A 112797-nucleotide genomic window follows, 5' to 3' on the forward strand; every position below is an offset into this window, starting at 1 on the left:
CGGCAGATGCCGAGCGGCGCGGTCTGGCTGCCATCGCGATGGCGCACGACATGCCCAAGCTGGGTCAGCATCCCGTCGGCCAGCCAGCGAAGCAGCGCCGCGCCTTCCTGATCGGGCAGCCCGCGCGCATCGCGCTGCATCGCCGCCTGCATCAGCGGCCAGTCGGCCACGGCGGCGTGGACATCGGCCAGCGTCGCCTTCAGCGCTTCGGCCAGTTCGCGGCGCTGGCGCGCGTCGGCGCGTTCGGTTTCCAGGTAGATCACCGATTCGCGCCGTTCGCCCACCGCCTCGCCTTCGGGCAGTGCCAACAGCGTGCCCTCGGGATCGCGGCGCACCGCAACGACGGGATGGACCAGCCGGTCGATCGTCAACCCCTGCGCGGTGATCGTCGCGCTGATCGAATCGACCAGGAACGGCATGTCATCGTTGATCACGGCAATCCGCAGGTGGCGCTCGCCCGATGCGCCGCCGACGCTTTCGATGGCGACTGCCGGTTCGGCGCCGGGCCGCCGGCTGGCCGTCGCCAGCGTGAAACGGACCGCTTCCGCCAGACGCGCGCCGTCGAAATCGCCGATCTCGCCGGGGAGCAGCGAAGCCATGAAGCGGGCGGCCAGCGCGCTTTCAAGCGGGCCGCCGGTCGCGGCGGAAGGAGAAGAAGCGTCAGGGGCGGACTTGGTGGCCATTGCTGTCATCCCGCGAGTGGCGGCGTCTGATAATGTTGCCGCATTATAATTTTATATCCGTTCGTTGAACGAATAATACCAATGCTACTCCGGCCAACGCCGCAGGGCAAGGCTGATGGTTTCGCTTGATACCGGTCAGGCCGGTTCTGCCAAACTTTCGGCCGCCTGCATCGTCAGCTCGAGCGAGCGGCGGCGCAAGGCCGGATCGAAGGTGGAGCCGGACACGATCAGTTCGTCTGCCCGCGTCCGCCGCTGGAACGCGGCCAGCCTCTCGCGCACGGTGGCGACACTGCCGATCGCGCTGACCTGCCGCATGTGCTCCAGCATGGCGAGCGCGGGGGCAGGCAGCGTATCGCGGTAGCCGGGCACGGGCGGCGGCAGCTTGCCCGGATTGCCGCTGCGCAGCCGCACGAACGACTGGTCCATGGAGGATGCCAGCAACGCGGCCTCCTCGTCGGTATCGGCGGCGATCGCGTTGATCGCGGCCATGACATACGGCTTGTCGAGCGCTTCGGACGGCTGGAAGCGATCGCGATAGAGCGACAAGGCCGCGTCGAGATGGTCGGGCGCGAAGTGCGAGGCGAAGGCATAGGGCAGCCCCAGCGCCGCCGCGAGCTGCGCGCCGAACAGGCTGGACCCCAGAATCCACAGGTGCGGCTTTGCGCCTGCGCCCGGCGTCGCCTGCAAGGGCACCTGGCGATCGCCGGCGAACTGGGCCTGCAGTTCCACCACGTCCTGCGGGAAGTCCTCCGCCGCGCGGTTCACTTCCTTGCGCAAGGCGCGCACGATGCGCTGGTCCGCCCCCGGCGCGCGCCCCAGGCCAAGATCGATCCGCCCCGGATAGAGCGCATCCAGCGTGCCGAACTGTTCGGCGATCACCAGCGGGTTGTGGTTGGGCAGCATGATCCCGCCCGCGCCCAGCCGGATCGTGGAGGTATAGTGGCCCACATGGGCAAGCGTGACCGCCACGGCCGCGCCGGCGATCCCTTCCATGCCGTGGTGTTCGGCCACCCAGTAGCGCTGGTAACCGCAGCGCTCGGCCACTTGCGCGAGCAGCGCCGCCTCGGCGAGCGCCTGGCCTACCGTTCCGCCCTCGACCACGGGCACGAGATCGAGGACGGACAGTTTCATGACGGTTTCTTCTCCGGCTGCGTCGCCCCGGAAGAGGGGCTGGCGGAAGGCGTGGCCCCTGATGTGGGCGCTGGCCCCAGTTGTTCAAGGTAACTTTTGGCCGTCTTCGCCTCGTCGCTGTCGGGCGCGGTCCGCACCACCGATTCCCAGCTCTTGCGCGCGGCCTCGTCGCGGCCATCCAGAACCGCGATCACGCCGGCCTCCAGCCCGATCGCCGGATCGGTCGCGTCGAGATGCGCCGCCACCTCGATATCGCGCTGCGCGCGCGGCATGTCCTTGTTGCGGCGGGCAAGCGTGGCGGACAGCAGCCAGCCCTCGGCCAGATCGGGGGAGAGCCGGTGCGCCTCGTCCAGCGCGGTCGCCGCTTCGGCCGGGCGGTCGAGCGCCACCAGCGCCCGCGCGCGATCGGTCTGGATGTCGCCCAGCGCGGCGTTGTCGGCATAGCCGCGCACCGCCACCGCCTTGTCCAGCCACACCAGCGCGCGATCGGGATGCCCGCCCGCCAGCGCCGCGTTGCCGGCCATCGCCATCAGCGGCACCGCCGCCACTTCCTGCAGCATGGGAACGCCGGCGATGGCATCGGCGAAGGCCTGCTCCGCTTCGTCGAACTGTCCCTGCTGGGTCAGGACGATGCCAAGGCACTGGTTGGCGCGCACGCGCTGTTCGGGCTTCTGCCCTTCCGCCAGCCAGCCGCGCGCCTCGGCCAGCCCCATCGCCGGATCGTGCAGCGCCTTGGCAAGGCACACTGCAAGCCGGTCTGGCGCGCGCGGCTGCGGCGGGCTGGCGGGCGCGGGCGAAGGCGCGGGATCGGCGGGGCGGTGACGGCGGGGAATCGGCAAGGCGGCGCCTTCCTGGGGCGAGGGGTTGGGGCCGATCTGCATCAGCGCGGCGACCGGCATAGGAAACCCGGCAGAAGCGGGAACAATCTGCGGAGTGAGCATCAGGATCGGCAGGACCAGCATCGCGCTTCCTTCAGGGGGCTTCCGCCACGCCCGCCCCCAACGCCGACAGCGTATCCAGCAGGATCGCGATATCGGCGGGGCGCGACAGGCGGTGGTCTCCGTCCTTGATAAGATGCACCTGCACGTCGGCTGAACGCAAGGCCGCCGCCAGCTTCAGCGAAAGCTCCCACGGCACGTCGGGATCGCGCTGACCGTGCAGCAGGCGCACCGCACCGTCGAAAGCGATGGGGCCGTCCAGCATCCGCCGCGCCTGCCCGTCGGCCCAGAACGCGGGATGGGTCGGCGTGGGTTCGGGGCCATAGGGATTGTCCTCGAACACCGGCCGCCCCGCCGCCAGTTCCGCCTTCTGCGCGGCATCGTATCCCCAGTCGGTGAAGTCCGGCGCGGCGGCGATGCCGATCAGCGCCTCGACCATGCCGGGCAGCGCCTGGGCCACCAGCAGCATCAGCCAACCGCCCATGCTGGACCCGATCACCACGGCGCGGCCGATCGCGTGCGCGCGGATCAGCGCCACCACCTCGTCCCGCCAGCGCGACAGCGTGCCATCGGCGAAATCGCCTTCGCTTTCCCCGCAACCCGAATAGTCGAGCAGCAGGCAGGCCCGCCCCGCCCCGCGCGCCCAAGCCAGCACCGCCTGCGCCTTGCCGCCGGCCATGTCCGACATATAGCCCGGCAGGAACACCAGCGCCGGCTCGGCACCGGGCAGGAAGCGACAGGCGATGCGGCGGCCTTCCGGGCCATCGACCCTGGCGAGCGGAGCGGTATCCTCGGTCATCGGCGGCAGGGTTAGCCGGAAAGGTCCCACAACGCCATCTTAACCCGGCCCTGCTAGCGCCGGATCATGACCGAATCCCGGACCATCGCGCTGCGGCGCTTCGCGGAAAGCCGCGCGGCGCTGGTGCTGCTCCTCGCGCTGTTCCTGGTGCCGCGCGCGCTGCTGATCCTGCTGGCGGTGGAGCCGACATCGGACGCGGCCTGGTACTATTCGCGCGCCGACATGCTGGCGCGCGGACTCGGCTACCTCGGCGATCACGGCGAACCGACCGCCTACTGGCCGGTGGGCTGGCCGCTGACGCTGTCGCTGGCGTTCCGCGCGTTCGGCACCTCGATCTGGACGGTCGGCCTGTTCAATCTCGCCTGCGCCGCCGCCACCGCCTGGCTCACGCTCGACCTTGGCCGTCGCCTTTCGGGTTCGGAGCTGGCGGGCCGCGCCGCGCTGCTGCTGCTGGCTCTCTACCCAAACAGCGCGTTCTACGTGCCGCTGGCGCTCACCGAGGTGTTCTACACCATGCTGCTGCTCGCGGGATGCCGCCTGCTGATCGCGCGGACGCCGCTGGCGCTGATCGCGGCGGGGCTGGTGTTCGGCGTGGCGACGCTGGTCAAGGCGCAGACGCTGGTGGTCGTGCCGCTGGTCTTCGCCATCGCGCTGGGACGCGCGCCGGGCTTCTGGAAGCGCCTGCCCGCCGCTATGGCCCAGGCCGCGCTGGTTATCGCGCTGGCCGCCGCCGTGGTCGCGCCGTGGACGGTGCGCAACCACCGCGTGCTGGGCGAATGGGTGGCGATCTCCACCAACGGCGGCATCACCCTGCTGACCGGCAACAACGATAGCGCGCGCGGCGGGTTCACGCCCGAAGACCCGGTGGTGAAGGCGCTCGACGCGCGCACCGACCTGTCCGAAACCGCCTATGACGCCGAAGCCAAACGGCTGGGCGTGGCATGGATCAAGGCCCATCCCGGCGCCTTCGTCACGCTGATGCCGCGCAAGCTGGCAAAGCTGTGGGGGCCGGACGGCGAAGGGCTGTGGGCCTACGAGACCGGATCGAAGGCCTGGGCGCGCGCGCCGTTGGCCTTCCTCGCGCTCAGGGCCATCAACCAGCTGTGGTAATTCGCCCTGCTCGGCCTGTTCGCCGCCGCCGCCGTGATCGAGCTGCGCCGGCGCGCGCGCGCCGGGCTGCGCCCGATCGACTGGTGGGTGCTGCCCTATGGCATCGCGCTCTATCCCAGCGCGATCGCCATGGTGTTCTCGGGGCAATCGCGCTTCCACTATCCTGTGATGCCGTTCGTCTGCGTCACCGCCGGGTGGCTGCTGGCCCGCTGGTTTGAGCGCCGCGCCAATCCGCCCGCCGTCAATTCCGCGCATGACTTTGCGCCCGCGGCCCGCTAAGAAGCGGCGCATGACGACGCTTCGCGCCATCACCACGACTACCACCACCCCGGGCAACCGGGGGCGGTTTCGCCTGCGCGCCTGACGCCGCAGCGATGCCGCCGCCCGGTTCGGGCGGATGGCGTCTCCTCCCGGACCGGCCTAAAGTTCCTGACGCCGCCCCTTCCGGCGCGCGCGGCCTTGTGCCAAAGCGCCAGACGCTGACAGCCAGAGAGTGCCCATGTCCGAGCTTCTGAAGATCACCCTGCCCGACGGTTCCGTGCGCGAAGTGGCGCCGGGCACCACCCCGGCGGACATCGCCGCCGCGATCGGGCCGGGCCTTGCCAAGGCGGCCCTCGCCGCGCGCGTCGATGGCGAGCTGCGCGACATCACGCGCCCGCTGGAAGCCGACGCGCAGCTCGCGCTCGTCACCGCGAGGGACGAGGCGGACGCGCTCGAACTGGTCCGGCACGATTACGCGCACCTGCTGGCGGAAGCGGTGCAGGCGCTGTTCCCGGGCACGCAGATCACCTTCGGCCCGGCGACCGACGACGGTTTCTACTACGACTTCGCGCCAAAGGATCGGCCCTTCACCGAGGAGGACCTGCCCGCGATCGAGGCGAAGATGCGCGCGCTGATCGCCGCCGACAAGCCGCTGCGCCGCGAGGTGTGGAGCCGCGAACAGCTGATCAGCCGCTGGAAGCAGCAGGGCGAGACGTTCAAGGCCGAATGGGCCGCCGAGCTGCCGGGCGACGAGCCACTGACGGTCTACTGGTCGGGCGACGACTGGCTCGACATGTGCCGGGGGCCGCACCTCGCCTCCACCGGCAAGCTTGATCCGCAGGCCTTCAAGCTGACGCGCGTGTCCGGCGCCTACTGGCGCGGCGACCAGAAAAACGCGATGCTGAGCCGCATCTACGGCACCGGCTGGCTGAACAAGAAGCAGCTCGATGCCCACCTGACGCGGCTGGAGGAAGCCGCCAAGCGCGATCACCGCAAGCTGGGCGGGGAAATGGACCTGTTCCATCTCCAGCAGGAAGCGCACGGCAGCGTGTTCTGGCACCCCAAGGGCTTCCGCGTGTGGCGCGAACTTGAAGCCTACATGCGCCGCGCGATCGACGCCGCCGGCTATCGCGAGGTCAAGACCCCGCAGGTGATGGACGCGCGCCAGTGGGAGCAGTCCGGCCACTGGGGCAAGTATCGCGAAAACATGTTCGTGATCCCCGACGAGGTGCCCAACACCGAGGACGACGGCCCGGTGATCTCGGGCGAGGCCGACTGGATGGCGCTCAAGCCGATGAACTGCCCGGCGCACGTGCTGATCTTCCGCCAGGGCATCAAGTCCTACCGCGATCTGCCGCTGCGGCTCTACGAGAACGGCTGCTGCCACCGCAACGAGCCGCACGGCGCGCTCCACGGGCTGATGCGCGTGCGCCAGTTCACGCAGGACGATGCCCACATCTTCTGCCGCGAAGACCAGATCGTCGACGAAGTTCGCGCGTTCTGCGCGCTGGCCGACCGCATCTACAAGGACTTCGGCTTCACGTATGCGATCAAGCTGGCGCTGCGCCCGGAAAAGCGCTTCGGCACCGAGGCGATGTGGGACCAGGCCGAAAGCGAGCTGCGCGACGCGGTCGTGCGCGCGGGCCTCGCCACCGAGGAATACGGCTGGGAGGAACTGCCCGGCGAGGGCGCGTTCTATGCGCCCAAGCTGGAATGGCACCTGACCGACGCGATCGGCCGCACCTGGCAGGTCGGCACGATCCAGTCGGACCGCGTGCTGCCCGAACGGCTGGACGCGAGCTACATCGCCGAGGACGGCGAGAAGCACCGCCCGGTCATGCTGCACCGCGCGATCTTCGGCTCCTACGAGCGCTTCATCGGCATCCTGATCGAACATTTCGCCGGCCGCCTGCCGGCATGGCTCGCCCCGGTGCAGGCCGTGGTCGCCACGATCGTTTCGGAAGCCGACGACTATGCCCGCGATGCGCTGGCGCAGTTGCAGGCAGCCGGCATCCGCGCCGAAATCGACCTGCGCAACGAGAAGATCAACTACAAGGTGCGCGAACACTCGCTGCAGAAGGTCCCGTACCTGCTCGTCGTGGGCAAGCGCGAGGCCGAGGAAGGCACCGTCGCCATCCGCACGCTGGGCGAACAGCAGCAGAAGGTGATGCCGCTGGCGGAAGCCATCGCCCTGCTGAAGGGCGAAGCGACGCCGCCCGATTTGCGGTAGGAATGAGGCTGGTCCCGGGGGCCATCGGCCCCCGGACCGCCTTGAGCTTGGCAAGCACCATATTTGTGGACGCCGGCCCGGATGCTATACCCGCGCGATGCGGTGGATCATTCTCTGCGTTGGGCTCCTGACGGCCTGCACAGCCACACCCAAGACGGGCGATGAACTCGTGGACGCCGTCGTTGCGCGACAATTGCTTACGGCAGAAAGTCCATGCGTAGCCGTTGGCGGCCCAACGGCTATTATGAAGCCAGTAGCAGAAGCTGGCCCACCAGCCATGCTTACCGCGCAAGCCGTGAAGAACCCAGATGCCCGCCGTGCGGCCCAAGCCATCGCCATGAACTGGCGCGACATGCAAGCCGAAACAGCCAAGCTCTACGGCATTGCGCGCGGTCAGGATTGCGCGATGCATGTGAACGGACCGGCCTATTCGGAAAATTTCGCGTTCGTGTCCTACGCCTCGCCGAACGGTGAAATCGGCGCTTATGTCTTTCGCAAAACCGAGAGCCGCTGGGATGCCATCGAGCAGGTCAAGCTCGGGTATTGGTGAAACCAGACAAGGACGGGGAGCGCGAGGGGTATGCCCCTCGCACTATTTCCCCCGTTTCCTCAGGCTCTAGCCTCGAGCGTATCGTGCTCGACGCCTGTAGAGTTGTGTCGGAGGGCGGTGAGGACGGTATCGACGATCTGGGGGGCGTTGAGGCCGGCTTCGTCGTACTGTTTGTCGGGGTTGTCCTGGTCCTGGAACACGTCCGGCAGGCGCATGGTGCGGATCTTGAGGCCCGCATCGGTCAGCCCCTGGTCGCTCGCCATGGTCAGCACGTGCGCGCCGAACCCGCCGATCGCGCCTTCCTCGATCGTCACGATGACCTCGTGGCTCGCCATCAGCCGCCGGATCAGGTCCTCGTCGAGCGGCTTGGCGAAGCGCAGGTCGGCGACCGTGGTGGCAAGGCCCTTGGCTTCGAGCTGGTCCGCCGCCTTCAACGCCTCAGCGAGGCGCGTGCCCAGCGAGAGCAGAGCAACCTTGCCGTGCGGCTTGTCACCGCCGCGCACGATCCGGCCCTTGCCGATCTCCAGCCGCTCCGGAACCGCGGGCAGCGCCACGCCGGTGCCGTTGCCGCGCGGATAGCGGAACGCGATCGGACCCGTGTCATGCAGCGCGGCGGTGTGCGTCATGTGCACCAGTTCCGCCTCGTCCGCCGCCGCCATCACCACCATGTTGGGCAGCGTGGCGAGGTAGGTCACGTCGAAGCTGCCGGCATGCGTCGCCCCGTCGGCACCCACCAGACCCGCACGGTCGATCGCGAAGCGCACCGGCAGGTTCTGGATCGCCACGTCGTGCACCACCTGGTCATAGGCGCGCTGCAGGAACGTGGAATAGATCGCGCAGAACGGCCGCATCCCCTGCGCGGCAAGCCCCGCCGCGAAGGTTACCGCGTGCTGTTCGGCAATGCCGACGTCGAAGCTGCGTTCGGGGAACGCCTGCTGGAACTTGTCGAGCCCCGTGCCCGAAGGCATCGCCGCGGTGATCGCGCAGATCGCCGGATCGCGCCGCGCTTCGGCCAGCAGGGCCTGCGCGAACACGCCGGTATAGCTCGGCGGTCCCGGCGGGGCCTTGGCCTGTTCGCCGGTGACGACGTTGAACTTCTGCACCCCGTGGTACTTGTCCGCCGCCGCCTCGGCCGGGGCATAGCCCTTGCCCTTCTGCGTCACGACATGGACCAGGCACGGCCCCTCGGCCGCGTCGCGCACGTTCTCCAGCACCGGGATCAGCTGGTCCAGATTGTGCCCGTCGATCGGGCCGACGTAGTAGAACCCCAGCTCCTCGAACAGCGTACCGCCCATCGCCATGCCGCGCGCGAACTCGTCGGTCTTGCGCGCGGCCTCGTGCAGCGGGCGCGGCAGCTTGCGCGACAGCCGCTTGGCCAGCTCGCGCAGCTCCAGGAACGGGCGCGACGACACCAGCCGCGCGAGATAGGCCGAAAGCCCGCCTACCGGCGGCGCGATCGACATGTCGTTGTCGTTGAGGATCACCACCAGCCGGTTGCCGGCGGCCTGCGCGTTGTTCATCGCCTCGTAGGCCATGCCCGCCGACATCGCGCCATCGCCGATCACCGCGATGCCCTTGCCCGGCGCGCCCGACAGCTTGTTGGCCACGGCAAAGCCCAGCGCCGCCGAGATCGACGTCGACGAATGCGCCGTGCCGAACGGGTCGTATTCGCTCTCCGACCGCTTGGTGAAGCCCGAAAGGCCACCACCCTGGCGCAGCGTGCGCATCCGCTCGCGCCGGCCGGTCAGGATCTTGTGCGGATAGGCCTGGTGCCCCACGTCCCACACCAGCCGGTCACGCGGCGTGTCGAACACGTAGTGCAGCGCCACCGTCAGCTCCACCACCCCAAGGCCAGACCCCAGGTGACCGCCCGTCTGCCCCACCGCCGCGATCATCTCCGCCCGGACCTCGTCCGCCAATGCCCGCAAACGCGGCAACGGCCAGCCCCGAAAATCAACCGGCGTCTCTACTCCCTCCAGCAAGGGACGGTCTCGTTCTAACGACATCCCTGCGCCTTACACCCTTGCCCCCGGCCTGTCGATTGTGACAAGCCGGCAACGCCCGACGGAAAATACGATAAATGGCGCGGGCATGGCCGGCCGCGCCGCGCTCAAACGAACCACCGACGGGGCCAATGGGACGCGGCGATCCGCGCTGTGCGCGCGTGCCCGGCCGATCAGGAAGGGGCTTGGCCGCAATCCCCGCAGCGGCCGCGGATTTCCACCACCGGCCGCACATCGGCGAAGCCCGCATCCTGCGCCGCCTGGCGCAAGGCACCGGTCAGGCGATCGTCATCGATATGGATCGTATGCCCGCACGAATCGCAGATCAGGAAGATGCAATCGTGGCGGCAGCCGGGATGGCTGTTGGCGACATAGGCGTTGGCGCTTTCCACACGCCGGGCCAGGTTGGTGCGCACGAACAGGTCGAGGATGCGATAGACGCTGTTGGCGGCCACGCGCTTGCCCCGCCGCGCGCCCACGGTTTCGGCGATGTCATAGGCCGAGGCGGGCTTTTCCCGTTCGGCCAGCGCTTCGAACACGTCGGCGCGCATGTCGGTCCATTGTTCGCCCGAGGCGACGAGCACGTCGCGCGCGGCGCCGACCAGCGTGTCTCCGACGTGTTCGTGATGATGATGCCCCGGCATGTGCCCTAGATAGGAGCGCCATGCGCCCGGTGCAATCGCTCCGGAGCCATTGCGCCAGCCGGCCTCAGTTCACCGTGAACGAAGCTTTCCAGAACTGCGGGAACGTGCGCTTCAGCGCATCGACCTTGGGCACGTCCCAGCGGCGGATATAGCCGTGATCGGGGTTCCGCAGCATGAAGTCCTGGTGATAGGCCTCCGCCGCGTAAAACCCGCGGTTGGGCTCGATCGCGGTGACGATCGGCGCGCGCCACAGGTTCGCCCGCCGCAGCTGCGCGATATAGGCGGCGGCTACGCGCGCCTGCTCCGGGCTCTGCGGCACGATGGCGTTGCGGTACTGCGTGCCGACGTCCGGCCCCTGCCGGTTGAGCTGGGTGGGATCGCTGGCCACGCCGAAGAATATCCGCAGCAGCTCGTCATAGCGGATGCGCGCCGGATCGTAAGTGATCCGCACCGATTCCGCATGGCCGGTGCGCCCGGTGCTGACGGTTTCGTAGCGCGCGTCGCGCGCGCCGCCGCCTTCGAAGCCCGATACCACGCTGGTCACGCCCTTCACGTGGCTGAACACCGCCTCCATGCCCCAGAAGCAACCGCCGGCGAACACCGCCGTGCGCCGTCCAGGCGCCTCGCTGGCCTTCACTGCCGCCTCGGGCGTGGCGACCACGCCTTCGGCCTGCGCGGGCTGCTGGCAGGCGGCCAGAACGAGCGCAAGCGCGACGGCCAGGCCCGGTGCCCGCCGCGTCATCACCGCGCTCCGGGCGCGGGCGCGGCGGCCTGCGCCACGTCTACCGGCGCGCCCGCCTTGGCGCCTTCCGCCCGCACGTCCGATCCGATCGAAAGCGCCATGCCGGCCGTGCCGATCAGGAAGCCGACGAGGAGAGCGCGGAAGAAGTCAGGCGTGAACAGGCCCATGAGGGGATCTCTTGGTAATGGCGGCAAGGCGCCCTGGGAACGTATGTCGATCATGCCCCGTTCTTCGCCGCCGCGCTGTGAAGCGTTACACAGCCGGCGACTTTTTGCGGAGCAACACGGCGCGGCCCACGTAGGGAGCCTTGCCGGCAGGACAAGGGGCATTCGACGATCGACATGGCCGATCCCGCCCAAATGCGACGAACGGAGGATGCGGGAAGCGCGCCTTCAGGCGCGCAGGCTGACCCATACGGGCGCGTGGTCGCTCGCCTTCTCGCGCCCGCGATAGGCCTTGTCGACCCCGGCCGCCACCAGCCGGTCGGCCAGTTCGGGCGAAAGCAGCGCGTGATCGATGCGGAAGCCATGGTCGCGCTGCCACGCGCCGGCCTGATAGTCCCAGAAGGTCCACACCCCGCCGCGCGGGTTGTGCAGGTCGATCGCGTCCGTCCAGCCATCGTTGGTCAGCCGGCGATAGGCATCGCGCGATTCGGGCTGCATCAGCGCGTCGGTGGCCATCGCGCGGACCGAGAACGTGTCCTTGTCCTCGGGAATCACGTTGTAGTCGCCGATCACCAGCGCCGGGATTTCTTGCGCCGCAATCTCGGCCATGCGGGCGCGCAGGCGTTCCATCCAGCGCAGCTTGTAATCGAACTTCGGCCCCGGCTGCGGATTGCCGTTGGGCAGGTAGATGCACACCACGCGCAGCCCGAACACGTCGGCTTCCAGATAGCGCGCGTGTTCGTCGTCCGGATCGCCGGGCAGCCCGCGATGCGCCTCCGCCGGCTTCTCGCCATCCGCCAGGATCGCCACGCCGTTGAAACCCTTCTGGCCGTGCCAGATGGCGTGGTAACCGATCTTTTCGAACTCCGCGGCGGGGAAACCTTCGTCCTGCGTCTTGATCTCCTGCAGGCAGGCGACCGCGGGGCGGGTTTCCTCCAGCCATTCGAGCAGGCGCGGCAGGCGCGCCTTGATGCCGTTGATGTTGAAGCTGGCAACCTTGATCGTGTTCATACCGCGAAAGAGGAGCCGCAACCGCAGCCCGATGCCGCGTTGGGATTGGTCACGCGGAAGGCCGAACCGCCCAGCGATTCGACGTATTCGACCACGCTGCCCGCCAGCAGATCGAGGCTGACCGGATCGACCACCAGCCGCACACCGTCGGTCTCCGCGATCGAATCATCGTCTTGCGCGGCTTCGTCCAGCCCGAAGCGGTACTGGAAGCCCGAACAGCCGCCGCCTTCCACCGAAAGCCGGAGAATGGCGGGCTTGCCCTGCTTCGCGGCGATCGCGGCGACGCGGGTGGCTGCACTGGGTGCAAGCGAGACGGCGGGTTCTGTCATGCCCGACAAGATAGGCATGGTCCGCCCGTCACTCAAGCGGCGCCGTTAGGCCTGCTGGATATAGACCCGCATGGCGTCCGCCTCGGCCTCGATGCGGTCGATGCGGTACTTCACGAGATCGCCGATCGAGACGAAGGCGATCATCCGTCCGTTCTCGACCACCGGCAGATGGCGGAACCGCCGCCGCGTCATCAACGCGAGCGCTTCCATCACCGAGGTTTCCGGCGCGATCGTGATGACCGGCGCGGTCATCACGTCGCGCACTTTCATCCGCAGCGCATCGGCCCCGTGGTTCTGCAGCGAATAGAGCACATCGCGTTCCGAGAAGATGCCGGCCACGCCATCCCCGTCGCCATCCTGCACCGGAAGCGCGCCGATGCGCTTCTTCGCGAGCACTTCAACCGCATCGGCCACGGTATCCTCGGCGTGGCACCGCCACACCTCCGCTCCGCGCCCGGCAATCAGCCTGGCAATGGTCATGACGCTATCCTTCCCCGTTAGGTGCAACCTCTTCCTGATCCGGGCTTGCCGGTCCCCGCCCTGGCTTGCGCCATCGCGGTTCGCTGCCCGTTCGACCGATCATGCCACCATCGCGGTGACAGTAAAGAGCGTTGACGGCGAAAGCGATTGCCAGCCCCTGCCGCGCGGCGCATGGAGAAGCGCGATATGCCCAGAGTATCCCCGCTAGACGACCCCGCGAACGCCCGCTTCGCCTGGGCGCGCTATTTCCGGCTGATGCGCTGGATGGGGCTGGTCACGCTGTGCGTGATCGCGATGGTCGCGACCTATCTCTACGAGTCGGTCGGCTTCGTCTCCATCCATCTCTACATCGCGATCACCCTGGGCATCGGCCTGACGATGATGCTGATGGCGGCGCTGATGGGGCTGGTCTTCCTGTCCAGCGGCACCGGGCACGACGAGGCGATCGAGGACCCGTTCGAACACGACCAGGAGTGGGGCGGATAGGCTTCAGCCCGCCGGCGGGTTGAGCCTGTAATCCTCCACCGGCACCCCGCCGATCAGGTGCTCCTGGAGGATCCGTTCCAGCACCGGCGGCGTGCAGGAATGATACCACACGCCTTCGGGATAGACGACCGCCACCGGCCCCGCGAGGCACACGCGCAGGCATCCCGCCTTGTTACGCAGCACGCCCGACGATCCGCCCAGCTTCAGTTCTCCCAGCCGCTTCTTGAGGAAGGCCCAGCTTTCCTGCCCCACTTCGCGCGGACAGCACTTGTCCTTTTCCGGATCGACGCAGAGGAAGATGTGCCGGCGCGGCGCGAAGCCGCCCAGCTTTTCCAGCGCGATTTCCGCCTGCGCCAGTTCTTCGGGCGAAACGGTCATGCGCGGAGCATCCATTGATCGATCGCGGCACGCGCCGCATCCGGCAGCGGGTGGGGTCGGTCCCCGTCGACGCAGAAGATCACCGTCCGCGCCGTGGCGACGGCGGCATCGCCCTGCATCAGCAATTGCTGCACGGTCCAGCTCGTCCGCCCGAGCGCGACCGCGCCCACGTGGCAGCGCAGCGGCTGCGGATAATGCCCTTGCGCCAGATAGTCGATCGAAACGCTCGCCACCATCGCGCGCAGCGGCCGGATCACGGTGCGGAAGCCCAGCGCCTCGTTGAAGCGCACGCGCGCATCCTCCAGCACCGCCGCGATGGCCACGTTGTTGATGTGGTCGTTGGGATCGAGATCGGCGAAGCGGGTCGTGATTTCGAGGTCGAACGGATAGCGCGCGGCATCAAGCAGCGCCGGATCGGGTTTTGCCATTGTTCAGTCCGCCTTGCTGCCGCCCATTGCGCCACCGTGATGCAGCCAGCGGTCCAGCCAGGCGAACACCGTCTGGTGCCATTGCAGCGAATTCTTCGCCTTGAGCACCCAGTGGTTCTCGTCGGGGAAGACCAGCAGCTCGGACGGGACCTTGCGCATCTGCAACGCGGTGAAGGCGGCAAGGCCCTGGGTATAGGGAATGCGGAAGTCCTTCTCGCTCGTCACCACCAGCATCGGCGTCTTCCACTTGGCCACGTGGTTCACCGGGTTCCACTTCTCGAACTCCTCGGGCGCCTCGTAATAGGGGTGCCCGCCGTGTTCCCATTCGTCGAACCACAGCTCCTCGGTTTCGTAGGCCATGGCACGCGCGTCGAACACGCCATCGTGCTGGACGATGCACTTGAACTTGTCGGACCACTGGCCCTCGATCCAGTTCATCATGTACCCGCCATAGGACGCGCCCATCGCGCAGGCGTTGCTCTCGTCGATCTGGGGATCGCCCGCCGCGGCGGCGGCCAGCCCCTTCTGCAGGTCCTCCAGCGGCTTGCCGCCCCAGTCGCGGTTGATCGCATCGACAAAGGCCTGACCGTAGCCGGTCGAGCCGTGGAAATCGATCGCGACCACGGCATAGCCCTGGCTCGCCACGACGCGCGCGTTCCAGCGGTTGGACCAGCTGTCGTTGAACGAGCCCTGCGGTCCGCCATGGACATAGAGGATCGCGGGCAGCTTGCCGGTGGCACCGGCGGGCTTGGTCACCCAGCCCCACACCGTATCGCCATTCGCACCCGTGAAGCTGAGGCGGCGGGTCACCACCGGCGCGCGTTCGGCCATGGTCGTGGCCGCCGCATCGGTCAGCCGGACCCCCGGCTTGCCCGCCTTGGCCACATAAAGCTCGGCCGGTGCGTCGATCGTATCGCGCAGGAACACCACCCTCCCGTCTTTGAGCGGCAAGACGTTGCTGATGTGCCCTTCGCGCGCCTTGTCGGGCGAAAGCGCCAGCCGCGCAACCTTGCCGCTCGCCGCGTCGATGCGGAACGCGGGGGTATCGAGCACGTCCTCGGCCGTGGCGATCAGGGCCTTGCCATCGGGCGTCCAGGTCAGCGAGGCGACCGAACGGTCCCAGCCGCCGGTCAGCGCGCGATCCTCGCCGGTGGCGAGGTTGCGCAGGTGAACGACCAGCCGGTCGCTTTCATAGCCGGGCCGCGCCATCGCGGCATAGGCCAGCCACTTGCCGTCGGGCGAGACCGCCGGCATCGTGTCGGTCGCCGTGTTGGCCGCGGTCAGGTTCTTCGGGGCGGAACCATCGGCCGGCGCCCACCACAGATCGATGTTGGTCGAATGCGGCTCGTTCCGGTCCGCCTGCCGCGCGGCATAGATCACCGCGCGGCCATCGGCGCTCCACGCGATTTCCCCGCCATCGCCGAACGGCTTGGTCGGCGCATCGCCGACAAGGCCACCCTGCGCCGGATCGCCATCGAGCGCGCGGCCGCTGTCGGTATCGACCCGCCCGTCAGCCCCCAGCGCGAAGGCGAACACGCGGCTGAAGTTGCCCGGCGTCTCCCACGCGTCCCAGTGCCGGACGAAGCCCGTGCCGTCCTTGTAGAGCCGCCCCGTGCCCGGCCCCGGCAGGCTGGTGTTGCCATCGCCTTCGCACCCGCCGAACGTGGGGCAGTTGCGCGCGATATCGCCCCACACCGCCAGCCGCCGGCCATCGGGCGAAAGCTTGAACCCGGCGACATCGGCCTTGAACGCCGTCACCTGCCGCGCGCTGTCGGGCGTGGCCGGCCGCACCGACCAGACTTGCGTAGTCGCGGCCGCATCGGCGGCGGCGCCGGCGGGCTTGCGGTCAGACAACAACCACAGCGTGCCGTCCGCCGCGAAGGCCGGATCGCTGACCGACCCTTCCCACGCCAGCTTCACCGGCGCCGCCTTCGCGTCCGCCAGCGATCTCAGCCAGATTGCCGTGGTGCGCTTGTAGGTGACGGGATCGGTGGTGGTCAGGGTATAGGCCGCCCACGCCCCGTCGGGCGAGACCGTGGCCGATCCCAGCCGGTTGAGCGTGACCAGATCCTGCGCCGACATCGGCGGCGGAGCGGCTCCGGCGGCCGCGAAGGCGATCGGAGCGGAAAGCGGCGAAACGAAGCAGGCGGCCAGCAGCGCCGCGCGAAGCGAGAAGGTTTTCATGGAAACCGGGTTAGCGGCTCCGCGATCGAAGGCAAAGCGAATCGGACGGAAGGGTATTCCGTTTGCTGCCCGCCCGGCCAGAAGCGGCGGCGGGTCAGCCCTTCTTGCCGACGATCCGCGTGATTTCGGCGGCGACCATCCGTTCGACCATGCCGGGAAGGTTCTTTTCCAGCCATTCGGCCAGCATCGGGCGCAGCATGTCGCGCACCATGCCTTCCAGCGAGGTCTCGCCCGAACGGACGATCTGCGGCTGCGCGCCCGGTTGGGACAGCATCGACAGGGCCGCCAGCGAATCGCGCATCGAAACCGCGGCGGTTTCCGGAAGCAGCGGTGCGTCGTTCTCGTCCGTCATGGCATCGCCCTCGTCATCGCACGCGTCCCCTGCCAGGAGGACCTCCGCGTCCTCCTCGGCAAGATCCAGAACATCGGCCGGCCGCGCGGCGGGTGCGGCCGGGGTGGGCGCGGGCGCTTCGCGCCGCGCGCGCGCCTGCGCGGATTCGGCACGGTTATCCCGTGCGATCACCTTCTTGATCGATTCGAGAATTTCCTCGACCGAAGGTTCACCAGCCTGCCGCATCACCGTTTCGCACCCCTGCAACAGACGCTCCGAATCCCCACCGTTACGGAGCAGTCTGAGAAGGAATTGTCGCATCCTGGGCCGGTGTGTCAACGGTGCGCGTGGATTGGGCGACAGGTGCGGGATCGTGCGCCCAGTCCCATATGTTGTTCCGGACCCGGTCGTAGTTGACTTCGGGATCGTAGAGCACGCCGCCGTCCAGCCCCAGGTCCTTGGCCTGCGCCTTGCCCATGGCGGACAGCAGGTTGAACCCGGCGACATAGGCGTTGCGCCGCGCGGTAACGAGCTGGACCTGCGCGTTGAGCAGTTCCTGCTCGGCGTTGAGGATGTCGAGAATCGTGCGGTTGCCCACGGTGTTTTCCGCGCGCACGCCTTCCAGGCTCAGCGCCGCCGCGTCGACCGCCGTCTGGTTCATCGTGATCACGTCGTTCGCCGCCTTCCACGAGGAATAGGCGGCGCGCACGGTGGCGATCACCTGCCGTTCGACGCCGATCTCCTGTTCCAGCGCCGCGCCTTCGCGCGCCTGCGCCTGGCGGATCTGCGCGGCGGGCAAACCGCCTTGGAACAGCGGAATCGTGGCCCGCACACCGGCCTGCGCCGTGGTGTAGGGCTGGACCGACACGACCTGGTTATTTTCGGCAAACTTCAGCGAGTTGACGTAGTTGTAGTAATCGCCCGTGGCGAACAGCGAGAGCTTGGGCAGCCGCGATGCGCCGGCCGCCTTGGTATCGAAGCCGGCGGCCTTGCTCTGTTCTTGCGCGGCCTGGAGATCGGGATTGTTGGCCAGCGCAATCTGCACCGCATCGTCGGGCGTGGCCGGCAGGCCCGGCAGCGGCGGCGGCGCTTCCAGATCGGCCGGCACCTTGCCCACCACCTGGATGTAGGTTTCGCGGCTGGTGACGAGATTGGCCTCGGCCTGCCGCAACTGCCCGCGCGCCAGCGCGAGGCGCGAATTCGACTGCGCCACGTCGGTCCGCGTCACGTCGCCGATCTCGAAGCGGTCGCTCGTCGCCTTCAGGTTCACTTCCAGAACCTGCACGTTGCTGCGGTTGAGCCCGACGATCGCCTGATCGCGGATCACGTCCATATAGGCGGCCACGGTCTGGCTGAAGACGCCCGATTCGGTGCCGCGCAGGCTGGCCTGGCCGGCGAGCACGCGGGTTTCGGCGGCATGGACCGAATTGCGCACGGACCCGCCCGAATAGACCGGCACGCCGGCGTTGACCTCACCCACCAGCACGCGCGCCGGCGCGGTGAACGAGACCGGGCTGTTCTTGACGAATTCGGTATAGGTCGCGGTACCGGCCAGGCTGGGCAGGCCCGGAGCCTTGGCGGCGGCGACACCCGCGTCGGTGGCGCGCTGGTTGGCGCGCGCGGCCTGCAGCGTCGGGTTGGTGTTATAGGCCCCGACCAGCGCCTCGCGCAGGTCGTCCGCCAGGGCAGGGGCGGCCGGAACCGCCAGCGCCGACCCGAACGCCGACCCCAGCAGAGCCGCGCGCTGCCACGCGCTTGCTCGTCCGGCCCTGTCCCTCCCCGTTTTCGTCATGACGTTCAGAAGCTCCACTTCTTCGGCGCGGCATAGTCGGCCAGCGCCGCGAAATCCGCTTCGCCCAGGCTGGCGAAAGCGATTTCGCCAGCGACCTTGCGGCCGATGGCCAGCCGCGCCACGCCGCGTTCGATCAGGCCGGTCACGACGCGGCCGTCATCGGCAAGCGCCGCCACGAGCGCCGCGGGCGCCACTTCGATCGCGCCATCGATCAGGATCAGCGAATAGGGGCCGCCGTCCACGGCCGCTCCCGGCGCGGCCAGCGTGACACTACCCACCAGCCTGCCGACGACGGCGGCGAGATAGGTGCCGGGCTTGCCGATCACCAGCGCCGTGTCCCCGGCCACCGGTTCGGCGGCGGTCAGCATCTGGCCATGCGTCAGCGCCGGCGCCAACACCGCGCCGTCGCCCAGCGGCACCGCGCGATCGGCATAGGCCACCGCGCGCCGTTCCGCCGGCACGAAATCCTCGCGAGGGATGGCGGCGAAAGCGGCGAGAATCGCCGGATCGTTGACACCGCTCACCCGGAGCTGGCTGTCGATCATCGCGCGCCGCGCCGGGGCAAGGTCCGCACCGGTCTCGGCGCCCATCGGCCGATCTTCCACCACTGTCATGCTATCCCTCGTAACTGGCCTGCAAAAGCGACCCGCCACTGTATTACACCATCAATACACCAGTGCAACGCCGGTGTCGGGGCATTCCAGTCCGGGCTTCCGGGCACCGCCTGTAGAATATCGCCTTCCCGACGCCAAGCGCTTTGCACGTCGCCCGTCGGCGCGTAAGGGGCGCCCATCGATTCAATCGGCCAATCGGTCCGGCCGGCGCCGATCAGGCAGCGACGAAGGAGTCAGCGACAATGGCGGAAATGGTGACAATCCGGGAAGAAGACCTGATCGAAAGCGTCGCCGACGCGCTGCAATACATCAGCTACTTTCATCCGATGGACTATATCCGCGCGCTGGGCGAAGCCTACAAGGCCGAGCAAGGCCCGGCGGCGAAGGACGCCATCGCCCAGATCCTGACCAACAGCCGCATGTGCGCCGAAGGCCACCGGCCGATCTGCCAGGACACCGGCATCGTCAACGTGTTCATCCAGTGGGGGCAGGATTGCCGGCTCGAATCCGACCGGTCGCTGCAGGACGTGGTCGATGAAGGCGTGCGCCGCGCCTACCTGAATCCCGACAACAAGCTGCGCGCCTCGGTGCTGGCCGATCCCGCCTTCACCCGCCGCAACACCAAGGACAACACGCCCTGCGTGCTCCATGTCGACATGGTGAAGGGCAGCAAGGTTTCGGTCGATGTCGCAGCCAAGGGCGGAGGCTCGGAAAACAAGTCCAAGTTCAAGATGATGAACCCCAGCGATTCGATCGTCGACTGGGTGGTGGACATGCTGCCGCAGATGGGCGCGGGCTGGTGCCCGCCCGGCATGCTCGGCATCGGCATCGGTGGCACCGCGGAACATTGCGTGCTGCTGGCCAAGAAGGCGCTGATGGAACCGATCGACATGGCCCAGCTCAAGGAGCGCGGTCCGCAGAACGACATCGAGAAGCTGCGCATCGAGATCTTCGACAAGGTCAACGCGCTCGGCATCGGCGCGCAGGGCCTGGGCGGGCTTTCGACGATCCTCGACGTCAAGATCATGGACGCGCCGTGCCACGCCGCCGGCAAGCCGATCGCGATGATCCCCAACTGCGCCGCCACGCGCCACGCGCACTTCACGCTCGACGGCTCCGGCCCCAGCTTCCTCGAACGCCCCAAGCTCGACGAATGGCCCGAAGTCCACTGGGCGCCCGACAGCGCGGCGAAGCGCGTCGATCTCGACAGCCTGACGTCTGAAGAGGTGCAGGGCTGGAAGGCGGGCGATCGCCTGCTGCTCAACGGCCGGATGCTGACCGGCCGCGATGCCGCGCACAAGCGGATCAAAGACATGCTCGCGAAGGGCGAGGAGCTGCCCGTCGATTTCAAGGGCCGCGTGATCTACTACGTCGGCCCGGTCGATCCGGTGCGCGACGAAGTGGTCGGCCCGGCCGGCCCCACCACCGCCACCCGCATGGACAGCTTCTCCGACCAGATGCTCGACCTGGGCCTGCTGGCCAGCGTGGGCAAGGCGGAGCGCGGCCCTGCGGCCACGCAGTCTATCGCCAACCACAAGTCTGCTTACCTCATGGCGGTCGGCGGCGCGGCCTACCTTGTCGCGCGCGCGATCAAGGAAGCGAAAGTCGTGGGCTTCGCGGATCTGGGCATGGAAGCGATCTACGAATTCACCGTGCAGGACATGCCGGTGACGGTGGCCGTCGACAGCGAAGGCCAGAACGTGCACCAGCTTGCCCCGCTGGTGTGGAAGAAGAAGATCGCCGAGGAAGGCCTGCTGCCCGCCTGACCGGGGCGACCTGACCCGATCCTTCTGCCGGAGATGCGCTCCCTGCGGCGCGCGCATCTCCGGCCCCATTGCTCGACCAACCGCAGATTCGCGCCGACCAGCCGCGCTGGCGCGGAGGGCTGAACCCGGTGTAGAAGGCGGCAATGGCTTCAGATTCCGCCTATCCCATCGGAGAAGCAGACGCGCTCTCCGCCCGCCCCCATGTTCCCGCCCGGCAGGTCGTGCTGTCGGCGGCCGCGCTGTGGCTGTGCTACTTCCTGCTCGTCACCGTGCGCGGCATGGTGGTCGAACTGGGCGAATTCCAGGAACTGCTGTGGCGGCGCGCGCTGGTGACGCTGGCCGGAATCGTGGTCACGCTGCTCGCCTGGCCACTGCTCCGCCGCTTCGACGGACGCGGCATCGGCCTGCGCATCGGCGCGTCGCTGGTCATCATGCTTCCGGCCGCGCTGGCGCTGGCGGTCATCAATCAGGAGGCCTTCGCCTCGATCGAACAGCGCATCATGGAGCGCAAGCTCAACGAGGAAGCGGCGAAGGAAACCGGCGACGCGCACACCACCGCCCCAACCGATGCGGGCAGCGCGTCCCCCGTGCCGGGGCAGACCACCGCTGCCGCCCCTTCCGGCCGCATCCGGATGCGGCATGACCTGTCGGGCAACGTCCTGGTCGACCTGCCCGATCCGGTCGCGCCGAAAACGGCCCCGCCGCCCCCGTCCCCCCCGGAACCGCCAGCCGCGCAGGTTCCCCCCGCACCCCCACCAGCGCCCGATTTCCCGCTGACCGTGCGCCGCAAGGCGGATGGCAGTTCCGAGATGATCGCGCCGGGCGGCGTGATCGTGCGCCATAACGCGGACGGCACCGCGCAGGTCCGCACCGGCCGGATGACGGCGGATGTCGATGGCGACGACGCCGAGGACATCGCCCGCGCCATCGAGAACGCGCGCCGCCAGGTCGGCGATGGCCGCGCGCAGGCGGCCGAAGCCAACCGCATCGCTTCGGCCGAGCGCCGCAAGGCGATGGAGGAAGGCCGCCGCATCGCCGCCGAGGAGCGGCGCAAGGCGTTCGAGGAAGTCCGCCGCGAACTGGCGGAAGCCGGCATCACGGTTCCGCCCCCGCCGCCCCCGCCCGCCGCGATGCCGGTACCGCCCGCGCCGCCGGCTCCCGCCCGCGCGGCATCCGCGCCCGCCGGCAAGTCCTCGGCATCGCCCACGCCAGCCGCCTCGCCGCGCTCGGCAGCGCCGGCGCACAAGCACCATGCGTCTGCCACGCAAACGGCGCCCGCCGCGAGCCCTTCTCCCGCGCCGGCGGCTTCGGCCCCCGCGTCCGTTTCGACCAGCCCCGCACCGCCGCAGCCGTCCGCGCCGCCTTCCGCAAGCGCCAGCGCCGAACCCTATGAATTCGCCATCGTGCGCAACGCGATGCACGAGGAAGGGCTGTGGCGGCAGCTCACCGATGTCGCGCTGGGCCGCTATTTCCTGCTGATCGCCTGGGCCGCGCTTTACCTCGCGCTTGGCAATGGAGAGATGGCGCGCGCCGCCGAATGGCGCGAGGGCGAATACCGCCGCGCCGCCAAGGCGGCGGAGCTGCGCTCGCTGCGCTATCAGGTGAACCCGCATTTCCTGTTCAACACGCTCAATTCGCTGTCCGCGCTGGTCATGACCGGGCGCGGCGAGCGGGCCGAACGGATGATCCAGACGATCTCCAGCTTCTACCGCCATAGCCTGGCCGCCGATCCCACGTCAGACGTGCCGCTGGCCGACGAGATCGCCTTGCAGCGCCACTACCTCGAAATCGAGGCGGTGCGCTTTCCCGACCGGCTGCGTACCGAATTCGACGTGCCGGAAACCCTGGCCCAGGCCTGCGTGCCCGGCATGATCCTGCAGCCGCTGGTCGAAAACTCGATCAAATATGCTGTCTCCGCCACCACGCGGCCGGTCACCATCCGCATCAGCGCGCGCGAGGCCGACGGGCTGCTGGTGCTGACCGTGGCCGACGACGGGCCGGGCAAGGCCAGCGGCAACGGTGGCACCGGCATTGGCCTTGCCAACGTGCGCAACCGGCTGGCCGCGCGCTTCGGCGATTTCGCGCATGTCGATAGCGGCCCGCTGCCGGCGGGGGGCTATGCCACGGTGCTCACCATCCCCCGCGTGGACGGCGGGAACTGCTGAACGGGCATGGAAGAACAGACGGGAGGAAACGGTATGCGAACCCTGATCGTGGACGACGAGCCGCTGGCGGTGGAACGGATGCAGATCCTCTGTTCGCGCCTGCCCGCGATCACCGTGGTCGGCACCGCCAGCGATGGCGCGGCGGCACTGCGGCTGGTCGAGGCGCTGACGCCCGACCTGATCCTGCTCGACATGACGATGCCCGAAGTGGACGGCCTTTCGGTGGCGCGCCAGCTTTCCGGCCAGGCGCAGCGGCCGGCGGTGATCTTCGTGACCGCGCACGATCACTTCGCCGTGGAAGCCTTCGACCTCGATGCGGTGGACTATGTGCTGAAGCCTGTTGCGCAGGACCGGCTGGAACGCGCGATCGAGCGCGCGCTGGCCCGGATCGCCAATGGAGCCGCCACCCCCACCACGGAACCATCGGCCGCCGCGCCGTCCAAGGGTGACTGGATCGAGGAATTCTGGGTGCCGCACCGCTCCGAACTGGTCCGCGTCGCCGCCGCCGACATCGAGCGCATCGATGCCGAGCGCGACTATGTGCGGCTGCACGTGGGGCCACGCAGCTACCTGATGCTGCACACGATCCAGGGCCTGGAAAATCGGCTCGATCCCGATCGCTTCATCCGCCTGCACCGCTCGACGATCGTGCGACGGGACCGGATCAACGGGTTGCGGCATGATGGCCTTGGCGTCTGGTCGGCGGAACTGGCGGATGGCACGCCGCTCCGGATCGGACGCACCTATCTGGCCAAGGCCAAGGCGATGGCAGGACGCTGATCCCCGGCGTCCGGGATTCTCAGCGTTTCGCTTCCGGCACATGCCGGCCCTTGCAAATCTCGCAGCGGCGCCAGCAGGTGACGCCCGGCATGGCATCGGCGGGCTTCAATCCCGGTACCGGGCGCAGCCCTTCGAGGATCCATGGCGCCACGCCCTCGGGCGCGGCCTTGCTGTGGCAGAGCAGGCAGGTCTTGCGGTAGGTTTCGCGGGTGAGGCCCGAATGGTCCTCCTGCGCGCCGACGGGGCCGGACCACAGGGCGAGCGGCGCGATCGCCAGAGCCGCCATCAGCGATGCCCGAATCCCGTTTCGTCCCAATCCGCGCACCCTGCCGCTCCTCCGGACAATCGCCAGCGAGAGGAGAGTTGCCGCAAATTCGGACGATCGTCCAGCTTCAAGACGTCACGCGCGCGGCGCCATGCGGCGATAACTGAGCGCTTCGGCGACGTGGACGCGGCCGACCGTCTCCGCGCCGCAGAGATCGGCGATCGTGCGCGCCACACGCAGCATCCGGGTATAGCCCCGCGCCGACAGCCGCATCGCTTCCGCCGCCTGCAACAACAGCCTGCGGCCCGGCTCGTCCGGGGTGGCGTGGCGATCGAGCAACTCGCCATCGAGCTCAGCATTATTGCGCCGCCCGCTGCCCGCCAGCCGCGCCGTCTGGATCGCGCGCGCGGCCGTCACACGGGCGGCCACCTCGTCCGATCCTTCCGCCGGCGGCGGCAAGGCGAGATCGGCCGCGGACACCGGATCGACCTCGACATGCAGGTCGATCCGGTCGAGCAGCGGGCCGGACACCTTGGACTGATAGTCCGCCGCGCATTTCGGCGCGCGGCTGCACCCGAGCGCCGGATCGCCGAGATGGCCGCAGCGGCACGGGTTCATCGCCGCGACCAGCTGGACGCGCGCGGGGAAGGTGACATGGGCATTGGCCCGCGCCACCGAGACTTCGCCCGCTTCCAGCGGCTGGCGCAGCGAATCGAGCACCGCGCGCTGGAATTCGGGCAGTTCGTCAAGGAACAGCACGCCCAGGTGCGCCAGGCTGACCTCGCCCGGCCGCACGCGCAGGCCCCCGCCGGTCAGCGCCGCCATCGAGGCGGAATGGTGCGGGCAGCGGAACGGGCGCGCGCGGCTGATCCGCCCGTCCTCCAGCAGCCCGGCGACCGAAGCGACCATCGAGACTTCCAGCGCCTCGGCCGGCGTCAGTTCGGGCAGGATGCCGGGCAGGCACGATGCCATCAGCGATTTGCCCGCGCCCGGCGGGCCGATCATCAGCAGGTTGTGCCCGCCCGCCGCCGCGATCTCCAGCGCGCGCTTGGCGGTTTCCTGGCCTTTCACCTGCCGCAGGTCCGCCATGCGGCGCGGCGGATCGGCCTCGCCCGGCGTAGGCGGGGGCAAGCGCTGCGTGCCTTTCAGGTGGTTGAGGAGCGAGACGAGATTTGGCGCGGCGATCACGTCGATCCCGCTGGCCCAGCGCGCCTCGGTGCCTTGCGCGGCGGGGCAGATCAGGCCCTTGTCCGCCCCGCTGGCATGAAGCGCCGCCAGAAGTACACCGGGGCTGGCGATGATCCGCCCGTCCAGCGCCAGTTCGCCCACGGCCAGATAGTCCGCGATCTGTTCGCGATCGACCACGCCCATCGCCGCCAGCAGCGCCAGCGCGACCGGCAGGTCGTAATGCGAGCCTTCCTTGGGCAGGTCGGCCGGTGAAAGGTTGATGGTGATGCGCTTGGGCGGCAGGGCCAGCCCCAATGCGGCGAGCGCGGACTGCACCCGCTCGCGGCTTTCGCCCACCGCCTTGTCGGGCAGGCCGACCAGCCGGAACGCGGGCAGGCCCGGCGCGATCTGGCACTGGACTTCCACCGCGCGGGCGTCCAGCCCCAGATAGGCCACTGTCGAAACCAGCGCGACCATCGGTCCCCCGTCGCTTCCCAACGGCACCGCGTGGCCGGGCGGGAAGCATTGCGGAGCGCCATGGCGATGCCAAGACGCCAGCGGACGACACCGCCAAATCGGACCCAGTTGTGCCTGTCCGCCCCGCCGGGTGGGTCAGCCCGCGTCTTTCGCGATCGCGCGCGTCATGCCCAGTTCGTTCGCGGGCCGCGCCCGGCCGATCAGGTAGCCCTGCCCCTGCGCACATCCTTCGCCACGCAGGTAATCCAGCACCGTTTCCTCCTCGATGCCTTCGGCGGTGACGGTCAGGCCCAGGCTGTGGCCCAGACCGATGATCGCGCGCACCACCGCCTGCGAATTGGGCTCCTGATGCAAGTCGCGCACGAAGGACTTGTCGATCTTGATCTTGGTGAAGGGGTAGCTCAGCAGATAGCTGAGCGAGCTGTAGCCGGTCCCGAAATCGTCCATCGATATACCCACGCCCAGCGCGCGGATCGATGCGATCATGCCGGAAACCTGCGGCCCCTTTTCCATCAGGACGGCTTCGGTGATTTCCAGCTCCAGCCGCCGCGGGTCCATGCCCGCCGACGACAGCGCCTGCACCACGATGCCCAGCAGGTTGGGCGAACGGAACTGGATGGGCGAGACATTGACCGCCAGCTTGACGTGCGCGGGCCACATCATCGCCTCGCGGCAGGCACTCTGCAGCACGAACTGGCCGACCACGTCGATCAGGCCGATTTCCTCGGCCAGGCCGATGAACGCGTCGGGCATCACCATGCCGCGCACGGGGTGGTGCCAGCGCACCAGCGCCTCGTAGCATTCGACCTCGCCGGTCGCGAGATCGATCAGCGGCTGATAGTGGACCGCCAGTTCGCCCAGCCGGATCGCCTTGCGGAAATCGGCCTCCAGCAAGCTCTTTTCCTGCGCGGCGACGTCCATGTCGCGCACGAAGCGGCGCATCGTGCCCCGCCGGTCGGCCTTGGCGGCATAGAGGGCCAGATCGGCGTAGCGCAGCAGCGTTTCCGGGTTGGCGGTATCGTCGGGTGCCGATGCCATGCCGATCGTGGCGCCGATATGCAGCGAACAGCCGCTGACGCTGAAAGTCTCCTTCATCGCGGTGATGATCGCCTTGGCGACGTAATCGACCGTCGTGCGCGACTGCCTTTCGAAGATCACCGCGAATTCGTCGCCGCCGATCCGGCACAGCAGGCCATCGTCGGGCACCAGGCTGGCCATGCGCCGCGCCGCCTCCGCCAACAGAGCATCGCCGACGAGATGGCCGAACGTGTCGTTGATCGGCTTGAAGTGATCGAGATCGATCAGCGCGACGGTCACCGACCGGCCGTTCTGGCGCACCCCGGTCAGCAGATCGCGCAGCCGCTCGCGGCAGTGCGCGCGGTTGGCAAGGCCGGTCAGCTCGTCATGCCGCGCCATGTGCGCGATGCGTGCCTCCACCTTGCGCCGCTCGGTCACGTCGAAGACCGAGGCGATCGTGGCCAGCCGGCCATCGAGCATCGACTGCCGCGTGAACAGGACCGATTCGAGTTCCTGCCCGTCCTTGCGCAGCTGACGCCAGAAGCGATCCTTCTGCGATCCAGTCGTCGCCAGCAGGCGCTGCGCCTCGCTCCATTCCTCGGCCGCGAACAGGCGTTCCGCCGGCAGCCCCGCCAGTTCGGCAAGGTCATAGCCGAAGTGGTCGGCGGCGGCGGCGTTGGCCGAAACGATCGCGTCCTCCGCCGGATCATAGACCAGCAGGGGCACCGGATTGCTTTCGAACAGCAGGCGAAACGATTCCTCGCGCTGCTTCATCTCGGTGATGTCCACGCGCAGGCCGATGGTGCCGCCATCGCTGGTCTTGCGCTCCTCGATCATGATGCAGCGGCCGTCGGACAGCCATTGTTCGTGGCGGTCGGCCGCGTGTTCCAGCCGGTCGAGCCGGTCGGCCAGCCATTCCTCCTCGCGCCCGTGCGCTTCGGGATAGTCGCCCCGGGCAATGCCTTCGCGCAGCGTGTCGACCAGCCGCGCCCCGCGCCGGAACAGGTCGGCAGACCGGTGATAGATGCGCGCGTATTCCTCGTTCCAGTGGATGTAGCGCCCTTCGGCATCGAGAAAGACGATGCCCTGCGGAAGCGCGTCCAGCGCCTCGCGGAACCGCTGCTCGGCCTGTCGCGCGGCTTCCTCGGCGGCGGCAACGGCGCGGGTGGCATCAAGCAGGAGGCCGGCTTCCCAAACCTCCTGTCCGCCACCCTCGTCGCCGTCACCCCAGTCGTTTGCCGGGAAACCACCCATCGCGTCCATTCGCCGCCCCTTCGGCCCGTTGCGCCCGGAGCAGGAAAATAGTCCGAAGTGGTTAATTATTTTCGCATTGCAACAAGCACTTGCAGACCGTTACCGCGATCAGTGCGCCGCGCCCCAACTGGCGCCGGTGCCGATCTCGACGCCCAGCGGAACCGAAAGTTTTACAGCGGGTTCCGCAGCGCCCGCCATGACCCGCTCGATCACCGGCTTGGCCGCCTCGACATCGCCTTCCGGTACCTCGAACACCAGTTCGTCGTGCACTTGCAGCAGCATGCGGACGCCGCCCAGCCCGGCCTCCTCCAGCGCGGGCATCATGCGCGCCATGGCCCGCTTGATGATGTCGGCGCTGGTGCCCTGAATCGGCGCGTTGATCGCCGCGCGCTCGCTACCTTGCCGTTCCGCCTGGTTCTTCGAATTGATGCGCGGGAACCAGGTCTTGCGACCGAACAGCGTCTCGGAATAGCCGCGCTCGCGCACGCTCTCCAGCGTCTCGTGGATATAGCGCTGGATGCCGGGGAAGCGCTCGAAATAGCGGTCGATCATCGCCTGCGCCTCTTCGGCCGAGGTGCCGAGCCGACCGGCCAGGCCCCACCGGCTGATGCCATAGAGAATGGCGAAGTTGATGGTCTTGGCGCGCCCGCGCGTGTCGCGGTCGACATGGCCGAACATCTCGGTCGCGGTGCGCGCGTGAATGTCCTCGCCCGCTTCGAACGCTTCGCGCAGCGCCGGCACGTCGGCGATGTGCGCGGCCAGCCGCAGTTCGATCTGCGAATAGTCGGCCGCCAGCAGCACATTGCCCGGTTCCGCCACGAACGCCTCGCGGATCTGGCGGCCGATCTCGGTGCGGATCGGGATGTTCTGGAGATTCGGCTCGTTCGAGGAAAGCCGGCCGGTCTGCGCGCCGACCAGGCTGTAGCTGGTGTGGACGCGGCCGGTCGCGGGATTGATCGCGGCCTGCAGCGCTTCGGTGTACGTCGACTTGAGCTTGGACAGCTGGCGCCATTCGAGCACCAGCGTCGCCACTTCGGCGCCCTGCGCGGCCAGCCCTTCCAGCACGGACTGGTCGGTCGAATACTGCCCGGTCTTGCCCTTCTTGCCGCCCTTGTAGCCCAGCCGGTCGAACAGCACCTCGCCAAGCTGCTTGGGGCTGCCGATCGTGAACGGGCCGCCCGCCTTGGCGTGGATCACGGTTTCCAGTTCGGCGATGCGGGCGGCAAACTCGGCCGAAAGCGCGGCCAGCCGCTCGCGGTCGACGCGGATGCCGTTGCGCTCCATCATCGCCACCACCGGAATCAGCGGCCGGTCCACGCGCTGGTAGATGCGCGTGCCGCCCTCGTCCGACAGGCGGGGCTGGAACAGGCGGTGCAGCCGCCAGGTGACGTCCGCGTCTTCCGCGGCATAGCGCGTGGCGTCCGCCAGCGGCACTTCGGCAAACGAGATCGCCTTCTTGCCGGTGCCGCACAGGTCCTTGAACTTCATCGTGGCGTGGCCGAGATGCCTTTCCGACAGTTCGTCCATGCCGTGCCCGGCAAGGCCGGTTTCGCTACGCCCGGCATCCAGGCAGAAGCTCATCACCATCGTATCGTCGATCGGCGCGACGGCGATCCCGCCGACCGCTTCTCCGGCGCGGGCGAGCACGGTAAGGTCGTACTTGATGTTCTGGCCGACCTTGAGCACCGCATCGCTTTCCAGCAGCGGCTTGAGCGCGGCCAGCGCCTCGGCCTTGTCCACCTGCACCGGCTTTTCCGCGAACATGTCGGTGCCGCCATGGCCCAGCGGGATGTAGCAGGCGTCGTTGGGGCCAAGCGCCAGGCTCACCCCGACCAGATCCGCCGCCATCGCATCGAGCGCGCTGGTTTCGGTGTCGATCGCCACCACGCGCGCCTCCAACGCGCGGGCGATCCATTGCTCCAGCTCGCCGATCGACTGGATGCAGGCATAGCGGCCCAGATCGAGAGCGGGCCATTCGGGCAAGGGCTGCCGGCTCGCGCTTTCGGGCTGCACCGGCGCCACGCCTCCAGCCCCCGCTCCTTCCCCGGTCGTCGGCGCGGCGGACACCGGAGCCAGCGCGCCGACGCCCAGCTTGCGCAACAGGCTGGTAAAGCCGTGTTCGCCCAGGAACGCCGCCAGCGGATCGGGCGGGATCGCGCCCAGCGTGAAATCGTCGAGCGGCAGCGGCAGGTCGCAATCTTCCTTCAGCGCCACCAGTTCGCGCGAAAGGCGCGCCATCGGCGCCTGCTCGATCAGGCTTTCGCGCAACTTGCCCGGCTTCATCGCCGGCGCGGCGGCCAGCGCGGATTCGAGATCGCCATGCTCCTGGATCAGCTTCGACGCGGTCTTGGGACCGATGCCGCGAATGCCGGGCACGTTGTCCACCGCATCGCCCATCAGCGCCAGGACGTCGCCGACCTTCTCCGGCGGCACACCGAACTTCTCGATTACTTCGGGCACGTCGATGCGCTGGTTCTTCATTGTATCCAGCATGTCGATCCGCGCGCCGTTGGCGGCGGTGCCGACCAGCTGCATCAGGTCCTTGTCGGACGAAACGATCGTCACGTCCCAGCCGCGCGCCGCAGCCGCGCGCGCATAGGAGGCGATCAGATCGTCCGCCTCCAGCCCGGCCTCCTCGATGCAGGGCAGGCTGAACGCGCGCGTGGCGTCGCGGATCAGCGGGAACTGCGGCACCAGATCCTCTGGCGGCGGCGGGCGGTTAGCCTTGTAGTCCTCGTAAAGATCATTGCGGAACGAGACCGATCCCTTGTCGAGAATCACGCCAAGGTGGGTCGGCCCATCGGCCTTGTGGAGATCGTCGGCCAGCTTCCACAGCATCGTGGTATAGCCATAGACCGCGCCGACCGGCACGCCCTGCGGGTTGGTGAGCGGGGGCAGGCGGTGATAGGCGCGGAAGATATAGGCCGAGCCATCGACCAGATAGAGATGCTGCCGGGAACTGTTGGTGCCGTCCATCGCGGCGGTGTACCCGCTTGCGCGGCGGAACGGAAGGTGCAGGAGACCGGTGCGGGAAGGAACGGCTCGGCGCTCGTACAGGGCGGACTATCGCACCCGCTATCGACGAAAAAAGCCTTCCTCCTCCGCGCGATGCACGGTGAAAGGCATTTCCTGTTCGTCTTATGCTTGCAAGGGAATGAATTGCCGATTAATTGAGGTCGCGAAGTCTACCCCACGAGTAGGCTTTGCGGCGGGCTGCTTGCCCGGCGCGGTTCACTTCAATCCAGGGATTGTAACGCATGCGCAAGCTCATCCTCGCCGCTGTCGCCGGCACCGCTTTCACCCTCGCCGGCTGCGGCGAAAAGGCTCCGGAAGCTACCGAAGCCGCCACCGAAGCCGCTGTTGAATCGTCGGACGTCGCTGCTGACGCATCGGCTGAAGCCAGCGCTCCGGCTGCTGACGCCTCGGCTGAAGCGAGCGAAGCCGCGAAGATGTAATCCCCGCCCGCAAGGGCAGGATACAGATAGAGGGGCGTGGCCTTACGGCCGCGCCCCTTTCTCTTTGGCGGTTGTATTCTTAGCAGACGCGGCGCGCGGAAAGCCCACCCCGCTGCGACTAGCGCCGCCTTCGGCGCCGCAAGTCTCGCTCCCCTCCCGCTTGCGGGAGGGGCGGGGGGTGGGCAGCGCACGACGTCCGCAAACGCCATGACCGCCAACAAAAAAGGCGCCGCTTGCGCGACGCCTCCCTTGTTTCGCGGTGCGATGCCTCAGCGGCGCGCGACTTCCTGCAGCGAGCGGCCCAGCGGCTGGCTATAGCCATCGTACAGCACCCGCGCGACCTGCGCGATCAGCGTCGACTGCACGGCATGGCCCTCCGGCCCGGCCACGAACACCACCATGGCAAGGTGGCGCCCGTCGGGCAAGCGTACGATGCCGACGTCGTCGGTCACGCCGGCCAGCGTGCCGGTCTTATGCGCCACCAGCGTCCCTTCGGGCAGGCCGGCGCGAATGCGGTTGCGGCCGGTGCTGGTGCGCGTCATCGTATCGAGCAGGACGGCGCGGCTTTCGGGATTGAGCGCACCGCCGCGATCGATCGCGGCCAGCAGCGCCAGCATCGCGCGCGGCGTGCTGCTGGTGCGGGTATCGATCACCGTTGCCGGATTGACCTTGCCGTCATCGCGCACCAGCGTCGCCATCGTGTGGTCGAGCCGCTGGCCGACGATGCCCTTGCGCGTCAGCCACTGGTTGACCGGAGAAATCCCCCCGATCGCGGCGATGAGCCCGTCAGTCGCCTGGTTGTTGCTGCGCGTGATCATCAGTTCCATGAGTTCCTGCGCGGTCATCACCGGCCCGGCGCGCACCGGGGCGATAGGACTGCGCGCGCCCGCGCGTTCCGGCACCGACAGCATCATCGGGAACCGCTGGTCGAGGCGGAAGCGCCCCTGCTCCACGCCTTCGAGGAACGTGGCGGCCACGGCGATCTTGGCGGTGCTGGCCATCGGGAACGGCATGTCGCCGTTCAGGAATATCTGTCCGCCGCCATCGAGGTCCATCGCGGCCACGCCGATCCGGCCCCGGCTTTGCGAGGCGATCGCGGCGATCTGTTGCTGGATGATGATGTCACGCTGGTCCTGCAGCGTGACGGGCGGACGTGACTGGACCGCCGGCGTGGCGCCCAGCGCCGGCAAGGCAAGCGCAGCGGCGGCCAGAAGCTTGGTGAAGCGACTCTTCATGTGACCGTTATGACCCCGACCCGATTTACCCATCGTTACCGGAATCTAACTTATTGCAAATGTTAGGCGAAGATCGTTTCAAAACGGTCCGTCGCCTCTCTCGCCCGGCTTGTCGGCGTTTGACGCCAAAGACTAACGCCGCACCGGGGAATGGTTAGCAATCGACGGTTCTCTCTGGACTTTAATCGATCGATTAAGATAATCCTCCCGTGTGGCATGAACCGGGGCGATGGAGAGGGCTATGGCAGGCACGGGTTCAGGCGGCGAAGCCGGAAGCGCCGCGGCCGATTTCGTCGCCAGGCTGGGCGCGGTCATGGCGCGCGCAGGGCTGGGCGGTACGATCGTTTCGCCGCAGCGCCTGTCGGGCGGCGCCAATATGGAAAGCTGGCTGTTCGGCTGCGCGGGGCCGCAGGGCGAAGGACGATTCGTGCTGCGCCGCGCGCCTTCGGCGGAATGGCTCGCCACCCGCGCGCTGCACATGGACGGCGAGGCCGCGCTGGTCCGCCATGCCCATGCCGGCGGCGTGCCCGCACCGGAAATCATCGCCGAGCTGACGCCCGAGGACGGCTTCGGCATCGGCTTCATCATGCGCTGCCTGCCCGGCACCGCCAGCCCGCCCGACATTCTTGCCCAGGCCGCGGACGGGTTGATAGACGAGATCGCGGGTGCGCTGGCCGCGATTCACCGGCTCGATACCGCGCCGCTCGGCTTCCTGCCCCGGCTCGATCCGGCCGAAGGCGTGGAAGGACTGGCCGCGCAGTTCGAACAGGCTGGCGGCGACCGCCCCGTAATCGCGCTCGGCCTCGCCTGGCTTCGCGCCAACCTTCCGCCGCCATGCCCGGCCCGCGTGGTGCACGGCGACCTGCGACTGGGCAACATCCTGGTCGACCGGGGCCATCTGACCGGCGTGCTCGACTGGGAGCTGGCCCATCTTGGCGACAGCCACGAGGACCTTGCCTATGGCTGCATGACGGTGTGGCGCTTCGGCCGGCTCGACCGGCCCGCCTTCGGCCTCGCCACGCTGGAGCGCTATTTCGCCGCCTATCGCACCGCCAGTGGGGAAGACATCGATCCCGTGCGCTTCCGCTTCTGGCTGGTCTATCGCACGGTGTGGTGGGCACTCGGCTGCATGGCGATGGCGCAATCGTGGCGCGCGCGCACCGACCGTTCGCTGGAGCGTGTCGTCATATCACGCCGCACCAGCGAGCAGGAACTCGACCTGCTGCTGCTGCTCGAAGAGGGCGCGCCCGCGGTCGAACGCGCGCGCGCGCTGCCGCCTTCTCCCGCGCCCGCCGCCGGTGCCGCTGGCGAGGCGAGCGCCGCCGAAATCCTTACCGCGATTGCCGAATGGCTGGGCGACGCGGTCAAGCCGAAGCTGGACGGGCGCGACCGGTTCGATCTGGCCGTCGCGCGCAACGCGCTGGGCATCGTCCAGCGCGAACTGGCCGGACGCCCCGACCCGGCGGACCGCGCGCTGGCAGATGCCGTTCTGGCGGGAGAAGCCACGCTGGCCACGCCCGGGCTGCTTGCGCGCCTGCGCCGCGCCGCGCTCGACCGGCTCGCCGCCGACATGCCGAAATATCCGGCGCTGGCCCCGGCCCGCGCGCAATGGGAGCAATGCTGATGGATTTCGATCTCCCGGCCGATCTGGTCGCCTACCTTGCCGAACTCGACGCCTTCATCGCTGCCGAGATCCGGCCACTGGAGCAGGCGGACGACAATATCCGTTTCTTCGACCATCGCCGCGAATGGGCGCGCACCGATTTCGAGAACGGGGGCCTGCCCCGCCACGAATGGGAAGAACTACTGACCGAGGCCACCCGCCGCGCCGACGCCGCCGGCCACTGGCGCTTTTCCGCGCCGAAGAAATACGGCGGCAAGGACGGCTCCAACCTGTGGATGGCGGTCATCCGCGAACACTTCGCCGCCAAGGGGCTGGGCCTGCACAACGATCTCCAGAACGAACACTCGATCGTCGGCAATTTCCCGTTCGTCGCCATGTTCGAACACTTCGGCACGCCCGAACAGCAGCAGGAATTCATCTTCGGCGGGTTCGAACGCCGCCGCCGGGTGGCCTTCGGCCTGACCGAGCCGGAGCACGGTTCCGACGCCACCCACATGGAAACCCGCGCGGTGCGCGAAACGCGCGATGGCGTGCCCGGCTGGCGCATCGATGGCGAGAAGATGTGGACCACCGGCATGCACGTCGCCACGCATTGCGCCACGTTCGCGCGCACCAGCGGACAGGATGGCGATGCCAAGGGCATCACCTGCTTCCTCGTGCCCAATCCCGCCGACGGGCTGGTCATCGAGGAATACCTGTGGACCTTCAACATGCCCACGGACCACCCGCGCGTGTCGTTCACCAACGTCTGGGTGCCCGATAGCGCGGTGCTCGGGCCGGTCGACGGCGGCCTCGCCATCGCGCAGAGCTTCGTCCACCAGAACCGTATCCGCCAAGCCGCCTCCTCATTGGGTGCGGCCACGTACTGCGTCGAGGAAGCGGTCCGCTACGCGCGCGAACGCAAGCCGTTCGGCGAGGACCTAGCCCGCAACCAGGCCATCCAGTTCCCGCTGGTGGAACTTGCCACCCAGTGCGAGATGCTGCGCCTGCTGATCCGCAAGACCGCATGGCAGATGGACCGGATGGAACACCGCCAGATCGAGCGCGAACTGTCCGACAAGGTCTCGATGTGCAACTACTGGGCGAACCGGCTGGTCTGCGAAGCGGCGGATCGCGCGATGCAGGTCCACGGCGGCATCGGCTATTCGCGGCACAAGCCGTTCGAGCACATCTTCCGCCACCACCGCCGCTATCGCATCACCGAAGGGGCCGAGGAGATCCAGATGCGCAAGGTGGCGGGCTATCTGTTCGGCTACATGGGGCCGCGCAAGGGCCAGTTCGCCTGAGGCCCCTCCATCATGCGGGTGGGACGGCCTCTTCCTGCTCCCCGGCGAACAGCCGCGCGATTGCCGGCGCGATCGCCACGCGATTCGCGCCGGCCGGGCGGTAGGCGGGTTTCGCCACGTCATAGACCAGCGCGGTACCGTCGGCGGTCCAGACGCCATCGAAGAACAGCGCCTGTTCGCGCCGGCGGCGCGGTAGCAGCGCGGCCGGGCGCGCCCAGTCGAGCATCGCCGCGCGGGCACCCGCCGCATCGCCCGCCACGAAGCGCCTGACCCAGTTCGCCCGCGCGATCGCCCCGGTGTTCCAGTGGAACGACAGCGCCGCGCCCAGCTGCGGCTCGGTCAGCTCCAGCGCGCCGAACGCCGCCAGCACCGTCGGCAGGTATTTGGTCCGCAGCAACCACAGGAACACCGCCAGGCAATGGTCCAGCGGCTGCGGATTGTCCTTGTAGCGCGGAAAGACCGCGTGCCCCGAAGCCTGGGTGACCCCCACGCTCCAGGTCCACACGCCCACACTGTCGCGATAGGCTTCGCGCGCCACGCCTTCGTGGGCGATCAGTTCAAGGACAATCCGGGGGGTCAGGTCGCGCATGGCTCGCTCCGCCAAAAGCCAGGCTCATGGCGCAGGACGGCCCATGTAGGACAGCGCAATTGAAACCCATCACGCCGCGCGGGAAAACGGGAACGGCCCGCCCCCCGGAAAGGGAGCGGGCCGTCCGCTATCCGTGCCCTGGCGTTATCCGCTCAGGCGAAGGCGGCCTTCAGGTCGTCCACCAGATCGAGCCGTTCCCACGGGAAGAAATCGCCCTCAGCCTTGCGCCCGAAGTGGCCGTAAGCGGCGGTGGGCTGGTAGATCGGCTTGTTGAGGCCCAGATGCGTGCGGATCGCGCGCGGAGTCAGGCCGCCCAGCTTGGCGATGCCCTTGATCGCCTGCTCGATCCGGTCGTCGCCCACGGTGCCCGTGTCGTGCGTATCGACATAGAGCGAGAGCGGTTCGGACACGCCGATGGCATAGGCGATCTGGATCGTGCAGCGCGTGGCAAGGCCCGCCGCGACCACGTTCTTGGCAAGGTAGCGGGTGATGTAGGCCGCCGAACGGTCAACCTTGGTCGGGTCCTTGCCCGAGAACGCGCCGCCGCCGTGCGGGCTGGCGCCGCCATAGGTATCGACGATGATCTTGCGCCCGGTCAGGCCGGCATCGCCATCGGGGCCGCCGATCTCGAACGAGCCGGTCGGGTTGATGTAGTACACCGTCTCGCGCAGCAGCACCGGCGGGATCACGTCGGCGATCACGCGCTTCACATAGGCGTGCAGTTCGGCTTCCTTGTCGCCCTCGTCATAGCCCGGCGCATGCTGGGTCGAAACGACGACCGCCGTCGCGGCGACCGGCAGCGAGCCTTCGTAGCGCAGCGTGACCTGGCTCTTGGCGTCGGGTTCCAGGAACGGCGCCGCGCCCGAATGGCGGTCGGCGGCCATGCGCTCCAGAATCTTGTGGCTGTAGTAGAGCGTCGCCGGCATCAGGTCGGGCGTCTCGTCGGTCGCATAGCCGAACATGATGCCCTGGTCGCCGGCGCCTTCGTCCTTGTTGTCAGCGGCGTCCACGCCCTGCGCGATGTGGGCGGACTGGCCGTGCAGGCGGTTGATGAACTCGAACTTTTCCCAGTGGAAGCCGTCCTGCTCATAACCGATGCGCTTCACCGTATCGCGCACGGTCTTCTCGATCTCCGCCTGCGCGCCCGGCGCCCAGGCGCCGTTTTCATAGACGCCCTTGCAGCGGATTTCGCCGGCCAGCACGACCAGCTGCGTGGTGGTCAGCGTTTCGCAGGCGATGCGCGCTTCCGGGTCCTTCGACAGGAACAGGTCGACGATGGCGTCGCTGATCTGGTCCGACACCTTGTCGGGATGGCCTTCGGAGACGCTTTCGGAAGTAAACAGGTAATCGCCGCGCATTGCACCATCCGATATAAAGGTTTCTTTATGTGTGTGCGTCTAGCGCCGCCGGCGGCCGCTGGCAACCAGCGCGATGCAAAGAAGAACTCCGGCCCAGCAAAGCGGAAGCAGATTGCCCATCCGCGCGAACAGCGTGGGGGGATGCGCGGGCGGCACGAAACCGTCGAGCCGCCCGGCATGGTGCGACGGCAGGAACTGGCGCACCGCCCCGTCGGCATCGATCACCGCACTGATGCCGGTGGTGGTGGCGCGCAGCACCGGCACGCCTTCCTCGATCGCGCGCATCCGCGCCTGCGCCAGATGCTGCGGCGGCCCCCAGCTTCCGAACCAGCCGTCGTTGGTGGGGTTGAACAGGTAATCGGGGCGGTTGCCGCGATCGATCACATGGCCGGAGAAAACGATCTCGTAGCAGATCTGGAAGCCCGCCTTGCCCCATCCGCCATCCGCCACCGGGCCGAAATCGATCGTGCGCGGGCCGGGGCCGGACAGGAAATCGACACTGCCCGCCACCAGCCGCGAAAGGCCGATCGGCTCCAGCAGCTCCCGCATCGGCAGGTATTCGCCATAGGGCACCAGATGTGCCTTGGCATAGCTGCCGCGGATCGCGCCGGCGCCATCCAGCGCCGTCACCACGTTGTAGGCACCGGTCACCTTGCCCCGGGTAAAGACCAGGTCGGCCGCGCCGGTCAGGAGCAGGCCGCGCGGCCCGATCACGCGCCCGATCCGCTCGCGCGCCAGCGCGGGATCGGCGGCATAGGTCGTCTCCTCGTACCAGCGGCGGTCGTAGCCCGGCCGCAGATAGTCCGGCACGCCCGATTCCGGCCACAGCACCAGCCGCGTCCGGCGCGGATCGGGCGCGAGCGAAAGGCCGGCGGTCACGCGGAACTGGTCCTCGAACGTGCGCGGATCGTTGAGGTCTTCCTGCCGCGTATTGGGCTGGACCAGCGTGAAGGGCAGCGTGCCCTGTTCCGCCCCGCCGTGCAGCGGCAGCAGGAACAGCACCACCGTCAGCGCGGCGTGCAAGCCCGCCGCCACCCAGCGCCCCGCCCCCAAGGCCCGGCCCGCGAACAGCCACTGCGCGGCCAGCAGGATCACCAGGGCGGAAAGCCCATACGTGCCGGTCCACGGCGCCACCATGGCCAGGCCGGGCCGCGTGAACCCGCCCAGCGCGATCATGCCCAGCGGATTCCATGCGAAGCCGGTGAAGACCCAGCCGCGCAGCCACTCGCTGACGATCCAGCACGCGGCGAAAGCCGGAACCAGCGCCGCCCGGCCCAACCAGCGTCGCGAGAGCCACCACGCCGCCAGCGCGCCCAGCGCGGGAAACACGGCGAGGTAGAGCGCCAGCAGCACGACCGCGATCACGCCCAGCCACGCCGGCATTTCCGCCTGGTAGGTGAACGCCGTGGCGATCCAGTTGTTGCCGAGCGTGAAATGGCCGACGCCGAAGGCCCAGCCCAGCAGGGCCGCGCGGCGTGCGCTTTTCGCATCGGCCAGCAGGTGCATCAGCCAGGCCAGCCCGGCCAGCGCCAGCGGCCACAGCGCCAGCGGCTGGAAGCCGGTGGCGGCGACCGCGCCGGCAAGCACCGCGCCTGCCGGACTGTGCGACCAGAGGCCCGGCCATTCCGGCAGGGAGCGATGAATCGGGGAGCGACGCGTCATCGCGCCCGCTATGGCGAGCGCGACGCGCGACCGCAAGCAATCACCCCGCCCGTAGGATTCCGATCACGGGGATTGCGGTCATCAGGCTTCGGAAACTTCCGGCGTCGCGTTCTTGCGCGGACGGCCGCGGCGCTTCGGCGCAGGGGCGGCATCCTCGGCCGCCGGTGCCTCGATCGGCAGCTCGGGCTCGCTGCGCGTACCGATCGCGGGCGGCAGGATCGCGGTGTCGAACGTGGGCGCGGCTTCCGCCTTCTTCACCGCCGGTTCGCGGCGCGGACGGCGTTCGGCGCGCGGACGGGCGACCGGTTCTTCGGCAGCCACCGGCGCTTCCTCGGGCTGCTGCGCCGCGGGCTGTTCCTGCTGGGCGCGGCGTTCGCCACGCGGGCGCAGGCCGCGCGCCGCGCGGGCATCGCGCACGAACGGGTTGTCGGAAGGGCCGGCCATCGGCTCGCCCTCATCGGCCCGGACGCCTTCGTCCGTGCGGAAGGGGTCGGCCTGCTGGACATCGGCGGAACGCACCTCGTCCTGCTGCGCCGTCTCGCGCTCGAAGCGGCGGCGCGGTTCGCGATTGTCGCGCCCGTCCCGGTTATCGCGGCCCTCGCGGTTGTCCCGGCCTTCGCGGTTATCGCGCGGCTCGCGCTGTTCCCGAGGCTCACGGTACTCGCGCTGCTCGTCGCGGCGCGAAGGCGCGCGATCGAACGCGGGGAAATCGCCTTCCACGCTGAAGTCGAGCGAATCGTCGTCGCCCTCCGGCTCCTGCCAGCGCTCGCCGTTGCCGCGCTGGCGCTGTTCTTCCTGCCGGACGCGGGTGTCGGCGATCACGCGGAAGTAGTGATCGGCAAACTGAAGATAGTATTCGGCCTGAACGCGGTCGCCATTGAGGTGGGCGTCCTGCGCCAGCTTGCGATACTTCTCGAGCAGCTGGGGGGCGTTGCCCCGGGCGCGACTGTCAATGCGGTTGAGCTGCTGGCCGCCACCCTGGGCACGGTTGTTACCGCGACCCCGCCGGCGGTTGTTACCACGATTGTTATTCAACTCAGGCACTTCCTTGCTTGGGGCGGCCCCATTGCAACGTCCGTTGAATCAGAATGCCGCACAACCCTCCGCCACAGTCCCGGCCTTCGGAACGTGGAACCCAGCATCTGCTTTCGGCCGACCCGGAAAGGCCGGTCTTTCCTGCAAATGGTGGAACTGGCCGGGACGGGAAGCCTTCATCCGTCGCCCTGCCTGACAAGCCTCCTAATCGGCGGACGGTGCCTTGCCAAGCGAAATCTTGGGTAAAATCGCCATTTCGAGCGCGCGCGGACGGCCGCCCAGATCGCGGTGCAGCCGCGCCGAAAGACCAGCCCCGGCGGCGATCGCCGCCACCGCTTCGGCCTGCCGCCAGCCGATCTCGACCAGCGCGACGCCGCCGGGCGCCAGCAGCCCCGGCAGTTGCGGCACCAGCACGCGATAGGCATCGAGTCCCTCCGCCCCCGCGAACAGCGCGCCGGCCGGTTCGTGATCGCGCACCACCGCTTCCAGCTCGGCCGCATCTTCCACATAGGGCGGGTTGGCGAGGATCAGGTCGAACCGGTCCAGCCCGGATGCCCAGCCGGGCACGTCCCAGTCGCGTTCATGGAACGCGGCCCGCGCCGCCAGCCCGGTGCGCTCCGCATTGCCGGCAGCGACGGCCAGCGCGCCGGGCGAACGGTCGATCCCCACCCCTCGCGCCTCGGGCAGCGCGCTCAGCACGGCCAGCAGCAGCGCGCCCGAGCCGGTGCCGCAATCGAGCACGCGCTGCGCGTCAGGCCGGGCAGCGAGCGCCACTTCCACCAGCGTTTCGGAATCCGCGCGCGGGATCAGCACGGCGGGCGTCACCGCCAGGTCCAGGCTCCAGAACTCCGCATGGCCCAGGATGTAGGCCACCGGCTCGCTCGCCCGCCGCCGCGCTAACAGCGGCTCGAACGCGGGCGGCGCGGGATCGCGCATGTGGCGCAGCAACAGGTCCGATCGCGACACGCCCAGCGCGTGGGCCATCAGCAGTTCCACGTCGAGCCGCGCGGTCGATGCGCCCGGCCCCAGCGCCGCGGCGGCATCGCGCAGCCGCTCGGCCACGGTCATGCGTCCATCGCCGCCAGCCGCTTGGCCTGGTCCTCGGCGGTCAGCGCGTCGATCAGCTCGCCCAGCCCCGGCCCTTCGAGGATCTCGGGCAGGCGGTGCAGCGTCAGATTGATGCGGTGATCGGTCACGCGCCCTTGCGGGAAGTTGTAGGTGCGGATGCGTTCGGAGCGGTCGCCCGAGCCGACCATGGCCTTGCGCGCTTCGGCCTCCTCGCCCTGCGCGGCTTCGCGCTGCGCCTCGAACAGGCGGGCGCGCAAGACCTGCATCGCCTTGTCCTTGTTCTTGTGCTGGCTCCGCCCGTCCTGACAGGTGACGACCGTGCCGGTGGGCAGGTGGGTGATGCGCACCGCCGAATCGGTGGTGTTCACATGCTGCCCCCCCGCACCGCTGGCGCGATAGACATCGATCTTCAGATCCTTGTCCTCGATGCGGATGTCCACCTCGTCAGGTTCGGGCAAGACGGCAACCGTTGCGGCGGAAGTATGGATGCGCCCACCGCTCTCGGTCACAGGCACGCGCTGCACGCGGTGGACGCCGCTTTCGAACTTCAGCTTGGCGAAGACGCCGCTGCCGGCGACGTTGGCAACGACTTCCTTGTAACCGCCCAGATCGTTGGCGTTGACCGAGACGACTTCCACCCGCCAGCCCTGCTCGGCGGCGTACTTTTCGTACATGCGGAACAGGTCTGCCGCGAAGAGCGCGGCCTCGTCCCCGCCGGTGCCGGCGCGGATTTCGAGCATGGCGGGGCGGCTGTCCGCCGCATCGCGCGGCAACATGGCGATGGCCAGGCGATGCTCGGCCTCGGGCAGTTCGGCGTTGATGCGCCGCAGCTCCTCGTCCGCCAGCTCGCGCATGTCGGGATCATCCAGCGCGGCAAGGCTGGCGAGCTCGCCGCGCATCGCGCCGACGGCGGCGGCAGCCCGCGCCACCGGCTCCAGCTCGGCATAGTCACGGCTGGCGGCGATGAACTCCGCGCCTTCGAGCGTGCCTGAAGCCAGCCGCGCCTCCAGCTCCGCGAACCGCGCGCCGATCTGGGCAAGGCGGGTGTCGGAGATGGTCACCGATCCACGAACCCATGAAAGATACTCTGAGCGTCGGCAAATCTTTCATAGAGTGCTCGATCGCATTTGAACGCATTGCCTTTATGACCATCGCGCTGATCCAACGAGATAATCACTTGAGGCTGACTTTTCTGGGCCTTATCAAAACGCTTGCGAGGGCTGCCGCTGGCAAACAACTCCGCAATAAAGCCCGCCCGGCGATACTCCGCAGTAAGCGCGAGAGCGTCAATCTCACGTTCTCGGCTCTCCGCAACTATGCAAATCTCAGGCCAGCTGTGCGGCAAATCCCCCACCAGCATCGCCAGCCGCTCGACGCCCGCCGCCCAGCCGACGGCCGGGGTGTGCGGGCCGCCCAGCGTTTCGATCAGCCCGTCATAGCGGCCGCCGCCCAGCACGGTGCCTTGCGCACCCAGCCGGTCGGTGACGAATTCGAACGCGGTGTGGCGGTAATAGTCGAGCCCGCGCACCAGCGCCGGCGCGCGCGTCCAGGTCACGCCCGCCGCGTCCAGCCCGGCGGTCACCTTGCCGAAGAAGTCCTGCGCTTCGGCACCGAGGAACGCGTCGATCTTCGGCGCGTCCGCGACGAAGACCTTGTCGCGCGGGTCCTTGCTGTCGAGGATGCGCAGCGGGTTCTTTTCCAGCCGCTCCTGCGAATCCTCGCTCAGTTCGCCCTTCACGGCGCGGAAGTAGCCGATCAGCGCGGTGCGCCACGCCTCGCGGCTTTCGGCATCGCCCAGCGTGTTGAGCTGCAGCGTCACCCCGTCCGCGATGCCCAGTTCCTTCAGCAACTGGTCCGCCATCACCAGCAGTTCCACGTCGGCCTGCGGCTCGGCCGCGCCGATCACTTCGGCATCGAGCTGGTGGAACTGGCGGTAGCGGCCCTTCTGCGGCCGTTCGTAGCGGAACAGCGGCCCGTGCGTCACCACCTTGACCGGCGCATATTGCTGCCAGCCGTTAGTCAGGTAGGCGCGGGCGAGGCCGGCGGTGAATTCCGGGCGCAGCGTCAGCGATTCCCCGCCGCGATCCTCGAACGAATACATCTCCTTCGAGACGACGTCGGTCGTCTCGCCCAGCGAGCGGCTGAACACGGCGGTCTTTTCGAACACCGGCATTTCCGCGCGGCGGAAGCGGTACAGCTTGCGCACGCGTTCGAAGGTTTCGACCACGAAGGCGAAGGCTTCGGCGTCCGCACCGAAAATGTCCTGCGTGCCGCGAATGGCCTGGGGCGTCTGAATCTGGCTCATGGCCCGCGCGATTAGCCGCATTGTGGTCCCACGAAAAGGGCGCTCGGCAATGGTTGCGGACGGAACCGGTTCGCGCCATGAAGGCGCCATGGCAAATTCCTTCAAGGCCCCGGCCCTTCTCGCCGCGCTTCTCGTCACCGCTTCCGCCCTTCCGGCCCATGCCCAGGTCCAGCCGGCCACCAATACCAGGCCGATGGCGGTGCCCATCGTGCGCCAGGTGCCCGATCCCGAGGACAAGCCGTTTCCCGGCACCATCCGGCTCGACATCGACGCCACCGACGTGACGCGCGGAGCCTACCGCGTGACCGAGACGATCCCGGTTCCGGCGGGCGCGACGCGGCTGACGCTGCTCTATCCGCAATGGCTGCCCGGCAACCACGGCCCGCGCGGGCCGCTGTCCGAATTGGCCGACGTGCGCTTCACCGCCGGCGGCAAGGTGCTGACGTGGACGCGCGATCCGGTCGAGGTCTATGCCTTCCATGTCGACGTGCCGGCCGGCACGAGCGCGATCGAGGCGCGGATGGTCCACACCTCGCCCCTGCGCGATTCCGAAGGCCGCATCACGATGACCCGGGAAATGCTGAACCTGCAGTGGGAAAAGATGTCGCTTTATCCCGCCGGGCACTATGTCCGCCAGATCAGGGTGCAGCCCACCGTCGCCGTGCCCGAAGGCTGGACCGTGTTCACCGCGCTCGACGGCAAGAAGCAGGCGGGCAACCGCGTGAGCTGGGACGTCACCGATTACGAGACGCTGGTCGATTCCCCGATCTTCGCCGGCCTCTACGCGCAGCGCTTCTTCCTCGGCAATTCGGTCTGGCTCGATGCCATTGCCGACAAGCCCGAGCTGCTGGCGATCAAGCCCGAGAACCTCGCCACCTACCGCGCGCTGGTGGACGAGGGGCTGGCGCTCTACGGCGCCAAGCATTTCGATCACTACGACCTGCTGCTGGCGCTGACCGACCGCATGGGCGGGATCGGGCTGGAACACCACCGGTCGAGCGAGAACCAGTACGAGCCGCGCACCTGGATCGACTGGGCCGCCAGCGACTGGGACCGCAACGTCATCCCGCACGAATTCTCGCACAGCTGGGATGGCAAGTTCCGCCGCCCGGCCAAGCTGTGGACGCCCGATTACCGCCAGCCGATGCAGGACAATCTGCTGTGGGTCTATGAAGGGCAGGACCAGTTCTGGGGCTATGTGCTGGCCGCGCGATCGGGCGTGCAGACCAAGGATACCGTGCTGGGCATGCTGGCCAACAACGCCGGCCTGTTCACGCAGTATCCGGGCCGCGAATGGCGATCGGTGGAGGACACCACGCACGATCCGGTCTTCGCCGCGCGCAAGCCCAAGCCCTACACCTCGCTGGCCCGCAGCGAGGAATACTATACCGAAGGCGCGCTGGTCTGGCTGGAAGCGGACGAGATCATCCGGCAGGGCACCGCCGGCAAGAAGGGGCTGGACGATTTCGCCAAGGCCTTCTTCGGCATCCGCGATGGCGATTGGGGCGTGGTGCCCTACGAGTTCGAGGACGTGGTTTCCACGCTCAACGGCGTGTTCCCCTATGACTGGGCCACCTTCCTCAAGACCCGCATCCAGACGCCGGGCCAGCCCGCGCCGCTCGGCGGGATCGAACGCGGCGGCTACAAGCTGGTGTGGAAGGCCGAACCGAACCCTTACGACAAGGCGCGCGCGGCGGACAGCAAGGCGCTTTCGCTCTACCATTCGATCGGCGTGACGATCGACAAGGACGGCAAGGTCACGTCCTGCCGGTGGGATAGCGCCGCGTTCAAGGCGGGCGTGGTCAGCGGCGTGCAGATCGTCGCGGTCAACGGGCTGGCCTACGATCAGGAGGCGCTGAAGCAGGCTATCACCGCCGCCAAGGCCGACGCCGCCGGCGGCGCGAAGCCGCTGGAGCTGACGATCCGGCGCGACGATCGCGTCACCGCGGTGTCGATCGATTACCATGACGGGCTGCGCTGGCCCTGGCTGGAACGCGCCGCGCCGGGCACCGCGCCCACCGGGCTGGACATCCTGCTCTCGCCCAAGCGGACGACGCGCTAGCTCCATGGTTTCGGGAACGGGAACACGGTGGGCGCTCGGCCAGCGTTTCGCGCCAGCGCGCTTCGTCCTGTTCCTGATCCTGAGCGTGGGGGGCTTCGCCGGCTGGCGCCCCCTGTTCGGCGGACATGGCGTGGCCGATTCGCTGGCGATGGGCTTCGATTTCGGCGCCACCGCCTTCCTCGTCTCGCTATGGCCGCTGCTGCGCGAATGCGATGCCGCCGCGATGCGCCGGCATTCCGAGGAGAACGACGCCAACCGGGTGGTGGTGCTGGCGATCACCACAGTGCTCACGCTGGTGGTGATGGCGGCGATCGCGGCCGAACTGCCCAGCGCCAGCGCCGGCAACCACATCGGGCTGGTCAAGCTGATCGGCACGCTCGTGCTCACCTGGCTGTTCGCCAACGTGGTCTATGCGCTGCACTACGCGCATCTCTATTACGTGCGCGGCGTCGATAGCGGGAAGGATACCGGGGGCCTCGATTTTCCTGGCACGGACACGCCGGACTACTTCGATTTCGCCTATTTTGCCTTTACCCTGGGCATGACGTTCCAGACATCGGACACCGCGATCACCAGCCAGGCGATCCGGCGTATCGTCACGCTGCATTCGTTCGCCGCGTTCGTGTTCAACATCGGCGTGATCGCCTTCACCATCAACGCGCTGGGCGGCGGCCACTGAACCGCCCGATCCTATCGGTTTCTTGGCGATAAGTCTTGTTGCGGCGCACAACCCGCGCCGCTAGAGGCGGCTCCATCGTGTTCGAACCGGCCGCCGTTCCGGGGCCAAACCATAGGCAAACCATGCGCATCGACCTGATTCCGACTGGCGACAACCCGCCCGAGACTCTCAACGTCATCATCGAAGTGCCAACGGGCGGCGAACCCGTGAAGTACGAGTTCGACAAGGCTTCCGGCGCGCTCTTCGTGGACCGCATCCTGCACACGCCGATGCGCTATCCGGCGAACTACGGCTTCGTGCCGCACACGCTCTCGCCCGATGGCGATCCGCTGGACGCGCTGGTGATCTCGCGTTCGCCTTTCATCCCCGGCTGCGTCGTGCGCGCCCGCCCCATCGCGGTGCTGAACCTGGAAGACGAAGCCGGCGGCGACGAGAAGCTGGTCTGCGTCCCCGACGACAAGACCTTCCCCTATTACTCCGACGTCGCCGAGAAGGACGACCTGCCCGGCATCGTCATGGAGCAGATCGAGCACTTCTTCACCCACTACAAGGATCTGGAAAAGAAGAAGTGGGTGCGCATCGGCACCTGGGGTGGCGCCGACGACGCCAAGCGCATCACGATCGAGGCGATCGAGCGCGCCAAGGCCGCCAAGGCGGGCTGATCGCCTTCGGACCGACCGGCCGCCTCACTCGGTGGGGCGGCTGGCGTCCAGCAGGTCGCGGCCCTGGGCGTTCCCCGCGCGCTCGCGATCGACCATCGTTTCGATATGGTGCTCGGGCGCCACGCTTTCGGCACCGGCGTTCTCGACCGGCGGCGCCTCGGCCTTTGGCGCCGCCTTGCCGGCATCCTGCTCCATCCGCACGTGATAGACCGTATCGGGCAGCGCGAAGCCCTGCCCGCGCAGCGCGCGCCGCACCGCCTCGATCACCAGCGTCCGCGCCTTGCCGAAACCGGTCTGCGTCTGGTCCACCCAGCCGGTGAAGCGCAGCACCTGCGTCGCTCCGTCGATGCTGACCACTTCGGTCGACGGCTCCGGGGCCGGCAGCACGAAATCCTGCCCGCGCATCGCTTCCAGCGCCACGGCGCGCGCGGCGGAAGGATCGGCTGCGGGATCGATTCCCACCTCGAACGAGAAGCGCCGAGTGGGGTTGGTGGTGAAATTGACGATCACCGCCTTGAACACCGTGCTGTTGGGGATGCGCAGGTGGTTGCCATCCAGCGTCATCAGCACGGTGGCGCGGCTGGTCAGGCGCACCACGCGCCCTTCCCAGGAATCGATCTTCACATGGTCGTTGGCGCGGAACGGCTGGCGGATCGAGAGCATCAGCGACGAAACGTAGTTGTCGATGGTGTCCTTGACCGCGAAGCCCACCGCGATGCCGAATACCCCCGCACCGCCCAGCACCGCGCCAAGCAGCGCCGTCGCCCCCACGATATCGAGCGCGAGCACGATCCCGGCAACCACGAACGCGAAGCGGATCGCGCTGGCCAGCAGTTCGGCCAGGAACGGATTGGGCGCAACGCGGTGCCACAGGTTCTTTCGGCCGGCGATGGTATAGCCCAGCATCCCGATCAGCACCGCCAGCGCGATGGACACGCCGATCAGCGGCAGCGCCGCGACCAGCCCCGTGAACTTGCCGCGCACGCCGCTCAGCGCCGGGTCGAGATTGCTGTCCACGGCCAGGTTGCGGGTCACGCGGTTCTGCACGGTGACCACGCCGGCCACCCGCCCGGCGATCGCCTGGGCCTGCGCGATCGCGTTTTCGTCGGCCACCTGCCCGCTCAACGTGACGACGCCCGCCGCGACGCGCACGTCGATGCCGTTAAGACTGCCGATCTCCGCGAAGATGCCCCGGATGCGCGCGGCGATCTGCGCGTCGGCATCCGCCGAAACGGTGGAGGCGATCGCGCCGCCGGACGCGGAGGCCGAGGAACTGGTCGATGGCGAGGCGCTCTGCGCGGAAACCGCCCCAGCGGGCGCCATCAGCGCGATGAGAAACGAAAGAAGCAGGATGCGCGGCCGACGACGCGAAGCGGAAGAGGCGATCATATGCGCATGACGACGCCCCGCTCGCGCGAAAGTTCCCGGCAAGCCCGGTTCCGCCGCCATGCCCGCTTCAATCCCCCGCGATGCTGAGGCCGTCGATGCGCAGCGTCGGCACATCGATGCCGCGATGAATGTCGAGATCGTCCGCCGCGACCAGCGCCGCGAACATGTCGATCAGGTTGCCGGCCACGGTGAATTCGGCCACCGGCCCGGCGATCTCGCCATTGACGATGCGGAAGCCCGACGCGCCCCGGCTGTAGTCGCCAGTCACGCCGTTCACGCCCTGCCCGATCAGCTCGGTCACATAGACGCCATCGGCAATGTCCGCCATCAGCGCCTGCGGCGTGACCGTGCCGGGCTGGAGCACCACGTTGCTGGCCGTGACGTGCGGCGGCCCCGAAGTCCCGCGCGAGGCATGGCCCGTCGGTTCCGCGCCCAGCTGGCGGGCCGAGGCCGAATCCATCAGCCAGCCGGTCAGCCGCCCGGCCTCGACCAGCGCGCGCGGCGCGGTCGGCAGCCCCTCGCCATCGAACGGGCGCGAACGCAACCCGCGCGGCCGCAGCGGATCGTCAAGAATGGTGATCGCGGAATCGAACAGCTGCGCGCCATCGCGATCGAGCAGGAAGCTGGCGCGCCGCGCGATCGCCGCGCCCGATATCGCGCCCAGCAGGTGCCCGACGAGTGATCCCCCGACGCGGGGATCGAATACCACCGGCATCGTTCCACTCTTGAGCCTGCCGGGGTTGAGCCGCGCCACGGCGCGGTCTCCGGCGCGGCGGCCGATTTCGGCAGGCGGCAGCAGGTCGGCGGCATGGCGGCCGCTGCGCCAGCTGTAATCGCGCTGCATCGCGCCGCCTTCGCCGGCCACGACCGACGCCGACAAGCCATGGCTGGTCGCGGCATAAGCGCCGGAGAAGCCATGGCTGGTGGCCAGCGCGACCACGCCTCGCCCCGCGCTGGCGCCCGCGCCTTCGCTGTTGGTCACGCCCGCAACCGCGCGGGCGGCGTCTTCCGCTTCCTCGGCCGCGGCGCGCAGGTCCTGCGGCGAACGCTCGGCGGCGTCTTCCAGATCGAGGTCCGCGAACGGGCCTTTCGCCAGCCGTTCCCCCGGCGCGAGGCCCGCATACTTGTCCGCGGGCGCCGCCCGCGCCATCGCCACCGCGCGCGTCGCCAGTTCGTCGAGCGCGGCATCGCCAAGGTCGGTCGATCCGATCGAGGCGGAAGCGCCGCCGACGAACACGCGCAGGCCGATATGTTCGGACTCGGAACGCTCCACGTCTTCCAGCGCGCCGAGCCGGACCTGCACCGATTCGCTGGCGTTGGCGAGATAGATCGCATCGCCCGCCTCCGCGCCGGCGCGCACGGCGCGTTCAATCAGCGCGTGGCAGCGCTCCTGGGCTACGGCGGGGGACAACATGGTTCGGCCTCTCGGATGGGGCGCGGACGGATGCCGCGCATGCGATCAGGCCATGGCGTCTAGCCCGCTCGATTCCTGACCGCAATCGCGGGCTTGCCGGCCGGGCGCGGAGGCTTTGTTCAGAACAGCGCGGCGATCAGCTTGAACAGGCCGGTCAACAGAAACGGCAGCCCGATAGCCAGCAGCCAGATCGAAACCTGATCCTTGCGGAACGCCGCGCGCCGGCCCGGATCGGCGGCGGCCGCATCGCCGATATGCTCCCAGCGCCGTTCGAAGCGGCGGAACATCGGAATGATCGCCCCCACCAGCACCACCAGCGCCAGCATCGGCAGCGCGGACGCGCTGTCCCCCTCGATCGCCTGCATGGTCACGAAAATCTGCAGGCCGGTATAGACCAGCAACGCATAGGCGACCGTGTCACTCATCCGCTTGCGCCAATCCAGTTGGCCCCGGCTCTGGCCCCGATTGCGCCCGACGGAGAAGGCTTTGCCCATTCACCCTTCCTTTTAGGTCCGTTTCCGCGAATAGATCACGCAATCCGGTGTGTTTCAAGGCCAATCGGGCATTTCTCGCGCAGGGCATACCGCCGGAAGCGGCGACCATGCACAAATCCTGCCAGTTTTGACGGGAGAGCCGGCCAAGTTGCGCGGGAGGGGTTTGATCGCGCGCCAGACCCGGCTATGGCGGGTCAGCGACCGGAAACGGCAGAACCATAAACAGTTCAGGCGGAACCGCATACAGATGACAGCCCTTGCCGACACCACGCCCGCCGACAGCGGGCAAACGCCGGGATCGGCCCCACGATCGAACGACACCGCGCCTCCCCCGCCACAGGGCGGGCTGGAAGTGGTGTCGATCGCCAAGAGCTACGACAAGCGCGCGGTCCTGACCGATATCTCGCTGTCCGTGGGCAAGGGCGAAGTGTTGGGCCTGCTCGGGCCGAACGGCGCGGGCAAGACCACCTGCTTCTATTCGATCATGGGGCTGGTACGCCCGGATTCGGGCCGCATCCTGCTGGATGGCGTGGATATCACCCGCCTGCCGATGTACCGCCGCGCGATCCTGGGCCTGGGCTATCTGCCGCAGGAAACCTCGATCTTCCGGGGCATGACGGTGGAACAGAACATCGCCACCGTGCTGGAGCTGATCGAACCGGACAAGGCCACACGCATGGCCGAACTCGATCGCCTGCTCGACGAATTCGGCCTGACGCGCCTGCGTTCCAGCCCGGCCATGGCGCTTTCGGGCGGCGAACGCCGCCGCTGCGAAATCGCCCGCGCCCTCGCGGCCAAGCCGTCGATCATCCTGCTCGACGAGCCCTTCGCCGGGATCGACCCGCTGTCGATCAGCGACATCCGCCATCTGGTCAAGGACCTCAAGCGGCGCGGCATCGGCGTGCTCATCACCGACCACAACGTGCGCGAAACGCTCGACATTGTGGACCGCGCCTGCATCATCTATGGCGGGCAGGTGCTGTTCGCCGGCAGCCCCGAGGCGCTGGTGGCCGATCCCAACGTGCGCCGCCTCTATCTGGGCGAGGGCTTCACGCTCTGATGCGCGGGGCGGGGGAACACTGAACGATGGCGCTGGGTCCGCGCCTCGACATACGGCAAACCCAGTCGCTGGTGATGACGCCGCAGCTCCAGCAGGCGATCAAGCTGCTGGCGCTGTCCAATCTCGAAGTGGAAACCTTCATCGGGGAAGCGCTGGACGCCAACCCCCTGCTCGAGATCGGCGAGGCGGCCGCGCCGCCCGATCCGCTCGACGGCCTGCCCGAGGAGGCCCGGCGCACCCAGCTTGAAACCTCCCCGGTCGACCAGCTCGTCAGCGAGGGCCGGGTGGAGGAGGATCGCCCGCTGGACATCGACGTTACCGCGCTCGACCGGGATCGCGATACCGGCGACGTGCCGGATTATGGCCTGGGGAGCGGAGCCGCGGGCGCGGCGGCGGGCGGCGAAGGCCCCGGCATCGACGAGCGTGGGGATTTCGACGAGACGCTGGCGCAGCACCTCCATGCCCAGATCGGCGCGGCGACGTCCGACGCGCAGCTGCTGTTCGTCGCGCGCTGGCTGATCGACCAGATCGACGAGGCTGGCTACCTCACCATCACGCTGGCCGAGGCGGCCGCCGACCTGGGCGTTCCCGCGGCCACGGCGGAAGCGGCGCTGGCGCTGGTGCAATCGCTCGATCCCACCGGCGTCGGCGCGCGCTCGCTGTCCGAATGCCTGGCGCTGCAGGCGCGCGAGGCCGATCGCTACGATCCCTGCATGGCGCGGCTGATCGACAACCTCGATCTGGTCGCGCGGGGCGAATTATCCCGGATCAAGCGCATGTGCGGCGTGGACGACGAGGATTTCGCCGACATGCTGGCCGAACTGCGCGGCTATGATCCCAAGCCCGGCCTTCGCTTCGGCGGCGGCGGCGCGGAAGCCGTGGTGCCGGACATCCTGATCCGCGCGGTGCCGCGCAAGGATGGCTCGGTCGATTGGGACATCGCGCTCAACCAGGCCACGCTGCCGCGCCTGATCGTCAACCGCAGCTATTACGTGCAAATGCGCGGCGCCTGCGTCAGCAAGGAAGCGCGCGGCTGGCTGGGGGAAAAGCTGGCCGACGCCAACTGGCTGCTGAAAGCGCTGGACCAGCGGCAGAAGACGATCCTGAAAGTGGCGGCCGAGATCGTGAAGCAGCAGGACGGGTTCTTCCGCCACGGCGTCTCGCACCTCCGTCCGCTGACGCTGCGCGCAGTGGCGGAAGCCATCTCGATGCACGAATCGACCGTGAGCCGCGTGACCTCGAACAAGTACCTGCACTGCGATCGCGGCACGTTCGAGCTGAAGTATTTCTTCACCTCGGGCGTCGCTTCGGCCGATGGCGAAGGCGCGGTATCGGCCGAAGCGGTCAAGGCCGCGATCCGGCAACTGATCGACGCCGAAGATCCCAAGGCGATCCTGTCCGACGATGCGCTGGTCGATCTGCTGAAGCAGCGCGGCTTCGATCTCGCCCGCCGCACGGTCGCCAAGTATCGCGAGGCGATCGGGCTGGGCAGTTCGGTGCAGCGCCGCCGCCAGAAGGCGCTCGCCGGGGTGCGCTGAGCGGTTATTCCGCCGCTGCCATCCCGGTTCCCGCCAGACCAGCGTCCGGGCGCTCGGCCAGCATGTGCTGGATCATCTGCTGGAGATTGGCGTCATAGCGCGCCAGCACCAGCCGGTCCTCGGCCGTGTCCCAATGCGTCACCAGTTCGCGGCCGTTCCACCAGTGCAGCGCGTAGGCCGGTGGATCGGCGACGATCAGGTTGCGCTGATCGGGCACGTCGGGATCGATCGGCCGCAAGTCGAGCGCGACCTGTGGCGCCGTGGACGGGCAGGTGGCCACGATCACTTGCTCCCATCGTGTCGCGCTGGCGCGATGGATGTGGCCGCAGACCAGCCCCGTCACGTTGTCGCGCCCGCGCAGGCAGGACGCCAGCCGTTCCACCCACGGCTCGGCCGCATCGGTGTTCATCCACGGGATGCCGGCCTCGATCGGGGGATGGTGCTGCACGATCAGCGTGGGCGTGGCCGTGTCCTCGTCCAGCCGCGCGGCAAGCCATGCCGCGCGCTCCTCGCAGAATGCGCCGCCATGCCGCCCCTCTTCCAGCGTATCGAGCACGATCAGCCGCAGCACGGGGCTGTCGATCACGTATTGCAGATAGTCCCCGGTGAACGGCGCGTGCGGAAAGACCTCGCGAAATGACGCGCGCTCGTCGTGGTTGCCCAGCGCGAAATGCACCGGAAACGGCAGCCCGGACAGCGCCTCGCGCAGCCGTTCGTAGCTCTCCCGGTCACCGCGATCGACGAGATCGCCGGTCGCGAGCAGCAGATCGGGGCGCGGGTCCATGTCCAGCAAGGCCTGGACCGTGCGGTCCAGCCGCAGCCGGTTGAATTCGTCCGGCGTGTCCGGCTCGAACCCCAGGTGAATGTCCGTGATCTGTGCGATCAGCATCGCCCCGCGCTCCCCCAAGCCCGCTTACTTCAGGGATGCCGGCCCCCACTGCCGGGGCCGGTCGGCCACGGCGGTGTGAATCGGATCCTGCGGACGCTTCCTGTCCCGTTCGCCCTTCGGCTGCCACGGCGCCCCGCTATCCATGTGATAGGAATGGCACATCGCGCAGCCGGAATCGACCGGGTCCTTGACCTTGACCGAAGCCAGGTGTGTTCCCCCCTCGCCCACGTGGCAGCTGCGGCAGCCGCCGGGGCCGTCCATCCCGGGAACGAGCAGGTCGGAAGCGTCGTTCGATTGCGGCGCGCGGGTGTGGCACGCCACGCAATCGGTCTTGCGGTGATCCTTGTGATCGAACCAGCCGGTGTTGTAGTAGCGCCCGTTCTGCGCCACCGGCTGGACCGCGAAGCCATCGGTCGCCGCCGTGCCGCCGCGCGTCACGGTATGGCAGTCATAGCACATGCCGCCCTTGGAAAAGACCTGTGCGATCGCCTGGTCGGCGCGGGTGGGATAGAACCGCACCGCGCGGGCATAGTCCGCCGCGCTCGCGCGCAGCGCCGCATCGCCGGGCACCCGGCGGGCAAGCCCCGAAAGGTTCGCCGGCCGCGCCGGCGCGGTGCCGCGATAGAACGCGCGCAGGTCCGCAACCACCATCGCCGGTTCGCCATGGCGCAGCGACCGGAAGGTGCCGCCCACTTCGTCGAAATTCAGCGAATGGCAGCTCTGGCAGGCCTCTTCCATCACCACCGGCTTGAACCGCGCGCCGCCCGAATCGGTCTTGTGGCAATCCTGGCAACCCAGGCCCTCGTTGCCGGCGAAGCGGCCGGGCCGGCGGCGCACCATCTGCGCCACGCCGTTCACCTTCGACAGATGCTGGGCGTGCGTGAATTTGAGGCCGTTCGGCTCGCGCAGGGTCGGGCTCCACACCGCGCGTTGCAGCAGCGGTTTCGCACCGTTCATGCCGACGATCACCGTCGGCCTGAACTGCGGGTGCGCCGTTCCGAAATCGGCGGCATCGGCGATCTTCGTGTCGGTCAAGCGCGTCTTCAGCCCATCGTGGCAGTCGGTACAGAACTGCTGCCGGGTGGCCGGCATAGCACCGGCCCCCTCGTGTTCGGTGTGACAATCCACACAACGGCCGGCGGGACGGTTGAAAGCGGTCGCCACCGCGCGCTGGAACGCGGCGAAACCGTGCGGTTCGCCGCGCGCGCGCACCAGCCGCGCCGCATCGGGGATGTGCTGGTGCGCATCCTGCGTGTGGCAGGTGAGGCAGGCATTGTCGCGAACCGCCACGAACGCCTTGACGTGGCAGGCCTGGCAATCGTTCTCGAGATTCTTGTGCGCGAGGCTGAGATGGCCGGAAGACCACGCCTTGTCGGCATGGAAGCCGGCGGGGCGGCGATCGTCCTTGTGCAGCGCCAGCGGCTTGTACGTGGCATAGCTCCAGATCGGAAAGGCTAGGAACGCCACCAGGATCAGGATCGCGAAAGTCCAGGCCGACATGCGCTTGCCCGGTAGCAGGCCTTTCAGCGTGTAGGCGCTGCCGAGATCGACATCCTCGGCCGATTCGGAAAGCGCTTCCACCCGCCGCACCGAAAAGACCGGCAACCCGCTGTCCGCATCGCGCGAAAGCTGGATGCGGTGGCCGCCGAAGCCCAGTTCGGCGCCGGTGGCGATGTCCAGTTCGCGCCGGTTGACGCTGCGGCCGTTGACGTCGAACGGCTGGTCGCCGATCGATTCGATCATCAGCCGCTGGTCATCGATCCGCGTGACCCGCGCATGGCGCGGATCGACGGCAAGATCGGGCAGGTGGATGCCGCAGGCCGCGTCGCGGCCGATGGTCAGTTCATCGCCGTCCACGCGGGAGCCGCGAACGATCTCCTCGCCGCTGGACTTGAGCGCGATCTGGCGGATCAGGAAGCTCATGGAGGCGCTCACCAGTAGAAGAAGACGCTGACGATATGCGCGGAAAGCGCGGCGAGCAGCGCGAAGGTGACGGGAACGTGGACGTAGAGCCAGGCCTGCAGCCAGGTCTTCAGGCGCAAGTGCTTGCGCAACCGCCCCAGCATGGCCTCCTTGCGCGTGAGCAGCGCGTCCACCTTGTCCAGCGGATCATCGGCGGTGCGCGCGCGGTAGGCCCGCATCCGGCGCAGTTCCGCCGCCGCCGCGCGCGTGGCGTCGCGGGCGTAGCGACCGGTCACGCGATTCCAGAAGGAGCCCGCGAAGGGGTTCTCCTCCAGGCTGCTGTTGACCAGCGCCGCCGCCTGCGGATCGAGCGGCTGCGCCGCATCGTGAATCTGCCGGTCGAGCGACCGCAGCGCTTCCACCATCTGCTTCTCGGTGATCGCGCCTTCCTCGTCATAGCGGTTGTCCGACAGCGCGCTGGGCAGCGTGGCATAGACCCAGATGCCGAACAGGCCCGACAGGATCACCAGCATCATCAGCGCCCACGCCAGCGTGTGCACGTTCCAGCCGAAGTGGAAGCCCGAATGCAGCGTGCCCACCACGATCAGGCACAGCCCGAGATAGACATGCGCCGAGGTCCACGCGCGCAGCGACCAGCGGCCCGGCGTGATCGCGCGCTTGCGCACGCCCAGCAGCGTCAGCCACAGGATCAGCAGCGCGCCCAGCGTGCCGAGCGTGTAGCCCAGCCAGCTCGATCCGAAATGCTGCCCCGGCAGCGGCACGAACACGTACAGCGCGATCAGCACCACCGCGAGCAGCGCGGATATCTTGAGCCACCGTCCGTTGCGATAGCGCAGGAAGCCTTCGTGCGTGCTGGTCCGGTCGCGGCTGGTGCGCGGACGGCGAACCTTGCCGGCCTTTTCCGGCCCCTGGGCAACGCTTGCCATGGTCAGGCCTCCTCGTTCTCGAGCCGGGCGACGGTCAGGAACTCGTCGGGCGAGACGCGGATCGCCGCGCCGGTGGGGCAGGCCCGCACGCAGCTGGGTCCGCCGTCGATCCCGGCGCACATGTCGCACTTGATCGCCTTCTTGCGGTCGAGCAGTTCGTCCACCGCCGGATCGCCGGTGTACTTGGTGTGCTTCTTCGACCACTTGTAGGAAGGCTCGCCCGGCCCGGGGCCGCTGCCGAAGAACAGCCACGACCATAGCGAAGGCTTCTTCGGCGGCACCTTCTCCATGCGGATCACGCCATAGGGGCAATTGCGCTGGCAGTTGCCGCAGCCGATGCAGGTATCGTTGATCGAGACCTCGCCATCCGGCCCGCGCTGGATCGCGTTGGGCGGGCAATCGGCCATGCAGTGCGGATGCTCGCAGTGCCGGCAACTGGTCGGCACGTGCAGGTGGGCAAAGCTGCGCCCCGCCTCGCGATCCAGCCGCGACAGGCCGTCATGGCTGTCGGCGCAGGCCTTTTCGCAATTGTCGCAGCCCACGCACAGCGTCTCGTCGATCAGCAGCACGTCGGTCGCCTCGCCCAGCCCCTGGCTGACGAGGAACTTGGCCTGCTCCGAATAGAGGTCGACCACGCCCGAAAAGCTGTCCTTGCGCGATTCGATGAAGGCGTTGGTCTTGCGGCGGCCTTCCATGTCCTTGCGCGCGCGCTCCAGCAGCGCCGGCCTGGCCGCCAGCACGCGGGCGAAGGCATCGCCATCGATGCGGATCACTTCGGACTTGATCGCCGCGCGCACCGTCGCCGTGCGCTGGCCGCCATCGATCAGCGCCATCTCGCCGACGTAGGAGCCGGCCGGAAGGTAGGACAGGAACACCGGCTTGCCGCCGACTTCCTTCTCCACGATCATCGATCCCACGCGGATGACGAAGACATCGCGATCCTCGTCGCCCTCGCTGATGATCGGCTTGCCCGCCGGCACCTGTTCGATCCGCGCGGTTTCCACCACTTCGCGGATATCGTCGGGCGTCAGCCCCGATCCGAACATCTGCAGGATCTGCCGCTCGGTAGAAATACGCTCGATCGCGCGCCGCGCGGTCGGCACCTGGCTTTGCAGCTTGAGCGCGGCGTTGCGGCTGATCTCGACGCAGATCGTGTCTTCCGCCGCCACGATCGTCGCGCCGCGCCGCCGGCCGGAAATGAGGCCGACCTCGCCGAAGATCGTGCCTTCGGGAATGGGCACGACCCGCGAGGGATCGTTCGGGTCGATGCGGACGTGGACCGATCCCGAAGCGATCGCGAACAGCGAGGACCCCGGATCGTTCTTCTCGAAGATGACCTCGCCCTTGCGATAGGCGCGCGCATCCGAATCGAGCATGAATTCGCGCAACTGCAGCGTGGTCATGCCTTCCAGGATGGTGATCCGGGTGCGCAGGAACTCCAGCCATTCGGTGACCGACCGGTTGCCCGGCAGATTGCGGAACCGCGCTTCCAGCAGCGGTTCGTCCGCCGGCTTCAGCGCGGTGTTGCCGTTGATGAACTCGATGACGTCATAGCCCTGGTTCATGCAGTGCTTTATCAGCGGATAGCCCGCCAGCGCGCCGATCACGAAGATGCCGGGCGCGGTCGATTCGAACTGGGGCGAAAGCGTGGGGAAGGCCAGCCGGTCGGCGCTGGCGAACGCGATGCCGCAGCCTTCGACGAAGGCGCGCGGCGGGGCGGAGCCGATGCGCGCGATGATCCGGTCGCAGCGGATCTTCTCCTCGCCATCGCGCGTGGACAGGGTGATCCAGCCCGGTTCGACCGACTTGGTTTCCGTTTCGTAGCGGATCGTCAGCCGGCCGGCCGCATCGTCCTCCACCAGCGCCTTGGCGTTCGGCTCCTTGGCGGTGGGGAAGCTTTCGCGCACGTTGGTCGATTTGGGCGCGCGGTTAAGCACGGTGACGACATTGCCCTGCGCCGCATCCTCGACCAGGCCGCGCGCGTTCTCGATCCCCGCGTCGCCGGTGCCGATCACCACGACGTGCTCGTCGAGAATCGCGTAGGGATCGTCGAGCTGGTAGGTCACGTGCGGCAGGTCCGAGCCGGGGCAGCGCAGCAGGTTGGGATTGCCCTGCGTGCCGATCGCCAGCACCACGTTCTCGGCCAGCACCGTCTCCCCGCTGGTCAGCTCGATCGCATAGGGCGGGGCATGGCGCTGCAGCTCGGTGGTCGTGGTGGAGCCGTCCCGCGCGCGCGAAACGATCGTGTGCACCGAACCGGGGATAGCCTCGCCCGTGCCGCGAATCGCCTTCACGTCGGCGTTGTATTTCACGTTCACGCCAAGCTCGGTGGTCCGCCGGTTCCACTTGTCGAGGATGTCCTCCTTCTTGCCGGCGTCGAACTCCTGGTCGGAACGCAGGATCAGCTGCGATGGCGTGGCCATCACGTGCTTGCCCTTCTGGTACTTGAAGATCGTGTCGGACAGATGGTCCGACTTTTCGAGCAGCACATGCTTCAGCCCGAGCTGCGCGGCGCGGCTGGCCGCGCTCATGCCCGCCGGGCCGGAGCCGATGATCGCAACTTTGAAGACTTCGCTCACCGGTGTGCGTCCCCCGCAACACGAAAGCGGACCTCTGCGGGTTCCTGCTTTCCATCAACCGATTTGCGACCCCTGTTCGCGCGGACATTAGCGGATGAACCGGGCTTTGCCACCCGCAAATTCGCGCTGCCGCACACAAGGGGGCGGACACGGGCGCGTGCAAGGACATGCAAGGCCCCCGGTCGGGGAACCCGCCCTCGCCGCGCGCCGCCTTGCAACATGGTGCGCGAGCGCGATATGCGGTTGCAGCGCAAGAACGCCGCAAGGAGATTTCGATGACCGAGGCCGAGCAGTCTCCTTCCGCAAGTCCCGCCCTCGAAAGCCCGGCTCCGCAGGCCGCGGGCGGGGCGGGCTGGTTGGGCAGGGTGCTTCTCGCGGGCGCGGCGGTCATGGCCATCGCGGCGGCGGGCGTCGCCATCTATCGCGGGCAGAAGCAGGAGACCGCGGTGGTCGCGCCGGCGACGGCCGATGCCAGCCAGGCGCCTTCGGTCGACGATGTGATCGCCAAGCTCGAGGCCAAGCTGAAGGCCGATCCGGAAAATGCCGAAGGCTGGCGCATGCTGGGCTGGTCCTATTTCCAGACCGAACGCTATGCCGAAGCCGCGACCGCGCTGAAGAAGGCGACCCGGCTCGATCCCGATCACGCAGAAACCTTCTCCTTCCTGGGCGAGGCGCTGGTGCTGGCGAGCGACAGCGAGGGGCGGATACCCCCCGATGCGCAGGCCGCATTCGACCGCGCGCTGCAACTCGATCCCAAGGATGCGCGGGCGCGCTACTTCAAGGCGGTGGCGATGGACCTTTCGGGCCAGCACCGCCGCGCGATCGACATGTGGTTCGACCTGCTGGCGGATACCCCGTCCGACGCGCCCTATGCGGACGATATCCGCGACGTGATCCGCAACGTGGGCCAGAAGTACAAGATCGACGTGGACAAGCGGCTGGCCGAAGCGCGCTTCGCCGCGCCGGCGGCCGGCATGGTTACCGACGGTGCGCAAAAGGCGGCCTCCGGCATTCCCGGCCCGACGGGCGACGAAATGAAGGCCGCCGCCGGCCTGCCCAAGGGGCAGCAGGAGGCGATGGTGCGCGGCATGGTCGACGGGCTGGAGGCGAAGCTCGCGCAGAATCCCGGCAATCCCGATGGCTGGATCATGCTGATGCGCAGCCGCATGCAGCTGGGCGAACCGGGCAAGGCCGGCAAGGCGCTGCAGGATGGCCTGGCCGCGTTCCGCAACGATCAGGCGACCAGCCGCCGGCTGCGCGAGGCCGCCGCCACCCTGGCGGTTCCCGGCGCCTGACCGCCGGCGGCGGTTTCCGCCCGCCCCATGGTTCCCAGCGCCTGTTGAAAACCCGCGCGACTCGCCGCGATTGCGGCATTTACGCGAAATTAACCTTTAATGTTCATTGGTCCTATGGTTAATGTCGGACAAGAGCGTTTGACGAGGGATTAACGCTGCCATCCTGTTATGGCGAGAAGGGGCGGTTGTATGCGTGTGCTGCTGATCGAGGACGAGCCGACCACGGCCAAGGCCATCGAGCTGATGCTTTCGGCCGAAGGTTTCAACGTCTATTCAACCGATCTCGGGGAAGAAGGCCTCGATCTCGGCAAGCTCTATGATTACGATATCATCCTTCTGGACCTCAACCTGCCGGACATGCACGGCTACGATGTCCTCAAGAAGCTGCGCGTCGCCAAGGTGCAGACGCCGGTTCTCATTCTCTCCGGCATTTCGGAAATGGATTCGAAGGTGCGCAGCTTCGGCTTCGGCGCCGACGACTACGTGACCAAGCCTTTCCACCGCGAGGAACTGATCGCCCGCATCCACGCGGTCGTGCGCCGTTCCAAGGGCCATTCGCAATCGGTCATCCGCACCGGCAAGCTTTCGGTCAACCTCGATGCCAAGACGGTGGAGGTCGATAACGCGCGCGTGCACCTGACCGGCAAGGAATACGCGATGCTTGAGCTGCTCTCGCTGCGCAAGGGCACCACGCTGACCAAGGAAATGTTCCTGAACCACCTTTACGGTGGCATGGACGAGCCGGAGCTCAAGATCATCGACGTGTTCATCTGCAAGCTGCGCAAGAAGCTGGCGCACGCCTGCGGGGGTGACAACTACATCGAAACCGTCTGGGGCCGCGGCTATGTGCTGCGCGATCCGGACGACAAGCTGGACGTCGAAGCCGCCTGATTTTCCGGGCTGATTTTCCGCCCACATTTCCCGCAACGTCTGTTCCTGACGAAAGCGGTCCGCTCCGGGGGGTGCGGGCCGCTTTTCGTTTGCGGGCTCCCTCTCCCCAACCCGGCACCGGTCTGCTAGGCGCGCCGCTTTATCGACCAGCAGGCCTCCGTTTCATGACCGCGCACAAGTCCGGCGATCCCACCACGCTCAACCGCCTCTACGGCCGCGCCAAGGGCAAGCCCCTGCGCCAGGGCCAGCAGGCGCTGGTCGATACGCTGCTGCCGCAAATCGCGGTGCCGGCGGACGGCCCGGTCACCGCCGAACGCCTGTTCGGGCACGATTGCACGCTCCATTTCGAAATCGGCTTCGGCGGCGGCGAGCACATGGCCGCGCGGGCCGACATGCTGCCCGATCACGGCTTCATCGGGGCCGAACCGTTCCTCAATGGCGTGGCGCAGGCGCTCACGCACCTTGACGGCGACGGCGGCCGGCACCCGCCCATTCCCAACGTGCGCATCCATCACGGCGATGCGCTGGAGGTGCTGGCGCGCATTCCCGACGGTTCGCTGTCGTTCCTCTACCTGCTCCACCCCGATCCCTGGCCCAAGGCGCGCCACGCCAAGCGGCGGATGATGAACGACGGCCCGCTGCGCCTGTTCGCGGCCAAGCTGAAACCGGGCGGCGAGTTCCGCTTCGGCACGGACCACGCGATCTACCTGCGCCATGCCCTGATGGTGATGCGCCGCCATCGCGATGCGTTCGAATGGCTGTGCGAGAAACCGGCGCAGTTCCAGAAGCGCCCCAGCGGTTGGCCGGAAACGCGCTACGAGGCCAAGGCGCGCAACGTCTACGGCCACGAGGTCTGGTATTTCCGCTATCGCCGCCGTCAAGAAGGCTGAGGCGACAGGGTTAACCTCAAAATAACCAAGCATGGCGCATGATCCAGCATGCCGGTCCCCCCGGAGTCGCAGGGGACACCAAGGCAGGAGTTGGTTCATGTCGAACGCCGACACCGCTACGCTGATCCTGACCGAGATGCGCGAATTCGCGAGCTTCTCGGCCGCCGAACAACGCTATATCCGGCGCAGTCTGGATGTCGGCCTCGGCCGGCAGGATGCGTTCCGCCTGTGGGCGCGCAGCGGCGAGGAAACCGCCTCGATCCGCGCGCAGTACGTGATCTATCAGGATCTCAAGACGCTGCGCACGGTCCTGCCCGAAGGCCCCGGCCCCGATGGGCTCGAAAGCTTCATGGGCAAGCTGATGCGCGTGACCGCGTTCGATCTGGGGCAGGAACGGCTCAGCTGCTTCTCGGCCTATCGCTTCCTCTACGAACGCCTGCTGGGCGCCGAAGTGCGGCCGTGGCTGCCGGGCGCGTTCTGCGGTGCCGCGGCGCTGCCGCAGATCCGGCCGGAACGGCGCAAGGGCCTGCTCCAGTCGATCAGCGAAGCCGCCGCCACCGCGCCGGGCTGGTCGCCCCGCGCGCCGAAGTTCTATCCCGAATTCGTGGAACTCGAAGCGGCCTGATAACGGACTGCCTGAAAAACAGCCCCTTTATGCCTTGTAGAGCGCATCGATCCGCGCGCCGTACCGCTCGCGGATCTTGTGCCGCCGGATCTTGAGGCTGGGCGTCATCTCGCCGTTGTCGATGCTGAACGCCTCGTCCGCGAACGCGAACTGGCGGACCTTCTCGATCACCGACAAATCCCGGTTCACCCGGTCCACCGCTTCGCGAATCGCGTTGCGGAAGGCTGGCAGGTCCTGCAACGTCGCCATATCGAACTTCTCGTCCTGGTCCCGCGCCCATTCGACCGCCCATTCCGCATCGGGCACGATCAGGCCGACCAGATAGGGCCGCTTGTCGCCCGAAACCATCGCCTGCGCGATTTCGGGCTGGAGCGTCAGCATCCCCTCCACCTTCTGCGGGGAGACGTTGTCGCCCTTGTCGTTGACGATCATGTCCTTCTTGCGGTCGGTGATGACGATCCGGCCGTTGGCGTCGAGATGGCCGATGTCGCCGGTGTGCAGCCAGCCATCCTGGATCGCCCGTGCGGTTTCCGCCGGGTTGTGCCAGTAGCCGTGCATCACCAATTCGCCGCGCACGAGGATTTCGCCGTCCTCCGCGATGCGGACTTCCACGCCCTTCATCGGCGGGCCGACGGTGTCCATCTTGATGCCCGCCGCGGGGCGGTTGCACGAGATCACCGGCCCGGCCTCGGTCTGGCCATAGCCTTGCAGCATGGTCAGGCCCATCGCCTCGAAGAACACGCCGACATCGGGATTGAGCGGCGCCCCGCCCGAAACCATCGCCTTGATGCGACCGCCAAAGCGCAGGCGGATCTTGGGGCGCAGGCTCTTCTCCAGCAGGAAATCCATCGGCCGGTCCAGCAACCGGGGGCGGCCCCGCGCCTGGCGCTCACCGATCGCCAGCGCCCGGCCCATCAGGTAGTTGGCCACGCGGCCCTGCTTTTCCACCTGCTTCATGATGCGCGTGCGCAGCACTTCGAACAGCCGCGGCACCACGACCATCAGAGTGGGACGCACTTCCTCGATATTGCTCGCCAGCTTTTCCAGCCCTTCGGCATAGAAGATCTGCGCGCCCATGCCGATCGGCAGGTACTGGCCACCGGTGTGCTCGTAAGCATGGCTGAGCGGCAGGAACGACAGGAACACTTCCTCGTCCCAGCCGAAATCGTTGGCCAGGATATGCGCCGCGCCATCCACATTGCACAGGATCGCGCCGTGGTGCTGCACCACCCCGCGCGGCGCGCCGCCGGTGCCGCTGGTATAGATGATGCAGGCAGTGTCCGCGCGCCCGATGCCGGCGATGCGCGCCTCCACCGCCGCGCGGGCCGCCGCCACATCCCCCGCCAGCAGCGCGTCCCAGTCGTGGAACGTCAGCGTGCCCGATTGCGCCTGCCGCAGCGGCTCGATGCCGATGACGTGTTCGGCGCAGGGCGCGCGCAGCGCCGCCGCCAGCAGCGGCCGCGCCAGCTTGGCGTTGGAAACGATGATCGCGCGCGCGCCGGAATTCTCCAGGATGTGCAGGTGATCGCGCTCGGTATTGGTGATGTAGGTCGGCACGGTGACCAGCCCGGCGGCCATGATCGCCAGATCGGCCAGGCACCATTCGGGCCGGTTTTCCGACACCAGCGCCACCCGGTCGCCATCCTTCAGGCCCAGCCCGCGCAGGGCCTCCGCCATCAGGCAGACCCGGTCCGCCGCCTCGCGCCAGGTGATCGCCCGCCACGCGCCATCGTGCTTGGCCGAGAGGAACGGCCCATCGCCCCGCACACGCGCGCGGTCGAAGAACATCGCGACCAGGTTCGGGAATTGTTCGAAATCGCTGAGTTGCACGTCCGGTCCTCTGCCCCACCCGCGCGCCGGCCTCTGCTCCGCCGTTCGCGCAGGGGAAAGTCCTAAAGAAGCCGCGCCGCTACGGCAACCTTGCGCGGGCGGGCGCGCCGATCAGAAAGCGCCGTTCAGGGGGCTACCGCCGCGCCTTCGCTGCGCGGGTCGGCGGCGCCGCGCCAGCGATCGCCGACGCGTTCGATCGCGTTGGCCTTGAACGAGGCCTCGCGCGCGATGACCTGCCGGTGGCCCAGCGCCACGAGCGCCGGGATCATCGCTTCCTGCGCGGAGCCCTTTTCCACGAACACCACGTCGCCGCCGGGCGCGAAGATCACCGGCAGCGCGATCGCCTCGCGCGCGGGCAGGCCCCAGTCGAGCACGCCGATGATCGCCTTGGCGACCTGGGCCGGGATCGTCGCCCCGCCGGCCGCGCCGATCGCCAGCCGCAACTGGCCGTCGGGGCCGTAGATCAGCGTCGGCGCCATCGAGCTGCGCGGCCGCTTGCCCGCTTCCACCCGGTTGGCCGTGGGCACGCCATTGCGATCGGGCACGATGTTGAAGTCGGTCAGCTCGTTGTTGAGATAATAGCCGCCGACCATCAGGCCCGAGCCGAACGGGCTTTCGATCGTGGAGGTATAGCTGGCGGCGTTGCCCCAGCGGTCCACCGCGACGAAATGGGTAGTGCCGTGCTCTTCCTGCGGGCGTGCGGGCGCGAAAGCGGTGCGGACGCCCGGCGGCGTCCCCGCCACGACCGACGGCAGCGAGCCCTTGTCCGAAATCAGCGCGGATCGTGTCGCCAGATAGGCAGGATCGGTCAGACCCGCGACCGGCACGCTGACGAAATCGCTGTCCCCCAGGTAGCGGTCGCGATCGGCATAGGCCAGCCGTTCGGATTCGGCGATCAGATGCCACGAGACCGGATTGTCCGGCCCCAGCGCCTTGAGATCGAAGCGTTCGAGCTGCTTGAGAATGGCATAGACCGTTGTCGCGCCCGACGACGGCGGCCCCATCCCGCAGACGCGGTAGCCACGGTAATCGCCGCACACCGGCGCGCGTCCCTTCGCCTGATAGCCGGCGAGGTCCGCCGTGGTCAGCGGCGCGGGATTGCGCGGCGCGGTGCCGACCTTGGCGGCCACGGTCGCGGCATTGTCGCCGGCATAAAAGCTGTCGGCCCCCTGCGCCGCGATCTTCTCCAGCGTTTCGGCCAGCGCCGGATTGCGGATCACCGTGCCCGCGGGCAGCGGCTGCCCGTCCGCCCCGTAGTAGATGGCGCGGGCCTGCGGATCGAGCGCGCCGGTGCGGGGGAAGCGGCTCAGCATGGCGTAGAGGCGCGGCGTCACGACGAAGCCATCGCGCGCCAGCCGGATCGCCGGCTGGAACAGCGCGCGCCACGCCAGCTTGCCGTGGTGCGCGTGCGCCAGCGCGGCCAGGCGCAGGTTGCCCGGCACGCCCACGCTGCGCCCTCCCGGAATCGCCTCGACGATCGGCAGTGGCTGCCCGTTGACATAGAACCACTGCGGGCCGGCGGCCTTGGGCGCGGTTTCGCGGCCGTCCACCGTCTCGACCTTGCCCGCCGCGTCGCCCAGCACCAGGAAGCCACCGCCGCCGATGCCCGAGCTTTGCGGTTCGACCACGGTCAGCGCCAGCATCGTGGCGATCGCGGCGTCGGTGGCGGTTCCGCCCAGCCGCAGCATGTCCACGCCCGCTTCGGCCGCACGCGGATCGGCGGCGGAAACCAGCCCCTTCTCGCCCACCGGCACGCCGTCCGCGGGAACGGGAACCGGCGCGGCCTGCGGCGTGGTGGAGGCCATCTGGCCCATCGGGGCGCAGGCGGGCGTGAGCAGAAGCGCTGCAAGCAGCGCGCGACCGGGTATCTTCCCAGGCATCTTCATCGATAGCATGGCCGCAAGGCTATTCGGTCCCGACGGCCTCCGCAATGCTCGTCATGCCCTCTTCCCGCACGCGCTTCGCCAGGCCCGACACGATCGCGCGCGCAAGGCCCGGTCCCTCATAGACCATGGCGCTGTATATCTGGACCAGGCTGGCGCCCGCGCGAATGCGCTCCCACGCATCCTCGGCGCTGGCGATCCCGCCCACGCCGATCAGCGGTATGGCCCCGCCGCTCGCCTTGCGGAACTCGCGCAGGCGTTCGAGCGCCATCTGCCGCAGCGGCTCGCCCGAAAGCCCGCCCGCTTCACCGGCATGGACCGACCGCAGCGAGGCCGGCCGCTCGATCGTGGTGTTCGACACGATCAGCGCATCGAGCCGCTTGTCCAGCGCGATGCGGCAGATCGCATCGACATCGGCCCGCTGGAGATCGGGGGCAAGCTTCAGGAACACCGGCGTCGCCAGCGCGCCGCGCGCCTCGATCACCGCGTCCAGCAGCTCGGCCAGCGCGCCTTCGTCCTGCAGCGCGCGCAGCCCCGGCGTGTTGGGCGAACTGATGTTGACGGTGAGATAGGTCGCCAGCGGGGTCATCGTCCGCGTCATCGCCGCATAGTCGGCAATGCGGTCCGCCGAATCCTTGTTGGCGCCGATGTTGACGCCCACGATCCCCGGCTTGCCCAGGCGCGCACGCAACCGCGCGGCGACCGCAACCGCTCCGTCGTTGTTGAAGCCCATGCGGTTGATGACTGCCCGGTCCTCCACCAGCCGGAACAGCCGGGGGGCGGGGTTCCCCGCCTGCGGACGCGGCGTTACCGTGCCGATCTCGGCAAAGCCCAGGCCCAGGCGCAGCACCGCGTCGGGCACTTGCGCGTTCTTGTCGAACCCGGGCGCCATGCCCACCGGGTTCGGAAAGACGATGCCCGCCACACGCTGCGTCAGCGCGGGTTCGGGCGCCAGCCGCCGGGCGAGCGGCGCGGCGCCGAGCGCCATCAGGGTAAGCCGGTGGGCCTGTTCAGCCGGTACGCGGAACAGCAGGGGTCGCAGCAGTCGATAAAGCATGAAACGGGAAGTCCGCATCCGGATCGGGGAAGAAGTTCCGTCCTATTGCGTCTGCTGTGTCCCAAGCCAAGTGCGATTGCTGCCATCGTGCATCGATATTTCATATAACTATCGGCATTTTTTCAACCTGTTGCGCCGCCGCAACCGTTTTTGTCGAATCCGTACAATTACCGACTCGACCGATCCCATAGACAAACCCCGCGACCCGAAGGGCTCGGTGCAGTGATGTATCGGGTTCTCGACTTTACGGCGGCCGATGCCCTTCGGGGTGCGGCCGCCTTTTTTTCGCTTTTTCGCAATCCCGCGTCGCGGAGGTGTGCAACGCCGCTGCCCCGCCTTGCGCTTGCGGGGAGCCGCGCCTAGATAACCGGAACGATTCGGTCTGATTTGCAGCCCGCGTTTCCGGAGACACCGAGGCGATGCGTCTTTCCAGCATGGCGGACTACGCCGTGGTCACGATGACCGCCGCCGCGCGCCATTGCGGCGGGGCGCGGATCAGCGCGCAGCAACTGGCCGAGGAAACCGGCCTTCCCGCCCCCACCGTGCAGAAGCTGGTCAGCAAGCTTTCGGCCGCCGGCCTGCTCAAGTCGGTGCGCGGCGCGCGCGGCGGGCTGAAGCTGGCCCGCCCGGCCGCCGCGATCACGCTGGCCGATATCATCGAGGCCGTGGAAGGCCCGATCGCGCTCGCCCCCTGCAGCACGCCGGTCCGCCAGGACTGCACCTGCTCGCTCGAGAAGGACTGCACCGTCCGCCCGCACTGGCCCGTCGTGGATGCGGCGCTGCGCGGCGCGCTCTCGGCCGTCCCACTCACCCAGTTTGCCCGCCCCGTCGCGGCGGAGGCTACCGCATGACCGAAGAAACCCAGGTACAGGACACCCCAGAAAGGGACCAGGCTGCGCGCGACGCGGCGAAGAAGCTCGAAACCTACGAGTGGGGCTTCACGTCCGACATCGAGCAGGAATTCGCGCCCAAGGGCCTGTCCGAAGAAACCGTCCGTTTCATCTCCGCCAAGAAGCAGGAGCCGGAATGGATGCTCGAATGGCGGCTGAAGGCCTATCGCCACTGGCTGACGATGGAGGCGCCGGACTGGGCGAAGCTCAACGTGCCGCCGATCGACTACCAGGACGCCTATTACTACGCCGCGCCCAAGAAGAAGGACGGGCCGAAATCGCTGGACGAGGTCGATCCCGAAATCCTGCGCGTCTATGAAAAGCTGGGCATCCCGCTGGAGGAGCAGAAAGTGCTCGCCGGCGTGGAAGGCGCGCGCAAGATCGCGGTCGATGCCGTGTTCGACAGCGTTTCGGTCGCCACCACGTTCCGCAAGGAACTGGAAGAGGCCGGCGTGATCTTCCGCTCGATCAGCGAGGCGATCCGCGAATACCCCGATCTGGTGAAGCGCTGGCTGGGCAAGGTCGTGCCGATGCACGACAACTACTTCGCCGCGCTCAACTGCGCGGTCTTTTCCGACGGCACCTTCGTCTATATCCCCGAAGGCGTGCGCTGCCCGATGGAGCTGTCCACCTATTTCCGCATCAACGCGGAGAATACCGGCCAGTTCGAACGCACCCTGATCGTGGCGGACAAGGGCGCCTACGTCTCGTACCTCGAAGGCTGCACCGCGCCCCAGCGCGACGAGAACCAGCTGCACGCCGCCGTGGTCGAACTGGTCGCGCTCGACGATGCCGAGATCAAGTATTCGACCGTGCAGAACTGGTATCCCGGCGATGCGCAGGGCAAGGGCGGCATCTACAACTTCGTGACCAAGCGCGCGCTGTGCCAGGGCGCGCGGTCCAAGGTTTCGTGGACCCAGGTGGAAACCGGATCGGCGATCACCTGGAAGTACCCCTCGTGCGTGCTGAACGGCGAGGATTCGGTGGGCGAGTTCTACTCGGTCGCCGTCACCAACAATTTCCAGCAGGCCGATACCGGCACCAAGATGATCCACAACGGCAAGGGATCGCGCTCGACCATCGTGTCGAAGGGCATTTCCGCCGGCCGGTCGAACAACACCTATCGTGGCCTGGTGCGCGTGGCCCCGCAGGCCGATGGCGTGCGCAACTTCACCCAGTGCGATTCGCTGCTGCTCGGCGGTGAATGCGGCGCGCATACCGTGCCCTATATCGAGGTGCGCAACCCCGGCGCGACGATCGAGCACGAGGCGACCACCAGCAAGATCAGCGACGACCAGCTGTTCTACGCGATGCAGCGCGGGCTGGATCAGGAAAGCGCCGTGGCCCTGATCGTCAACGGCTTCGCGCGCGAGGTGCTGCAGCAACTGCCGATGGAATTCGCGGTAGAAGCGCAAAAGCTGCTGGGTATCAGCCTGGAAGGATCAGTCGGTTGAAGAAGACGCTTACCCTCAAGCCGGTCGAGGAGCGGGCCGACGCGCCCAAGCTCCAGAAAAAGGGGCGTGGCTGGAACATCGCCGAATCGCGGCTTGATACGCTGCATGACGCCGCGCGCGAGATGCGCCGGTCGCCCACCCCGGCGCAGGCCGCGCTGGCGGCGGAGCTGGCCAAGGCCGACCTCGGGCGGTACCGCTTCAAGCGCTATGCGGTGATCGGATCGGCCATCGTCGATTTCGCCTGCCAGCCGCTCAAGCTGGTGGTCGCGCTCGACGAAGGCACGAACCCGCCCGAGATCGAGCGCCGCCGCGACCGCAGCCTGGGCGAAGTGGGCATCAAGGTGATCCGCTATCCCGCCGCCGACGTGCTGGCCGATCCCGAAGGGGCCGCCCGCGCCGTGCTCGCCGAAATGAAGGCCCGCTGGCACGAACAGCGCGCCTCGTCCCGCCCGAACCAGAACCGTCACCGGCAAGGCGCCGCGCGCGGATACCAGAGATAAGCATGCTCCAGATCGATAACCTTTCCAACGAAATCGCCGGCAAGGCCATTCTCAAGGGCCTGTCGCTGACCGTGAACGCGGGCGAGATCCACGCGATCATGGGGCCGAACGGCGCGGGCAAGTCCACGCTGGCCTATACGCTGGGCGGACGGCCCGGCTACGAGGTCACCGGCGGCTCGGTCGCGTTCGAAGGCGCCGACCTGCTGGCCATGGAGCCGCACGAGCGCGCGGCGGCGGGGCTGTTCCTCGGCTTCCAGTATCCGGTCGAGATTCCCGGCGTATCCAACGTCCAGTTCCTGCGCGAGGCGCTGAACGCGCAGCGCAAGGGCCGGGGCGAAGCGCCGCTTTCGGGCGGGGAATTCCTGAAGCTCGCCAAGGAAAAGGCCGGCCTGCTGCGCATGGACATGGACATGCTCAAGCGCCCGGTGAACGTCGGCTTTTCGGGCGGCGAGAAGAAGCGCGCCGAGATGGTGCAGATGGGGATTCTCGATCCCCGGCTGGCGATTCTGGACGAAACCGATTCGGGCCTCGACATCGATGCCCTGCGCATCTGCGGCGAAGGCATCAACGCGATCATGCGCAAGCCCGACAAGGCGGTGCTGCTGATCACGCACTACCAGCGCCTGCTCGATTACGTGAAGCCGGACTTCGTGCATGTGCTGGCCGGCGGACGCATCGTGAAGTCGGGCGGCCCCGAACTGGCGCTCGAACTCGAACAGCATGGTTACGAGGCGGTGGCGGCGTGAACGCGGCCGCCCTGCCCCTGCCCACCCGCAAGGACGAGGGCTATCGCTACGCCGATCTGGCCGCGCTGGAAACGGTGTGGCCGGCGGCGGTGCAAGTCGTCCGCGTGCCCGCCGGGGAAAGCGCCGCCCTGTCGCTCATCGCCGACGGCAACGGCCCCGAAGCCCATGAAATCGCGATCACGCTGGAAGACGGCGCGGTGTTCGATCTGCGCCTGCTCAACGCCGGCGCTGCCTATGGCCGCATCGGCGTGACCGTCACGCTGGGCAAGGGCGCGGACTTCACGCTGGGCGCGGCGCAGCTGGGTGGCGGCGCGCAGACGCTCGAAGTGGTGACCGAAGTGACACACGCCGAACCCGACGCGCAGAGCCGCCAGATCGTGCGTTCGGTGCTGGGCGGCCATGCCACCGGCACCTATCTCGGCCGCGTCGCCGTGGCGCGCGGCGCGATCGGCACCGATGCCGAACAGTCGGTCCGCGCCATGCTGCTCGACCGCACCGCGACCGCCAACGCGCGGCCGGAACTCGAAATTTTCGCCGACGACGTGAAATGCGCGCACGGCTGCGCGGTGGGCGAGCTTGACGCGCAGGGCCTGTTCTACCTGCAATCGCGCGGGCTTCCCCCGGCGGAAGCGAAGAAGCTGATGCTGCAGGCGTTCATCGCCGAAGCCTTCGTCGGCGCGGCCGACGAGGACGCGCTGACGCAAGCCGCGCTCAAGGCGCTGGAGGGGCTGCTGTGACGACGGCAACGCTTACCCGGCCGGTCGAATGGCCCGGCCTGCGCAATCCGGACGGCAGCCGCTGGCACTATCTCGATACCGCCGCCACCGCGCAGAAGCCGCAGACCGTGATCGACGCGGTGACGCGCGCGATGGGCGCGGACTACGCCACCGTCCACCGCGGGGTCTATACCCGTTCGGCCGAGATGACGCTGGCGTTCGAGGCCGCGCGGCGCAAGGTCGCCGGCCTGCTGGGCGGCGACGAGGGCGAGATCGTGTTCACCCGTGGCGCGACCGAGGCGATCAACCTTGTCGCGCAGACCTGGGGGCAGGCCAATCTCAAGGCCGGCGATCGCATCCTGCTGTCGGTGCTGGAGCACCATTCCAACATCGTGCCCTGGCAGCTGCTGCGCGAACGGACCGGCGTGGAAATCGACGTCTGCCCGCTGACGCCGGACGGGCGCATCGATCTGGAAGCGGCCGAACGCATCCTCACGCCCGCGCACAAGCTCGTCGCCTTCGCGCATGTTTCCAACGTGCTCGGTTCGATGCTTCCCGTGGAACAGGCGGTGAAGCTGGCCCGCGCTGTCGGCGCGAAGATCCTGCTCGATGGCTGCCAGGCCGTCGCGCGCCTCGCGGTGGACGTGAAGGCGCTCGGCTGCGATTTCTACGTGTGCTCGGCGCACAAGCTCTATGGACCGACGGGCATCGGCGCGCTGTGGGCCAGGACCGACCTCCTCGACGCCATGCCGCCGTGGCAGGGCGGCGGCTCGATGATCGACCGGGTGACCTTCGCCAGGACGACTTACGCCCCCGCCCCGCAGCGCTTCGAGGCGGGCACGCCCGCGATCGTCGAGGCGATCGGCTTCGGCGCGGCGGTCGATTTCGTGCAAGGCATCGGGCTGGAGGCGATCCACGCCCACGAGGCCGCGCTGGTGGCGCGGGCGCGTGGCGAACTCTCGCGGCTCAATTCGGTGCGCCTGTTCGGCCCGGAGGACAGCGCCGGCATCGTCAGCTTCGCGCTGGAAGGCGTGCACCCGCACGATCTTGGCACGATCCTGGACGAGGAAGGCGTGGCGATCCGCGCCGGGCACCATTGCGCGCAGCCGCTGATGGACCATCTTGGCGTTCCCGCTACGGCCCGCGCCAGCTTCGGCATCTACAGCGATGAAAGCGATATCGCCGCGCTGGTGCGCGGCATCGAACGGACGATGAGGATTTTCGGATGACGAACGGTGAGGAACCCAGGTTCACCGTGGAAGAAGTCGAAGATGTGGCCGCGCCGCGCCGCGCCCGCGTGGACGACATTCCCGAACCGCCTGAAACGCCCGCCGAGAAGCTGGAGCGCAAGCGCGACTATCTCGAGGGCTTCCTGGCCGAAAAGCCGCAGGGCGTGAGCGCGGGCGAGCCGGGTGGCGAAACCTACGAGGCGGTGATCGACGCGCTGCGCGAGATCTTCGACCCCGAAATCCCGGTCAACATCTATGACCTGGGGCTGATCTACGGCGTGGACGTGACCGCCGACGGCCATGCGACCGTGACGATGACGCTGACCACGCCGCATTGCCCGGTCGCCGAATCGATGCCCGGCGAAGTCGAACTGCGCGTGGGCGCGGTGCCCGGCGTGCGCGAGGCCGAGGTGAACCTCGTCTGGGACCCGCCGTGGGACCCGCAGAAGATGAGCGACGAAGCCAAGCTCGAACTGGGCATGCTGTGATGGCCACGGCGGCGACCACGCTTGCAGACGGCCTGACAGTGACGCGCGCCGACTATGGCAACGCGGCCGACGCCGCTGCCGTGGTGACGCTGCTGGATGCCTATGCCCGCGATCCGATGGGCGGCGGCGCACCGCTGGCCGATGACGTTAAGGCGCGGCTGGTCGATGGCCTCGCCGGCCATCCCGGCGCCTTTTCGCTGATCGCGCGGATCGATGGCCAGCCGGTGGGTCTCAGCAACTGCTTCACCGGCTATTCCACGTTCGCGGCGCGCCCGCTGGTCAACATTCACGACATGGTGGTGCTGCCCGGCCATCGCGGCCACGGCATCGCCCGCGCCATGTTCGCCGCGATCGAGGACGAAGCGCGCGCGATCGGCGCGTGCAAGGTCACGCTCGAAGTGTTGAGCGGCAATGAACGCGCCAAGGCGGTCTATGCAGCGCTTGGCTATGGCGACTACACGCTCGATCCCGAGGCCGGACACGCCCTGTTCTGGCAGAAGAGGCTGACATGACGACAACCACGACCACCCGCCGACCCCGGCCCGCCGCCGTCCTGCTGACGCCGTCGGCCGAAGCGCGGATCGCCACGCTGATGCAGGCGGCGCCCGAAGGCGCGATCGGGGTGAAGCTCTCCACCCCGCGCCGGGGCTGCTCGGGCCTTGCCTATTCGGTGGACTACGTGAACGAGGCCAGCGGCTTCGACGAACGGATCGAAACGCCGGGCGGCACCTTCTTCATCGATGGCGCATCGGTGCTCTACCTCGTCGGCAGCACGATGGACTGGGTGGAAGACGATTTCCAGGCCGGGTTCGTGTTCCAGAACCCCAATGCCAAGGGCACGTGCGGCTGCGGCGAGAGCTTCACGATCTGATTCTTCCGGTCACGACCACCAGCGCCACAGGCCGGCGGGGATGCCCGACAGCCACAGGTGGAGCCAGGTCACCCCGATCCACGCGGCAAGGCCCGCGAGCCAGAACCAGCCGAGATCGGCCAGCCGCCCCACATGCGGCCAGTACGCGGTACGGCCGCACCAGGCGCGCCAGGCATCGGCGTGCAGCGCCAGCTTCTTGCGATCCTGCATATGCGCGCCGACCAGCGCCAGCAGCGCCATCGCTCCCGCCAGCACGATAACCCGCGCGCTGGGCGCCACGATCACGTGGGCCACCGCCCACAGCGCAATGCCCATCATCATCGGATGGCGCGTCACGCGGAACACGCCGCGCGCCTCGCGGGTCGCCAAGCCTGCCATCGACGCCTCGGGCATGGCCGGGTTGCCGACGAGCGAGGCCAGCAGCAGCGCCATCGCCAGCACCGTCAGCACGCTGGCCACCAGCCATGGCGTGTCGGCCCATCCGTTCCACAGCAGCGGCCCCGGCGTCGCGGCGCGAAAGGCCACGATCACCCAGCCCAGCGTGGCGAAGGCGACCAGCGAATAGACCCCGGCAAAGCCCCGTTCCCCCAGCGCCCCGACCAGCGGCGCGCGCAAGGGGTGCGACAAGAGGAAATGGGTGCCGACAAACGCTGTCGACGCCGCCACGAGCATCAAGACCGAAGCATCCATGTTCGTTCTCCCTCCCGCGCGGCGGTCCGCCGCGTCTATTGATAGGCCTTGGGCAAGCTCCCTTCCTGCGGGTGCCGATAGCGGTCGCGCAGCCGCGTCTGGTGATTGACCAGCGATTGGGCCACGCCGTCCACGTAAACCGCGACCACGCCGGACGTAACCTCCAGCGGATCGCCGTCCCACACAACCACGTCCGCCGCCCGGCCGGGCGTCAGGCTGCCAAAGTGATCGCCTTCCCCGATGATCTCGGCCGGGACCGAGGTGATCGCCGCCAGCGCCTCGCCCCAGGTCAGCCCGGTGGCGCCGGGCACGCGCGCCACGCCCACGAGGTTGCCGGCATACTGCGGGGCGTAGCGCGGCTGCTCCCCGTCATAGAAATTGCCGATGGCGACCTTCACCCCCGCCTTCTTCATCCGCCCGACGTTCGACTGCGTGGCGGCCAACGTCTCGAACCGGCCGGGCAGGTCGGTCAGCGCGGTGGCAATCACCGGCACCCGCGCGGCGGCCAGTTCGCCCGCCACGCGCCAGCCTTCGGCCGCGCCGACCACGACCAGGCGCAGCGCCGGAAATTCCCGCTTCAGCGCCAGCGTGGCGCGAATGTCGGCGGCGCGGTCGACATGCACGTAAAGCGGCTGCCGACCGGTAACCACCGGCACCAGCGCCGCCGCATCGAAGCGCGTCAGCAGCGTGTCGGTCGCCTGCCCCTGCACGGACGAAACCATGCGTGGATCGCCGCCCGCCACGCCGGGGGCCGACAGCCCGGCGCGCCGTTCCAGCTCGCGCGCTTCGCGCAGCGCGTTGCGCAGCAGCGCCTGCGCCGCCACGCGGCTGCCGCCGGCCAGGCTGGCCCCGCGCTCGCCCAGTTCGACATACTGAAACGCCCGCGCGTGCGTCACCGGATCGGCGGTCGCGGCCAGATCGATCACCGCGCCCTGGCCCGCAAAGATCGCGTTGCCGGCCACCGGCGCCACCGCCGCGCGCGTCACCCCGCCCGTGCGCGATACCGCCACCGGCGGTGCATCGGGGTCGATCGCTACCGAGACATCGAGCGCCGCGTTGAACACCGCCTTGTCGGCATCGTCGTCGTTGCTTTCCGAAACCGCGCCGACATCGACCAGGCCAAGATCGGTTACCGCGATCACCAGCCCGGGCGTGACCCACTTGCCGCCGGCGTCGATCACCCGCACGCCAGCCGGCACGGCCACGCCGGCGCCCGCCGCCACGATCTTGCCGCCGCGCGCCACGACCACGCCGTTCTCGATCGGCGCGCTTCCGTCGCCCACCGCGACGCGGGCGTTGACGATCGCCCAATCCGCCGGTGCCTGCGTCTGCGCCAATGCCGGCATGGCAACCGTGGCGGCCAGCAGCGCCACCGCGCCGCGCCTGATCCTGCGGGCGATCATTTCACGTCTCCCTCGCCGGGCAGGCCCAGTTCGAAATCGGACACCGGCCGACGCTTGGGATCGAGCGCGTCGTACAGCAGCGCCCCATCCACCCAGACCTTTTCCGGCCGTGCATAGACCGACAGCGGATTGCCGTTCCACAGCACCACGTCACCCATCTTGCCAGCGGCGAGGCTGCCGGTCTTCGCGTCGATGCCCAGCGCCTTGGCGGGATTAAGCGTGAACCAGCGGACCACCTGTTCGTCGGGAATTGCGATGCCGATCCGCCGGCCATCGCCCTGCGCCTTGGCCGCTTCCTGATTCAGCCGCTGGATGCCGTAATCGTCGTCCGAATGGATGATGACGCAGACGCCGGCATCCTGCAGCAATGCGGCGTTTTCGGGAATGCCGTCGAACGCTTCCATCTTGAAGCCCCACCAGTCCGCCCAGACCGCCGCGCAGATGTCGTTCTGCTTCAGCAGATCGCCGATCTTGTACGCCTCCACCGCGTGGTGGAACGCACTGACCTTGTAGCCGAACTCCCGGGCCATATCGATCACGAAGGCCATCTCGTCGGCGCGGTAGCAGTGGTTCTGCACCAGGATCTTGCCGGCCAGCACGTCGGCGAGCGTCTCCATGCCGAGATCGCGCTCCTCCAGCTTGCCGGCATCGCGCTTGCGCTTGTATTCGGCGGCCTTGATCCACGTCTGGCGATCGACCGCGAAGTTGCCCATCCGCGTCGAGGGCATCTGCCCTTTCGCGCCATAGACCCGCTTGGGATTCTCGCCGCAAGCCATCTTCATGCCGTAGGGCGCATCCGGAAACTTCATGCCCTGCACCGTACGCGATGGCACGTTCTTGAGCACGACCGAGCGCCCGCCGATCAGGTTGGCCGATCCCGGCAGGATCTGCAGCGTGGTGACCCCGCCGTTGGCCAGCGCGCGCGAAAAGCCGGGGTCCTGCGGCCAGACGCTGTGTTCGGCCCAGACCTGCGGCGTGGTCGGGCTGGTCATCTCGTTGCCGTCCTGGTGGGCATCGACCCCGGGGCTGGGATAGACGCCCAGGTGGCTGTGAATGTCGATCACGCCCGGCGTCACGAACTTGCCCGTGCCATCGATCCGGCGATAGGTGGCCGGCACCGCCAGCGCGGCATCGCCGATCGCCTGGACCTTGCCATCGGCGACCAGCACGGTGCCGTTGTCGATCCGCCCGCCGGCGCCGTCGAACACCGTCGCGCCGACGATGGCGACCGGCTCGCCCGGATAGGCGCGATAGGTGGAGGGGTAGGGATTTTCATTCCAGGCGGACGCGGGCGCGGTCTTCTCGTCCTTCGCTTTCGCCAGCCCGGCGCTCGTACCCAAGGGCAATGCCAGCGCCAGCGCCAGGCCTGCCAGGACGTGCCCTGCCGTTCTTCCCATTCGCCGCATCATGCGTTTCCCCACCGTTTTCCCCACTGTCCCTTACTGCACCCCGTGCATCAGCCGCTTGAGCGGCACGGCCAGCAGCAGCAGGACCACACCGATGATCACCGCGGCCCAGCCGATCGTGCTGAACACCGCCGTATAGGTATCGAGGCTGACCTTCAGGTTGGTCACCTGCCCGCCCACGGTTTCCACGCTGGCCACCTGCGCGACAATGCCTGCCACGTATTGCGCCACCGAAATCGACAGGAACCAGACGCCCATCATCAGGCCGACGATCCGCGCCAGCGAAAGCTTGGTGATCATGCTGAGACCGACCGGCGAAATGCACAGTTCCGAGATCGAATGGATGAGATAGAGCCCGGCCAGCCACCACACCGCGACCTTGTAGTCCGGCCCCACGAACCGCGTGCCCCAGACAAGGAACAGGAAGCCCGCGCCCACGCCAGCCAGCGCGATGCCGAACTTCACCGGAATGCTCGGCTCCAGCCCGCGCGCCGCAAGGCTCGTCCACAGGATCGACATCACCGGCGCCAGCGCGACGATGAAGAAGGCGTTGAAGAACTGCGTCTGCCCGGCGGAAATCGAGAACCACCCGAAGATCGAAAGATCGGTGTTGCGGTCGGCGAACAGCGTCAGCGACGATCCCGCCTGTTCGAACAGGGTCCAGAACACCGTGTTGAACACGATCAGGACCATGGCGGCGACCATCATCTGGAACTCGACGCGGTTGCCGGTTTTCCACGCATAGCCAAGGATCACCGGCACAGCGAGAATGAACGTGCCGAACAGCAACTTGCCCATCAGCGGCAGGGCCATGACATAGGCCAGGATGCCCGCTTCGCCGGCTTCCACCGGCTTGGCCGCCATCAGGTTCTGGAACAGGAACAGGGCCACCGGCACGGCCAGCACCGCGCCGATGTAGATCGCCAGCGACCGGTCCTTCACGCCCGCCGGCGGCTCGCCATAGCCGCGCAGCCGCCCGCCATCGAACTGGATCAGGCTCCACGAGAACACCATGCCCACCGCGGCAAGGCCGAAGCCCGCCCACCAGCCGACGGTATCGGCCAGCAGCGGACACAGGAGCTGCGAGAACAGCGAACCGAGGTTGATGCCCATGTAGAAGATCGTGAACCCGGCATCGCGGCGGCGATCGCCCTTGGCGTAGAGTTCGCCGACCATGGTCGAGATGTTCGGCTTGAAGAACCCGTTGCCGACCGTGACGAGCGAAAGGCCGAGCAAGAGCAGCAGCGTGAACAGCGGCGAACGCTCGCCGCTCGCCTCGAACCCGCCCTTCGCCACCGACCGCGCGACCGTGCCGTCCGCCGCCAGCAGCGAGACGGTTCCATCCTCGTTGCCCCGGATCAACAGCTTGTCGGGGCCGCTCACGAGGTAGCGCTTCTCGGTTCCGGTGCTGGTCGGGCGGTCCACCGCGTTCTCGGTCACGACCTCGTAGCGCTGCCCGTCGATCAGGGCGTGCGGCTTTGCCGTTTCACCGCCAAAGCACAGCACGAAATAGCCCAGCGCCATCATCAGCGCCCCGAACTTCACCGAGCGCTTCGACCCGAGATAGCGGTCGGCGATCAGCCCCCCCACCAGCGGGGTGAGATAGACCAGCGCGGTGAAGCCGCCGTAGAGGCCGTTGGTGGTGCTGTCGCTGAACAGGAAGTGCTTGGTGAGGTAGAGCGTCAGCAGCGCCCGCATGCCGTAGTAGCCGAACCGTTCCCACATCTCGGTGGTGAACAGGCGGGCGAGCTGGCGGGGATGGCCGAACCATCCAGTATCCGCCGAACCGGGAGCGGCCTGCGCCGCATCATGCGAAACTGTCATCGGGGCAATGCTCTCCACCTACCATCGAGACGCCGGTCGCGGAGCCGCGCCGGCATCGTCCATAGGCGCGCAAACTAGCGTCAAATGCTGGCAAGAGAAGAAACTAATCGCGCCCGAAACCAGTTCGAAACGATCATGCGGCGCGCAACCGGCGGCATCCCGCGCACACCCGCGCAAATCGCGCCGGCACGACATAAAATTGCGCGTTAAGCCGGTCGCATACCATTTGCGCGCCAAGCTGTATTATGCCACTAGATCACCATGAGCATGGCCAGCCGCCCCGTCTATCTCAAGCTGCGCGACCAGATCGCCGCGGCCATTATCGAAGGCCGCTACCCCGATGGCGCCATGCTGCCTTCCGTGCGCGCCTTTGCCGCCGAGCAGGGCGCCAACCCGCTGACGGTGGCCAAGGCCTATCAGCAGTTCCAGGATGAAGGGCTGGTCCATGTGCAGCGCGGAATCGGCATGTTCGTCGCTCCGGGCGCGGCGCGAATCCTGCTCGAACGCGAACGGCAGGCCTTCCTGAGCGACGAATGGCCCCACATCGCCACCCGAATCCGGCGGTTAGGCCTGAATGCGGACGCCTTATTGCACGAAAACGGCCTTGAATCGGTCAAATAGCACCATTTCGCAACGGTTCCCTCACAATCGATAGATTGTGCGGCATCGCGCTGTCTGGCAAAATCCCCGACCACGTCATCGATGGGGGTCGATATGACGCGGGAAAGCGGTTTCGCTTTCTTCTTGGGGATGCCTTCATGGCATCGGCGGAGGGTAGGTATGATCAGGTCTGAATTGCTGCAGGAGCTGGGGCGCGAAAGCCCCGGTCTGCGTGCCGAGGAAATCGAGCGGGTCGTCGACGTGTTTTTCGACGAGATCGCCAAGCGCCTTGCCGAAGGCGGCCGCGTGGAACTGCGCGGTTTCGGCGCCTTTTCCACGCGCGAGCGCGAAGCCCGCAAGGGCCGCAATCCGCGCACGGGCGAAGCGGTGGACGTGCCGGACAAGCGCGTGCCCTATTTCAAGCCCGGCAAAGAAATGCGCCAGCGCCTTAACGCGGACTGACTGGCCGGTCGGGATGCAGCACGGTCCGGCGCGCGATCCGGCGGCGCCGGGCCGGCTTCCCGCAAACCAATCCTCCCGAACATAATCGGCGGACTGCATTGCGGCGGTGATGCCGTTGTGCCAATCGCTCCATCACCCATTCGGCGGACGTGGCGGAATGGTAGACGCAGGGGACTTAAAATCCCTTGGGCATAGCCCGTGCGGGTTCGAGTCCCGCTGTCCGCACCATTTCCGAGATATTTCATCCGCCTAGGTAATCGTGCGGACGAAATTATCTGGCGTCGAGCCGCGTCATGGTAACCGCCCGGAAAGACTTTGCACGCTATTGAACTCATCGGTCGGGGCGTGTGTGCGCCCGGCCCGAATACCAACAGATAGCGTACAAGGGGACAGGGCTTGGCCCAGGAACACGATCTGCCGACGCCACCGCGTCAGGACATGCAGACTCTGCCTGCCGGCGCCGAACTGCGCGCCGCCCCCCGCTTCACGCTGCTGATCCGCGCCGCCAAGCTGATCGCCGATGGCCGCGAATTCCTGTGCATCATCCGCGACGCATCGGCCACCGGCCTCAAGGTCCGCCTGTTCACGCCGCTGCCCGAACACAAATCGCTGCTGGTCGAACTGGGCAGTGGCGAACGCTACCCGATCGAAGTGGTCTGGACCGCCGACGACCACGTCGGCGTGCGCTTCGTGGAAGCCATCGACGTCGAACGGCTGCTCCACGAGAACCAGGGCATCCACGCCAAGCGGCAGGTGCGGCTGCGCATCGCGCTTGAAGGCCTGCTCTATTCGGGCGGGGAAACGGTCCCGGTTTCGTTCGACAACATCTCGCAGCAGGGCGCGCGCATCGAAAGCGAGAAGTGGCTGCTCATCAACGAGCTGGTGCGGATCGAAACGAGCGCGTTGCCGCCGATCTACGCAAAGGTCCGCTGGCGCAATCATCCGCATTACGGCCTGCTGTTCGAGCAGACCTTCAAGCTTGATGAACTGGCGCGCATTTCCGCCACGCTGCAGCCGGCCCCGGATGCGCAGCAGGCCCCGGATAGCGGCGATTCGGCCAGCCGCGCGGGTTGAAAATAGCGCGGCGATTCCTCCCGTTTCGGCGAGGTCGTTAACCACCCCTTAGCCAATTTCCTTCATCTCCTGTGGCAGACAAAACCGCGTGGACGGGGAAATATGATGGTTAACGCAGGGTGCTCTTCGGTTGAATCGAGCCAGCAATACGATGTCGATGTCGCGATCATCGGTGCCGGTCCCGCTGGCCTCACCGCCGGATACCTTCTTTCCAAGCAGGGCTACAGCGTGGCCGTGATCGAAAAGGACACGCGCTACGTCGGCGGCATCAGCCGCACCGTCGAGCACGACGGCTATCGCTTCGACATCGGCGGGCACCGCTTCTTCTCGAAGAGCAAGCAGGTGGTCGACCTGTGGAACGAGATCCTGCCCGACGACTTCATCCAGCGCCCGCGCATGAGCCGCATCTACTACGAGGGCAAGTTCTACAGCTATCCGCTGCGCGCGTTCGAGGCGCTGTGGAACCTTGGCATCGTGCGCTCCACGCTGTGCATGGCTAGCTTCGCCAAGGCCAAGGCGTTCCCGAAGAAGGCCGTCAAGAGCTTCGAGGACTGGACCACCAACCAGTTCGGCTGGAAGCTCTATTCGATCTTCTTCAAGACCTATACCGAGAAGGTCTGGGGCATGCCCTGTGACGAGATGAGCGCCGACTGGGCCGCCCAGCGCATCAAGGGCCTGTCTCTGGGCGCGGCGGTGCTCGATGGCCTCAAGCGCAGCCTGGGGCTGAACAAGCGGCCGAATGACGGCATGCAGACCAAGACCCTGCTCGAAACGTTCCGCTATCCGCGCCTTGGCCCCGGCATGATGTGGGAAGCCGCGCGCGACAAGGTGATCGCCGCCGGCAGTCATGTGCTGATGGGCCACGCGATGAAGCAGCTGGCCAGCGATGGCCAGGGTGGCTGGCGCCTTTCCGCCACTCGCGTCGATGCCGATGGCACGATCCAGGGCGAAACGCTGATCCGCGCGCGCCATGCGATCAGTTCCGCACCGATGCGCGAACTGGCCACGCGCCTGCACCCGTTGCCCGCCACCACGCTGGAGGCCAACCGGCTGCGCTATCGCGATTTCCTCACCGTCGCCCTGAAGATCCGTTCGGAAGACCTCTTCCCCGACAACTGGATCTACATCCACGACAGCAAGGTAAAAGTCGGCCGCATCCAGAACTTCCGTTCGTGGTCGCCCGAGATGGTGCCGGACGAAACGGTCGCCTGCGTGGGTCTCGAATACTTCTGCTTCGAAGGCGATGACCTCTGGGCCTCGTCGGACGAGGCGCTGGTCGAACTGGCGACGAAGGAAATGGCCATCCTTGGCCTGGTCCGTCCCGAACAGGTCATCGGCGGCGTGGTCGTGCGCCAGGAAAAGGCCTATCCGGTCTATGACGACGAATATGCCGCCAACGTCGCCGCGATGCGGGCCGAACTGGAAGCGGCCTATCCCACGCTGCACCTTGTGGGCCGCAACGGGATGCACCGTTACAACAACCAGGATCACGCGATGATGACCGCGATGCTCACGGTCGAAAACATCATCGCCGAACGCCGTGTCTATGACATCTGGTGCGTTAACGAGGACGCCGAATACCACGAGGCGGGCGACGAAGGCGAACAGCAGGCGCTGCCCGCCGGCCGCGCGCCGCTGAGCGAGGATCAGGCCGCCGCGCTCGCATCGGTGCGTGATGTGCCGGAACGCATCCCCGCCACTGCGGAAGCACCCGTCTCGGGCAAGCCCGGCCGCCGCGCCGCCTGATCGCCCCGTCCTGTTCGCCGCGCCCGCCTGAAGGATCGCCATCGATGACCGAGGTCGTGCTTCCGCTGTTCCATCGCCTGCGGCAGGCAACGCTGGTGCGTTACCTGCTGGCCAGCATCGGCGCGCTGGCGGTGGATATGGGATGTTTCCTGGCCCTGCTCGAAGCCGGCCTTCCCGCCATTGCGGCTTCGGCCATCGGTTATACCTTCGGCATCGCGGCTCACTGGCTGCTCTCCAGCCGCAAGGTCTTCGCCGATCAGGTGGCGCTTTCCGGCCCGGCCCGCACCCGCCAGAAGGCCATGTTCGTGGTTTCCGCGCTAATCGGACTGGGGCTCACGACCGTCATCGTGGGTCTGTTCAGCGCTGTTGGCATTGATCCGCGCGTGGCGAAGGTCACCGCGATCGTCGCCAGCTTCGCCACGACGTGGATATTGCGCAAGCGAGTCGTCTTCCGGTGAACGGAGCGGGTTTCAACGCCGCTATCCCTGGCCGGGGCCTGTCACCGGCCGCGGGCGCGGTCCGTGGCGGAACAGCGGCGGGCGGGACGTCGGGTTTCGGCTGGCCCACCGTGGTTCGCGCCGTGCTGGTCTGGCTGGTGCTCTGCATCATCCTGTTCACCGCCACACGCACCGCGATCGCGACGATGCGCTTCGCCGATCCCGACGATGCGCTGCGCCTGCTGGAAGTGCGCGATCTGCTGGGCGGGCAGAACTGGTTCGACGTCCACCAATATCGCGTCGCCGCGCCCGAAGGCGTGCCGATGCACTGGTCGCGGCTGGTCGATATACCGATTGCCGGCCTGATCCTGCTGCTGCGCCCGCTGGTGGGCGCCGCTGGAGCAGAGACGGTCGCACTGGTCGCCGTGCCGTTGCTGACGCTGCTCTGCGCGCTGCTGCTGATCGCGCGCCTCGCCGTGCGGCTGTTCGATCAGGAAGTGGCCGGCATCGCCTGCCTGGTCGGCGCGATCGCGAGCCCCGTGCTGTTCCAGTTCATGCCGATGCGCATCGATCACCACGGCTGGCAGATCGTGCTGGCGCTGCTGGCGTTCAACGGCCTGACCGCGCGCGATGCGCTGCGCGGGGGCACGGTGATCGGCCTCGCGCTGGCGGCGCAACTGGCGATCTCGATCGAAGGACTACCGGTCGCCGCGCTGTTCCTCGGCGTGTGCGCGCTGCGCGGCCTGCGCAATCCGGGCGAACGCCACGCCTGGCTGGCCCATGCCGCCACCGCGCTGGCGCTCGGCTCGATCGCCCTGTTCCTCGGTACGCGCGGCCTGCTTGATCCGGTCAACCATTGCGATGCGATATCGCCGGTGCACGTTGCCGTGTTCGCCTGGGGCGCCATCGGCGCGAACGCGCTGCGCCTGGCCGCGCCGCGCGCGCTGGCGGTGCAGATCGGCGCGCTGGCGGTGATCGGCGCGGGCGCGCTGAGCCTGTTGCTGCTGGTCGCCCCGCAATGCGGCACCGGCGCGTTCGCGGAAATGGACCCCGTTGTCCGCAAATACTGGTACAGCGCGGTCAAGGAAGGCCTGCCGGTGTGGAACATGCCACCGCTCAACGCGGTGACGATGATCTTCACCCCGCTGTTCGGCCTGCTCGCGACGGCCTGGTACTGGCGCCGCGCGTCCTCCGCGCCGGAACGCCTGCTGTGGCTCGATCTGCTGCTGATCCTGCTGGGCGCCTATGGCGTCGGCCTGCTGGTCGCGCGCGCATCAGGCACGGCCTGCGTCTTCGCGGCGGTGCCGCTCACCGCGCTGGTGCGCGATGGCATCACCGCCCTGCGTACGCGCGGCATGTCCGCGCGCATTGCGGGTTACGCCGTGGCCGCCGTGGTGCTGCTGCCCGCGCTCCCTGTGTTCCTGTGGAACGCCCGGGGACCGGCCCGCCACGACGCGCCGCCCACGGCCTTCCACGTCACCCGCTGCCAGTACGCGCAAGCCGCGAGGGCGCTCGACAGGCTGCCCCCGACCGACCTGTTCGCGCCGCTCGACATTGGTCCCAATCTGCTGGTCTATTCACACCACCGCGTGATCGCCACCGGCCACCACCGCGGATCGGCGGCCATGCGCGACGTGATCGACGCCTTTATCGGCACGCCCGAACAAGCGCACGCGATCGTCCGTCGCCGCCACGCGACGATGGTCGTGCTCTGCCCCGACATCAACGAGCCGCAATATTACGCCGACGCCGCCCCCGACGGGCTTGCCGCGCGCCTGCTCAAGGGCAAGCCGCCCGCCTGGCTGCAACCTATCGATCCCGCGCCGGGTTCGCACTTGCGGTTCTGGCGCGTGGTGGACTGATCAGAGCGCGTAACCCAGCCGCTCGACCCAGGGCGCCAGCACCGGCAGCACGGGCTCCAGATGGGCGCGGTAGGAGCGCCAGCGTTCGCGCGAGCGGCTGTAGATCCCTTCCGTGACCTGCGCGTAGCTGGGCGTCCGGATATAGCCCCGCTCGCGTGCGGTTTTCTGGTGATCGAGCAGGCGATCGTCCCATTCCAGCCCCAGAAAGGCCAGCAGCGGCCGTAGCTGCCCTTCCAGGTCGTCCACCATATCCTCGTACCGCACCGTGTGGACGTTCAACGGGAGCACCTCGCGGCAGCGGAACCAGTGCTCCATCGTGGCGGCGTACATCCTGGCGGCGTTCTCTAAGGTCAGGAAGCTCGCCATCGCCTGCGTGATGCGGAAATTCTGCATCCAGCACGACAGCACGACGTCGCAGGGATGGCGCAACGCGAAGATGAAACGCGCGTCCGGGAACGCCCTGTGGATGAAGCCCGCACGAAGCCCGACGAGCGGATACTTGTCGATCAGGAGCTTGTCCGCCGGAAGCGGCGCGCTCTCTTCCGCCGCGCCGAAATAGGCATCCCGCAAGCGCTGGACATCGGCGGACGTCATCCCCGGGATACGCTGCAGATCACCCGCCGCATCCTCCAGCCGTGCCACCATCGGCTCTTCCTCGCGGACGTGGGCGCCGGCATGGCCCATCAGAATGGTGTCGAGCAGGGTCGTGCCGGATCGCAGGAACCCGCCCAGAAACGCCGGGGAGCGCCGCGCGTCGCTTACCGGCGCGTCCGTCCAGCTCGCGAACCAGGCAGGCGTAATGGCCGCGGTGCGTTCCTCGATGTAACGACAATGCTCGGTGCCATCGAATTGCGCGGCATCCGGATTTTGCGCCATCAGCGCATTCATTTCGGCAAAGCCGGCAAAGGCCTTGTCCCACTGGCCCAGGCGATCGGCGGCCTGGCCGATGAACTGGGCGCGAAGGACCGGATCGAGACTGTCGGTGACCGACCCTTCGATGCGCTCCAGCGCCTCGGCGAAATGCCCCTCGCGGCGGAGCAGCAGCGCTTCGATGTAGTCCAGGTCCGGCCCGGCCGCGATCTTGGCCCGCGCCTCGGCGACCAGCGCCCGCAGTTCATCCAGCCGGTTCTCCTGCTCCAGCAGGATGGCGAGGTTGAGGAAGGCCCGCGCCGAAGCCGGATCGAAACGCAGCGCCATGCGGAACGCCTGTTCGGCCTGCGCGCGCTGTTCCAGCGCGGAAAAGCACACCCCGATCATCACGAAAACCTGAGGATCGCGTTCGCCGAGCCTGGCCGCCTCAGCCAGTTGCTGCAGCGCCCGGTCATGCTGGTTGTAGCGGAGAAGCGATTTGCCCAGCTCGAACCGGATCGTGGCGTTATCGCCTTCTTCCGCGGCGGCCGCGTCGAATGCCCCCACCGCGGCTTCATGATTTCCCACGGCCGCATAGGCCCGGCCCAGATTCAGCAGGATCTGCGCCGATCGCGGCTTCATCGCCCGCGCGCGCTCCAGCACGATAACCGCATCGGCGGCGCGTCCGCATGCGTTGAGCGCGTTGGCGTAGTTGTTGAGCAGTTCCACATCGCGCGGAGACTGCCGGATCAGCCGGTCGTACTGGCGCAGGGCTTCGGCCGGATCGTTCAGCGCCCGGGCTATCTCGCCCATCAGGCGGCCGCCATCCGGCGTATCGGCAATGGGCGCGCACAAATCGCGCGCCACTCCGGCATCCCCCAGGTCGAGCGCGGCCCGCGCGGCGTTGAACCGCAGGTTGGGATTGTCGGGTCTGATCGTCAGCGCTTGCCGGAACTGCGCCAGCCCTTCGCTCACCCTTCCCATCTGGCACAGGACCACGCCGGCGAATTCGATCACGGCGGCATTGCCCGGATGCGCGCGTTGCGCTTGCGTCACCAGTTGCAGCGCCTTCGCCATGTCTCCTCTTTGAAAGGCCTGCGTCGCCTGCCCCATGATGTCGGATAGATTCAACATAGTGTCGCCGTTGATTGGTCTGGAGGGGGAACCGTAGGCATCCCCGCGCGTCCGATCCAGACCCATCTCGTGCCGGATCGCGGGCGGGGGGAATGGGCCAAACAAAAAGGGGCACGCTTGCGCGCGCCCCTTTCCGTTTGTCCCTTGGCTGCGATCAGTAGCGGATGCGCGCCGAAACGAAGAGACGACGGCCCACGACGTCGTACAGCGACGGGTCGGTGCCCGACTGCACGTTCGGCGCGTAGGTCGGCGGCTTGCGGTTGAACAGGTTGTTCGCACCGATCCGCAGGGTCAGCTGCTTGATTTCCACCTGCGCCGCGATGTCGACGTAGGCCACCGCGCCCGGGCCAGTGAACGATTCACCCGCGAACTGCACCGCCGCACGGTTCTTCATGCTGTCGATGTAGCGCACGCGCGTCGACAGCGTGACCGGCTTGAGCACCCAGTCGAGGTTCAGGTTGCCCCTGAACTTGGGGAAGCTCGTGCCGAGACCGGCGCCGAAGTAGCTGGCCGTGCCGGCGTAGTTGATCGTCACGCCAGGCAGTTCCTCGACCTTGTAGTCGAAGAGGTAGTTGGCGGTGAAGCCAACGTTCAGCTGCGAACCCGGCTTGGCGAAGTCGGTCGGCAGACGGTAGGCCGCCTGGAAGTCAAGACCCGAGGTCTTGATCTGGCCCTGGTTGATGTACTGGAAATAGCCGTTCGCATCACCGCCCAGCGAAGCCGGAACCGAGATGGCGCTGATGTCCGGCGTGCGCGACAGGCCGGAGCAGTACGGGCTGGCGGCGCTGAGCGTCGGGTTCTTGCCGAAGTAGTTGTAGCAAGCCGCGATGATGATGTTCGGATCCGGCGAGAAGATCGTGTCCTTCAGGCGGATGTTGTAATAATCGAGCGACGCGACGAAGCGGCCGCTGTTGAACACCACACCGGCGGTCCAGGTATCGGCCTTTTCGGGCTTGAGCCCGGTGTTGCCGGACGTACCCAAGAACGCCTGCGAACCCGGAGTCTGCACGTAGGACGCCGAGCTGACGCCCGTTCCCTGGCAAAGCGCCAGCGCAGCCGCGCCGCCGTTCTTGCGGAACGCCGTGGTGGCCGAGCAGGGGTCGAAGTACTGTGGGAACGAGCTGCCGCCCGAGAACAGTTCGCCGAAGTTCGGCGCGCGCACCGAGTGCTGGTACGAACCGCGCAGACGAACCTCATCGATCGGCTGCCAGGTCAGTTCGGCCTTGTAGGCGCTGGAATTCTGCGGCTTGCCGTTAACGCCGTTCTGGATGTCGTTGAACGCGCTGCGCGAATGACGATAGCCCAGCGAAAGTTCAAGCCGCTTGGCCCACGCCGCATCCGCCACCAGCGGAACCAGCACTTCGCCGAAGAAGTCGGTGAAGGTGTTGGTGCCGTGGTCCGGCGTCGCGGTGTTGAAGCCCGCGATCGGGCCGAACAGCGCGCCCGGATCGAACTTGTAGCTGAATTCGCGCCGTTCGACACCGACGTTGACCGCCAGGTCGCCCGCCGGAAGCTTCAGCACGTTGCCGGTGACGTAGCCCTGATAGATCTTCTGGGTGAAGTCGGTCTGGGTGCGGCCGGTCGCCGAAACGTAATCGGTGCAAGCCTGCGACAGCGGCTTGATGCCGAACGGATCGAAGCCACCCGCGCAGATGCTCTTGCCGCCATCGGCGGCTTCAAGCAGGGTCTGCACCTTCTGCACATCGACGTTGCCGCGCGCGCTCTGGTTGATCTTGGTGTGGCCGTAGCTGAAGTAGGCTTCATAGCGCCAGCCGGGCGCGAACTCGCCGCGCACGCCACCGAGGATCTGATAGACCTCGTTGGTGAAGTCCTGCTGACGCAGACCCGTGTCGAGGAAGCGCTTCGAGATGCGCACGCCTTCGGTCGCGCCCGATCCCGTCAGGTTCGGGTCATCGCCGGTACGCGAGGCCAGGATCGTGGCAAGGTCGGCCGGGATGAAGGGATTGGTAATCGGCGCGATCAGGCCAGTGATGGTCTTGCCGCAGGTTACCAGGTTCGACTTGGCGCGCGTCGCGATGGTTCCGCAGGGGTTCTCGATCGTGGTGCCGACGGGCGTGGGCGCCAGAGCGGTGGACGCATCGTACTTGGTGTAGTTGCCCTGCACGAACACGTCGACGGCCGGCGAGAACTCGTAGTGCGAGGTCACGAAGGCCGACTTGCGGTTCAGCGGCAGAACCAGCAGATTCAGGTAGTCGAAGTTGTACGAATAGAAATCGGGATAGAACAGCTGGTTCGCGGCCGCGCCGTCGCTGCCGTTGGCGGCGAAGCGATAGTTGGCGACATCGACCGGGCTGTTGAAGATACCACGGCCGATCAGCGTGCCGTCGTTGTTGAACATGATGTTGCTGGCGGTCGGCGACTGCGCGGCCGAAACGCCGTACTTGGCGAAGACCGAGTTGATCACGTTCTGATCAGGCAGATTCGTGCCGCTCGAAATGTAGCGCCCCATCGGCGGCGTGTTCGTGGTGGACGTCGCCTGCGAGGCGAACGTGCGCTGCGACTTCACCAGCTGTTCGCGCTCGGCGTACTCGACGGCGACCGCGATGTTGCCGCGGCCATCGCCGAAGTTCAGGCCGAAGGTGCCGCTGAGCTGCAGTTCGCGCGAATCAAGGTAGGGAACCGAGTTCGAGTAGGTCGCGCGCGCGTCGACACCGTGGAAATCGCGCTTCAGCACCATGTTCACGACACCGGCGATCGCGTCCGCGCCGTAAGCCGCGCCGGCACCGCCGGTCATGACGTCGATGCGGTCGATCAGCGACTGCGGAATGGTGTTGAGGTCGACCGTCTGGTCGCTCGACGACACCATGGCGCGGCGGCCGTTGATCAGCACCAGGTTGCGGTTGGCGCCCAGGCCGCGCAGGTTGATGTTGGCCTGGCCGTTGTTGCCCGGGTTGTTCGACGTGGTGGTGCCGGCCGGATTGACCTGCGGCAGGGTGTTCAGGAAGGTGTCGAGCGTGACATCGCCGTGTTCGGTGGTCTGGTCACCGGTGACGACCGCGATCGGGCTGTTCGCCTCAAGGTTGGGACGCGCGATGCGCGAACCCGTCACGATGATGGGCGCGCCGCCGCTGTCGCCTTCATCCGCCGCGGTTTGAGCCTGCGCGAAAGCAGGCGTTGCGACGAGCGCAAGACCCAGTGCGGCCGGCGCGACGCCTGCCCTGAGCATGGAAGTGGTTTTCATGATTGTTCAGCCCCTGATTCATTGGGCAGAACATGAATGCCTGCCCTTAAACTAGGCCCTGGGCAAAGCGAACGGAGAGTACCCCTTGCCCCGGATGGCTTGTGGGTGGCCAATTGCCCTAGCGCTGTAAAGGCGGCTCGCGGGGCGTGATTACGCTTTCCGTCTGCATGTAACTAAAGTGCCACACATTGTTACAAGTGGCTCAATTCTGCCGGATTCTGCAGCCCTCCCGCTGATGCAAGGATATGACATCCGTATCGCGTGCAACAATCGAAAATTCCAAACGAAACCATTTACGCGTAACAAGGGAAGCCTGGGTGGACGGTTGGGGCGTTCCGAGGCCCTACCCGCCGCTCGCCACGAACAGCAGCGGATCGAGCCGGCGGTCCTTCCACTTGATGCTCCAGTGGAGGTGCGGCCCCGTGGCGCGGCCGGTCATGCCGACGAGGCCCAGCACCTGCCCCTGCCGCACCACGTCGCCCTGTTTCACCATCAGCCGCGCGCTGTGGAGGAAGGCGCTGTTGAGGCCCATGCCGTGATCGATCATCAGCAGATTGCCTTCCAGCGTGAACGGCGCCTGCGCCGCCAGGATCACCACGCCATCGGCCGGGGCGACGAAGGGCGTGCCCCCGCCCGGCGCGATGTCCAACCCCGAATGGTAGGCGCCCGGTTCGCCGCGATAGATGCGCTGCGAGCCGAACCGCCCGGAAATCCGCCCGCGCACCGGCCAGATGAAATCCTGGGCCCACCCCTGCGCGCCCGTGTCCATGGCGCGCGCCGCGTTGATCTGCGCCAGTTCCAGCGGCCGGCGGCGCGCGAACTCGGCACTCGGCGCGGTGCCGGGCCGCTTGCCCACCGCGACATGCTCGATCTGCCAGGCGCGCGGCGCGATCGCCAGCGGGGCGGAAATCTGCCGGCCGTCCGCCAGCGTCGCCGTCAGGACGGCGGATGCGCCGGCGTCGCGATCGAACGCCGCCAGGAACCGGCCGTCCGGCGCGATGGCCAGCGGCTGCCCGTCCAGTGCGAGCGCGCGCGTTCCACGTGGAACGCTGCCGCGCAGCCAGCCACCCTGCGTCAGCTCGCCGGACAGCGCGAAACCGTTGAGCGTGAGGCTGTTCGCGGCGGACCTGGCCGGTCCGGCCGAAACCGGAGGGGGAACGCTGGAAGCTGTGGGCACGAGCAAAGCGCGATCCTGCGCGTCGGCACCCCCGCAGACCGCGAGCGCACCAAGCGTACCCACGCCAGCAAGCGCGCGCAGCCGCGCCATTACCCGTGAACGCGGCATGGGATGCGGGGCCTCAGCCCTCGCCCAGCAGACGGCGCGTGGCGATTTCGGGCGTGGCATAGGCTTCCTGGCGCTCCACGCTCCAGTAGCGCAGCACGTCGAGCGGGATCTGTTCGCCGCTGACGGCGCAGACCACATGATCGCCGGCCGAAAGCTGGCGGAAACCGTTGGGCAGGAAGTGCAGGCGCGCGGCGCGTCCGGAAGGTGACATCAGCATGGCCACGATCCTACCCCCATGCCGCCGTCAAAGCAATTTGGGCTGGTTGCCCGTGTCGGTGGCCGGGCGCGCCCGTGCGGCAGCCCGTCCGGCGGGAGAGGACTGCGGAGCCGGAGACGGTGGAGCGGCGGGCGCGCCGCCCGTCGCCACATCCAGCACGCCATCCACGAATTGCAGCCGCAGCACGGGCTCGCCCGCCGCCACCGCGCGCGTCTTGACGAGGTGGCCGGCCGCGTCCGTCACCAGCACATAGCCACGGCGCAGCGGCGCTTTCGGGTCCAGTTGCAGGCGCAGCCGCTCCAGCGCGTCGACACGGCCGCGCGCCACCTCGATCCGGTGCAGCAGGCGCTCCGGCGGGAAGCGGAGCGTGGCGAGCCGCTCGCGCTCGCGATCGAGCCGGCGAGTGAGCAGCGCAGGGCGCAAGGCCCCGGCGTGGCGGGCAAGCGCAGCCCCCGCCAGTTCGGTGCGGTGCCCCAGCGCGCGGCGCAAGCGCTCGCCCAGATCGTCGAGCCGTTGCGCCTGCCCCTGCAGCAACGCCTGCGGAGGCGGCAGGCGGCCGCCGCGCTGCTCCAGCCGTTCGCGCGCGTGGGCCAACAGGCGCACCGTGGCGCGCCGCCGCCGCGCGTCGAGATCGGCGACGAGCGCGGCCAGCTCGCCATGCACCGGCACCGCCAGTTCGGCGGCGGCGGTGGGCGTGGGCGCGCGCAGGTCGGCCGCGAAATCGGCCAGCGTGGTATCCGTCTCGTGCCCCACGGCGCTGATCACGGGGATGGTCGAGCCGGCGATGGCACGCACCACCTCTTCCTCGTTGAAGCTCCACAGGTCCTCGATCGAGCCGCCCCCGCGTGCGACGATGACCAGATCGGGGCGCGGCACCGGCCCGCCCGGTTCCAGCGCCGAAAAGCCACGCACCGCCGCCGCGACCTGCTGCGCCGCGCCCTGCCCCTGCACCAGCACCGGCCAGACCACGACGCGGCTGGGGAAACGATCGCGCAGGCGGTGGAGGATGTCACGGATCACCGCGCCGGTGGGCGAGGTCACCACGCCGATCACGCGCGGCAGGTAAGGCAGTGCCCGCTTGCGGCGCGGATCGAACAGGCCTTCCGCTTCCAGCCGCGCCTTGAGCTTCGCCAGCAGCGCCAGCAACGCGCCCTCGCCGGCGATCTCCATCCGGTCGATCACGATCTGGTAGTTCGACCGGCCCGGATAGGTCGTGAGCTTGCCGGTGACGATCACTTCCACGCCGTCTTCGGGCAGGAACGACAGCCGCTGCGCGTTGCCGCGCCACATCACCCCATCAAGCCGCGCGTTCTCGTCCTTGAGCGCGCAATAGAGATGGCCCGATGCAGCGCGCTTCACGCCCGAAAGCTCGCCGCGCACGCGCACGAAGCCGAAGCGGTCCTCGACCGTGCGCTTCAATTGCGCGGAAATCTCGGACACGGACAGCGCCGCGGCGTTGTCGCCCGGCGTTTCCCTCGCTAACAGCCCGCCCGACGGATCGGCGTCATGAGGCGAAGAAGGGAAAGCCATGAATATCCTGCTGCTGGGTGGGGGTGGTCGCGAACATGCGCTCGCGTGGAAACTGGCCCAATCGCCGCGTCTGGGCAAGCTCTATGCGGCGCCGGGCAATCCCGGCATCGCCGAATACGCCGAACTGGTGGTGCTGGACCTTGCCGACCATGCCACCGTGATCGCCTTTTGCGAGGCGCGGGACATCGGCCTGGTCGTAGTCGGCCCCGAAGCGCCGCTGGTCGATGGCCTCGCCGACAGTCTGCGCGGCGCCGGCTTCTCCGTCTTCGGCCCGAGCAAGGCGGCGGCGCAGCTTGAAGGATCGAAGGGCTTCACCAAGGATCTGTGCACGCGGGCGAATATCCCCACGGCGGGATACGTCCGCGCCGGATCGCGCGAGGACGCGCTGGCGGCGCTGGCCCGCTTCACCGTGCCGGTGGTGATCAAGGCCGATGGTCTGGCCGCCGGCAAGGGCGTGGTCATCGCCGAAACCGTGGCGGAGGCCGAAGCGGCGATCGCCGACATGTTCGACGGCGGCTTCGGCGAGGCCGGCGCCGAAGTCGTGATCGAGGAATTCCTGGAGGGCGAGGAAGCCAGCTTCTTCGCGCTGACCGATGGCGCCACGATCGTCCCCTTCGCCTCGGCGCAGGACCACAAGCGCGTGGGCGATGGCGATACCGGCCCCAACACCGGCGGCATGGGCGCCTACAGCCCGGCGCGGGTGCTGACCCCGGCGCTGGAAGCGCAGGCGCTGACCGAGATCATCGCGCCCACGGTCAAGGCCATGGCCGATGAGGGCATGCCCTATTCAGGCGTGCTCTATGCCGGGCTGATGCTGACGAAGCAGGGACCGAAGCTGATCGAATACAACTGCCGTTTCGGCGATCCGGAATGCCAGGTGCTGATGATGCGGCTGGAAACCGATCTGGTCGAGCTGCTGTCCGCCTGCGCCGACAGCCGGCTGGCCGCGCTGGAACCGCCGCGCTTTTCCGCCGACGTGGCGATGACGGTGGTGATGGCTGCCGGGGGCTATCCGGGCACGCCGAAGAAGGGCGGCACGATCGGCGGACTGGCCGAAGCCGAGGCCGATGGCGCGCGCGTGTTCCATGCCGGCACCGCGTTGAACCCCGATGGCGCGCTGGTGGCGAATGGCGGGCGCGTGCTCAACGTCACCGCGCGGGGATCGACCGTGCGCGCCGCGCGCGATGCGGCCTATGCCGCGGTGGACCGGGTCGTCTTTCCCGACGGCTTCTGCCGCCGCGACATCGGCCAGAAGGAAATCGCGCGCGAGATCGAGCGCCAGAGCGGCGGGGGAAATGGGCAAGGCTGACGCGCTTCTCGCGGCGCTGATCCTGCCGGTATCGACGCTGGCGGCGGGCGCGCACGCCGCTACGGCCGATGCCGCGTTTGTCGGGCACTACTACCTGTCTGGCGTCATGGAGACAGGTTCAGAGCTGCTCCTGCGGCCCGATGGCACGTTTGCGTGGTACATATCCTATGGCGCGGTGGATCAGAGCGCGGAGGGCACCTGGCTTCGCGATGGCGATGCGGTGGTGCTGACCGCCCGCCAGCCCGACCGGTCCGCGCCGCTGTTCGCGCTGGGTGGCGTCGACGTATGGGATGCCGACGCGGAAAACCGCCTGCTTGGCCGCCTGCACGACGATGCCATTGCCGCGTGGGAAGAACGGTGCGGCAGCGCGGCGGAGGCGGTGACGGCGGTGGTGGCCCCGCTTGTCGATGACGCCGCCGCTACCGCCCCGGTCGAAGCACCCGCGCCCAAGGCCGATCCGGCGCCCGCGCCCGGCTGCGCACCGTCCGACGCGCCGACGGAACCGGCCGATGCAAGCACGCTGCCCCCCGATCGCTGGCAGGGCGGCATCGCCATCGCGGTCTTTGCCGAACAGAACGGCGAGCGCATTGGGGTGAGCCGGGTAACGGCCACGCTGACGTACGCGGACGGTGCCGTGGCGAAGGTCGAAACGCGCCGGGGATGGGCTTTCCTGCCGCGCAAGGCGGGATCGCGCGCGATCCGGCTGGACCTTTCCGCCGGGTTCGCCGAGGGCCGCGACACGAGCCTGCCCCTGCCCCCGACCGAACAGGGCGTGATCCGCATCGCGCTCGACGCGCGCCAGGTGATCCCGCCCGCTTTCACCACGCTGCGCCTGCGAATCGACGGGAAGGCGCTGATTCCCGACGCCTTCGGGCGCGGCCGCTATACCAGGCCGAGCGAATAGCCCGACCGTTCAAGACAACCGGCCAGCCCGGCGGTTCAGCCCATCCGCGCGGCGACGAGCTGCTTGAGGTCCGCTTCGGGCCGCGCGCCGTAGTGCGAGATCACTTCGGCGGCGCAGATCGCGCCCAGCCGCAGGCAATCCTCCAGCGAGCGTCCGCGCACGTGGCCGAACAGGAAGCCGGCGGCGAAGAGATCGCCCGCGCCGGTGGTGTCCACCACCTGCTCGATCGGTTCGGCGGGAACGTGGGCCTGCTCGCTGCCGCTCACCGCGTGCGCGCCCTTTTCGCTGCGCGTGACCACCACCGTCGGCACCTTCGCCGCGAGCGAGGCGATGCCTTCGTGGAAATCCGCAATGCCGGTCAGCGCCGCCAGTTCGTGTTCGTTGGCGAAGAGAATGTCGATCTGGCCCGCTTCGATCAGCGCGCGGAAATCGTCGCCGTGGCGCGCGATCACGAACGCGTCGGACAGTGTGAAGGCCACCTTGCGCCCGGCCGTACGCGCGGCGGCGATGGCGCGGCGCATGGCCTTGCGCGGCTCTTCCGGGTCCCACAGGTAGCCTTCGAGATAGAGCACCGCGGCATCGGCGATCACCGCTTCGTCCAGCGCTTCGGCGGGGAGGAACTGCGACGCGCCCAGAAACGTGTTCATCGTGCGCTGGCCATCGGGCGTTACGAAGATCAGGCAGCGCGCCGTCGGCGGCTCGCTTTCGCGCGCGGGCGTGGCGAAGGCGATGCCACCGGCGCGGATGTCGTGCGCGAACACCTCGCCCAGCTGGTCCTGCGCCACCTGGCCGATGAAGCCGCAGGTCGCCCCCAGCGCCGCCAGCCCGGCCAGCGTATTCGCCGCCGAACCGCCCGAAATCTCGCGCGCCGGCCCCATCGCGTCATAGAGTTCGCGCGCGCGATCGGCATCGACCAGCGTCATCCCGCCCTTGGCGAGGCCCAGCCGTTCGATATCCGCATCCTGCGCGGGGGCCATGACATCGACGATGGCATTGCCGATGGCGATTACGTCGGTAGCGGGAGCGGTCATCCGCAAGCTCCATGAATGAGGGGCCGATCGGGGAACGGCAGGCGGCGCGGCCCTAGCGGGCTGTTTGCCGCGCCGCAAGTGCGCTGACCCGGCGACAACAGAGGACGAGCGGTTCCGTCTCCCGGTTGACAGCCGCGCGCCGCCGGGCGATCCGGCGTCCATGCTTTCCGCTTTGGGGCTTTCCTTGGGCCAGCTTGCCGACCGGCGCATCCTGCGGGTGCTGGGGAAAAGCGCGCTCGTCACGCTCGCCCTGTTCGTGGTGCTGGGCGCGCTGGGCTGGTGGGGTCTCGACACGGCGTTCATCGCGTCCGGCCTGCGCGACGATCTGGCCAGCGGCACGCAGACCCTGCGCGTGCTGATCGCGGGCGTGATCGTGCTGATCGGGGTTTGGCTGCTGTTCCGGCTGGTGGCGATCGCGGTGGTCCAGTTCTTCGCGGACGAGGTCGTCGCAGCCGTGGAAGCGCGCCATTACCCCGCCCTCGCCGCCACGGCACGGCCGCTGGGCTGGCGCGCCGAAGCCCGGCAGGCGCTGCGCGGGCTGGTGCGATCGGTAATGTGGAACCTGGCCGCGCTGCCGGTTGCGGTGGTGCTGCTGGTCACCGGCCTTGGCCCGGCGCTGGTGTTCTTTGTGGTCAATGCCGTGCTGCTGGGGCGGGAACTGACCGACATGGTCCGGCTGCGCCACCGCGACGCCGCGGGAACCCCCGCCGCCCCGCCGCCCGCGTGGCAGCGGTTGCTGCTGGGCGGGACCGTGGCCGGATTGCTCGCCGTGCCTTTCCTCAACCTTGTCGCGCCGGTGATCGGCGCGGCGACGGCGACGCATCTGGTCCTGCGCCGCCATACTGGAGTTTCCGATGCGCCGTAATCAGGCCGTGCTTGTGACGACCCTGCTGCTCGCGGCCTGCGGCGGCGGAACCGGCGCGCAGATCAGCGGGACGGGCAAGGCCGCGACCATCCGCAGCGTCGGCCATCCGCCACCGCGCCCCGCCGCGCAGATCCAGACCGCGCCCGGCCTCGAATCGGTGATCGGCGCCGACGCGCAGCAGCTATCGCGCCTGTTCGGGCCGCCCCGGCTCGACATTCGCGAGGAAGACGCGCGCAAGCTGCAATGGTCGGGATCGGCCTGCATTCTCGACGTCTTCCTCTATCCCCCCGCGCAGGGCGGGCGGCAGACCGCGACCTATGTCGACGCGCGGCGCGGCGATGGCCGCGACGTCGATCGCGCCGCCTGCATCGCAGCGCTCAAGAAGCCCTGAGCGCAGGCCCCTAACCGCAAGGGCGCGCGGCAGGCTCCGCCACGCTCCACGGCGCGAAGGCCGGGGCGCCGGGGCGGGCGATGTCCGCCAGCGAATAGCGGTCGAGCACGGCGAGGAACGCCTCCAGCGCTTCGGCCAGAACGCCGCTCAGCGTGCAATCGGCGCGCAGCGCGCAGCGGGCGCAATCGGCCAGCTTCATGCCCCGTTCCAGCGCGCGCACCACCGCGCCCACGTTGATCCCGTCCGCCGGGCGCGCCAGGGCGATGCCGCCGCCGCGCCCGCGCAGGCTGCGGGCGAAGCCTTCGTGCACCAGCGCCTGCGCGACCTTGGCGACATGGTGGGGCGAAAGCCCCTGTTCGGCGGCAAAGGCCGGAACCGAAACGGCTTCGCCTTCTCGCCGGGCAAGCACGATCAACAGGCGCAGGCCGAAATCCGTATGCTGGGTCAGTTGCATCGTTCGATCATGTCGGATTTTCGCTTGCCCGAATCAAGCATTTCCAATACCGGTATTTTTAATACTTGTTTTAAGGAGATCCCGCCATGCGCACCGCTTCCGAACAGGCCAAGGCCATCGTCAAGGCCACGGCCCCCGTCATCGAAAAGCACGGCCTTGAGATCACCACCGCGATGTACGCGCGGCTGTTCCGAAATGCGGAAGTCGCAGCGATGTTCGACCAGGCCGCGCAGGACAGCGGCGAACAGCCGCGCCGGCTGGCCGGGGCGATCCTGGCCTATGCCCGGAACATCGACAAGCTGGGCAACCTTGGCCCGGCGGTGCAGCGGATGGTGACCAGGCACGTCGAAACCGGCGTCAAGGCGGAACACTATCCGCTGGTGGCCGAAGCCCTGCTGCCGGCGATCCGCGACGTGGTGGGCGCGGACGTGGCCACCGACGACGTGCTCGCCGCCTGGGGCGAAGCCTACTGGATGCTGGCCGACATCCTGATCGCGGCCGAAGCCCAGGCCTACGAGGAAGCCTCCACGCAAGTCTCCGCCGCATGACGCGGCGCGAGAGCCCGCCGTCCGCGATCCCCCTCAACAGCGGACGGCGGGCTTGATCGCCGGTGTCGCTCAGTCCTCCACCGCGAAGGCGATCTCGGCGTGCGCGCGCAACCGCGCCACCAGCGCTTCGCCCAGCAGCGCGCCCGGCGTGGCGATCCCGCCGTCCGCCGCGCAGGACAGCAGCGCGATGCCGGTTTCCGCCAGCATCCGGCTGGTGGAGCCATAGCCCGGATCGTAGCGCCCCTTGACGCCATAGCGGATCGTCCGCCCGTCGGGCATCTCGCCCACGAACAGCACGTCGTAGAAGCCGTTTTCGCGTTCTTCCTGCGACGGGCCTTCGCCCGGCTGCGGATCATCGGGCCGGCCGATCATCGGCGTGGTGGCGATATGCTCGGCCACGGCCTTCCCCTGGTCGCCGGGGCCTGTCAGGATCATTTCGTCATAGACGAAGTCCTGGCCATAGGGGTGCCCGAGCAACCGGTTGGTGCGGTGGACGTTCTTGGTGTTGATCGTCGCCATGATGAATGGCGCTTCCCACGATCCCAGCGTCTCATCGTATTGCGGCTTGTCGCCAGCGGGCTGCGGCGGCCCTTCGAAACCCGGCGTCAGGCCGAAGGCGCTGGTCATCCAGGGAATCAGTTCTGGATGCTGGCCCAGCGTGGCGAGCGTGGCCTTGAGGCTGGCCGCGGTTCCGCCCGAAGCGCCGCCCTTCATCCCCCGGACCCGCCCTTTCACGCGCGGCGAGGTCGCCCCGAAGCGGGCCACGGCCTCCTTTTGCAGCATCAGCACGCCCAGATCGAACGGGATCGAATCGAAGCCCGAGGAGAAGCTCACCCGCGCTCCGGTGCGCTTCGCTTCCGCGTCGTACTTGTCCACCATCTGGCGCATCCACACCGGCTCGCCGCACAAGTCGGCATAGTCGGTTCCCGCCGCGATGCAGGCGGCCAGCACCGGTTCGCCATAGAGCTGGTAGGGGCCGACCGTCGTCACCACCACGCGCGTCTGTTCCGCCATGGCCGTGAGGCTGGCGGGATCGCCGGCATCGGCCACGATCAGCGGCGTATTGATCGGCGCGTCGATCGCGTCGCGCACCTCGGCGAGCTTGCCGGCGCTGCGCCCGGCCATCGCCCAGCGCGGCCCTTCCTGTCCATAGGCCCGCGCTAGGTACTGCGCCACGAGCCGCCCGGTAAACCCGGTCGCGCCATAGACCACGATGTCGAACGGCCGATCCGCCCTGGCACCCATCATCCCATCCCCTTTTTCGGTTCGTTATGGGCGGGATGGTGATCGGCCCCGTTCCGGAAAGCAACAGGACAGTTGCCGCAGCGATTGCAGGCGCGGAGATTAAAGCCGGGGCAGGGTCACCCCGCGCTGGCCCATGTACTTCCCCGCGCGGTCGGCATAGCTGACCTCGCACGGCTCGTTCCCCTGCAGGAACAGGAACTGGCACGCGCCCTCGTTGGCGTAGATTTTGGCCGGGAGCGGCGTGGTGTTGGAGAATTCCAGCGTGACGTGGCCTTCCCAGCCTGGCTCCAGCGGGGTGACGTTCACGATGATGCCGCAGCGGGCATAAGTCGATTTGCCGAGGCAGATCACCAGCACATCGCGCGGCACGCGGAAATATTCGACCGTGCGGGCCAGCGCGAAGCTGTTGGGCGGGATCACGCAGACGTCGGTCTTGCGATCCACGAACGAGTTGGACGCAAAGTCCTTGGGGTCCACCACCGCCGAATCGACGTTGGTGAAGATCTTGAACTCGTCCGCCACGCGCGCGTCGTAGCCATAGGAGGACAGGCCATAGCTGATGCAGCCTTCCCGCCGCTGGCTTTCCACGAACGGCTCGATCATGCCCTCGCGCTGCGCCTTGTCGCGAATCCACTTGTCGGAAAGAATGGCCACGTTGATTCCCCGATAAATCCTGTTCAGGCCAAACTGCCTTTATACCAAACTGGCCGGACCGAAAGCATGCGGCAAGAGCGCCGAGAGCCGCACCTCGATCACGTCGCGCGTGCCCACGCACAGCACCAGCGGATCGGTGCCGCCCAGCGCGGCCAGTTCGTTGAGCACCTGCCGGCAGCGCCCGCACGGCGTGATCGCCGCGTCGACCGCTCCGCCGGCCCCGCCCATCACCGCCACCGCGACCAGACCGCCGCGCCGCCCGGCATGGCTGGCGATCGCGCAGGCAACCGTCTCGGCGCAGAGCGACAGGCCATAGCTGGCGTTCTCCACGTTCGCCCCGGTCACGATCGCGCCGTCCTCGAACAGCAGCGCCGCGCCGACGTGGAAGTCCGAATAGGGCGCATAGGCGGTATCGACCGCCGTCCGCGCGGCCGCGACCAGCGCCTCGCGCGCGCCGGGAGCAAGATCGGGCGACACAATGTTCGTCATGGCTGCACCGCCACCCAGCGCAACGGTCCCGGCGCGGCATCGGTGCGCAGGCGGCTCGTCGCCGTCCACATCACCCACGGCCGTTTGGCATAGCCCGGCACGAGGAGATCCTGGCGGACCCAGATGTTGCGATCGATCATGGCGGCGAGGTGATAGCGGCTTTCGAACCCGCGCGACAGCATCAGGATCGCCGGCTTGCCCGCGTGCATTTCCATCTGGTTGAGGAACGTCGTCAGCTCGCTCTGCAGGGCGGCTTCGCCCGGCGCATCGGGGCAGCTGCGCGAATCGATGTCGAGCACGACCGCCGGCGGCAGCAGCTTGGCGTCGCGCGGGACGGTGGTGACGAAATTGGCCGCCTGCGCATCAGCCGGGGCGCACAGGTCATAGACATGCACCGCGCCCACCTGCATCCCCTGCGCGCGCGCCGCGTCCAGCCCGGACGCGAAGGCGGCGTCGCGGCGTCCGGGGCCTTCGCTGGCCGTCAGATAGACGAAGTCGGCGCCGCGGGCGTGGAGGATGCGCCAGTCGACCGGTGCGTCATGCTCATCGATCCAGGCGCCTTGTACCGGATAGTGCGCGCGATCGGGCATCCAGGTGCGCGCCTTCCACCAGCCCAGGCCGATGGCGATCATCACGACCAGCAGCAATGCCGCCAGCCAGCGCCGCAGCGCCGTTTTCTTCGCCTTCGCCATGAAATCCGTATCCCGCGACCCCGGTCCCTCTAGCCCCTGATATGGAGGACGCAGATCAAGGTAAAGAGCCGGCGGGCCGTGGCGAAGTCCGTCTCCACCTTGCCGTCGAGCCGTTCCAGCAGCATTTCGGCCGCATCGTTGTGAACACCGCGCCGGGCCATGTCGATCGTCTCGATCTCCTGCGCGGTCGCCCGACGGATGGCCTGGTAGTACGAATCGCAGATCGCGAAATAGTCGCGGATCGGCCGGCGGAACCGCCCCAGACCGAGGATGATCGTTTCGAGCAGATTTTCCTGTTCGTCGGCGATGACCAGCGCCAGCCGCCCGTCCTCCACCGACAGGCGCAGGCGATAGGGACCGGTATGCCCGGCCTCGAACGCGCGGATCGGACGGAAGGTGTTTTCCTCGATCAGATCGAAGATCGCGATCCGGCGTTCCTGCTCGATATCGGCATTGCGCCAGAGGATCGTCGCCTCGTCGAGCTCGATATGCGAGATGCGCGGGTCCGCCATGGGGCAGGCTATTTCGCAGACGCGGCAAGGCGCGGCAAGAGATTTGCGCAGTCCACAGGCTGTGGGTAAATTCAGGCGGCATTCGGGCCACACCGCGTCTTGCGGCGACCCGTCTCCCTGCGCCATTGGTGTGTCATGTCGGCAAGTGAAGCGATCCTCCTGCGCGAACCCGAAGAGATTCGCACCCTCCCCTCCAACGTCGAGGCGGAAGCCGCGTTTCTGGGCGCGGTGCTGATCGACAACCGGATTCTGGAAGAACTCGCCACCCCGCTGAAGCCCGAGCATTTCTTCGCGCCGGTCCACGGCCGCGTCTATGAGCGCATCCTCGCGCTGGTCGATCGCAAGGCGGTGGTCACGCCGGTCACGCTCAAGCCCTATTTCGAAAGCGACGAAGGGCTGAAGGAACTGGGCGGCACCGCCTATCTCGCGCGGCTGACGGCGGACGGACAGGGCCTGCTCGCCCCGCGCGAACTGGCCGAACAGGTCTATGACCTCGCCCTGCTGCGCGAACTGATGGCGGTGGGCCGCAACCTCGTCGAAGGCGCGCGCGACACCAGCAATTCGGTCGCGCCGCTCGAACAGATCGAACGCGCCGAAGCCGCGCTCTATGCCGTGGCCGAAGGCGCGCAGACCGGCAGCGAGGCGCAGAGCTTCGGCATGGCCACGCGCACCTCGCTGGAAATGATCGAGAAGGCGCTGCTTTCGGGCGGCCACATCTCGGGCAAGACCACCGGCCTTACCTCGGTGAACGAGAAGATCGGCGGGTTGCACGATTCGGACCTCATCATCCTCGCCGGCCGCCCGGGCATGGGCAAGACCTCGCTCGTCACCAACATCGCGTTCAATTCGGCCGACCGGCTGCGGCGCGACCAGGCCGATGGCATCGCCACCAAGGATTCGGTCGGCGCGGCGGTGGCCTTTTTCAGCCTGGAAATGAGCGCGGACCAGCTCGCCACGCGTATTCTGGCCGAACAATCGGGCATCAGTTCCGAAGCGCTGCGCATGGGCCGCATCAGCCGCGAGGATTTCCAGCAGCTTTCGTTCGCCAGCCAGCGCCTGGCCGAACTGCCGCTCTATATTGACGACACACCGGCCCTGACCATCGGCAGCCTGCGTACGCGGGCGCGGCGATTGAAGCGCCGGCACGACATCGGCCTGATCATCGTCGACTACCTCCAGCTTCTCCAGGGATCAGGCCGCAGCGACAACCGCGTCAACGAAATCTCGGAAATCAGCCGCGGCCTGAAGACGCTGGCCAAGGAGCTTTCGGTCCCGGTGATCGCACTGTCACAGCTTAGCCGCGCGGTCGAACAGCGCGACGACAAGCGACCGATGCTGTCGGACCTGCGCGAATCGGGCTCGATCGAGCAGGACGCGGACATGGTCTGGTTCGTGTTCCGCGAGGATTACTACGTCGCCGCGCGCGAACCCAAGGTGCCGCAGGGCAGCGACGACATGAAGATCCAGGAAGCCCACGCCGCCTGGCAGGCGGAAATGGAGCGCGTCTATGGCCTGGCCGAACTGATCGTGGCCAAGCAGCGCCACGGCTCGACCGGCAAGGTGCGCCTGCGCTTCGAATCGCGCATCACCAAGTTCAGCGATCTCGCCCCCGACGCGTTGGCCGGCCACAGCTACAACGACGAATGATGCAGCACCCGGTCTCGCTTTCCCGATTTCCTTGACTTTTCCACACCCCGCGCCTAGCTGCGGCTCTTTCCGTCCTTTCCAATATTCCGGAGTGCCCGAATGGCGCGCGTTACCGTCGAAGATTGCGTCGACAAGGTTCCCAACCGTTTCGATCTCGTCCTGCTGGCCGCCGAGCGCGCCCGCGCGATTTCGGGCGGCGCCGAGCTGACCGTTGACCGCGACCGCGACAAGAACCCCGTGGTTGCCCTGCGCGAAATCGCGGACGAGACCGTTCGCCCGACCGTGCTCAAGGAAAACGTGATCCAGTCGCTCCAGCGCGTGCTGCCCGATGACGACGATGAAGTCGATGAAATCGGCTCGCTGTCGCAGTCGGCCGAAGCCCTGCGCATCACCGCCGCCGCGCCGGTGCGGAATACATCGCTCGGCGCCGACTACGACGGCTAAGGCCAGCCGAAATTCAGCCCATGCCGGCCTGCGAACGGCACTTTTCTGCGCTTCCGGTGCTCACGTGCTTCAAGCACGCTGCGCGCCGGTTCTCGAAAAGCACCATTCTCGGCGCGGCCTAACCTGAATTTCGACCGGCCTTCCGCAAGGCCCTGAATGAAAATCCTTTTTGGAGGCGCCGGGGATAAATTCTCGGCGCCTTCTTGCGTGGGGGGACGGCCGCCGCCACATTCCCTGTATGGCCAGTCCCCTGCCAGGAAGACGACACGGGACAGCCGGGGATGGTGTGGTCAAGGCGGTGCTTGGCCCGACCAACACCGGCAAGACCCATCTCGCGATCGAGCGGCTGTGCGCCCATTCCAGTGGCGCGATCGGCTTTCCGCTGCGCCTGCTGGCGCGCGAGGTCTATGACCGGGTCTGCGCGATCAAGGGCGCGGACCGCGTCGCGCTGATCACCGGCGAGGAGCGGATCGAACCGAAGGACGCCCGCTGGCTGCTCTGCACCGCCGAAGCGATGCCATCGCGCCCCGATCTCGCCTTCGTCGCACTCGACGAAGCGCAGCTTTCCGCCGATCCCGAGCGCGGGCACGTGTTCACCGACCGGCTGCTGCATACGCGCGGACGCGAGGAAACCATGCTGCTGGGATCGGCCACGCTGGAGCCGATGGTCCGCGCGCTGGTGCCCGAAGCGGACGTGATCGGCCGGCCGCGCTTTTCCACGCTGAGCCATGTCGGCGCGAAGAAGCTCTCGCGCATTCCCCCGCGCAGCGCGATCGTCGCCTTCTCGGCCGAACAGGTCTATGCCATGGCCGAAATGCTGCGCCGCTTCCGGGGCGGCGCGGCAGTGGTCATGGGCGCGCTCAGCCCGCAGACGCGCAACGCCCAGGTGGCGATGTACCAGGCGGGCGAGGTCGACTACCTCGTCGCCACCGACGCGATCGGCATGGGCCTGAACCTCGATGTCCACCACGTCGCCTTCGCTGGCCTGTCCAAGTTCGACGGCCATCGCCAGCGGCGGCTGACCACGGCGGAAATGGCGCAGATCGCGGGCCGCGCCGGCCGCCACCAGCGCGACGGCACCTTCGGCACGCTGGCGGGCACGGGGGCGGGAACGGGCGGGCACGATCCCGAATTCACCCCCGAGGAAGTTTTCGCGATCGAGGAACACCGCTTCCCGCCGCTCACCCGCCTGTTCTGGCGCGAGGCGGAGCCGCGCTTCGATTCGCTGGCCACGCTGATTGCCGATCTGGAAAGCCCGCCGCCCCGGCCCGAACTGGCCACACCGCCGCAGGCGATCGATCTGGCCGTGCTGAAACGGCTGGCGGAGGAGCCGGATACCGCCGCCACGGTGCGCGGGCGCCGTTCGGTCCAGCGCTTCTGGGCAGCCTGTTCGCTGCCCGATTTCCGCCAGCAGGGCGCCGAAACCCATGCCCGCTTCGTCGCCCGACTGTGGCAGGATCTGCGCCACGGCTATCTGGGCGCGGACTACGTGGCGCAGGCGATCGCCGCGCTCGATAACCCGTCTGGCGATATCGACACGCTGCAGGGGCGCATCGCGGCGATCCGCAGCTGGTCCTACATCGCGCAGCGGCCCGACTGGGTGCTGGCGCGCGACGAGATGGCGGCGCGCGCCCGCGCCGTGGAAACGCGGCTGTCCGATGCGCTACACGCGCGCCTGACCGAACGCTTCGTCAACCGCCGCACCACGCTGCTGATGCGCAAGACCGGCGCTGACGCCGCGCTCCTGCCCGTCCGGCTCGACGAGGCGGGCGCGGTGCTGGTGGACGACGAGGCGATCGGTCACCTCGAAGGCTTCCGCTTCGTGGTCGATCCGCTGGCGCGCGCGGCGGATCGCAAGCTGCTGCTGGCGGCGGCGGAGCGACACTTGCCCGGCCTGCTGGGCACCCGCGCGCAGGCGCTGGTCCGCGATGCCGGAACGGCGGAGGGAATCACCCTCGCCGATGGCGCGCTGGGCTGGAACGGCATCACGGTGGCGCGGCTGGAAAAGGGCCGGACGCTGCTGGAGCCACGCATCCGGATCGACGCGGCGCTCGACCGGCTGAGTTCCCCGGTCCGACAGGGCGTGGAAGCCGCGCTGGGCGAATGGCTGGCGCGCCATGGCGAGAAGCCGCTGGAACCCTTGCGCAAGATTGCCGAAGCCGGGCGCGATCCCGCCTCCGGACCGACGTTGCGGGCGCTGCTGCTGCAGCTGGTGGAAGGCGGCGGCGTGATGGCGCGCGCGGAGGCCGGGCTGGAGCGGCTCGACGATCGCCAGCGCGCCGCGCTGCGCGGGCTCGGCATCCGCGTGGGCGCGCTGGACCTTTACGTGCCGAGCGCGCTGCGGCCCGCCGCGATGACGCTGTGGAGCGCGCTGGCGCGCGTCTGGGGGCTGGACCACGATACGCCACCCGATGCCATGCAGCCCGTGATCCGGGGCGGTAGGGAGATACCGGTGGGCTATCGCACCGCCGGACCCCAGGCGATTCGGGTGGATCTAGCTGAAAAGCTGCTCCAGGCCGCCCACCGCGTGCGTGGAGCGGGAGGCGCGGCCGGGGGCAGGACGCGCCGCTTCGCGCTCGATCCGGCGCTGGCGCGGTCGATGGGACTGACCACCGCCGGCTACGCGGCGCTGCTGCGCGCGGCGGGCTTTCGCGCCTGGCCCCCACGCCCGCTGGCCGCAGGCGCCGCTGGGCCGCCCGCGCCGCCGCTGTGGGACTGGCGCCCCCCGCGCCCGCGCGAGGAACGCCGGCCCGAAGCCGTGCGCGCCCGGCCCGACAGCGCCTTCGCCGCGCTGGCGCAATGGATGGCGGCCGAACCGGTGGGGCGCTGATGGCCGCCGGGCTGCGGATCGACAAGCTGCTGTGGTTCCTGCGCCTCGCCAAAACGCGCACGCTGGCGCAGGATTGGGCGCAGGCGGGGCACATCCGGCTCAACGGGCGGCGCGTGGAGCGCGCGCACCAGGGCGTCTCCGCCGGCGATATTCTCGTCGTTCCGCTGGGTTCGGCGGTGCGCGTGATCGAGATTCTGGCGCTTCCGGAGCGCCGAGGCCCCGCTCCCGAAGCACAAGCATGCTATCGGGTGCTTGACGATAGGCCCACCTCGCCTCTAGCACGGCCCGAAACGCGTACCTGAGGGAAAATCACGCCATGACTTATGTTGTGACCGACGCCTGCATCCGCTGCAAGTTCATGGACTGCGTCGAGGTCTGCCCGGTGGACTGCTTCTACGAGGGCGAGAACATGCTCGTGATCAACCCCAGCGAGTGCATCGACTGCGGCGTGTGCGAGCCGGAATGCCCCGCCGAAGCGATCCTGCCCGATACCGAGAGCGGGTTGGAACAGTGGCTTGAGCTGAACGCCAAGTATTCGGCGGAATGGCCGAACATCACCGCCAAGAAGGATGCGCCGGCCGACGCCGACGAGCACAAGGGCGAAGAAGGCAAGTTCGACAAGTACTTCTCGGCCGAACCCGGCGAAGGCGACTGATCCGGCGGGGCGATTGATCCGGGGCGACTGATCCGCTGATCCGCCCCGTAACCGCCCCAATTCGGGACTGATCCGAATCAGACTGAAATCCCCGCGCCATCGCGCGCGGGGAATATTACGTTCCGCCCCGAATAAGGAAAAACCTCGCGGGGGTCGGAACGAAATGCCTGAAATCGCAATCTATGCGGGAATCGCTTTCCTGTCGGCGACAGTGGGCTTCTTTGCGGGCGCGTTGCTGGCAACGTCCAAGATTGCCTTCCTCGAAAATCGCGTTTCGGTGACCGAGCACGAAGTGGAAAGACTCGCCGCGCGGGCCGAAGCGCTGATCCTGGCGCTAAGGCAGATCGCCACGCTGCCCGAGGATCGGGCCAGCCACGACCCTTCCAACCCGTCGGCAGCGGGAATCGCCAAAACGACGCTGCACGCGCTTCGCTGACGTAGCGTCAAGCCCGCCCCCGACGGCGGAACGAACAAGGATCGGTGGAGATTCTCCGCCGGGACTGGAAATTTTCCACAAAAACGTTATATACTCGCATGTGCGGCATGGTCCCGGCCATGCGTCGCATTTCACGAAGATAAGGCAGGACACAAAGGCAGCACAAAAAAGGGGTCGCAGACCGCTTGTTGAGGGCCGCCCGCGAAGCAATGCGGGCATCGGGCGCAATACGCGCACCGGGGCCTCTTCCGCCGCCACATCCTAGCCCGTGTCGAAAGGGTAACCAATGGCAGCCAAGGCTCTTGCCTTCGATGTTGGGGATTACGTCGTCTATCCGAAGCACGGCGTCGGCCGGGTGGTCGAACTGCAGAACGAAGAAATCGCCGGAATGACGCTGGAGCTTTACGTGCTCCGTTTCGAGAAGGAACGCATGACGCTGCGCGTTCCTGTGAACAAGGTCGAAGCCATCGGCATGCGCAAGCTGTCTTCGGACAAGACGCTGCGCGAAGCGCTGGATACGCTGAAGGGCAAGCCCAAGGTCAAGCGCACCATGTGGTCGCGCCGGGCGCAGGAATACGAAGCCAAGATCAATTCGGGCGATCTCGTTTCGATCGCGGAAGTCACGCGCGACCTGTTCCGCGCCGACGACCAGCCGGAACAGAGCTATTCCGAACGCCAGATCTTCGAAGCGGCCTCTTCCCGCCTCGCCCGCGAACTGGCGGCGATGGAAAAGACCGACGAACCGGCCGCGCTCAAGAAGATCCTCGCGATCCTGAACGAGTACGCGCCGAAGTATTACGAAACCGCCTGACGCCACGGTCCGGGCCGCACGGTCCGGCCGGGTTTCATGCCCGTTTCCCCAAAAGGGGTCGCCGGGAAGCCGGCGGCCCCTTTTGCGTTGCCGCGCTCGCGTCGTCCAGATGCCGATGCGCGCCGACGAGCGACATGGCCACCGGCGATCGGAGTGTAGTATGCAGGCAATACACATTCCCTCCCGGTGGAGAAGATCGCATGTTCGCCAATCTTGCCCGTGCCCTGACGGGCGTAGCCGCCGTCGGTCTGAGCGCCGCGCTGGCCGGCTGTTCGTCCGACGCGCGCGTCACGATCGATGGTGTCCGCGGCGTGCCGCTGGCGGAGCTGGACACCTCGGGCAAGGCGCCCGACACGATCACCCTGCTCGGCCCCGATACCGTCCACGTTACCGGCGGGGACCGGCTGGCGATTACCGTCGATGGCGATCCGGCGATCCGGGACCAGCTCCGCTTCACCCTGAAGGACGGCAACCTCGGCATCACACGCGAAAAGCACGGGTTCGGCCAAGGCGGCACCGTGACCATCAACGTGGTCGTTCCGCCGTTGCAGGGGATCGTGCTGATGGGCTCGGGCACTGTCCAAAGCGACGCGCTGCACGGCGAGGACGCCAGAGTCGTCATTGCCGGCTCCGGAAGCGTGGATAGCACCCGCGTCGATGTCGGCACGCTCAAGGTCGACGTACTGGGTCCGGGCACCGTGCGGGCCGCCGGCCATGCCAGGAACCTGGCGCTGACCATCGGCGGATCGGGCAATGCCGATCTTTCCGGCCTCTCGGTCGATGCGGCGAAGGCCGACGTCGCCGGGTCGGGTAGCGGCCGGTTCGCGTCGGACGGTACCGTGGATGCCTCGATCCTGGGCAGCGGCGACATCCACGTGCGCGGGCGCGCGACCTGCACGGTCAAGACGATGGGTTCGGGCAAGCTGGTCTGCGAAGCTGCCTGAAACCAGCCCGCCTTTAACCGGGCCCCTTTAGGGCGTTCAGGCGGCGGCGCGGCGCAGCCGGTCGTTGATGGCGACGCCGATGCCCCGGTCGGGGATCGGCGCCACGGCGATGCGGGGCCGCGCATCGTCCGCGGCCAGGTGCAGGCAGGCGTAGAGCCGGGCCGCCGCTTCGGCGAGATCGCCGGCGCGCGACAGCGAGACATCGCCGGCAACCGCGCCGAAGCCGATCAGGAATTCGTCCGGCTCCGCGTCCGGCGCGTCGAGGCGGACGGGCTTGCCCGGCGCATAGTGGCTGGCCAATTGCCCCGGCGCCTCGATCCCACCGCGATCCCGCGCGCGGCCGGCATGCTCTTCGCCCAGCACTGCTGCGATCCGCGCCTCCTCGATCGGGCCGGGCCGCAGGATCGCCCACGAACCGTCCGCGCGCAGGCCGACAATGGTCGATTCGATCCCCTGCGCCGTCTCTCCCCAGTCGAGAATCAGGCCCACTCGATCCCCCAGCGAGGCGCGCACGTGCGCCGCGCTGGTGGGACTGATCGCGCCGCTGCGATTCGCCGAGGGCGCGGCGAGCGGCAGGTCGCTTTCGCGCAGCAGCGCCTGCATCACCGGATGCGCGGGGCAGCGCAGCGCAACCGTGGGCAGGCCCGCACTGACCGCCATGGCAAGCGGCGCACCGGGCAGACGCGGCAGCACCATCGTCAACGCGCCCGGCCAGAACGCGGCGGCGAGCGCCTCGGCCCGGTCGTCGAAGGCGGCGAGCGCCCTTGCCGCTACGGCATCGGGAACATGGACGATCAGCGGGTTGAAATCGGGGCGGCCCTTGGCGCGGTAGATGCCCGCCACGGCGGCATCGTCGTCGGCCCGGGCGGCAAGGCCATAGACGGTTTCGGTGGGCACGGCGACCGTTCCCCCCGCCGCCAGCAGCCGCGCCGCCTCGGCGATGCCGGCGGCATCGGCCCTGCGCAGGTTGCCCGGCCCGTCGTGGGAAATCTTTGTGCCGTCCATGCCTTGCCGCTATAGCGCGCGCCACGCTCTGCCAAGGAAAACCAAGCGAGGGGAACTGCGATGGATTTCACGCCACCCACCACCGACCAGGTGCTTGCCCTGCGCGTCAGCGCCGGCATCGAGGAACTCGCGGCGCATGAACGCTTCGAGGCTGCCAGCCCCGATCTGGTGGAAGCCATCGTGGAAGGCATCGGCGCGCTGGCGGCGGGCGAATGGGCGCCGCTCAACCGCCTGGGCGATACCGAGGGCGCGAAGTGGAACGACGGCGCGGTGACGCTGCCGGCCGGCTTTGCCGACGCCTACCGCGCGTTCGTCGAGCAGGGCTGGAACTCGATCGCCGGGCCGGTCGATCACGGCGGACAGGGTCTGCCCTTCGCGCTGGCGACTTGCGTGCTCGAGACGCTGGGCGCGGCCAACATGGGCTTCGCCCTGCT

104 protein-coding genes, 1 tRNA gene and 1 pseudogene (2 of these 106 only partly in view) are annotated in these 112797 nt (G+C 68.0%); 50 read left to right on the forward strand and 56 right to left on the reverse strand.

Going from position 1 to position 112797, the window contains the following annotated elements; translation table 11 throughout:
- The 4 genes from FA702_RS10765 to FA702_RS10780 all read right to left on the reverse strand — a co-directional run.
- On the reverse strand, window positions 1–683 hold the 5' portion of the coding sequence (locus FA702_RS10765; RefSeq protein ID WP_136956143.1) for an NAD-glutamate dehydrogenase domain-containing protein. 4018 nt of this gene lie to the left of the window's left edge; 683 of the gene's 4701 nt are visible here — the first part of the coding sequence; its start codon is at window positions 681–683; the stop codon falls past the left edge of the window.
- 135 nt (window positions 684–818) lie between these two features.
- Window positions 819–1814 carry an LLM class flavin-dependent oxidoreductase gene (locus FA702_RS10770; RefSeq protein WP_136956144.1) on the reverse strand — a complete coding sequence of 332 codons (996 nt, stop codon included), beginning with the start codon at window positions 1812–1814 and terminating at the stop codon, window positions 819–821.
- Window positions 1811–2776 carry a tetratricopeptide repeat protein gene (locus FA702_RS10775; protein WP_136956145.1) on the reverse strand — a complete coding sequence of 322 codons (966 nt, stop codon included), beginning with the start codon at window positions 2774–2776 and terminating at the stop codon, window positions 1811–1813. The genes FA702_RS10770 and FA702_RS10775 overlap by 4 nt, the downstream gene beginning before the upstream one ends.
- Window positions 2777–2786: 10 nt before the next feature.
- Complete coding sequence (locus FA702_RS10780) at window positions 2787–3551, reverse strand: carboxylesterase (RefSeq protein ID WP_136956146.1); 765 nt, start codon at window positions 3549–3551, stop codon at window positions 2787–2789.
- 66 nt (window positions 3552–3617) lie between these two features.
- Here FA702_RS10780 and FA702_RS10785 point away from each other — a divergent pair, with 66 nt between their 5' ends.
- The 4 genes from FA702_RS10785 to FA702_RS10795 all read left to right on the forward strand — a co-directional run bounded on the left by FA702_RS10785 (window position 3618) and on the right by FA702_RS10795 (window position 7702).
- On the forward strand, window positions 3618–4661 hold the full coding sequence (locus FA702_RS10785) for a glycosyltransferase family 39 protein (protein WP_255504530.1): 1044 nt from the start codon (window positions 3618–3620) through the stop codon (window positions 4659–4661).
- A gap of 33 nt (window positions 4662–4694) precedes the next feature.
- Entirely contained in the window at window positions 4695–4940 is a 246-nt protein-coding gene (locus FA702_RS23175; protein ID WP_255504531.1) for a hypothetical protein, read from the forward strand.
- Between the two features lie 220 nt (window positions 4941–5160).
- Window positions 5161–7152: a threonine--tRNA ligase gene (gene thrS / locus FA702_RS10790; protein ID WP_136956147.1), complete on the forward strand. Its 1992-nt coding sequence runs from the start codon at window positions 5161–5163 to the stop codon at window positions 7150–7152.
- A 277-nt stretch (window positions 7153–7429) separates the two neighbouring features.
- Window positions 7430–7702: a hypothetical protein gene (locus tag FA702_RS10795; protein WP_136956148.1), complete on the forward strand. Its 273-nt coding sequence runs from the start codon at window positions 7430–7432 to the stop codon at window positions 7700–7702.
- Between the two features lie 59 nt (window positions 7703–7761).
- Here the strand turns inward: FA702_RS10795 and dxs are convergent, their stop codons facing one another.
- The 7 genes from dxs to FA702_RS10825 all read right to left on the reverse strand — a co-directional run bounded on the left by dxs (window position 7762) and on the right by FA702_RS10825 (window position 13075).
- Window positions 7762–9708 (reverse strand): 1-deoxy-D-xylulose-5-phosphate synthase, encoded by a 1947-nt coding sequence (gene dxs, locus FA702_RS10800; RefSeq protein WP_136956149.1) that lies wholly within the window; start codon window positions 9706–9708, stop codon window positions 7762–7764.
- A gap of 170 nt (window positions 9709–9878) precedes the next feature.
- On the reverse strand, window positions 9879–10349 hold the full coding sequence (locus FA702_RS10805) for a Fur family transcriptional regulator (RefSeq protein ID WP_136956150.1): 471 nt from the start codon (window positions 10347–10349) through the stop codon (window positions 9879–9881).
- A 64-nt stretch (window positions 10350–10413) separates the two neighbouring features.
- Window positions 10414–11091: a peptide-methionine (S)-S-oxide reductase MsrA gene (gene msrA, locus FA702_RS10810; RefSeq protein ID WP_136956151.1), complete on the reverse strand. Its 678-nt coding sequence runs from the start codon at window positions 11089–11091 to the stop codon at window positions 10414–10416.
- Window positions 11091–11258: a hypothetical protein gene (locus FA702_RS22790; RefSeq protein ID WP_168196050.1), complete on the reverse strand. Its 168-nt coding sequence runs from the start codon at window positions 11256–11258 to the stop codon at window positions 11091–11093. The genes msrA and FA702_RS22790 overlap by 1 nt, the downstream gene beginning before the upstream one ends.
- A gap of 225 nt (window positions 11259–11483) precedes the next feature.
- Window positions 11484–12266, reverse strand: a complete 783-nt coding sequence (gene xth / locus FA702_RS10815) for an exodeoxyribonuclease III (RefSeq protein ID WP_136956152.1) — start codon at window positions 12264–12266, stop codon at window positions 11484–11486.
- A complete protein-coding gene (erpA, locus tag FA702_RS10820) occupies window positions 12263–12595 on the reverse strand; it encodes an iron-sulfur cluster insertion protein ErpA (RefSeq protein WP_136956153.1) in 333 nt (110 codons plus the stop codon). The genes xth and erpA overlap by 4 nt, the downstream gene beginning before the upstream one ends.
- Window positions 12596–12640: 45 nt before the next feature.
- Window positions 12641–13075 (reverse strand): CBS domain-containing protein, encoded by a 435-nt coding sequence (locus FA702_RS10825; RefSeq protein WP_136956154.1) that lies wholly within the window; start codon window positions 13073–13075, stop codon window positions 12641–12643.
- A 186-nt stretch (window positions 13076–13261) separates the two neighbouring features.
- Here FA702_RS10825 and FA702_RS10830 point away from each other — a divergent pair, with 186 nt between their 5' ends.
- Window positions 13262–13561 (forward strand): hypothetical protein, encoded by a 300-nt coding sequence (locus tag FA702_RS10830; protein WP_136956155.1) that lies wholly within the window; start codon window positions 13262–13264, stop codon window positions 13559–13561.
- Between the two features lie 3 nt (window positions 13562–13564).
- On the opposite strand, the gene FA702_RS10835 is transcribed toward FA702_RS10830, so the two are convergent.
- The 6 genes from FA702_RS10835 to FA702_RS10860 form a co-directional block, all read right to left on the reverse strand.
- Window positions 13565–13939 carry a ferredoxin gene (locus tag FA702_RS10835; RefSeq protein WP_136956156.1) on the reverse strand — a complete coding sequence of 125 codons (375 nt, stop codon included), beginning with the start codon at window positions 13937–13939 and terminating at the stop codon, window positions 13565–13567.
- On the reverse strand, window positions 13936–14367 hold the full coding sequence (locus FA702_RS10840; protein ID WP_136956157.1) for a thioesterase family protein: 432 nt from the start codon (window positions 14365–14367) through the stop codon (window positions 13936–13938). The genes FA702_RS10835 and FA702_RS10840 overlap by 4 nt, the downstream gene beginning before the upstream one ends.
- 3 nt (window positions 14368–14370) lie before the next feature.
- Window positions 14371–16551 (reverse strand): S9 family peptidase, encoded by a 2181-nt coding sequence (locus FA702_RS10845; RefSeq protein WP_136956158.1) that lies wholly within the window; start codon window positions 16549–16551, stop codon window positions 14371–14373.
- Between the two features lie 94 nt (window positions 16552–16645).
- The gene (locus FA702_RS10850) at window positions 16646–17128 is read right to left on the reverse strand and encodes a DUF2497 domain-containing protein (protein WP_136957363.1); all 483 of its coding nucleotides are present in this window, start codon (window positions 17126–17128) and stop codon (window positions 16646–16648) included.
- A gap of 43 nt (window positions 17129–17171) precedes the next feature.
- Window positions 17172–18674, reverse strand: coding sequence for a TolC family outer membrane protein (locus FA702_RS10855; RefSeq protein ID WP_136956159.1), 1503 nt, complete (start codon window positions 18672–18674; stop codon window positions 17172–17174).
- Between the two features lie 5 nt (window positions 18675–18679).
- On the reverse strand, window positions 18680–19288 hold the full coding sequence (locus FA702_RS10860; RefSeq protein ID WP_136956160.1) for a protein-L-isoaspartate O-methyltransferase: 609 nt from the start codon (window positions 19286–19288) through the stop codon (window positions 18680–18682).
- A 242-nt stretch (window positions 19289–19530) separates the two neighbouring features.
- Here FA702_RS10860 and FA702_RS10865 point away from each other — a divergent pair, with 242 nt between their 5' ends.
- The 3 genes and pseudogenes from FA702_RS10865 (at window position 19531) to FA702_RS10875 (ending at window position 23999) form a co-directional block, all read left to right on the forward strand.
- Window positions 19531–21054, forward strand: a complete 1524-nt coding sequence (locus FA702_RS10865; RefSeq protein WP_136956161.1) for a fumarate hydratase — start codon at window positions 19531–19533, stop codon at window positions 21052–21054.
- Window positions 21055–22487: 1433 nt separating this feature from the next.
- Window positions 22488–23219: pseudogene (locus tag FA702_RS23180) on the forward strand (sensor histidine kinase); the annotation flags it as partial.
- A gap of 33 nt (window positions 23220–23252) precedes the next feature.
- Window positions 23253–23999, forward strand: coding sequence for a LytTR family DNA-binding domain-containing protein (locus tag FA702_RS10875; protein WP_124810124.1), 747 nt, complete (start codon window positions 23253–23255; stop codon window positions 23997–23999).
- Between the two features lie 19 nt (window positions 24000–24018).
- Here the strand turns inward: FA702_RS10875 and FA702_RS10880 are convergent, their stop codons facing one another.
- The 4 genes from FA702_RS10880 to polA all read right to left on the reverse strand — a co-directional run bounded on the left by FA702_RS10880 (window position 24019) and on the right by polA (window position 31155).
- Window positions 24019–24285, reverse strand: a complete 267-nt coding sequence (locus tag FA702_RS10880; RefSeq protein WP_124810123.1) for a hypothetical protein — start codon at window positions 24283–24285, stop codon at window positions 24019–24021.
- Between the two features lie 114 nt (window positions 24286–24399).
- On the reverse strand, window positions 24400–25908 hold the full coding sequence (locus FA702_RS10885; protein ID WP_136956162.1) for a YifB family Mg chelatase-like AAA ATPase: 1509 nt from the start codon (window positions 25906–25908) through the stop codon (window positions 24400–24402).
- A gap of 135 nt (window positions 25909–26043) precedes the next feature.
- A complete protein-coding gene (locus tag FA702_RS10890) occupies window positions 26044–28188 on the reverse strand; it encodes a bifunctional diguanylate cyclase/phosphodiesterase (protein WP_223806703.1) in 2145 nt (714 codons plus the stop codon).
- Window positions 28189–28287: 99 nt separating this feature from the next.
- Window positions 28288–31155 carry a DNA polymerase I gene (gene polA, locus FA702_RS10895; protein WP_136956163.1) on the reverse strand — a complete coding sequence of 956 codons (2868 nt, stop codon included), beginning with the start codon at window positions 31153–31155 and terminating at the stop codon, window positions 28288–28290.
- Between the two features lie 281 nt (window positions 31156–31436).
- On the opposite strand from polA, the gene FA702_RS10900 reads away from it, so the two are divergent.
- Entirely contained in the window at window positions 31437–31634 is a 198-nt protein-coding gene (locus FA702_RS10900) for a hypothetical protein (protein WP_124810120.1), read from the forward strand.
- Between the two features lie 269 nt (window positions 31635–31903).
- Here the strand turns inward: FA702_RS10900 and FA702_RS10905 are convergent, their stop codons facing one another.
- Window positions 31904–32869, reverse strand: a complete 966-nt coding sequence (locus FA702_RS10905; RefSeq protein ID WP_136956164.1) for a serine hydrolase — start codon at window positions 32867–32869, stop codon at window positions 31904–31906.
- Window positions 32870–33110: 241 nt separating this feature from the next.
- On the opposite strand from FA702_RS10905, the gene FA702_RS10910 reads away from it, so the two are divergent.
- Both FA702_RS10910 and FA702_RS10915 read left to right on the forward strand, forming a co-directional pair.
- Window positions 33111–34493 (forward strand): phosphotransferase, encoded by a 1383-nt coding sequence (locus tag FA702_RS10910; protein ID WP_136956165.1) that lies wholly within the window; start codon window positions 33111–33113, stop codon window positions 34491–34493.
- A complete protein-coding gene (locus FA702_RS10915; protein WP_136956166.1) occupies window positions 34493–35779 on the forward strand; it encodes an acyl-CoA dehydrogenase family protein in 1287 nt (428 codons plus the stop codon). The genes FA702_RS10910 and FA702_RS10915 overlap by 1 nt, the downstream gene beginning before the upstream one ends.
- Window positions 35780–35789: 10 nt before the next feature.
- Here the strand turns inward: FA702_RS10915 and FA702_RS10920 are convergent, their stop codons facing one another.
- The 7 genes from FA702_RS10920 to hisS form a co-directional block, all read right to left on the reverse strand.
- A complete protein-coding gene (locus FA702_RS10920; protein ID WP_136956167.1) occupies window positions 35790–36368 on the reverse strand; it encodes a lysozyme in 579 nt (192 codons plus the stop codon).
- Between the two features lie 152 nt (window positions 36369–36520).
- Window positions 36521–37726, reverse strand: a complete 1206-nt coding sequence (gene metK / locus FA702_RS10925) for a methionine adenosyltransferase (RefSeq protein ID WP_136956168.1) — start codon at window positions 37724–37726, stop codon at window positions 36521–36523.
- A gap of 39 nt (window positions 37727–37765) precedes the next feature.
- Entirely contained in the window at window positions 37766–39388 is a 1623-nt protein-coding gene (gene lnt / locus FA702_RS10930; RefSeq protein WP_136956169.1) for an apolipoprotein N-acyltransferase, read from the reverse strand.
- 81 nt (window positions 39389–39469) lie between these two features.
- The gene (locus FA702_RS10935; RefSeq protein WP_370385463.1) at window positions 39470–40432 is read right to left on the reverse strand and encodes a DUF4167 domain-containing protein; all 963 of its coding nucleotides are present in this window, start codon (window positions 40430–40432) and stop codon (window positions 39470–39472) included.
- Window positions 40433–40627: 195 nt separating this feature from the next.
- Window positions 40628–41491, reverse strand: coding sequence for a peptide chain release factor N(5)-glutamine methyltransferase (prmC, locus tag FA702_RS10940; RefSeq protein ID WP_136956171.1), 864 nt, complete (start codon window positions 41489–41491; stop codon window positions 40628–40630).
- A complete protein-coding gene (prfA, locus tag FA702_RS10945; protein WP_136956172.1) occupies window positions 41488–42552 on the reverse strand; it encodes a peptide chain release factor 1 in 1065 nt (354 codons plus the stop codon). Before prfA ends, prmC begins: the two co-directional genes overlap by 4 nt.
- A complete protein-coding gene (hisS, locus tag FA702_RS10950; RefSeq protein ID WP_136956173.1) occupies window positions 42549–43796 on the reverse strand; it encodes a histidine--tRNA ligase in 1248 nt (415 codons plus the stop codon). Before hisS ends, prfA begins: the two co-directional genes overlap by 4 nt.
- A gap of 88 nt (window positions 43797–43884) precedes the next feature.
- Between hisS and FA702_RS10955 the strand changes: the two genes are divergently transcribed.
- The 3 genes from FA702_RS10955 (at window position 43885) to ppa (ending at window position 47199) form a co-directional block, all read left to right on the forward strand.
- The gene (locus FA702_RS10955) at window positions 43885–45858 is read left to right on the forward strand and encodes a M61 family metallopeptidase (RefSeq protein WP_210417531.1); all 1974 of its coding nucleotides are present in this window, start codon (window positions 43885–43887) and stop codon (window positions 45856–45858) included.
- 4 nt (window positions 45859–45862) lie between these two features.
- A complete protein-coding gene (locus FA702_RS10960; RefSeq protein ID WP_136956175.1) occupies window positions 45863–46537 on the forward strand; it encodes a DUF1345 domain-containing protein in 675 nt (224 codons plus the stop codon).
- 122 nt (window positions 46538–46659) lie between these two features.
- The gene (gene ppa, locus FA702_RS10965) at window positions 46660–47199 is read left to right on the forward strand and encodes an inorganic diphosphatase (protein ID WP_136956176.1); all 540 of its coding nucleotides are present in this window, start codon (window positions 46660–46662) and stop codon (window positions 47197–47199) included.
- A gap of 24 nt (window positions 47200–47223) precedes the next feature.
- Here the strand turns inward: ppa and FA702_RS10970 are convergent, their stop codons facing one another.
- The 3 genes from FA702_RS10970 to FA702_RS10980 all read right to left on the reverse strand — a co-directional run bounded on the left by FA702_RS10970 (window position 47224) and on the right by FA702_RS10980 (window position 50496).
- Window positions 47224–48588: a mechanosensitive ion channel domain-containing protein gene (locus FA702_RS10970; RefSeq protein WP_136956177.1), complete on the reverse strand. Its 1365-nt coding sequence runs from the start codon at window positions 48586–48588 to the stop codon at window positions 47224–47226.
- A 67-nt stretch (window positions 48589–48655) separates the two neighbouring features.
- Window positions 48656–50002 carry a TldD/PmbA family protein gene (locus FA702_RS10975; protein WP_136956178.1) on the reverse strand — a complete coding sequence of 449 codons (1347 nt, stop codon included), beginning with the start codon at window positions 50000–50002 and terminating at the stop codon, window positions 48656–48658.
- A gap of 119 nt (window positions 50003–50121) precedes the next feature.
- The gene (locus tag FA702_RS10980) at window positions 50122–50496 is read right to left on the reverse strand and encodes a hypothetical protein (protein ID WP_136956179.1); all 375 of its coding nucleotides are present in this window, start codon (window positions 50494–50496) and stop codon (window positions 50122–50124) included.
- A gap of 247 nt (window positions 50497–50743) precedes the next feature.
- Here FA702_RS10980 and lptB point away from each other — a divergent pair, with 247 nt between their 5' ends.
- Window positions 50744–51556: an LPS export ABC transporter ATP-binding protein gene (lptB, locus tag FA702_RS10985; RefSeq protein WP_136956180.1), complete on the forward strand. Its 813-nt coding sequence runs from the start codon at window positions 50744–50746 to the stop codon at window positions 51554–51556.
- A 26-nt stretch (window positions 51557–51582) separates the two neighbouring features.
- Window positions 51583–53094 (forward strand): RNA polymerase factor sigma-54, encoded by a 1512-nt coding sequence (gene rpoN, locus FA702_RS10990; RefSeq protein ID WP_136956181.1) that lies wholly within the window; start codon window positions 51583–51585, stop codon window positions 53092–53094.
- A 4-nt stretch (window positions 53095–53098) separates the two neighbouring features.
- Here rpoN and FA702_RS10995 read toward each other — a convergent pair whose 3' ends face one another.
- From FA702_RS10995 to FA702_RS11010, 4 genes are read right to left on the reverse strand one after another with little or no spacing between them, the layout of a single operon-like run.
- Window positions 53099–53983 carry a phosphodiesterase gene (locus FA702_RS10995; protein ID WP_136956182.1) on the reverse strand — a complete coding sequence of 295 codons (885 nt, stop codon included), beginning with the start codon at window positions 53981–53983 and terminating at the stop codon, window positions 53099–53101.
- Window positions 53984–54007: 24 nt separating this feature from the next.
- Complete coding sequence (locus tag FA702_RS11000) at window positions 54008–55906, reverse strand: cytochrome c3 family protein (RefSeq protein WP_136956183.1); 1899 nt, start codon at window positions 55904–55906, stop codon at window positions 54008–54010.
- Window positions 55907–55914: 8 nt separating this feature from the next.
- Window positions 55915–56832, reverse strand: coding sequence for a hypothetical protein (locus tag FA702_RS11005; RefSeq protein WP_125954312.1), 918 nt, complete (start codon window positions 56830–56832; stop codon window positions 55915–55917).
- 2 nt (window positions 56833–56834) lie between these two features.
- Complete coding sequence (locus tag FA702_RS11010) at window positions 56835–59363, reverse strand: cyclic nucleotide-binding domain-containing protein (protein WP_255504807.1); 2529 nt, start codon at window positions 59361–59363, stop codon at window positions 56835–56837.
- Between the two features lie 323 nt (window positions 59364–59686).
- Between FA702_RS11010 and FA702_RS11015 the strand changes: the two genes are divergently transcribed.
- From FA702_RS11015 to FA702_RS11030, 4 genes are all read left to right on the forward strand, one after another.
- Window positions 59687–60706 (forward strand): tetratricopeptide repeat protein, encoded by a 1020-nt coding sequence (locus FA702_RS11015; RefSeq protein ID WP_255504532.1) that lies wholly within the window; start codon window positions 59687–59689, stop codon window positions 60704–60706.
- A gap of 189 nt (window positions 60707–60895) precedes the next feature.
- Window positions 60896–61597, forward strand: coding sequence for a response regulator transcription factor CtrA (gene ctrA / locus FA702_RS11020; protein WP_124810097.1), 702 nt, complete (start codon window positions 60896–60898; stop codon window positions 61595–61597).
- A 164-nt stretch (window positions 61598–61761) separates the two neighbouring features.
- Window positions 61762–62487, forward strand: a complete 726-nt coding sequence (locus FA702_RS11025) for a tRNA (guanosine(46)-N(7))-methyltransferase TrmB (RefSeq protein ID WP_136956185.1) — start codon at window positions 61762–61764, stop codon at window positions 62485–62487.
- 97 nt (window positions 62488–62584) lie between these two features.
- Entirely contained in the window at window positions 62585–63112 is a 528-nt protein-coding gene (locus tag FA702_RS11030; protein WP_136956186.1) for a hypothetical protein, read from the forward strand.
- Window positions 63113–63139: 27 nt separating this feature from the next.
- On the opposite strand, the gene FA702_RS11035 is transcribed toward FA702_RS11030, so the two are convergent.
- The 3 genes from FA702_RS11035 to FA702_RS11045 all read right to left on the reverse strand — a co-directional run bounded on the left by FA702_RS11035 (window position 63140) and on the right by FA702_RS11045 (window position 67882).
- Window positions 63140–64900, reverse strand: a complete 1761-nt coding sequence (locus FA702_RS11035) for a long-chain fatty acid--CoA ligase (RefSeq protein WP_136957365.1) — start codon at window positions 64898–64900, stop codon at window positions 63140–63142.
- A gap of 167 nt (window positions 64901–65067) precedes the next feature.
- Window positions 65068–66828: a gamma-glutamyltransferase gene (gene ggt / locus FA702_RS11040; RefSeq protein ID WP_136956187.1), complete on the reverse strand. Its 1761-nt coding sequence runs from the start codon at window positions 66826–66828 to the stop codon at window positions 65068–65070.
- Window positions 66829–66847: 19 nt separating this feature from the next.
- Window positions 66848–67882, reverse strand: a complete 1035-nt coding sequence (locus tag FA702_RS11045) for a quinone-dependent dihydroorotate dehydrogenase (protein ID WP_136956188.1) — start codon at window positions 67880–67882, stop codon at window positions 66848–66850.
- A 419-nt stretch (window positions 67883–68301) separates the two neighbouring features.
- On the opposite strand from FA702_RS11045, the gene FA702_RS11050 reads away from it, so the two are divergent.
- Genes FA702_RS11050 through FA702_RS11090 form a run of 9 tightly spaced genes read left to right on the forward strand, consistent with a single transcriptional unit; the run spans window position 68302 to window position 74776 of the window.
- Window positions 68302–68733 (forward strand): SUF system Fe-S cluster assembly regulator, encoded by a 432-nt coding sequence (locus FA702_RS11050; RefSeq protein WP_136956189.1) that lies wholly within the window; start codon window positions 68302–68304, stop codon window positions 68731–68733.
- Complete coding sequence (gene sufB, locus FA702_RS11055; RefSeq protein ID WP_136956190.1) at window positions 68730–70226, forward strand: Fe-S cluster assembly protein SufB; 1497 nt, start codon at window positions 68730–68732, stop codon at window positions 70224–70226. Before FA702_RS11050 ends, sufB begins: the two co-directional genes overlap by 4 nt.
- Window positions 70223–70726: a DUF559 domain-containing protein gene (locus tag FA702_RS11060; RefSeq protein WP_125954307.1), complete on the forward strand. Its 504-nt coding sequence runs from the start codon at window positions 70223–70225 to the stop codon at window positions 70724–70726. Before sufB ends, FA702_RS11060 begins: the two co-directional genes overlap by 4 nt.
- A gap of 2 nt (window positions 70727–70728) precedes the next feature.
- Window positions 70729–71472 carry a Fe-S cluster assembly ATPase SufC gene (gene sufC / locus FA702_RS11065; protein WP_124810088.1) on the forward strand — a complete coding sequence of 248 codons (744 nt, stop codon included), beginning with the start codon at window positions 70729–70731 and terminating at the stop codon, window positions 71470–71472.
- Complete coding sequence (locus FA702_RS11070; RefSeq protein WP_210417532.1) at window positions 71469–72209, forward strand: SufD family Fe-S cluster assembly protein; 741 nt, start codon at window positions 71469–71471, stop codon at window positions 72207–72209. Before sufC ends, FA702_RS11070 begins: the two co-directional genes overlap by 4 nt.
- The gene (locus FA702_RS11075; RefSeq protein WP_136956191.1) at window positions 72206–73417 is read left to right on the forward strand and encodes a cysteine desulfurase; all 1212 of its coding nucleotides are present in this window, start codon (window positions 72206–72208) and stop codon (window positions 73415–73417) included. Before FA702_RS11070 ends, FA702_RS11075 begins: the two co-directional genes overlap by 4 nt.
- Complete coding sequence (locus FA702_RS11080; protein ID WP_136956192.1) at window positions 73414–73905, forward strand: SUF system Fe-S cluster assembly protein; 492 nt, start codon at window positions 73414–73416, stop codon at window positions 73903–73905. Before FA702_RS11075 ends, FA702_RS11080 begins: the two co-directional genes overlap by 4 nt.
- Window positions 73905–74417: a GNAT family N-acetyltransferase gene (locus FA702_RS11085; protein ID WP_136956193.1), complete on the forward strand. Its 513-nt coding sequence runs from the start codon at window positions 73905–73907 to the stop codon at window positions 74415–74417. Before FA702_RS11080 ends, FA702_RS11085 begins: the two co-directional genes overlap by 1 nt.
- On the forward strand, window positions 74414–74776 hold the full coding sequence (locus FA702_RS11090) for an iron-sulfur cluster assembly accessory protein (protein ID WP_124810085.1): 363 nt from the start codon (window positions 74414–74416) through the stop codon (window positions 74774–74776). Before FA702_RS11085 ends, FA702_RS11090 begins: the two co-directional genes overlap by 4 nt.
- A 9-nt stretch (window positions 74777–74785) precedes the next feature.
- On the opposite strand, the gene FA702_RS11095 is transcribed toward FA702_RS11090, so the two are convergent.
- The 4 genes from FA702_RS11095 to FA702_RS11110 are packed head-to-tail and all read right to left on the reverse strand — an operon-like array spanning window position 74786 to window position 80099.
- Window positions 74786–75466 (reverse strand): NnrU family protein, encoded by a 681-nt coding sequence (locus tag FA702_RS11095; RefSeq protein ID WP_136956194.1) that lies wholly within the window; start codon window positions 75464–75466, stop codon window positions 74786–74788.
- A 35-nt stretch (window positions 75467–75501) separates the two neighbouring features.
- Window positions 75502–76869 carry an amidohydrolase family protein gene (locus FA702_RS11100; protein ID WP_136956195.1) on the reverse strand — a complete coding sequence of 456 codons (1368 nt, stop codon included), beginning with the start codon at window positions 76867–76869 and terminating at the stop codon, window positions 75502–75504.
- On the reverse strand, window positions 76866–78266 hold the full coding sequence (locus FA702_RS11105) for an amidohydrolase (RefSeq protein ID WP_255504533.1): 1401 nt from the start codon (window positions 78264–78266) through the stop codon (window positions 76866–76868). Before FA702_RS11105 ends, FA702_RS11100 begins: the two co-directional genes overlap by 4 nt.
- A gap of 42 nt (window positions 78267–78308) precedes the next feature.
- Window positions 78309–80099 (reverse strand): peptide MFS transporter, encoded by a 1791-nt coding sequence (locus tag FA702_RS11110; RefSeq protein WP_136956197.1) that lies wholly within the window; start codon window positions 80097–80099, stop codon window positions 78309–78311.
- 261 nt (window positions 80100–80360) lie between these two features.
- Here FA702_RS11110 and FA702_RS11115 point away from each other — a divergent pair, with 261 nt between their 5' ends.
- From FA702_RS11115 to FA702_RS11145, 7 genes are all read left to right on the forward strand, one after another.
- Window positions 80361–80720 carry a GntR family transcriptional regulator gene (locus FA702_RS11115; RefSeq protein ID WP_136956198.1) on the forward strand — a complete coding sequence of 120 codons (360 nt, stop codon included), beginning with the start codon at window positions 80361–80363 and terminating at the stop codon, window positions 80718–80720.
- Window positions 80721–80879: 159 nt separating this feature from the next.
- Window positions 80880–81161 (forward strand): integration host factor subunit beta, encoded by a 282-nt coding sequence (locus FA702_RS11120; RefSeq protein ID WP_124810079.1) that lies wholly within the window; start codon window positions 80880–80882, stop codon window positions 81159–81161.
- Window positions 81162–81304: 143 nt separating this feature from the next.
- Window positions 81305–81389, forward strand: a tRNA-Leu gene (locus FA702_RS11125).
- A gap of 168 nt (window positions 81390–81557) precedes the next feature.
- Window positions 81558–82235, forward strand: a complete 678-nt coding sequence (locus FA702_RS11130) for a PilZ domain-containing protein (protein ID WP_255504534.1) — start codon at window positions 81558–81560, stop codon at window positions 82233–82235.
- 102 nt (window positions 82236–82337) lie between these two features.
- On the forward strand, window positions 82338–83981 hold the full coding sequence (locus tag FA702_RS11135; RefSeq protein ID WP_370385464.1) for an NAD(P)/FAD-dependent oxidoreductase: 1644 nt from the start codon (window positions 82338–82340) through the stop codon (window positions 83979–83981).
- A gap of 44 nt (window positions 83982–84025) precedes the next feature.
- Window positions 84026–84439 carry a GtrA family protein gene (locus FA702_RS11140; RefSeq protein ID WP_136956200.1) on the forward strand — a complete coding sequence of 138 codons (414 nt, stop codon included), beginning with the start codon at window positions 84026–84028 and terminating at the stop codon, window positions 84437–84439.
- Window positions 84436–86280 carry a hypothetical protein gene (locus FA702_RS11145; RefSeq protein ID WP_255504535.1) on the forward strand — a complete coding sequence of 615 codons (1845 nt, stop codon included), beginning with the start codon at window positions 84436–84438 and terminating at the stop codon, window positions 86278–86280. Before FA702_RS11140 ends, FA702_RS11145 begins: the two co-directional genes overlap by 4 nt.
- Here the strand turns inward: FA702_RS11145 and FA702_RS11150 are convergent, their stop codons facing one another.
- The 5 genes from FA702_RS11150 to xseA all read right to left on the reverse strand — a co-directional run bounded on the left by FA702_RS11150 (window position 86281) and on the right by xseA (window position 94497).
- Window positions 86281–88206: a tetratricopeptide repeat-containing sulfotransferase family protein gene (locus FA702_RS11150; RefSeq protein WP_255504536.1), complete on the reverse strand. Its 1926-nt coding sequence runs from the start codon at window positions 88204–88206 to the stop codon at window positions 86281–86283.
- Window positions 88207–88417: 211 nt separating this feature from the next.
- The gene (locus FA702_RS11155; protein ID WP_136956202.1) at window positions 88418–91465 is read right to left on the reverse strand and encodes a TonB-dependent receptor domain-containing protein; all 3048 of its coding nucleotides are present in this window, start codon (window positions 91463–91465) and stop codon (window positions 88418–88420) included.
- 343 nt (window positions 91466–91808) lie between these two features.
- Window positions 91809–92750 carry a M23 family metallopeptidase gene (locus FA702_RS11160; protein WP_255504537.1) on the reverse strand — a complete coding sequence of 314 codons (942 nt, stop codon included), beginning with the start codon at window positions 92748–92750 and terminating at the stop codon, window positions 91809–91811.
- A 13-nt stretch (window positions 92751–92763) separates the two neighbouring features.
- Entirely contained in the window at window positions 92764–92967 is a 204-nt protein-coding gene (locus FA702_RS11165) for a DUF2093 domain-containing protein (RefSeq protein ID WP_124810069.1), read from the reverse strand.
- A 27-nt stretch (window positions 92968–92994) separates the two neighbouring features.
- Window positions 92995–94497, reverse strand: a complete 1503-nt coding sequence (gene xseA / locus FA702_RS11170) for an exodeoxyribonuclease VII large subunit (RefSeq protein WP_136956203.1) — start codon at window positions 94495–94497, stop codon at window positions 92995–92997.
- Here xseA and purD point away from each other — a divergent pair.
- Together purD and FA702_RS11180 are read left to right on the forward strand one after the other, a co-directional pair.
- Window positions 94496–95806, forward strand: coding sequence for a phosphoribosylamine--glycine ligase (gene purD / locus FA702_RS11175; RefSeq protein ID WP_136956204.1), 1311 nt, complete (start codon window positions 94496–94498; stop codon window positions 95804–95806). The two genes, xseA and purD, sit on opposite strands and share 2 nt — an antisense overlap.
- Window positions 95793–96710: a hypothetical protein gene (locus tag FA702_RS11180; protein ID WP_136956205.1), complete on the forward strand. Its 918-nt coding sequence runs from the start codon at window positions 95793–95795 to the stop codon at window positions 96708–96710. The genes purD and FA702_RS11180 overlap by 14 nt, the downstream gene beginning before the upstream one ends.
- Before the next feature lie 35 nt (window positions 96711–96745).
- Here the strand turns inward: FA702_RS11180 and FA702_RS11185 are convergent, their stop codons facing one another.
- Window positions 96746–97741, reverse strand: a complete 996-nt coding sequence (locus tag FA702_RS11185) for an adenosine kinase (protein ID WP_136956206.1) — start codon at window positions 97739–97741, stop codon at window positions 96746–96748.
- Between the two features lie 160 nt (window positions 97742–97901).
- Between FA702_RS11185 and FA702_RS11190 the strand changes: the two genes are divergently transcribed.
- Window positions 97902–98606: an EI24 domain-containing protein gene (locus FA702_RS11190; RefSeq protein ID WP_136956207.1), complete on the forward strand. Its 705-nt coding sequence runs from the start codon at window positions 97902–97904 to the stop codon at window positions 98604–98606.
- Window positions 98596–98997: a hypothetical protein gene (locus tag FA702_RS11195; RefSeq protein WP_136956208.1), complete on the forward strand. Its 402-nt coding sequence runs from the start codon at window positions 98596–98598 to the stop codon at window positions 98995–98997. The genes FA702_RS11190 and FA702_RS11195 overlap by 11 nt, the downstream gene beginning before the upstream one ends.
- Before the next feature lie 10 nt (window positions 98998–99007).
- On the opposite strand, the gene FA702_RS11200 is transcribed toward FA702_RS11195, so the two are convergent.
- Window positions 99008–99451 (reverse strand): Rrf2 family transcriptional regulator, encoded by a 444-nt coding sequence (locus FA702_RS11200; protein WP_124811303.1) that lies wholly within the window; start codon window positions 99449–99451, stop codon window positions 99008–99010.
- Window positions 99452–99537: 86 nt separating this feature from the next.
- Between FA702_RS11200 and FA702_RS11205 the strand changes: the two genes are divergently transcribed.
- The gene (locus tag FA702_RS11205) at window positions 99538–99999 is read left to right on the forward strand and encodes a globin domain-containing protein (protein ID WP_136956209.1); all 462 of its coding nucleotides are present in this window, start codon (window positions 99538–99540) and stop codon (window positions 99997–99999) included.
- Between the two features lie 69 nt (window positions 100000–100068).
- On the opposite strand, the gene FA702_RS11210 is transcribed toward FA702_RS11205, so the two are convergent.
- From FA702_RS11210 to FA702_RS11230, 5 genes are all read right to left on the reverse strand, one after another.
- On the reverse strand, window positions 100069–101247 hold the full coding sequence (locus tag FA702_RS11210) for a trans-acting enoyl reductase family protein (protein ID WP_255504538.1): 1179 nt from the start codon (window positions 101245–101247) through the stop codon (window positions 100069–100071).
- Window positions 101248–101343: 96 nt separating this feature from the next.
- Window positions 101344–101898, reverse strand: coding sequence for a dCTP deaminase (gene dcd, locus FA702_RS11215; RefSeq protein ID WP_124811301.1), 555 nt, complete (start codon window positions 101896–101898; stop codon window positions 101344–101346).
- Between the two features lie 39 nt (window positions 101899–101937).
- A complete protein-coding gene (locus FA702_RS11220; RefSeq protein WP_136956210.1) occupies window positions 101938–102387 on the reverse strand; it encodes a cytidine deaminase in 450 nt (149 codons plus the stop codon).
- Window positions 102384–103079 (reverse strand): glycoside hydrolase family 25 protein, encoded by a 696-nt coding sequence (locus FA702_RS11225; protein ID WP_136956211.1) that lies wholly within the window; start codon window positions 103077–103079, stop codon window positions 102384–102386. Before FA702_RS11225 ends, FA702_RS11220 begins: the two co-directional genes overlap by 4 nt.
- A gap of 29 nt (window positions 103080–103108) precedes the next feature.
- Complete coding sequence (locus FA702_RS11230) at window positions 103109–103591, reverse strand: UPF0262 family protein (protein ID WP_136956212.1); 483 nt, start codon at window positions 103589–103591, stop codon at window positions 103109–103111.
- Between the two features lie 135 nt (window positions 103592–103726).
- On the opposite strand from FA702_RS11230, the gene FA702_RS11235 reads away from it, so the two are divergent.
- The 8 genes from FA702_RS11235 (at window position 103727) to FA702_RS11270 (ending at window position 111358) form a co-directional block, all read left to right on the forward strand.
- A complete protein-coding gene (locus FA702_RS11235) occupies window positions 103727–105238 on the forward strand; it encodes a replicative DNA helicase (RefSeq protein WP_136956213.1) in 1512 nt (503 codons plus the stop codon).
- A 99-nt stretch (window positions 105239–105337) separates the two neighbouring features.
- Window positions 105338–105682, forward strand: coding sequence for a DNA-directed RNA polymerase subunit omega (gene rpoZ, locus FA702_RS11240; protein ID WP_124811296.1), 345 nt, complete (start codon window positions 105338–105340; stop codon window positions 105680–105682).
- 238 nt (window positions 105683–105920) lie between these two features.
- A complete protein-coding gene (locus FA702_RS11245; protein WP_136956214.1) occupies window positions 105921–108512 on the forward strand; it encodes a helicase-related protein in 2592 nt (863 codons plus the stop codon).
- Window positions 108512–108814 carry an RNA-binding S4 domain-containing protein gene (locus tag FA702_RS11250; protein ID WP_168196052.1) on the forward strand — a complete coding sequence of 101 codons (303 nt, stop codon included), beginning with the start codon at window positions 108512–108514 and terminating at the stop codon, window positions 108812–108814. Before FA702_RS11245 ends, FA702_RS11250 begins: the two co-directional genes overlap by 1 nt.
- Before the next feature lie 14 nt (window positions 108815–108828).
- Window positions 108829–109167, forward strand: coding sequence for a ferredoxin FdxA (fdxA, locus tag FA702_RS11255; protein ID WP_011443786.1), 339 nt, complete (start codon window positions 108829–108831; stop codon window positions 109165–109167).
- A 163-nt stretch (window positions 109168–109330) separates the two neighbouring features.
- Window positions 109331–109603, forward strand: coding sequence for a hypothetical protein (locus FA702_RS11260; protein WP_136956215.1), 273 nt, complete (start codon window positions 109331–109333; stop codon window positions 109601–109603).
- 286 nt (window positions 109604–109889) lie between these two features.
- A complete protein-coding gene (locus tag FA702_RS11265; protein WP_124810388.1) occupies window positions 109890–110414 on the forward strand; it encodes a CarD family transcriptional regulator in 525 nt (174 codons plus the stop codon).
- Window positions 110415–110614: 200 nt separating this feature from the next.
- Entirely contained in the window at window positions 110615–111358 is a 744-nt protein-coding gene (locus FA702_RS11270) for a head GIN domain-containing protein (protein ID WP_168196053.1), read from the forward strand.
- A gap of 36 nt (window positions 111359–111394) precedes the next feature.
- Here the strand turns inward: FA702_RS11270 and FA702_RS11275 are convergent, their stop codons facing one another.
- Window positions 111395–112363, reverse strand: coding sequence for an L-threonylcarbamoyladenylate synthase (locus tag FA702_RS11275; RefSeq protein ID WP_136956217.1), 969 nt, complete (start codon window positions 112361–112363; stop codon window positions 111395–111397).
- Window positions 112364–112423: 60 nt separating this feature from the next.
- Between FA702_RS11275 and FA702_RS11280 the strand changes: the two genes are divergently transcribed.
- Window positions 112424–112797, forward strand: partial view of an acyl-CoA dehydrogenase gene (locus FA702_RS11280; protein ID WP_136956218.1) — the 5' portion only. The gene runs 1345 nt beyond the window's last position; 374 of the gene's 1719 nt are visible here — the first part of the coding sequence; its start codon is at window positions 112424–112426; its stop codon lies off the right edge, out of view.

The organism is Novosphingobium sp. EMRT-2 (assembly GCF_005145025.1).
Classification (GTDB): domain Bacteria; phylum Pseudomonadota; class Alphaproteobacteria; order Sphingomonadales; family Sphingomonadaceae; genus Novosphingobium.

Excerpts from the sequence above, each read along its gene's own strand:
- FA702_RS10770 (WP_136956144.1), bottom strand. The coding sequence starts at position 1,814 with ATGAAACTGTCCGTCCTCGATCTCGTGCCCGTGGTCGAGGGCGGAACG.
- FA702_RS10775 (WP_136956145.1), bottom strand. The coding sequence starts at position 2,776 with ATGCTGGTCCTGCCGATCCTGATGCTCACTCCGCAGATTGTTCCCGCT.
- FA702_RS10780 (WP_136956146.1), bottom strand. The coding sequence starts at position 3,551 with ATGACCGAGGATACCGCTCCGCTCGCCAGGGTCGATGGCCCGGAAGGC.
- FA702_RS10785 (WP_255504530.1), top strand. The coding sequence starts at position 3,618 with ATGACCGAATCCCGGACCATCGCGCTGCGGCGCTTCGCGGAAAGCCGC.
- thrS (WP_136956147.1), top strand. The coding sequence starts at position 5,161 with ATGTCCGAGCTTCTGAAGATCACCCTGCCCGACGGTTCCGTGCGCGAA.
- FA702_RS10795 (WP_136956148.1), top strand. The coding sequence starts at position 7,430 with ATGCTTACCGCGCAAGCCGTGAAGAACCCAGATGCCCGCCGTGCGGCC.
- dxs (WP_136956149.1), bottom strand. The coding sequence starts at position 9,708 with ATGTCGTTAGAACGAGACCGTCCCTTGCTGGAGGGAGTAGAGACGCCG.
- FA702_RS10805 (WP_136956150.1), bottom strand. The coding sequence starts at position 10,349 with ATGCCGGGGCATCATCATCACGAACACGTCGGAGACACGCTGGTCGGC.
- msrA (WP_136956151.1), bottom strand. The coding sequence starts at position 11,091 with ATGACGCGGCGGGCACCGGGCCTGGCCGTCGCGCTTGCGCTCGTTCTG.
- FA702_RS22790 (WP_168196050.1), bottom strand. The coding sequence starts at position 11,258 with ATGGGCCTGTTCACGCCTGACTTCTTCCGCGCTCTCCTCGTCGGCTTC.
- xth (WP_136956152.1), bottom strand. The coding sequence starts at position 12,266 with ATGAACACGATCAAGGTTGCCAGCTTCAACATCAACGGCATCAAGGCG.
- erpA (WP_136956153.1), bottom strand. The coding sequence starts at position 12,595 with ATGACAGAACCCGCCGTCTCGCTTGCACCCAGTGCAGCCACCCGCGTC.
- FA702_RS10825 (WP_136956154.1), bottom strand. The coding sequence starts at position 13,075 with ATGACCATTGCCAGGCTGATTGCCGGGCGCGGAGCGGAGGTGTGGCGG.
- FA702_RS10830 (WP_136956155.1), top strand. The coding sequence starts at position 13,262 with ATGCCCAGAGTATCCCCGCTAGACGACCCCGCGAACGCCCGCTTCGCC.
- FA702_RS10835 (WP_136956156.1), bottom strand. The coding sequence starts at position 13,939 with ATGACCGTTTCGCCCGAAGAACTGGCGCAGGCGGAAATCGCGCTGGAA.
- FA702_RS10840 (WP_136956157.1), bottom strand. The coding sequence starts at position 14,367 with ATGGCAAAACCCGATCCGGCGCTGCTTGATGCCGCGCGCTATCCGTTC.
- FA702_RS10845 (WP_136956158.1), bottom strand. The coding sequence starts at position 16,551 with ATGAAAACCTTCTCGCTTCGCGCGGCGCTGCTGGCCGCCTGCTTCGTT.
- FA702_RS10850 (WP_136957363.1), bottom strand. The coding sequence starts at position 17,128 with ATGCGGCAGGCTGGTGAACCTTCGGTCGAGGAAATTCTCGAATCGATC.
- FA702_RS10855 (WP_136956159.1), bottom strand. The coding sequence starts at position 18,674 with ATGACGAAAACGGGGAGGGACAGGGCCGGACGAGCAAGCGCGTGGCAG.
- FA702_RS10860 (WP_136956160.1), bottom strand. The coding sequence starts at position 19,288 with ATGACAGTGGTGGAAGATCGGCCGATGGGCGCCGAGACCGGTGCGGAC.
- FA702_RS10865 (WP_136956161.1), top strand. The coding sequence starts at position 19,531 with ATGGCGGAAATGGTGACAATCCGGGAAGAAGACCTGATCGAAAGCGTC.
- FA702_RS10875 (WP_124810124.1), top strand. The coding sequence starts at position 23,253 with ATGCGAACCCTGATCGTGGACGACGAGCCGCTGGCGGTGGAACGGATG.
- FA702_RS10880 (WP_124810123.1), bottom strand. The coding sequence starts at position 24,285 with ATGGCGGCTCTGGCGATCGCGCCGCTCGCCCTGTGGTCCGGCCCCGTC.
- FA702_RS10885 (WP_136956162.1), bottom strand. The coding sequence starts at position 25,908 with ATGGTCGCGCTGGTTTCGACAGTGGCCTATCTGGGGCTGGACGCCCGC.
- FA702_RS10890 (WP_223806703.1), bottom strand. The coding sequence starts at position 28,188 with ATGGACGCGATGGGTGGTTTCCCGGCAAACGACTGGGGTGACGGCGAC.
- polA (WP_136956163.1), bottom strand. The coding sequence starts at position 31,155 with ATGGACGGCACCAACAGTTCCCGGCAGCATCTCTATCTGGTCGATGGC.
- FA702_RS10900 (WP_124810120.1), top strand. The coding sequence starts at position 31,437 with ATGCGCAAGCTCATCCTCGCCGCTGTCGCCGGCACCGCTTTCACCCTC.
- FA702_RS10905 (WP_136956164.1), bottom strand. The coding sequence starts at position 32,869 with ATGAAGAGTCGCTTCACCAAGCTTCTGGCCGCCGCTGCGCTTGCCTTG.
- FA702_RS10910 (WP_136956165.1), top strand. The coding sequence starts at position 33,111 with ATGGCAGGCACGGGTTCAGGCGGCGAAGCCGGAAGCGCCGCGGCCGAT.
- FA702_RS10915 (WP_136956166.1), top strand. The coding sequence starts at position 34,493 with ATGGATTTCGATCTCCCGGCCGATCTGGTCGCCTACCTTGCCGAACTC.
- FA702_RS10920 (WP_136956167.1), bottom strand. The coding sequence starts at position 36,368 with ATGCGCGACCTGACCCCCCGGATTGTCCTTGAACTGATCGCCCACGAA.
- metK (WP_136956168.1), bottom strand. The coding sequence starts at position 37,726 with ATGCGCGGCGATTACCTGTTTACTTCCGAAAGCGTCTCCGAAGGCCAT.
- lnt (WP_136956169.1), bottom strand. The coding sequence starts at position 39,388 with ATGACGCGTCGCTCCCCGATTCATCGCTCCCTGCCGGAATGGCCGGGC.
- prmC (WP_136956171.1), bottom strand. The coding sequence starts at position 41,491 with ATGACCGTGGCCGAGCGGCTGCGCGATGCCGCCGCGGCGCTGGGGCCG.
- hisS (WP_136956173.1), bottom strand. The coding sequence starts at position 43,796 with ATGAGCCAGATTCAGACGCCCCAGGCCATTCGCGGCACGCAGGACATT.
- FA702_RS10955 (WP_210417531.1), top strand. The coding sequence starts at position 43,885 with ATGGCAAATTCCTTCAAGGCCCCGGCCCTTCTCGCCGCGCTTCTCGTC.
- FA702_RS10960 (WP_136956175.1), top strand. The coding sequence starts at position 45,863 with ATGGTTTCGGGAACGGGAACACGGTGGGCGCTCGGCCAGCGTTTCGCG.
- ppa (WP_136956176.1), top strand. The coding sequence starts at position 46,660 with ATGCGCATCGACCTGATTCCGACTGGCGACAACCCGCCCGAGACTCTC.
- FA702_RS10970 (WP_136956177.1), bottom strand. The coding sequence starts at position 48,588 with ATGATCGCCTCTTCCGCTTCGCGTCGTCGGCCGCGCATCCTGCTTCTT.
- FA702_RS10975 (WP_136956178.1), bottom strand. The coding sequence starts at position 50,002 with ATGTTGTCCCCCGCCGTAGCCCAGGAGCGCTGCCACGCGCTGATTGAA.
- FA702_RS10980 (WP_136956179.1), bottom strand. The coding sequence starts at position 50,496 with ATGGGCAAAGCCTTCTCCGTCGGGCGCAATCGGGGCCAGAGCCGGGGC.
- lptB (WP_136956180.1), top strand. The coding sequence starts at position 50,744 with ATGACAGCCCTTGCCGACACCACGCCCGCCGACAGCGGGCAAACGCCG.
- rpoN (WP_136956181.1), top strand. The coding sequence starts at position 51,583 with ATGGCGCTGGGTCCGCGCCTCGACATACGGCAAACCCAGTCGCTGGTG.
- FA702_RS10995 (WP_136956182.1), bottom strand. The coding sequence starts at position 53,983 with ATGCTGATCGCACAGATCACGGACATTCACCTGGGGTTCGAGCCGGAC.
- FA702_RS11000 (WP_136956183.1), bottom strand. The coding sequence starts at position 55,906 with ATGAGCTTCCTGATCCGCCAGATCGCGCTCAAGTCCAGCGGCGAGGAG.
- FA702_RS11005 (WP_125954312.1), bottom strand. The coding sequence starts at position 56,832 with ATGGCAAGCGTTGCCCAGGGGCCGGAAAAGGCCGGCAAGGTTCGCCGT.
- FA702_RS11010 (WP_255504807.1), bottom strand. The coding sequence starts at position 59,363 with ATGAGCGCGGCCAGCCGCGCCGCGCAGCTCGGGCTGAAGCATGTGCTG.
- FA702_RS11015 (WP_255504532.1), top strand. The coding sequence starts at position 59,687 with ATGACCGAGGCCGAGCAGTCTCCTTCCGCAAGTCCCGCCCTCGAAAGC.
- ctrA (WP_124810097.1), top strand. The coding sequence starts at position 60,896 with ATGCGTGTGCTGCTGATCGAGGACGAGCCGACCACGGCCAAGGCCATC.
- FA702_RS11025 (WP_136956185.1), top strand. The coding sequence starts at position 61,762 with ATGACCGCGCACAAGTCCGGCGATCCCACCACGCTCAACCGCCTCTAC.
- FA702_RS11030 (WP_136956186.1), top strand. The coding sequence starts at position 62,585 with ATGTCGAACGCCGACACCGCTACGCTGATCCTGACCGAGATGCGCGAA.
- FA702_RS11035 (WP_136957365.1), bottom strand. The coding sequence starts at position 64,900 with ATGTTCTTCGACCGCGCGCGTGTGCGGGGCGATGGGCCGTTCCTCTCG.
- ggt (WP_136956187.1), bottom strand. The coding sequence starts at position 66,828 with ATGAAGATGCCTGGGAAGATACCCGGTCGCGCGCTGCTTGCAGCGCTT.
- FA702_RS11045 (WP_136956188.1), bottom strand. The coding sequence starts at position 67,882 with ATGCTTTATCGACTGCTGCGACCCCTGCTGTTCCGCGTACCGGCTGAA.
- FA702_RS11050 (WP_136956189.1), top strand. The coding sequence starts at position 68,302 with ATGCGTCTTTCCAGCATGGCGGACTACGCCGTGGTCACGATGACCGCC.
- sufB (WP_136956190.1), top strand. The coding sequence starts at position 68,730 with ATGACCGAAGAAACCCAGGTACAGGACACCCCAGAAAGGGACCAGGCT.
- sufC (WP_124810088.1), top strand. The coding sequence starts at position 70,729 with ATGCTCCAGATCGATAACCTTTCCAACGAAATCGCCGGCAAGGCCATT.
- FA702_RS11080 (WP_136956192.1), top strand. The coding sequence starts at position 73,414 with ATGACGAACGGTGAGGAACCCAGGTTCACCGTGGAAGAAGTCGAAGAT.
- FA702_RS11085 (WP_136956193.1), top strand. The coding sequence starts at position 73,905 with ATGGCCACGGCGGCGACCACGCTTGCAGACGGCCTGACAGTGACGCGC.
- FA702_RS11090 (WP_124810085.1), top strand. The coding sequence starts at position 74,414 with ATGACGACAACCACGACCACCCGCCGACCCCGGCCCGCCGCCGTCCTG.
- FA702_RS11095 (WP_136956194.1), bottom strand. The coding sequence starts at position 75,466 with ATGGATGCTTCGGTCTTGATGCTCGTGGCGGCGTCGACAGCGTTTGTC.
- FA702_RS11100 (WP_136956195.1), bottom strand. The coding sequence starts at position 76,869 with ATGATCGCCCGCAGGATCAGGCGCGGCGCGGTGGCGCTGCTGGCCGCC.
- FA702_RS11105 (WP_255504533.1), bottom strand. The coding sequence starts at position 78,266 with ATGGGAAGAACGGCAGGGCACGTCCTGGCAGGCCTGGCGCTGGCGCTG.
- FA702_RS11110 (WP_136956197.1), bottom strand. The coding sequence starts at position 80,099 with ATGACAGTTTCGCATGATGCGGCGCAGGCCGCTCCCGGTTCGGCGGAT.
- FA702_RS11115 (WP_136956198.1), top strand. The coding sequence starts at position 80,361 with ATGAGCATGGCCAGCCGCCCCGTCTATCTCAAGCTGCGCGACCAGATC.
- FA702_RS11120 (WP_124810079.1), top strand. The coding sequence starts at position 80,880 with ATGATCAGGTCTGAATTGCTGCAGGAGCTGGGGCGCGAAAGCCCCGGT.
- FA702_RS11135 (WP_370385464.1), top strand. The coding sequence starts at position 82,338 with ATGATGGTTAACGCAGGGTGCTCTTCGGTTGAATCGAGCCAGCAATAC.
- FA702_RS11140 (WP_136956200.1), top strand. The coding sequence starts at position 84,026 with ATGACCGAGGTCGTGCTTCCGCTGTTCCATCGCCTGCGGCAGGCAACG.
- FA702_RS11150 (WP_255504536.1), bottom strand. The coding sequence starts at position 88,206 with ATGGCGAAGGCGCTGCAACTGGTGACGCAAGCGCAACGCGCGCATCCG.
- FA702_RS11155 (WP_136956202.1), bottom strand. The coding sequence starts at position 91,465 with ATGAAAACCACTTCCATGCTCAGGGCAGGCGTCGCGCCGGCCGCACTG.
- FA702_RS11160 (WP_255504537.1), bottom strand. The coding sequence starts at position 92,750 with ATGCCGCGTTCACGGGTAATGGCGCGGCTGCGCGCGCTTGCTGGCGTG.
- FA702_RS11165 (WP_124810069.1), bottom strand. The coding sequence starts at position 92,967 with ATGCTGATGTCACCTTCCGGACGCGCCGCGCGCCTGCACTTCCTGCCC.
- purD (WP_136956204.1), top strand. The coding sequence starts at position 94,496 with ATGAATATCCTGCTGCTGGGTGGGGGTGGTCGCGAACATGCGCTCGCG.
- xseA (WP_136956203.1), bottom strand. The coding sequence starts at position 94,497 with ATGGCTTTCCCTTCTTCGCCTCATGACGCCGATCCGTCGGGCGGGCTG.
- FA702_RS11180 (WP_136956205.1), top strand. The coding sequence starts at position 95,793 with ATGGGCAAGGCTGACGCGCTTCTCGCGGCGCTGATCCTGCCGGTATCG.
- FA702_RS11185 (WP_136956206.1), bottom strand. The coding sequence starts at position 97,741 with ATGACCGCTCCCGCTACCGACGTAATCGCCATCGGCAATGCCATCGTC.
- FA702_RS11190 (WP_136956207.1), top strand. The coding sequence starts at position 97,902 with ATGCTTTCCGCTTTGGGGCTTTCCTTGGGCCAGCTTGCCGACCGGCGC.
- FA702_RS11195 (WP_136956208.1), top strand. The coding sequence starts at position 98,596 with ATGCGCCGTAATCAGGCCGTGCTTGTGACGACCCTGCTGCTCGCGGCC.
- FA702_RS11200 (WP_124811303.1), bottom strand. The coding sequence starts at position 99,451 with ATGCAACTGACCCAGCATACGGATTTCGGCCTGCGCCTGTTGATCGTG.
- FA702_RS11205 (WP_136956209.1), top strand. The coding sequence starts at position 99,538 with ATGCGCACCGCTTCCGAACAGGCCAAGGCCATCGTCAAGGCCACGGCC.
- FA702_RS11210 (WP_255504538.1), bottom strand. The coding sequence starts at position 101,247 with ATGATGGGTGCCAGGGCGGATCGGCCGTTCGACATCGTGGTCTATGGC.
- FA702_RS11220 (WP_136956210.1), bottom strand. The coding sequence starts at position 102,387 with ATGACGAACATTGTGTCGCCCGATCTTGCTCCCGGCGCGCGCGAGGCG.
- FA702_RS11225 (WP_136956211.1), bottom strand. The coding sequence starts at position 103,079 with ATGGCGAAGGCGAAGAAAACGGCGCTGCGGCGCTGGCTGGCGGCATTG.
- FA702_RS11230 (WP_136956212.1), bottom strand. The coding sequence starts at position 103,591 with ATGGCGGACCCGCGCATCTCGCATATCGAGCTCGACGAGGCGACGATC.
- FA702_RS11235 (WP_136956213.1), top strand. The coding sequence starts at position 103,727 with ATGTCGGCAAGTGAAGCGATCCTCCTGCGCGAACCCGAAGAGATTCGC.
- rpoZ (WP_124811296.1), top strand. The coding sequence starts at position 105,338 with ATGGCGCGCGTTACCGTCGAAGATTGCGTCGACAAGGTTCCCAACCGT.
- FA702_RS11245 (WP_136956214.1), top strand. The coding sequence starts at position 105,921 with ATGGCCAGTCCCCTGCCAGGAAGACGACACGGGACAGCCGGGGATGGT.
- FA702_RS11250 (WP_168196052.1), top strand. The coding sequence starts at position 108,512 with ATGGCCGCCGGGCTGCGGATCGACAAGCTGCTGTGGTTCCTGCGCCTC.
- fdxA (WP_011443786.1), top strand. The coding sequence starts at position 108,829 with ATGACTTATGTTGTGACCGACGCCTGCATCCGCTGCAAGTTCATGGAC.
- FA702_RS11260 (WP_136956215.1), top strand. The coding sequence starts at position 109,331 with ATGCCTGAAATCGCAATCTATGCGGGAATCGCTTTCCTGTCGGCGACA.
- FA702_RS11265 (WP_124810388.1), top strand. The coding sequence starts at position 109,890 with ATGGCAGCCAAGGCTCTTGCCTTCGATGTTGGGGATTACGTCGTCTAT.
- FA702_RS11270 (WP_168196053.1), top strand. The coding sequence starts at position 110,615 with ATGTTCGCCAATCTTGCCCGTGCCCTGACGGGCGTAGCCGCCGTCGGT.
- FA702_RS11275 (WP_136956217.1), bottom strand. The coding sequence starts at position 112,363 with ATGGACGGCACAAAGATTTCCCACGACGGGCCGGGCAACCTGCGCAGG.